The sequence below is a fragment of the Sphingomonas sediminicola genome (genome assembly GCF_014489515.1).
Lineage (GTDB): Bacteria > Pseudomonadota > Alphaproteobacteria > Sphingomonadales > Sphingomonadaceae > Sphingomicrobium > Sphingomicrobium sediminicola.
Genome location: NZ_CP060782.1, coordinates 1,295,425 through 1,406,004, shown reverse-complemented (window position 1 = coordinate 1,406,004; position 110,580 = coordinate 1,295,425). Strand labels below are relative to the sequence as shown.

The 110,580-nt window shown below is 62.8% G+C and carries 118 protein-coding genes, 2 tRNA genes, 1 other RNA gene and 18 pseudogenes (1 of these 139 only partly in view); 82 read left to right on the top strand and 57 right to left on the bottom strand.

Going from position 1 to position 110,580, the window contains the following annotated elements:
• Positions 1-117 precede the first annotated feature (117 nt).
• The 5 genes from H9L14_RS07565 to H9L14_RS07545 all read left to right on the top strand — a co-directional run bounded on the left by H9L14_RS07565 (position 118) and on the right by H9L14_RS07545 (position 4,494).
• Positions 118-771: a Tim44/TimA family putative adaptor protein gene (locus H9L14_RS07565; RefSeq protein WP_187707632.1), complete on the top strand. Its 654-nt coding sequence runs from the start codon at positions 118-120 to the stop codon at positions 769-771.
• A 244-nt stretch (positions 772-1,015) separates the two neighbouring features.
• Positions 1,016-1,975, top strand: coding sequence for a murein transglycosylase A (gene mltA / locus H9L14_RS07560; protein ID WP_246443979.1), 960 nt, complete (start codon positions 1,016-1,018; stop codon positions 1,973-1,975).
• An 83-nt stretch (positions 1,976-2,058) separates the two neighbouring features.
• Positions 2,059-2,466, top strand: coding sequence for a Smr/MutS family protein (locus H9L14_RS07555; protein WP_343070160.1), 408 nt, complete (start codon positions 2,059-2,061; stop codon positions 2,464-2,466).
• Between the two features lie 190 nt (positions 2,467-2,656).
• Positions 2,657-4,231, top strand: a complete 1,575-nt coding sequence (locus H9L14_RS07550) for a putative bifunctional diguanylate cyclase/phosphodiesterase (protein WP_246443976.1) — start codon at positions 2,657-2,659, stop codon at positions 4,229-4,231.
• Positions 4,232-4,251: 20 nt separating this feature from the next.
• On the top strand, positions 4,252-4,494 hold the full coding sequence (locus H9L14_RS07545; RefSeq protein WP_187707630.1) for a hypothetical protein: 243 nt from the start codon (positions 4,252-4,254) through the stop codon (positions 4,492-4,494).
• A gap of 7 nt (positions 4,495-4,501) precedes the next feature.
• On the opposite strand, the gene dapE is transcribed toward H9L14_RS07545, so the two are convergent.
• Positions 4,502-5,626, bottom strand: coding sequence for a succinyl-diaminopimelate desuccinylase (gene dapE, locus H9L14_RS07540; RefSeq protein WP_187707629.1), 1,125 nt, complete (start codon positions 5,624-5,626; stop codon positions 4,502-4,504).
• 27 nt (positions 5,627-5,653) lie between these two features.
• Here dapE and H9L14_RS07535 point away from each other — a divergent pair, with 27 nt between their 5' ends.
• Positions 5,654-6,100 (top strand): cupin domain-containing protein, encoded by a 447-nt coding sequence (locus H9L14_RS07535; protein ID WP_187707628.1) that lies wholly within the window; start codon positions 5,654-5,656, stop codon positions 6,098-6,100.
• On the opposite strand, the gene H9L14_RS07530 is transcribed toward H9L14_RS07535, so the two are convergent.
• The 6 genes and pseudogenes from H9L14_RS07530 to H9L14_RS07505 form a co-directional block, all read right to left on the bottom strand.
• The gene (locus tag H9L14_RS07530; protein WP_222949976.1) at positions 6,097-6,762 is read right to left on the bottom strand and encodes a glutathione S-transferase family protein; all 666 of its coding nucleotides are present in this window, start codon (positions 6,760-6,762) and stop codon (positions 6,097-6,099) included. The genes H9L14_RS07535 and H9L14_RS07530 overlap by 4 nt on opposite strands.
• A gap of 13 nt (positions 6,763-6,775) precedes the next feature.
• Positions 6,776-7,458 (bottom strand): annotated as a pseudogene (gene yihA, locus H9L14_RS07525) (ribosome biogenesis GTP-binding protein YihA/YsxC).
• Positions 7,418-9,340 (bottom strand): membrane protein insertase YidC, encoded by a 1,923-nt coding sequence (yidC, locus tag H9L14_RS07520; protein WP_187707627.1) that lies wholly within the window; start codon positions 9,338-9,340, stop codon positions 7,418-7,420. Before yidC ends, yihA begins: the two are co-directional and overlap by 41 nt.
• On the bottom strand, positions 9,337-9,657 hold the full coding sequence (rnpA, locus tag H9L14_RS07515; protein ID WP_246444573.1) for a ribonuclease P protein component: 321 nt from the start codon (positions 9,655-9,657) through the stop codon (positions 9,337-9,339). Before rnpA ends, yidC begins: the two co-directional genes overlap by 4 nt.
• Before the next feature lie 2 nt (positions 9,658-9,659).
• A complete protein-coding gene (gene rpmH / locus H9L14_RS07510) occupies positions 9,660-9,794 on the bottom strand; it encodes a 50S ribosomal protein L34 (RefSeq protein WP_037504084.1) in 135 nt (44 codons plus the stop codon).
• An 88-nt stretch (positions 9,795-9,882) separates the two neighbouring features.
• Positions 9,883-10,239, bottom strand: coding sequence for a hypothetical protein (locus H9L14_RS07505; protein ID WP_246443975.1), 357 nt, complete (start codon positions 10,237-10,239; stop codon positions 9,883-9,885).
• A 304-nt stretch (positions 10,240-10,543) separates the two neighbouring features.
• Here H9L14_RS07505 and H9L14_RS07500 point away from each other — a divergent pair, with 304 nt between their 5' ends.
• The 5 genes and pseudogenes from H9L14_RS07500 (at position 10,544) to H9L14_RS07480 (ending at position 13,154) form a co-directional block, all read left to right on the top strand.
• A complete protein-coding gene (locus H9L14_RS07500; protein WP_246443972.1) occupies positions 10,544-11,041 on the top strand; it encodes a DUF805 domain-containing protein in 498 nt (165 codons plus the stop codon).
• 181 nt (positions 11,042-11,222) lie between these two features.
• Positions 11,223-11,669: a DUF805 domain-containing protein gene (locus tag H9L14_RS07495; RefSeq protein WP_187707626.1), complete on the top strand. Its 447-nt coding sequence runs from the start codon at positions 11,223-11,225 to the stop codon at positions 11,667-11,669.
• A gap of 52 nt (positions 11,670-11,721) precedes the next feature.
• Positions 11,722-11,806: transfer RNA gene (locus H9L14_RS07490), tRNA-Leu, on the top strand.
• Between the two features lie 54 nt (positions 11,807-11,860).
• Positions 11,861-13,057 (top strand): annotated as a pseudogene (locus tag H9L14_RS17405) (AI-2E family transporter).
• 20 nt (positions 13,058-13,077) lie between these two features.
• Positions 13,078-13,154: transfer RNA gene (locus tag H9L14_RS07480), tRNA-Asp, on the top strand.
• 34 nt (positions 13,155-13,188) lie between these two features.
• Here the strand turns inward: H9L14_RS07480 and H9L14_RS07475 are convergent.
• The 4 genes from H9L14_RS07475 to H9L14_RS07460 form a co-directional block, all read right to left on the bottom strand.
• Entirely contained in the window at positions 13,189-14,280 is a 1,092-nt protein-coding gene (locus tag H9L14_RS07475; protein WP_246443969.1) for a cell wall hydrolase, read from the bottom strand.
• Between the two features lie 35 nt (positions 14,281-14,315).
• A complete protein-coding gene (locus tag H9L14_RS07470; RefSeq protein ID WP_187707625.1) occupies positions 14,316-14,543 on the bottom strand; it encodes a DUF2842 domain-containing protein in 228 nt (75 codons plus the stop codon).
• Positions 14,543-15,160: a 5-formyltetrahydrofolate cyclo-ligase gene (locus H9L14_RS07465; RefSeq protein ID WP_187707624.1), complete on the bottom strand. Its 618-nt coding sequence runs from the start codon at positions 15,158-15,160 to the stop codon at positions 14,543-14,545. Before H9L14_RS07465 ends, H9L14_RS07470 begins: the two co-directional genes overlap by 1 nt.
• 121 nt (positions 15,161-15,281) lie before the next feature.
• Positions 15,282-15,596, bottom strand: a complete 315-nt coding sequence (locus tag H9L14_RS07460; protein WP_187707623.1) for a cell division protein ZapA — start codon at positions 15,594-15,596, stop codon at positions 15,282-15,284.
• A gap of 316 nt (positions 15,597-15,912) precedes the next feature.
• Here H9L14_RS07460 and tkt point away from each other — a divergent pair, with 316 nt between their 5' ends.
• The 30 genes and pseudogenes from tkt (at position 15,913) to H9L14_RS07310 (ending at position 42,827) form a co-directional block, all read left to right on the top strand.
• On the top strand, positions 15,913-17,892 hold the full coding sequence (gene tkt / locus H9L14_RS07455) for a transketolase (RefSeq protein WP_187707622.1): 1,980 nt from the start codon (positions 15,913-15,915) through the stop codon (positions 17,890-17,892).
• Between the two features lie 16 nt (positions 17,893-17,908).
• Positions 17,909-18,914 (top strand): annotated as a pseudogene (gene gap, locus H9L14_RS07450) (type I glyceraldehyde-3-phosphate dehydrogenase).
• A gap of 1 nt (position 18,915) precedes the next feature.
• Entirely contained in the window at positions 18,916-19,359 is a 444-nt protein-coding gene (locus H9L14_RS16610; RefSeq protein WP_187707621.1) for an MOSC domain-containing protein, read from the top strand.
• Positions 19,356-20,555 (top strand): phosphoglycerate kinase, encoded by a 1,200-nt coding sequence (locus H9L14_RS07440; protein ID WP_187707620.1) that lies wholly within the window; start codon positions 19,356-19,358, stop codon positions 20,553-20,555. Before H9L14_RS16610 ends, H9L14_RS07440 begins: the two co-directional genes overlap by 4 nt.
• Positions 20,556-20,760: 205 nt before the next feature.
• Positions 20,761-20,934: pseudogene (locus H9L14_RS17400) on the top strand (putative 2OG-Fe(II) oxygenase); the annotation flags it as partial.
• Positions 20,901-21,170: a putative 2OG-Fe(II) oxygenase gene (locus H9L14_RS17395; protein ID WP_425506906.1), complete on the top strand. Its 270-nt coding sequence runs from the start codon at positions 20,901-20,903 to the stop codon at positions 21,168-21,170. The pseudogene H9L14_RS17400 and the gene H9L14_RS17395, both read left to right, overlap by 34 nt.
• Positions 21,171-21,192: 22 nt before the next feature.
• Positions 21,193-22,092: a fructose bisphosphate aldolase gene (locus H9L14_RS07425; RefSeq protein ID WP_187707617.1), complete on the top strand. Its 900-nt coding sequence runs from the start codon at positions 21,193-21,195 to the stop codon at positions 22,090-22,092.
• Positions 22,093-22,094: 2 nt separating this feature from the next.
• On the top strand, positions 22,095-22,769 hold the full coding sequence (gene thiE, locus H9L14_RS07420; RefSeq protein WP_343070156.1) for a thiamine phosphate synthase: 675 nt from the start codon (positions 22,095-22,097) through the stop codon (positions 22,767-22,769).
• A 162-nt stretch (positions 22,770-22,931) separates the two neighbouring features.
• Positions 22,932-23,861, top strand: a complete 930-nt coding sequence (locus tag H9L14_RS07415) for an outer membrane protein (RefSeq protein WP_187707616.1) — start codon at positions 22,932-22,934, stop codon at positions 23,859-23,861.
• Positions 23,862-24,051: 190 nt separating this feature from the next.
• Positions 24,052-25,119: a L,D-transpeptidase family protein gene (locus tag H9L14_RS07410; RefSeq protein WP_187707615.1), complete on the top strand. Its 1,068-nt coding sequence runs from the start codon at positions 24,052-24,054 to the stop codon at positions 25,117-25,119.
• 8 nt (positions 25,120-25,127) lie between these two features.
• The gene (locus H9L14_RS07405; RefSeq protein ID WP_425506875.1) at positions 25,128-25,694 is read left to right on the top strand and encodes a M23 family metallopeptidase; all 567 of its coding nucleotides are present in this window, start codon (positions 25,128-25,130) and stop codon (positions 25,692-25,694) included.
• A gap of 141 nt (positions 25,695-25,835) precedes the next feature.
• Complete coding sequence (gene efp, locus H9L14_RS07400) at positions 25,836-26,399, top strand: elongation factor P (RefSeq protein WP_187707614.1); 564 nt, start codon at positions 25,836-25,838, stop codon at positions 26,397-26,399.
• Between the two features lie 11 nt (positions 26,400-26,410).
• Complete coding sequence (locus H9L14_RS07395) at positions 26,411-27,223, top strand: inositol monophosphatase family protein (protein ID WP_187707613.1); 813 nt, start codon at positions 26,411-26,413, stop codon at positions 27,221-27,223.
• Between the two features lie 91 nt (positions 27,224-27,314).
• Positions 27,315-27,691 (top strand): annotated as a pseudogene (ndhC, locus tag H9L14_RS07390) (NADH-quinone oxidoreductase subunit A).
• Positions 27,692-27,714: 23 nt separating this feature from the next.
• Complete coding sequence (locus H9L14_RS07385; protein ID WP_246444557.1) at positions 27,715-28,263, top strand: NuoB/complex I 20 kDa subunit family protein; 549 nt, start codon at positions 27,715-27,717, stop codon at positions 28,261-28,263.
• Between the two features lie 37 nt (positions 28,264-28,300).
• Positions 28,301-29,113, top strand: a pseudogene (locus H9L14_RS07380) (NADH-quinone oxidoreductase subunit C); the annotation flags it as partial.
• Positions 29,114-29,144: 31 nt separating this feature from the next.
• The gene (locus tag H9L14_RS07375) at positions 29,145-30,374 is read left to right on the top strand and encodes an NADH-quinone oxidoreductase subunit D (protein WP_187709798.1); all 1,230 of its coding nucleotides are present in this window, start codon (positions 29,145-29,147) and stop codon (positions 30,372-30,374) included.
• Positions 30,374-31,068 (top strand): annotated as a pseudogene (locus tag H9L14_RS07370) (complex I 24 kDa subunit family protein). Before H9L14_RS07375 ends, H9L14_RS07370 begins: the two are co-directional and overlap by 1 nt.
• On the top strand, positions 31,065-31,220 hold the full coding sequence (locus H9L14_RS07365; RefSeq protein ID WP_187709797.1) for a hypothetical protein: 156 nt from the start codon (positions 31,065-31,067) through the stop codon (positions 31,218-31,220). Before H9L14_RS07370 ends, H9L14_RS07365 begins: the two are co-directional and overlap by 4 nt.
• Positions 31,213-32,523 carry an NADH-quinone oxidoreductase subunit NuoF gene (gene nuoF, locus H9L14_RS07360; protein WP_187709796.1) on the top strand — a complete coding sequence of 437 codons (1,311 nt, stop codon included), beginning with the start codon at positions 31,213-31,215 and terminating at the stop codon, positions 32,521-32,523. The genes H9L14_RS07365 and nuoF overlap by 8 nt, the downstream gene beginning before the upstream one ends.
• Positions 32,520-32,660, top strand: coding sequence for a hypothetical protein (locus tag H9L14_RS07355; RefSeq protein ID WP_187709795.1), 141 nt, complete (start codon positions 32,520-32,522; stop codon positions 32,658-32,660). The genes nuoF and H9L14_RS07355 overlap by 4 nt, the downstream gene beginning before the upstream one ends.
• Complete coding sequence (gene nuoG / locus H9L14_RS07350; protein ID WP_187709794.1) at positions 32,653-34,662, top strand: NADH-quinone oxidoreductase subunit NuoG; 2,010 nt, start codon at positions 32,653-32,655, stop codon at positions 34,660-34,662. Before H9L14_RS07355 ends, nuoG begins: the two co-directional genes overlap by 8 nt.
• On the top strand, positions 34,659-35,732 hold the full coding sequence (gene nuoH, locus H9L14_RS07345; protein WP_187709793.1) for an NADH-quinone oxidoreductase subunit NuoH: 1,074 nt from the start codon (positions 34,659-34,661) through the stop codon (positions 35,730-35,732). The genes nuoG and nuoH overlap by 4 nt, the downstream gene beginning before the upstream one ends.
• Positions 35,729-36,238 (top strand): NADH-quinone oxidoreductase subunit NuoI, encoded by a 510-nt coding sequence (nuoI, locus tag H9L14_RS07340; RefSeq protein WP_187709792.1) that lies wholly within the window; start codon positions 35,729-35,731, stop codon positions 36,236-36,238. The genes nuoH and nuoI overlap by 4 nt, the downstream gene beginning before the upstream one ends.
• Positions 36,235-36,843: an NADH-quinone oxidoreductase subunit J gene (locus H9L14_RS07335; RefSeq protein ID WP_187709791.1), complete on the top strand. Its 609-nt coding sequence runs from the start codon at positions 36,235-36,237 to the stop codon at positions 36,841-36,843. The genes nuoI and H9L14_RS07335 overlap by 4 nt, the downstream gene beginning before the upstream one ends.
• Positions 36,840-37,145 (top strand): NADH-quinone oxidoreductase subunit NuoK, encoded by a 306-nt coding sequence (nuoK, locus tag H9L14_RS07330; protein WP_187709790.1) that lies wholly within the window; start codon positions 36,840-36,842, stop codon positions 37,143-37,145. The genes H9L14_RS07335 and nuoK overlap by 4 nt, the downstream gene beginning before the upstream one ends.
• A complete protein-coding gene (nuoL, locus tag H9L14_RS07325; protein WP_187709789.1) occupies positions 37,145-39,181 on the top strand; it encodes an NADH-quinone oxidoreductase subunit L in 2,037 nt (678 codons plus the stop codon). The genes nuoK and nuoL overlap by 1 nt, the downstream gene beginning before the upstream one ends.
• Positions 39,178-40,710, top strand: a complete 1,533-nt coding sequence (locus H9L14_RS07320; RefSeq protein WP_187709788.1) for an NADH-quinone oxidoreductase subunit M — start codon at positions 39,178-39,180, stop codon at positions 40,708-40,710. The genes nuoL and H9L14_RS07320 overlap by 4 nt, the downstream gene beginning before the upstream one ends.
• Positions 40,710-42,144 (top strand): annotated as a pseudogene (nuoN, locus tag H9L14_RS07315) (NADH-quinone oxidoreductase subunit NuoN). Before H9L14_RS07320 ends, nuoN begins: the two are co-directional and overlap by 1 nt.
• The gene (locus tag H9L14_RS07310; RefSeq protein ID WP_343070252.1) at positions 42,141-42,827 is read left to right on the top strand and encodes a biotin--[acetyl-CoA-carboxylase] ligase; all 687 of its coding nucleotides are present in this window, start codon (positions 42,141-42,143) and stop codon (positions 42,825-42,827) included. Before nuoN ends, H9L14_RS07310 begins: the two are co-directional and overlap by 4 nt.
• Before the next feature lie 13 nt (positions 42,828-42,840).
• Here H9L14_RS07310 and H9L14_RS17390 read toward each other — a convergent pair whose 3' ends face one another.
• Positions 42,841-42,972, bottom strand: coding sequence for a hypothetical protein (locus tag H9L14_RS17390; RefSeq protein WP_425506905.1), 132 nt, complete (start codon positions 42,970-42,972; stop codon positions 42,841-42,843).
• A gap of 46 nt (positions 42,973-43,018) precedes the next feature.
• Positions 43,019-43,147, bottom strand: a pseudogene (locus H9L14_RS17385) (hypothetical protein); the annotation flags it as partial.
• 142 nt (positions 43,148-43,289) lie between these two features.
• Between H9L14_RS17385 and H9L14_RS07295 the strand changes: the two are divergent.
• Both H9L14_RS07295 and H9L14_RS07290 read left to right on the top strand, forming a co-directional pair.
• Positions 43,290-43,823 (top strand): CAP domain-containing protein, encoded by a 534-nt coding sequence (locus H9L14_RS07295; protein ID WP_187709787.1) that lies wholly within the window; start codon positions 43,290-43,292, stop codon positions 43,821-43,823.
• Positions 43,824-43,893: 70 nt separating this feature from the next.
• On the top strand, positions 43,894-44,850 hold the full coding sequence (locus H9L14_RS07290) for an NAD(P)H-dependent flavin oxidoreductase (RefSeq protein WP_222949973.1): 957 nt from the start codon (positions 43,894-43,896) through the stop codon (positions 44,848-44,850).
• Here the strand turns inward: H9L14_RS07290 and H9L14_RS07285 are convergent.
• From H9L14_RS07285 to H9L14_RS07270, 4 genes are all read right to left on the bottom strand, one after another.
• On the bottom strand, positions 44,843-45,274 hold the full coding sequence (locus tag H9L14_RS07285) for an acyl-CoA thioesterase (RefSeq protein ID WP_246444556.1): 432 nt from the start codon (positions 45,272-45,274) through the stop codon (positions 44,843-44,845). The two genes, H9L14_RS07290 and H9L14_RS07285, sit on opposite strands and share 8 nt — an antisense overlap.
• Positions 45,271-46,416, bottom strand: a complete 1,146-nt coding sequence (locus tag H9L14_RS07280; protein ID WP_187709785.1) for an iron-containing alcohol dehydrogenase — start codon at positions 46,414-46,416, stop codon at positions 45,271-45,273. Before H9L14_RS07280 ends, H9L14_RS07285 begins: the two co-directional genes overlap by 4 nt.
• Positions 46,417-46,437: 21 nt before the next feature.
• Entirely contained in the window at positions 46,438-46,947 is a 510-nt protein-coding gene (locus H9L14_RS07275) for a DUF1465 family protein (RefSeq protein WP_246444554.1), read from the bottom strand.
• Positions 46,948-47,019: 72 nt separating this feature from the next.
• Positions 47,020-47,214, bottom strand: a complete 195-nt coding sequence (locus tag H9L14_RS07270; RefSeq protein ID WP_222949954.1) for a YdcH family protein — start codon at positions 47,212-47,214, stop codon at positions 47,020-47,022.
• Between the two features lie 164 nt (positions 47,215-47,378).
• On the opposite strand from H9L14_RS07270, the gene H9L14_RS07265 reads away from it, so the two are divergent.
• Positions 47,379-47,540: a YdcH family protein gene (locus tag H9L14_RS07265; RefSeq protein ID WP_187709783.1), complete on the top strand. Its 162-nt coding sequence runs from the start codon at positions 47,379-47,381 to the stop codon at positions 47,538-47,540.
• 24 nt (positions 47,541-47,564) lie between these two features.
• Here the strand turns inward: H9L14_RS07265 and dksA are convergent, their stop codons facing one another.
• Positions 47,565-48,029, bottom strand: a complete 465-nt coding sequence (gene dksA, locus H9L14_RS07260) for an RNA polymerase-binding protein DksA (RefSeq protein ID WP_187709782.1) — start codon at positions 48,027-48,029, stop codon at positions 47,565-47,567.
• Positions 48,030-48,318: 289 nt separating this feature from the next.
• Here dksA and surE point away from each other — a divergent pair, with 289 nt between their 5' ends.
• Positions 48,319-49,095, top strand: coding sequence for a 5'/3'-nucleotidase SurE (gene surE / locus H9L14_RS07255; protein WP_187709781.1), 777 nt, complete (start codon positions 48,319-48,321; stop codon positions 49,093-49,095).
• On the opposite strand, the gene greB is transcribed toward surE, so the two are convergent.
• Positions 49,083-49,568, bottom strand: coding sequence for a transcription elongation factor GreB (gene greB, locus H9L14_RS07250; protein WP_187709780.1), 486 nt, complete (start codon positions 49,566-49,568; stop codon positions 49,083-49,085). The genes surE and greB overlap by 13 nt on opposite strands.
• Before the next feature lie 9 nt (positions 49,569-49,577).
• Positions 49,578-51,548: a lytic transglycosylase domain-containing protein gene (locus H9L14_RS07245; protein WP_187709779.1), complete on the bottom strand. Its 1,971-nt coding sequence runs from the start codon at positions 51,546-51,548 to the stop codon at positions 49,578-49,580.
• An 80-nt stretch (positions 51,549-51,628) separates the two neighbouring features.
• Here H9L14_RS07245 and dapA point away from each other — a divergent pair, with 80 nt between their 5' ends.
• From dapA to recA, 7 genes are all read left to right on the top strand, one after another.
• The gene (dapA, locus tag H9L14_RS07240) at positions 51,629-52,504 is read left to right on the top strand and encodes a 4-hydroxy-tetrahydrodipicolinate synthase (protein ID WP_187709778.1); all 876 of its coding nucleotides are present in this window, start codon (positions 51,629-51,631) and stop codon (positions 52,502-52,504) included.
• 12 nt (positions 52,505-52,516) lie between these two features.
• Positions 52,517-52,999 carry an SsrA-binding protein SmpB gene (gene smpB / locus H9L14_RS07235; RefSeq protein ID WP_187709777.1) on the top strand — a complete coding sequence of 161 codons (483 nt, stop codon included), beginning with the start codon at positions 52,517-52,519 and terminating at the stop codon, positions 52,997-52,999.
• Positions 52,992-53,576, top strand: coding sequence for a DUF2062 domain-containing protein (locus H9L14_RS07230; protein ID WP_246444552.1), 585 nt, complete (start codon positions 52,992-52,994; stop codon positions 53,574-53,576). The genes smpB and H9L14_RS07230 overlap by 8 nt, the downstream gene beginning before the upstream one ends.
• Positions 53,577-53,586: 10 nt before the next feature.
• Positions 53,587-55,653, top strand: coding sequence for a M13 family metallopeptidase (locus H9L14_RS07225; RefSeq protein WP_187709776.1), 2,067 nt, complete (start codon positions 53,587-53,589; stop codon positions 55,651-55,653).
• Positions 55,653-58,025 carry a response regulator gene (locus H9L14_RS07220; protein ID WP_187709775.1) on the top strand — a complete coding sequence of 791 codons (2,373 nt, stop codon included), beginning with the start codon at positions 55,653-55,655 and terminating at the stop codon, positions 58,023-58,025. The genes H9L14_RS07225 and H9L14_RS07220 overlap by 1 nt, the downstream gene beginning before the upstream one ends.
• A gap of 44 nt (positions 58,026-58,069) precedes the next feature.
• Positions 58,070-58,423, top strand: coding sequence for a response regulator (locus tag H9L14_RS07215; RefSeq protein ID WP_187709774.1), 354 nt, complete (start codon positions 58,070-58,072; stop codon positions 58,421-58,423).
• Positions 58,424-58,582: 159 nt separating this feature from the next.
• On the top strand, positions 58,583-59,665 hold the full coding sequence (recA, locus tag H9L14_RS07210) for a recombinase RecA (protein ID WP_187709773.1): 1,083 nt from the start codon (positions 58,583-58,585) through the stop codon (positions 59,663-59,665).
• A gap of 9 nt (positions 59,666-59,674) precedes the next feature.
• Here the strand turns inward: recA and H9L14_RS07205 are convergent, their stop codons facing one another.
• Positions 59,675-60,949 carry a multidrug effflux MFS transporter gene (locus H9L14_RS07205; RefSeq protein ID WP_281389444.1) on the bottom strand — a complete coding sequence of 425 codons (1,275 nt, stop codon included), beginning with the start codon at positions 60,947-60,949 and terminating at the stop codon, positions 59,675-59,677.
• A gap of 63 nt (positions 60,950-61,012) precedes the next feature.
• Here H9L14_RS07205 and H9L14_RS07200 point away from each other — a divergent pair, with 63 nt between their 5' ends.
• On the top strand, positions 61,013-62,272 hold the full coding sequence (locus tag H9L14_RS07200) for a M24 family metallopeptidase (RefSeq protein ID WP_187709771.1): 1,260 nt from the start codon (positions 61,013-61,015) through the stop codon (positions 62,270-62,272).
• A 4-nt stretch (positions 62,273-62,276) separates the two neighbouring features.
• On the opposite strand, the pseudogene H9L14_RS07195 reads toward H9L14_RS07200, so the two are convergent.
• Positions 62,277-63,592, bottom strand: a pseudogene (locus H9L14_RS07195) (dicarboxylate/amino acid:cation symporter).
• Positions 63,593-63,687: 95 nt separating this feature from the next.
• Here H9L14_RS07195 and H9L14_RS07190 point away from each other — a divergent pair.
• Genes H9L14_RS07190 through H9L14_RS07165 form a run of 6 tightly spaced genes read left to right on the top strand, consistent with a single transcriptional unit; the run spans position 63,688 to position 68,001 of the window.
• Complete coding sequence (locus H9L14_RS07190; protein WP_187709770.1) at positions 63,688-64,674, top strand: KpsF/GutQ family sugar-phosphate isomerase; 987 nt, start codon at positions 63,688-63,690, stop codon at positions 64,672-64,674.
• A complete protein-coding gene (locus H9L14_RS07185) occupies positions 64,671-65,468 on the top strand; it encodes a 3-deoxy-manno-octulosonate cytidylyltransferase (protein ID WP_187709769.1) in 798 nt (265 codons plus the stop codon). The genes H9L14_RS07190 and H9L14_RS07185 overlap by 4 nt, the downstream gene beginning before the upstream one ends.
• Positions 65,465-65,725 carry an HAD family hydrolase gene (locus H9L14_RS07180; RefSeq protein WP_187709768.1) on the top strand — a complete coding sequence of 87 codons (261 nt, stop codon included), beginning with the start codon at positions 65,465-65,467 and terminating at the stop codon, positions 65,723-65,725. The genes H9L14_RS07185 and H9L14_RS07180 overlap by 4 nt, the downstream gene beginning before the upstream one ends.
• Positions 65,713-66,267 carry an HAD hydrolase-like protein gene (locus tag H9L14_RS07175; protein ID WP_343070251.1) on the top strand — a complete coding sequence of 185 codons (555 nt, stop codon included), beginning with the start codon at positions 65,713-65,715 and terminating at the stop codon, positions 66,265-66,267. Before H9L14_RS07180 ends, H9L14_RS07175 begins: the two co-directional genes overlap by 13 nt.
• A 10-nt stretch (positions 66,268-66,277) precedes the next feature.
• Entirely contained in the window at positions 66,278-67,129 is an 852-nt protein-coding gene (gene kdsA / locus H9L14_RS07170) for a 3-deoxy-8-phosphooctulonate synthase (RefSeq protein WP_187709766.1), read from the top strand.
• Positions 67,126-68,001: a hypothetical protein gene (locus H9L14_RS07165; RefSeq protein ID WP_187709765.1), complete on the top strand. Its 876-nt coding sequence runs from the start codon at positions 67,126-67,128 to the stop codon at positions 67,999-68,001. The genes kdsA and H9L14_RS07165 overlap by 4 nt, the downstream gene beginning before the upstream one ends.
• Here H9L14_RS07165 and H9L14_RS07160 read toward each other — a convergent pair.
• From H9L14_RS07160 to H9L14_RS07115, 11 genes and pseudogenes are all read right to left on the bottom strand, one after another.
• Positions 67,981-68,973 carry an ELM1/GtrOC1 family putative glycosyltransferase gene (locus H9L14_RS07160; RefSeq protein WP_187709764.1) on the bottom strand — a complete coding sequence of 331 codons (993 nt, stop codon included), beginning with the start codon at positions 68,971-68,973 and terminating at the stop codon, positions 67,981-67,983. The two genes, H9L14_RS07165 and H9L14_RS07160, sit on opposite strands and share 21 nt — an antisense overlap.
• On the bottom strand, positions 68,973-69,959 hold the full coding sequence (locus tag H9L14_RS07155; RefSeq protein WP_187709763.1) for a lipopolysaccharide biosynthesis protein: 987 nt from the start codon (positions 69,957-69,959) through the stop codon (positions 68,973-68,975). The genes H9L14_RS07160 and H9L14_RS07155 overlap by 1 nt, the downstream gene beginning before the upstream one ends.
• Positions 69,956-70,276 carry a polysaccharide biosynthesis protein gene (locus tag H9L14_RS07150; protein ID WP_187709762.1) on the bottom strand — a complete coding sequence of 107 codons (321 nt, stop codon included), beginning with the start codon at positions 70,274-70,276 and terminating at the stop codon, positions 69,956-69,958. Before H9L14_RS07150 ends, H9L14_RS07155 begins: the two co-directional genes overlap by 4 nt.
• A gap of 54 nt (positions 70,277-70,330) precedes the next feature.
• On the bottom strand, positions 70,331-72,355 hold the full coding sequence (locus H9L14_RS07145; RefSeq protein WP_187709761.1) for an elongation factor G: 2,025 nt from the start codon (positions 72,353-72,355) through the stop codon (positions 70,331-70,333).
• A gap of 627 nt (positions 72,356-72,982) precedes the next feature.
• Positions 72,983-73,537 carry a vanadium-dependent haloperoxidase gene (locus tag H9L14_RS07140; RefSeq protein ID WP_222949953.1) on the bottom strand — a complete coding sequence of 185 codons (555 nt, stop codon included), beginning with the start codon at positions 73,535-73,537 and terminating at the stop codon, positions 72,983-72,985.
• Positions 73,538-73,746: 209 nt separating this feature from the next.
• Positions 73,747-74,334 (bottom strand): hypothetical protein, encoded by a 588-nt coding sequence (locus tag H9L14_RS07135; protein ID WP_187709759.1) that lies wholly within the window; start codon positions 74,332-74,334, stop codon positions 73,747-73,749.
• A 400-nt stretch (positions 74,335-74,734) separates the two neighbouring features.
• Positions 74,735-75,397 carry a hypothetical protein gene (locus tag H9L14_RS07130; RefSeq protein WP_187709758.1) on the bottom strand — a complete coding sequence of 221 codons (663 nt, stop codon included), beginning with the start codon at positions 75,395-75,397 and terminating at the stop codon, positions 74,735-74,737.
• Positions 75,398-75,403: 6 nt separating this feature from the next.
• Positions 75,404-76,306 carry an RNA polymerase sigma factor RpoH gene (gene rpoH, locus H9L14_RS07125; RefSeq protein ID WP_187709757.1) on the bottom strand — a complete coding sequence of 301 codons (903 nt, stop codon included), beginning with the start codon at positions 76,304-76,306 and terminating at the stop codon, positions 75,404-75,406.
• A gap of 57 nt (positions 76,307-76,363) precedes the next feature.
• Positions 76,364-77,299, bottom strand: coding sequence for an RluA family pseudouridine synthase (locus H9L14_RS07120; protein ID WP_187709897.1), 936 nt, complete (start codon positions 77,297-77,299; stop codon positions 76,364-76,366).
• Positions 77,300-77,360: 61 nt separating this feature from the next.
• A pseudogene (locus tag H9L14_RS17380) lies at positions 77,361-77,627 on the bottom strand (serine hydrolase); the annotation flags it as partial.
• A gap of 143 nt (positions 77,628-77,770) precedes the next feature.
• Positions 77,771-78,460, bottom strand: a pseudogene (locus H9L14_RS07115) (serine hydrolase domain-containing protein); the annotation flags it as partial.
• Between the two features lie 278 nt (positions 78,461-78,738).
• Between H9L14_RS07115 and H9L14_RS07110 the strand changes: the two are divergent.
• The 11 genes and pseudogenes from H9L14_RS07110 to H9L14_RS15730 all read left to right on the top strand — a co-directional run bounded on the left by H9L14_RS07110 (position 78,739) and on the right by H9L14_RS15730 (position 86,337).
• Positions 78,739-79,379 (top strand): annotated as a pseudogene (locus tag H9L14_RS07110) (histidine phosphotransferase family protein).
• Between the two features lie 73 nt (positions 79,380-79,452).
• A complete protein-coding gene (locus H9L14_RS16980) occupies positions 79,453-79,923 on the top strand; it encodes an Hpt domain-containing protein (protein WP_343070247.1) in 471 nt (156 codons plus the stop codon).
• Positions 79,851-81,785 carry a chemotaxis protein CheA gene (locus H9L14_RS07105; protein WP_343070246.1) on the top strand — a complete coding sequence of 645 codons (1,935 nt, stop codon included), beginning with the start codon at positions 79,851-79,853 and terminating at the stop codon, positions 81,783-81,785. Before H9L14_RS16980 ends, H9L14_RS07105 begins: the two co-directional genes overlap by 73 nt.
• Entirely contained in the window at positions 81,785-82,222 is a 438-nt protein-coding gene (locus tag H9L14_RS07100; RefSeq protein WP_187709756.1) for a chemotaxis protein CheW, read from the top strand. Before H9L14_RS07105 ends, H9L14_RS07100 begins: the two co-directional genes overlap by 1 nt.
• 63 nt (positions 82,223-82,285) lie before the next feature.
• Positions 82,286-82,651 carry a response regulator gene (locus tag H9L14_RS07095; protein WP_187709755.1) on the top strand — a complete coding sequence of 122 codons (366 nt, stop codon included), beginning with the start codon at positions 82,286-82,288 and terminating at the stop codon, positions 82,649-82,651.
• A gap of 85 nt (positions 82,652-82,736) precedes the next feature.
• Positions 82,737-83,774: a chemotaxis-specific protein-glutamate methyltransferase CheB gene (cheB, locus tag H9L14_RS07090; protein WP_187709754.1), complete on the top strand. Its 1,038-nt coding sequence runs from the start codon at positions 82,737-82,739 to the stop codon at positions 83,772-83,774.
• Positions 83,702-84,193, top strand: a pseudogene (locus H9L14_RS16975) (CheR family methyltransferase); the annotation flags it as partial. The gene cheB and the pseudogene H9L14_RS16975, both read left to right, overlap by 73 nt.
• Entirely contained in the window at positions 84,157-84,636 is a 480-nt protein-coding gene (locus H9L14_RS07085) for a CheR family methyltransferase (RefSeq protein ID WP_281389449.1), read from the top strand. The pseudogene H9L14_RS16975 and the gene H9L14_RS07085, both read left to right, overlap by 37 nt.
• 43 nt (positions 84,637-84,679) lie before the next feature.
• Positions 84,680-85,366 carry an N-acetylmuramoyl-L-alanine amidase gene (locus H9L14_RS07080; RefSeq protein WP_187709753.1) on the top strand — a complete coding sequence of 229 codons (687 nt, stop codon included), beginning with the start codon at positions 84,680-84,682 and terminating at the stop codon, positions 85,364-85,366.
• Between the two features lie 15 nt (positions 85,367-85,381).
• Positions 85,382-85,753: RNase P RNA component class A (gene rnpB, locus H9L14_RS07075), an RNA gene on the top strand.
• 290 nt (positions 85,754-86,043) lie between these two features.
• Entirely contained in the window at positions 86,044-86,337 is a 294-nt protein-coding gene (locus H9L14_RS15730; protein WP_246444546.1) for a J domain-containing protein, read from the top strand.
• Between the two features lie 85 nt (positions 86,338-86,422).
• Here the strand turns inward: H9L14_RS15730 and H9L14_RS15725 are convergent.
• The 10 genes and pseudogenes from H9L14_RS15725 to pspA all read right to left on the bottom strand — a co-directional run.
• Positions 86,423-86,653, bottom strand: a pseudogene (locus tag H9L14_RS15725) (PaaI family thioesterase); the annotation flags it as partial.
• 113 nt (positions 86,654-86,766) lie between these two features.
• Positions 86,767-87,174 (bottom strand): SufE family protein, encoded by a 408-nt coding sequence (locus tag H9L14_RS07060; protein WP_187709895.1) that lies wholly within the window; start codon positions 87,172-87,174, stop codon positions 86,767-86,769.
• 41 nt (positions 87,175-87,215) lie between these two features.
• Positions 87,216-87,458, bottom strand: a complete 243-nt coding sequence (locus H9L14_RS07055) for a hypothetical protein (RefSeq protein WP_187709752.1) — start codon at positions 87,456-87,458, stop codon at positions 87,216-87,218.
• Positions 87,455-87,739, bottom strand: a complete 285-nt coding sequence (locus H9L14_RS07050) for a hypothetical protein (protein WP_187709751.1) — start codon at positions 87,737-87,739, stop codon at positions 87,455-87,457. Before H9L14_RS07050 ends, H9L14_RS07055 begins: the two co-directional genes overlap by 4 nt.
• Positions 87,739-88,074 (bottom strand): hypothetical protein, encoded by a 336-nt coding sequence (locus H9L14_RS07045; protein ID WP_187709750.1) that lies wholly within the window; start codon positions 88,072-88,074, stop codon positions 87,739-87,741. Before H9L14_RS07045 ends, H9L14_RS07050 begins: the two co-directional genes overlap by 1 nt.
• A gap of 12 nt (positions 88,075-88,086) precedes the next feature.
• Complete coding sequence (locus H9L14_RS07040; RefSeq protein ID WP_187709749.1) at positions 88,087-88,347, bottom strand: hypothetical protein; 261 nt, start codon at positions 88,345-88,347, stop codon at positions 88,087-88,089.
• Positions 88,348-88,349: 2 nt separating this feature from the next.
• On the bottom strand, positions 88,350-88,604 hold the full coding sequence (locus H9L14_RS07035; RefSeq protein ID WP_187709748.1) for a hypothetical protein: 255 nt from the start codon (positions 88,602-88,604) through the stop codon (positions 88,350-88,352).
• 24 nt (positions 88,605-88,628) lie between these two features.
• Entirely contained in the window at positions 88,629-89,024 is a 396-nt protein-coding gene (pspC, locus tag H9L14_RS07030; protein ID WP_246444544.1) for an envelope stress response membrane protein PspC, read from the bottom strand.
• Complete coding sequence (gene pspB, locus H9L14_RS07025) at positions 89,021-89,329, bottom strand: envelope stress response membrane protein PspB (RefSeq protein ID WP_187709747.1); 309 nt, start codon at positions 89,327-89,329, stop codon at positions 89,021-89,023. The genes pspC and pspB overlap by 4 nt, the downstream gene beginning before the upstream one ends.
• Before the next feature lie 3 nt (positions 89,330-89,332).
• Positions 89,333-90,001, bottom strand: coding sequence for a phage shock protein PspA (gene pspA, locus H9L14_RS07020; RefSeq protein WP_187709746.1), 669 nt, complete (start codon positions 89,999-90,001; stop codon positions 89,333-89,335).
• 164 nt (positions 90,002-90,165) lie between these two features.
• Between pspA and pspF the strand changes: the two genes are divergently transcribed.
• The gene (gene pspF / locus H9L14_RS07015) at positions 90,166-91,209 is read left to right on the top strand and encodes a phage shock protein operon transcriptional activator (protein WP_187709745.1); all 1,044 of its coding nucleotides are present in this window, start codon (positions 90,166-90,168) and stop codon (positions 91,207-91,209) included.
• A gap of 78 nt (positions 91,210-91,287) precedes the next feature.
• Entirely contained in the window at positions 91,288-91,839 is a 552-nt protein-coding gene (locus H9L14_RS07010) for a tetratricopeptide repeat protein (protein ID WP_187709744.1), read from the top strand.
• 15 nt (positions 91,840-91,854) lie between these two features.
• On the opposite strand, the gene H9L14_RS07005 is transcribed toward H9L14_RS07010, so the two are convergent.
• The gene (locus tag H9L14_RS07005) at positions 91,855-92,433 is read right to left on the bottom strand and encodes a urate hydroxylase PuuD (protein WP_187709743.1); all 579 of its coding nucleotides are present in this window, start codon (positions 92,431-92,433) and stop codon (positions 91,855-91,857) included.
• 143 nt (positions 92,434-92,576) lie between these two features.
• On the opposite strand from H9L14_RS07005, the gene H9L14_RS07000 reads away from it, so the two are divergent.
• The 3 genes from H9L14_RS07000 to H9L14_RS15715 all read left to right on the top strand — a co-directional run bounded on the left by H9L14_RS07000 (position 92,577) and on the right by H9L14_RS15715 (position 94,872).
• On the top strand, positions 92,577-93,233 hold the full coding sequence (locus H9L14_RS07000; RefSeq protein ID WP_187709742.1) for a superoxide dismutase: 657 nt from the start codon (positions 92,577-92,579) through the stop codon (positions 93,231-93,233).
• A gap of 437 nt (positions 93,234-93,670) precedes the next feature.
• Positions 93,671-94,513: an FAD-binding oxidoreductase gene (locus H9L14_RS15720; protein ID WP_343070245.1), complete on the top strand. Its 843-nt coding sequence runs from the start codon at positions 93,671-93,673 to the stop codon at positions 94,511-94,513.
• The gene (locus tag H9L14_RS15715; RefSeq protein ID WP_246444540.1) at positions 94,489-94,872 is read left to right on the top strand and encodes a hypothetical protein; all 384 of its coding nucleotides are present in this window, start codon (positions 94,489-94,491) and stop codon (positions 94,870-94,872) included. Before H9L14_RS15720 ends, H9L14_RS15715 begins: the two co-directional genes overlap by 25 nt.
• Before the next feature lie 3 nt (positions 94,873-94,875).
• On the opposite strand, the gene H9L14_RS15710 is transcribed toward H9L14_RS15715, so the two are convergent.
• Genes H9L14_RS15710 through dapF form a run of 9 tightly spaced genes read right to left on the bottom strand, consistent with a single transcriptional unit; the run spans position 94,876 to position 101,610 of the window.
• The gene (locus H9L14_RS15710) at positions 94,876-95,322 is read right to left on the bottom strand and encodes a hypothetical protein (protein WP_246444539.1); all 447 of its coding nucleotides are present in this window, start codon (positions 95,320-95,322) and stop codon (positions 94,876-94,878) included.
• Positions 95,319-95,945, bottom strand: coding sequence for a hypothetical protein (locus H9L14_RS15705; RefSeq protein ID WP_246444537.1), 627 nt, complete (start codon positions 95,943-95,945; stop codon positions 95,319-95,321). The genes H9L14_RS15710 and H9L14_RS15705 overlap by 4 nt, the downstream gene beginning before the upstream one ends.
• Positions 95,942-96,373, bottom strand: a complete 432-nt coding sequence (locus H9L14_RS06985) for a hypothetical protein (RefSeq protein WP_187709741.1) — start codon at positions 96,371-96,373, stop codon at positions 95,942-95,944. Before H9L14_RS06985 ends, H9L14_RS15705 begins: the two co-directional genes overlap by 4 nt.
• Positions 96,374-96,413: 40 nt before the next feature.
• Positions 96,414-97,175 (bottom strand): ABC transporter permease, encoded by a 762-nt coding sequence (locus tag H9L14_RS06980; protein WP_187709740.1) that lies wholly within the window; start codon positions 97,173-97,175, stop codon positions 96,414-96,416.
• A complete protein-coding gene (locus tag H9L14_RS06975; protein WP_187709739.1) occupies positions 97,172-98,110 on the bottom strand; it encodes an ABC transporter ATP-binding protein in 939 nt (312 codons plus the stop codon). The genes H9L14_RS06980 and H9L14_RS06975 overlap by 4 nt, the downstream gene beginning before the upstream one ends.
• The gene (ispZ, locus tag H9L14_RS06970) at positions 98,107-98,721 is read right to left on the bottom strand and encodes a septation protein IspZ (protein ID WP_187709738.1); all 615 of its coding nucleotides are present in this window, start codon (positions 98,719-98,721) and stop codon (positions 98,107-98,109) included. The genes H9L14_RS06975 and ispZ overlap by 4 nt, the downstream gene beginning before the upstream one ends.
• Complete coding sequence (ftsY, locus tag H9L14_RS06965; protein WP_187709737.1) at positions 98,718-99,635, bottom strand: signal recognition particle-docking protein FtsY; 918 nt, start codon at positions 99,633-99,635, stop codon at positions 98,718-98,720. The genes ispZ and ftsY overlap by 4 nt, the downstream gene beginning before the upstream one ends.
• Positions 99,632-100,813 (bottom strand): tRNA (N(6)-L-threonylcarbamoyladenosine(37)-C(2))-methylthiotransferase MtaB, encoded by a 1,182-nt coding sequence (gene mtaB / locus H9L14_RS06960; protein ID WP_187709736.1) that lies wholly within the window; start codon positions 100,811-100,813, stop codon positions 99,632-99,634. The genes ftsY and mtaB overlap by 4 nt, the downstream gene beginning before the upstream one ends.
• Complete coding sequence (dapF, locus tag H9L14_RS06955; RefSeq protein WP_187709735.1) at positions 100,810-101,610, bottom strand: diaminopimelate epimerase; 801 nt, start codon at positions 101,608-101,610, stop codon at positions 100,810-100,812. Before dapF ends, mtaB begins: the two co-directional genes overlap by 4 nt.
• Before the next feature lie 61 nt (positions 101,611-101,671).
• Between dapF and H9L14_RS06950 the strand changes: the two genes are divergently transcribed.
• On the top strand, positions 101,672-102,295 hold the full coding sequence (locus H9L14_RS06950; RefSeq protein WP_187709734.1) for a hypothetical protein: 624 nt from the start codon (positions 101,672-101,674) through the stop codon (positions 102,293-102,295).
• Between the two features lie 186 nt (positions 102,296-102,481).
• Here H9L14_RS06950 and H9L14_RS06945 read toward each other — a convergent pair whose 3' ends face one another.
• On the bottom strand, positions 102,482-103,219 hold the full coding sequence (locus H9L14_RS06945; protein WP_187709733.1) for a tetratricopeptide repeat protein: 738 nt from the start codon (positions 103,217-103,219) through the stop codon (positions 102,482-102,484).
• A gap of 17 nt (positions 103,220-103,236) precedes the next feature.
• Positions 103,237-104,028 carry a winged helix-turn-helix domain-containing protein gene (locus H9L14_RS06940; protein WP_187709732.1) on the bottom strand — a complete coding sequence of 264 codons (792 nt, stop codon included), beginning with the start codon at positions 104,026-104,028 and terminating at the stop codon, positions 103,237-103,239.
• 226 nt (positions 104,029-104,254) lie between these two features.
• Between H9L14_RS06940 and H9L14_RS06935 the strand changes: the two genes are divergently transcribed.
• From H9L14_RS06935 to rimM, 4 genes and pseudogenes are all read left to right on the top strand, one after another.
• Positions 104,255-104,755, top strand: coding sequence for a cupin domain-containing protein (locus H9L14_RS06935; protein ID WP_187709731.1), 501 nt, complete (start codon positions 104,255-104,257; stop codon positions 104,753-104,755).
• A gap of 217 nt (positions 104,756-104,972) precedes the next feature.
• Positions 104,973-106,449: pseudogene (gene ffh / locus H9L14_RS06930) on the top strand (signal recognition particle protein).
• 27 nt (positions 106,450-106,476) lie between these two features.
• Positions 106,477-106,929: pseudogene (gene rpsP, locus H9L14_RS06925) on the top strand (30S ribosomal protein S16); the annotation flags it as partial.
• Positions 106,930-107,196: 267 nt separating this feature from the next.
• A complete protein-coding gene (gene rimM / locus H9L14_RS06920) occupies positions 107,197-107,682 on the top strand; it encodes a ribosome maturation factor RimM (RefSeq protein ID WP_187709730.1) in 486 nt (161 codons plus the stop codon).
• Here rimM and H9L14_RS06915 read toward each other — a convergent pair.
• Complete coding sequence (locus tag H9L14_RS06915) at positions 107,674-108,588, bottom strand: NAD(P)/FAD-dependent oxidoreductase (RefSeq protein ID WP_187709729.1); 915 nt, start codon at positions 108,586-108,588, stop codon at positions 107,674-107,676. The genes rimM and H9L14_RS06915 overlap by 9 nt on opposite strands.
• 49 nt (positions 108,589-108,637) lie before the next feature.
• On the opposite strand from H9L14_RS06915, the pseudogene trmD reads away from it, so the two are divergent.
• A pseudogene (gene trmD, locus H9L14_RS06910) lies at positions 108,638-109,373 on the top strand (tRNA (guanosine(37)-N1)-methyltransferase TrmD).
• Positions 109,370-109,771 carry a 50S ribosomal protein L19 gene (gene rplS / locus H9L14_RS06905; protein ID WP_187709728.1) on the top strand — a complete coding sequence of 134 codons (402 nt, stop codon included), beginning with the start codon at positions 109,370-109,372 and terminating at the stop codon, positions 109,769-109,771. Before trmD ends, rplS begins: the two are co-directional and overlap by 4 nt.
• A gap of 3 nt (positions 109,772-109,774) precedes the next feature.
• On the opposite strand, the gene H9L14_RS06900 is transcribed toward rplS, so the two are convergent.
• Positions 109,775-110,580, bottom strand: partial view of a DUF2189 domain-containing protein gene (locus tag H9L14_RS06900; protein WP_222949951.1) — the 3' portion only. Its footprint extends 10 nt past the window's final position; the window shows 806 of its 816 coding nt (coding positions 11-816); its start codon lies off the right edge, out of view; its stop codon occupies positions 109,775-109,777.

The window sequence follows — 110,580 nt, the reverse complement described above, 5'->3', positions numbered from 1 at the left end:
CCGACTAGCAGTCGCCCAACGGGCGCGCAATGGCGGCGGCATGGTGAAGTGGGCTTTGAATTGAAAGGTTTCGCGCACTATGTTTGCGGCGAAACTGGAAGGATCGGAATCTAAGCGTTGACTGTAATCGTCATCCTAGCATTGGTGGCATTGTTCATCGGCCTCAGGCTCTACAGCGTGCTCGGCGAGCGGACCGGACATGAGCAACAGCCGATCCTGAAGCCTGCGGACCCCGAAGCAGTCGTTGAGCCGCGAGTGAATCGGCCCTCGGTCGTCCAGCCGTCTGCGACCGACCCTGGCGATCTGGCATACCTGCCGACGGCCGGACCCGGAGTCCGCGCACTTCTTGCGACGGACCCCGCCTTCGACGTCGCGCGCTTCCTCGAAGGCGCCAAGTCGGCTTACCGAATGGTCCTCGAAGCCTATTGGAAGGGCGATGCGGCCGGTCTTCGTCCGTACGTCGACGACCATGTCTTCGAGACGTTCGACTCCGCGATAAAGCAGCGTGAGAAGGACGGTCTCATCCTCGACAACCGCCTGGTTCAGGTCGAGCAGGCGCTGATCACAGCTGCGTCCGGCGACAACGATCTTGCCGTCGTAACCGTCCGCTTCGAAGCCGATATTGCTGCAGTGACGCGCAACAAGGAAGGCGAAGTGGTTGCCGGCTCGATGAGCGACGCGGTACAGACCCGTGACCTCTGGACTTTCCGGCGTCAGATAAGTTCCCGCGACCCGAACTGGCTCTTGATCGAGACCGACGAGGAAGAGTGACGCGCTCCGCAAGAGCGCTAGCGCTCGCGACTTTCATCATTCTGTCCGCCTGCGCTACGCGTCCGATCGAGGCGCCGGCAACGACTCAGCCCCTGCGCTGGCCACAATTCCCGCGCCAGCGCCGGTCGTTCCGCCGCCTCCCGCGAATGCGATTGCCGCCGGCGTCACTCTCGCCGCAGCGCCCTCGTTCATCACGCAACTCGATGCGAGCCGGGCGCTCCAGGCATTCCGGACCAGTTGCCCGGTGCTCCTCAAGCGACAGGACCAGTCCGGACTGACCGGAGCCCAGGACTGGGCAGCGGTTTGCGCGGAAGCTGCGACCGTTGCGCCCGCCAACGCGGCGGCTTTCTTCCGTGACCGCTTCGACTGGGTCTCGGTCGGCCAGGGCAAGGCTTTTGCGACCGGTTACTACGAACCGGAAATTGCCGGATCACGCACTCCGCAACCCGGATACATTCCGATCTACAAAGTCCCTGCGGATTTGATCCGGTGCACGCGGGCAGATGGCCAGACTGGCCGGGGACGCATCGACGAAACCGGGACCTGCGCCCTCTACTACACCCGCGCGGAAATCGAGGACGGCATCCTTGCCGGGAAGGGGCTGGAGATCGCCTGGGCGGCAGACCCGGTCGACCTGTTCTTCCTCGAAATCCAGGGCTCGGGCCGCGTTCGCTTCCCGGATGGAAGCGTCATGCGGCTTGGCTATGCCGACCAGAACGGCCGCGAATATGTTGCGATAGGGCGCCTGCTTCGCGAGCGCGGAATCCTTCCTCCCGGCGGCGCCAGCATGCAGGCGATCAAGGATTGGATGCGGGCCAACCCCGATCAGGGCAAGGCGCTGATGCGGGAAAATCTGTCCTATATCTTCTTCCGTGAGCTGACGGGCCCGGGACCGCTCGGCGCTCTCAACGTGCCTGTCTCGCCTCGCGCGACGGTGGCAGCGGACCCGAAGTTCGTTCCGCTCGGCGCGCCGGTGTTCCTCGCGCTTGATCGGCCGGAGGCTTACGGCTTCTGGATTGCGCAGGACACGGGCGGCGCGATCAAGGGCGCGAACAGGTTCGACACGTTCTGGGGGCAGGGTCGAGGCGACGCAGGTTGCGGGCGGAATGTCCGCGAACGGCGTGGCGCTGATCCTGGTGCCGAAGGGCACCGCGAGTGTCGCGCGCGCTCAACCCTGAAGAATCCGAGCTCTGGGCTCGGGTAACCGCAACCATCCGTCCGCTATCGCGCGAGCCGCTCACGGACGGACCTATTCCAGTTGCCAAGGCCGAGGCTGCTCCGCCTCCTGTGGCGCCGCCGACGAAGCCGAAGGGCCCGGCCCCTCGCAGGGCAGCGGTTCCTCCTCCGCCGCCCAGGCCGGGCATAACGCTCGACGGCACCTGGGACCGGAAGTTGCGCTCCGGTTCGATCCAGCCTGACCGCATCATCGATCTCCACGGCCTGAATCTCGACGGTGCCTGGCGGGCGATCGACCTTGCGCTGGAACGTGCGGAAGTCGCGGGTGACAGGGTGCTTTTGTTAATAACCGGGCACCATCGGCCGGGCGAGCCACCGGTCCAGCGCGGCCGCATTCGCGCGGCGGTTCACGACTGGCTTGCGGTATCGCGGCACGCAGGTCGTATCGCTGCGGTTCGAGGCGCTCATCCGCGCCACGGCGGAGGGGGTAGCCTCTATATCGTGCTCCGGCGCCGGTAACGTCGTCTCTGCACGGATTGTTAACCCTGCCCGTTTAGGTCTGGCCAATCGGCAAGGTGCCGACGCTCGGGGCGCTACGCAATTCGATGAAAGCAGGCACTGCCCAGAAATTCAGCAACGCCCTGCTCTCGGGCGCGGCGGGGTCGCCTCGTTCGTCTTCTCGCTGTGCGCCTTCCTCTACATCACGAACTTGAACGATCAGATCATCGCATCGATCGTTGCCGGCGCCTTCTGCCTGCTCATCTGCTACATCGCCTCGGAACGGCCCAACAGCGAAAGCGCCCGCGCGTTGACCGCGCTCGGAGACAGGCTTCTCGCAGTTGAGGACGGCGACCTTGTCTCGCCGCCGCCCGCGATCGTTCGGCAGAACATGCCCAAACTTGCAGCGGCCGTGGACACATTGTTCGCGGAGGTTCGCGCATCGATCGAGAATGCGCAGGCGCTCGGCATGTACGACCCGGTTACGTCGCTGCCCAACCGCCTTCATTTCCGTTCCGAAGCCGACAAGCTTCTGGGCGGGGCTGCGGCGGGGAGCAGCTGCGCGATGCTTTTCGTCGACCTCGACCGCTTCAAGATGGTCAATGACAGCCTGGGCCACGCACGCGGCGACCAGCTGTTGATCATGGTGGCGAACAGGCTCCGGGTCGTAGTCACCGCGGAAGTCGCCGAAGGCCCCGGAAAGAGGCCGCTGCTCGCGCGCCTTGCCGGCGACGAATTCACGCTCTTCTTCCCGGAGATCACTTCGGTTAGCGACGTCGAGCGGGTTGCGCGACGGATCGCCCTCGCCATTTCCGAGCCGTTCGAGCTTTACGGACATAGCGTCGATATCGGCGCTTCCATCGGCGTGGCGATCAGTCCCGATCATGGCAGCAGCATAGAATCGCTGATGCGCGCGGCGGACATCGCGATGTATCGTGCAAAGGCGCTCGGGGGCGGGCAGCATTGCCTGTTCAACGACGAGCTCGCGGCGGACCATCAGCGCAAGATCGATATTGAGAAGGCGCTCACCGAAGCGGTCCAGCGGGGCGAGTTCGTGCTCGCCTACCAGCCACAGCTCAGTCTCGTCACCGGCGAGCTGGTCGGCACCGAGGCCCTGCTGCGCTGGAACCACCCGCGCGACGGTCTCTGCCTGCCCGGCAGCTTCATTCCGGTCGCCGAAAGCACCGGCCTGATTTCGGAAATCGGCGACTGGGTGATCGGCGAGATCTCGGCGACGCTCGGGAACTGGCACCGCGACGGCTTCGATCGGCGGGTTGCCTTCAATGTCAGCCCGCGGCAGCTCGACCGCGTCGATTTCTTCAGCCGGCTCCGCCATGCGCTTGCCGACAACGGCGTCCCGCTCTCGATGGTCGAACTCGAGTTCACCGAGACTGCGGCGATGAGGGCCAGCGAAGCCGTAGTCGTCGAAATCGCAGCGCTTCGTGCCGACGGAGTGCGAATCTCTATCGACGATTTCGGGACGGGCTATTCGAATCTATCGCGGCTGCGCACGCTTCCGCTCGACCGGGTGAAGCTCGATCCGTCGCTGATCGCGGATATCGAGCAGAGCGAGCGGGCCCGCGTCATCGTCCAGGCGGTGATCCAGCTGATCAAGGGCGTCGATTGTGAGATCGTCGCCGAGGCGGTCGAAACGTCGGCCCAGGCGGATATCCTCCGCGCGATGGGATGCCACACGATCCAGGGCTTCGTCTTCGCCGAGCCGATGTTTGAGGACGAGTACCTCGGCTGGACCCGCGACGCCGGTTCGTCCCGTATCGTCGCTTAGCTCCGGCTGCTTCAACCCGGATGATCGTCGATTCCAAGACCCGGTCGGCCGGACTTACATCCGACGGAAAGCCGTTTGATCTGGCATCCGTTCCGCACGACCCCCACCGGAAGTGGAATTCAGCGGTGAAAGCCCCGCTGCCCGAAATTTACGGCGCGCCATTTGCTTGGATTTACGGTCTCTACAGCGGTCATGGCCGGTTCTACCCGCCTTACGATCCCGTACTGGACGTCAATTGGGCCGAGCTTGCCCAAATTCTCTGAGGTCGTCCTAAGCGACAACCTTGCGCAAAATCCGCTCATAAATCCGTGAGAGGGCGTGGATGTCTTCCACGGCAGCGCTCTCGTCGAGCTTGTGCATGGTCGCGTTGGGAAGCCCGAAGTCGACGACCGGGCACAGCTCGATCAGGAAACGGCCGTCGGAAGTTCCACCGCTCGTGGAGAGTTCCGGGGCAATGCCCGTTTCTTCCTCGATAGCCGCGACGATCACGTCGTAGAGCGGGCCAGGCGGCGTCAGGAACGCTTCGCCGGAGATACGCGCACGCACCGTCGAGCCGGGGGCCTCGCGCTCGGCGATCTCCTCGACCATTCGAACAAGGTCAGCACCGTGCTGCAGATTGTTGAAGCGGATGTTGAGCTGAGCTGTCGCCGACGCGGGTATGACGTTGCTCGCCTGCGTCGGTGTCGTGACCGCCGTGAATTCGAGATTCGAGGGCGGGAAAGCTTCCGTCCCGTCGTCCAGGTGGACGGCGTTCAGTGCTGCCACGACCCTTGCCAGCTTCGGCACCGGATTGTCCGCGCGGTGCGGGTAGGCGACGTGTCCCTGCGTGCCCGGCACATCGATCCACATGTTTACCGAGCCGCGGCGGCCAATCTTCACCGTGTCGCCAAGACGATCGACCGACGTCGGCTCGCCGATGAGGATCATGTCCGGGCGGATCGACCGTTCCTTCAGCCAGTCGATGATCCTGGGCGTGCCGTAGGTCGCATATCCCTCCTCATCGCCGGTGATCAGGAAAGAAATCGTCCCCTTGCCTTGCTCGACACGCGAAACGGCGGCGACGAATGCGGCGATTGCACTTTTCATGTCTACCGCGCCGCGCCCTGTAAGAACGCCGTCCTCGATCAGCGTCTGGAACGGGTCGCTGCTCCAGCCGTCGCCTGGAGGGACAACATCGAGGTGACCTGCGAAGCCGAAGTGCGGACCTCCCTCGCCACGGATGGCAACCATATTCTCCGTCGGCCCGTCGGGCGGCTCGCCAAGCACGAAGCGATGGACGGTGAAACCGAGCGTCGTCAGCGCTGCATCGAGAACGTCGAAGACGTTTCCGTGGGCGGGAGTGACGCTCGGGCAGTTGATAAGGTCTCGCGCAAGGGCGATTGGGTCGGCGGACATTGCAGCGGCGTAGCAAAGGAAGAGGGCATGCCCAAGGTCGACCTTGAAAGCATCGAGCAGATCAACCGGACCGGCTATCCGCCGCCGCACAATGAGGCGGTGGCCGGGCGCTGGTATCGGCGATTGGCTCCTGCGACGGGCCTGACCGACTTCGGGGTAAGCCATGTCACGCTCAAGCCCGGGGCCTGGTCCAGCCAACGCCATTGGCACGATGGAGAGGACGAATTTGTCGTGATGCTGTCCGGGGAGGCGGTGCTGGTCGAGGACGAAGGCCGGACGCTTCTCCACGCGGGCGATCTCGCGGCCTGGCCCAAGGGGACCGGGAACGGCCATCACCTGATCAATGAAAGCGCCGAAGACTGCACCTTTCTTGCCTTCGGCGGAGGGACGAACACCGGCGGCGGTTATTCGGATATCGATCTGCGATTCACGCCCGAAGGCACTTACGTCCACAAGGACGGATCGCCTTATTAGGCGGGCTCGTGCTCGTAATGCTCGATGACCCAGGGCTCGTCCTGTGCCTTGTCGATCCACTCCCCGACATCGGGGTGTGACAGAACGGCCTTCATGTAGAGCTCGGCGAACGGTGGCATCGGCACCGAATAGGTGATGAAGCGCGTCACGACCGGCGCGTACATCATGTCAACCGCGCACCAGTTCCCGAACAGGAAGTCGCCGCCGCTGCCGCCGAACCGCGCCCGAGCCTGTGCCCAAAGCTGCAGGATCCGCTCGATCTCGTTGCGGACCTCTTCGGATATCGGTTTGAACGGGAAGGTCTTGCGGACATTCATCGGCAATTCGCGCCGGAGGTTGGCAAACCCGGAATGCATTTCCGCGGCCATGGAGCGCGCCATTCCACAGGCGGACTCGTCCTGCGGCCAATATTTGTCCTTGCCTACCCGGTCGGCGAGGAATTCGACGATGGCGAGACTGTCCCAGACGACGCAGGCGCCGTCCCACAGGATCGGCACCTTCCCGAGCGATGGCGCGAATTCGTCGCCCTCGCGCCGCTTTTCCCACTCTTCGTCGAACATCGGCACGACGAGCTCTTCGAACTCTTCGCCCGAGTGCTTCACCGCAAGCCAGCCTCGCATCGACCAGCTCGAATAGGCGCGGTTGCCGATGATGAGCTTGATCAAGTCGATCTCCCTACGACGTCGCAGCTTCGAGGATTGCTGCTCTCAACTCGGTAATGCCGGAGCCGGTTTCGCTCGACGTCGCGATCAGTTGCGGATGTGCGGCAGCATGCTTGGCCGACTCGGCCGTCGTTTGCTCCAGGACCACGGCGAGCTCGGTGGGCTTGATCTTGTCCGCTTTCGTAAGGACGAGCTGATAGTTCACTGCGGCGGAATCGAGCATATCCATGATCTCGAGGTCCACAGGCTTCAACCCGTGCCGGGAGTCGACGAGTACGAAGGCTCGGCGAAGGACGGCACGGCCACGCAGGAAATCATTCACCAGGAAACGCCAGCGCTTCACGAGGTCTTTGGGCGCCTCCGCAAAGCCATAACCGGGCATGTCGACTAGTCGGATTTGCGGCGGGCGGCCCACGTCAAAGAAGTTGAGCTCCTGAGTCCGGCCAGGCGTGTTGGATGTCCTCGCCAGTCCCTTGCGGTTGGTGAGCGCGTTGAGAAGCGAGCTCTTCCCGACGTTCGAACGGCCTGCAAAGGCGATCTCAGGGCACTCCGGGTCAGGCAGGAATTTCAGGGTCGGCGCCGACTTCAGGAAGTCGACAGGCCGGAGAACAGCTTGCGGGCCTGCTCGACAATATCTTCGTGTTCCTGCTCCACCTCAGGTCGTCGCCGGATGCGTGTCGGAGAAGTGCAGGCCATATTTCTTGTACAGCCACCACTGCTGCAGAATCGTCAGGACGTTACTGGTGACCCAGTAGAGCTGCAGACCGCTCGCAAATGGCGCCATCACGAACATCATGATCCACGGCATGATCGCGAAGATTTGCTGCTGCGTCGGGTCCATCGGGGCCGGATTCAGCTTGAACTGCAGCCACATCGTCACGCCAAGCAGGATCGGCAGGACGCCGATCGCAAGAAAGTGCGGAGGCGCGAAGTCCAGCAGGCCGAAAAGGTTGATCGGCGTCAGCGGGTCCGGCGCCGAAAGGTCCTTGATCCACAGAGCGAAAGGCTGGTGCCGCATTTCGACGGCGACCATCAGTACCTTATAGAGCGCGTAGAAGATCGGGATCTGGAGCACGATCGGCAGGCAGCCCGCGGCAGGATTGATCTTCTCCTGCTGGTATAGCTTCATCATCTCCTGCTGAAGCTTGGGCTTGTCGTCCTTGTAGCGCTCCTGAATCGCTTTCATTTTCGGCTGCAGCTTGCGCATCGCGGCCATCGACTGGAACTGCTTCTGGGCGATCGGGAACATGAGGCCGCGAACGATCAGCGTCAGACAGATGATCGCGACGCCGAAGTTGCCGATCTGGTGGAACAGCCAGTTCAGCAGGTCGAAGATCGGACGCATGAACCATTCAAACCAGCCCCAGTCGATCGACTTGGAAAGCTTGGTGATGCCCGCATTCTCGTAGCGGTCCAGTGCGGCCTTTTCCTTGGCTCCGGCGAAAACCGAAGTCGTGAAGCTGGTCGTCTGGCCCGGCGCGACGACGGATTGGGGCGCAACCGCGTCGGCCTGGTAGGAGCCTGATGCGGAGTAGCGGAAAGAATCCCGCGTCGTTCCCTGAGGGGCAAGGGCCGTTAGCCAATATTTGTCGGTGAAGCCGATCCAGCCCTTCGACGGGTCGTAATTCAGGCCGTTCGGGCCGGCCTCGCGCACTGTTTGCCACTTGGTTTCGTAATCGGCCTTGCCGTCGCGGACGCTCATGGGGCCGACGTGGACGGTGTAGCTCGAAATGTCGGCGGAACGGCCTGCACGGCTGGAATAGCTATACGGTTGGACAGCGACCGGCTGGGTCGATCCATTGGTGACGCGCTGCTCGACCGTAAAGAGGTAGAGATCGTCGACCGAAATGACGAGCTGATAGGTTTGGCCCGCTGGACTGGTCCAGCTGAGCGTCACCGGCTTGCCCGGCGTGAGGACTCGCGAACTGGCCGTCCAGACGGTGTTGCCGTTCGGCGCGTTCGGCCCATTCCAGCTGAAGCCGACAAAGGACGACGCCGCGGTTCCCTGCGGGTTGAGCAGTGCTACCGGAGAGGAGCTATTCTTGTAGGTGACGTGGTGCTTCAGCATCCACAGATCGTCGATCCGTGCGCCCTTGAGGTTGATCGAACCGCGAAGCGCCGGTGTTTCGATCAGCACTCGCGGCGTTTCGCGCAGGACCAGGTTGCGATCGCGCAGTTGAGATGGTGCGTTTGCCACCGGACCACTCTGCGGCTGGATCTGCGGTTCGATCTTACCCTTCTCGACCTTTGGCGGCGGGTTCTGCGGGATGAACCTGTTCGACAGGAAGCTCCAGCCGAGCAGGATAAGCGCGCTCAGCACGACCGCGAGGATCAGGTTCTTGTTGTCGTTCACTTGTGATCCTCGATCAGGGTACGGGGTCGGGGCCCTGGCCGCCCAGGGGTGACAGCGCATGATCCGCTTGAGAGCGAGCCATCCGCCGCGGGCAGCGCCATAGCGTTGAAGTGCAGTGATCGCATAGGCCGAACAGCTCGGCTGATAACGGCAGCTTGGCGGAAGCACTCGGGAGGGACCCTTCTGCCAGCCGCGCGCGATCAGGATGAGCAGCTTGGCGATCACGGGCGCATCTTTTTCAGCGCATTGGCCAGATCGGTCCGCAGAGCGTCGAACTCGCGTTCAATTCCGCCGGAGCGGCCGATCATCACATGGTCGGAGCCGCAATGTCCACCCGCCGGTATGATTTCGCGGGCGAGTTCACGGAAGCGGCGCTTCATGCGATTCCGCACGACGGAGCCGCCGACCTTCTTGCTGACGGTGAATCCGACGCGCTTGGAGGGATCGCCGTCCTTACGATCGCGGACGAGAAGGATAAAGCCAGGCGTCGCAGCGCGCCGACCGGCGTTCGCAGCGAGGAAGTCCGAGCGTTTCCGAAGGATGATTAGGCGCTGAGCTTCTTGCGGCCGCGCGCGCGGCGGGCGTTCAGCACCTTGCGACCGCCCACGGTTGCCATGCGCGACCGGAAGCCGTGCCGGCGCTTGCGGACGAGGTTGCTCGGCTGGAAGGTGCGCTTCATCGCTCATTCTCTCAAAATCTAAATGAAAAGGGCCGCCATTCCGGCAGCCGCTGTTGCAGCGGGCCGATAAGGGAGGGGCGGCTGGAAGTCAATTGGCTCTGCGCTCCGGACCCGCGATGGTTTCGCTTGGTGAGGTGGTGAGTGCCTCCGCCTCGCGCTCCTTCTGAAGCTTGCTGCGGCGCCGGGCGCTCCTTCGGCGAAGTGCCCAGTCGGCCCAGCTGCCCGCCTTCGGCTTGGACCGCTTGAACCGCACGTAGCGGCGTTTCGCCCACATGCTCGTCTTGAGCACCATCGCAAGGCCGATCGCAAAGACGAAGACACCGCCCGGTCCGGGAAGCGCTCCGACCGGAATGGCCGCGATCATGAACAGGATTCCGAGGACGAAGATCGTCCATTCGACTGCGGGCTGGTCGATAAACTTACGCCACTGTTCCCTGGTAATCATCGAACGGATGTGGGGCGAGGCGCCTGTCCTCGCAAGGACTTGCAGTGTGTGTCGCGCCATCGCGCTAGCAGCATCCCGCCGAGTTAGGGGTGTCTGCTTAGCCCATTGTGGCGGGGCCGAATGACCGCCACGGTCGCCACGGTTGCGTACCTCGGGCTCGAAGCCCGGCCCATCGAAGTCCAGGTCCAGCTTTCCGCTGGGTGCATTTGGCGGAGGCGCTCAGCTACCGGCGGCAGGCACCCCGGAATTAGTTGCGGTTGGGAAATGACGGGCTAGCATCTCGGTCTTCAACAGAGGGGAATACATGACTGAACTGACGCCGATCGATTGGGCGAAGCGCCCGTTGCAAATATATGCCGATTTCTCGGGCCGCGCGCCTCGGGCGGAATATTGGTGGTTCACGCTCGCTCTGGTCGTTGCCTACATCGTCATTTCCATCGTGGAGAACATCGTCGGCCTCGACCATACGGTCGGTCCGTACGGTTTCCTCAGCATTCTCCTGATGCTTGGAACACTTGTTCCGTCGATCGCTGTCGGCGTGCGGCGCCTGCACGACACCAACCGCAGCGGCTGGTGGTTGCTGATCGCGATCGTGCCCTACCTCATCTTCGCACTCGCGGCCGGCGCGGCGATTGCCTCGGGAAGCATGATGGCGCTCGCAGGCGCGACGATGCTGCTCGGCTTGCTGGCTCTCGTCGGTGGGATTGCGCTGCTGGTTTTCATGGTTCTTCCGGGAACCAAGGGCGAAAATAGCTACGGACCCGACCCGTACGCCGGTGGCACCGCAGCTGCGACCGTCTGAAGTTAGGAGGCGGGCCGCTGTTCGACGGCGGCCCGCCTCAACCTACGAGAAGGAAACGTGAATTTCTGGATTACCAAACCTTCGTAATTGATATTTAACAGCAATTCAGCGAAACTTTCGGAAGCGCGTGGGTAGCGGTGCTCAACCGTCTAGCGACCTGCCGCGTATCGAGGGGGTCACCATGAAGCTGTTCGAATGCGCGCTTTATACGCTGAAGAAATATGCTGATTTCTCCGGTCGGGCTTCGCGCGAGGAATTCTGGCTCTTCTTCGTTTTCGTGATCATTGCGAGTGCAGTTGCCAGCCTTGTCGGAACGCTCCTGGCCCTAGGGCCGCTGCTTGCGGGAGCGGTCGGCGTGTTGCTGCTGATTCCGCAGCTGGCCGTGGGTGTCAGGCGTCTCCACGACGTCAATAAGACGGGCCGCGAGCTGATCGTGCCCTGCGTGATGCTGCTCCTCGTGCCGGTGGCTTTCGCATTCCGGGGAGCGCTGCCGCAGATCGTCGCGCTCGGCTACCTTGGCATCACGGTGCTCGCGTTTGCCAATCTTCTTACGCTTTTCATGAAGAAGGGCTCGACGATTCCTAACCGCTACGGCGCGGCGCCGACAGCATTCTCATTTGCCGGCTGAACGCCGCGGTTGTCCTTCCGGCGGGCGCTCGCTAGCTAGAGCCCGCTACGGGGCCCCTGTGGCGGAATGGTAGACGCGCTCGACTCAAAATCGAGTTCCTAACCGGAGTGTCCGTTCGAGTCGGACCAGGGGCACCATGATTTCTTCGCAAGCCGCTGGCGGGTATGCGTTCGGGCGGATATCGTCATCTTATGGATGCTCGGACCAGAAAGAAGGCGCCGCCTCCGGTCGAAGTGCCGCACGCTTTTATTGAAAGCAGTACCAAGCGCGACCGACTGCTGGCTTCAATCGCCCTTATCGCGGGCTTGGGCATTCTGCTTGGGGTGCCGTTCGCGCTCAGGGCGGGAGCCGAGTTCTTCCTGCCGGTAACTGCCGCGCTGGTCGTCGCGATCACCCTCGTGCCGATGCTGGAGTGGCTGGAGCGTCGAGGGGTGCCCTCGCGTCTCGCTGCCGGGCTTTGCATCATCTTCTTTATTCTGCTGGCTGCTTTCGCACTCGGCTCGATTGTCCTTCCGGCGATCGATTGGGTTGCGCTGATTCCCGAGCGCATTCCGAAGGCGAAAGCAGCGCTCGGCCCGGTTCTCGACCTCTACAAGTCGTTCGACAAGTTCGTGGAGCGGATCTTCTCGCAAATCACGATCTCGCCTGAGCAGGGCCGGACAGTGCGGATCGAAACTCCAAACTCCCTTTCGGGCTGCTGGCTACGTCCGCGCCGCACCTCCTCATCCAGCTGTTCTTCTCGCTGCTGGTGATCTTCTTCTTCCTCGCCGGCTGGACGTCCATGCGCAAGCGCACGATCGTCAGCCGAGGCAGCTTCGAGGGGCGCTTACAACTGCTCGCGTGATCCAACAGGTCGTGGACGCAACGTCGATCTACATCGGCACCATCACGCTCATCAATGTCACGCTGGGGGCTCTCACTGCCCTCGTGCTGTGGCAGCTTGGAATGGATTCGCCGATCATGTGGGGCGGCATCGTCGCGGTGCTGAACTTCATTCCCTATCTGGGTCCGATCGGATCGGCGCTGCTGCTCTTCTTCGGCGGGCTGATGACCTTCCCGGATGTCTGGTCGGCCTTGCTTCCGCCCTCGTCTTTGTCGGGCTTCATCTGGTTGAAGCCAACCTGATTACGCCGATGATTGTCGGCAAGCGCCTGACGATCAGCCCGCTCGCGATCCTGGTCTCGCTGAGTTTCTGGTCATGGGTCTGGGGGACGACCGGAGCGCTTCTGGCCGTTCCGCTGTTGATCATCATGAAGACGATTTTCTCCGCGGCGGGTACCCCCGACATCGCCGGTTTCCTCTTCGAGCACGGCACGTTGACCCACGCCGGCGAGGAAGACGCGGAAAAAGACGCTGGCGATGTTGACACCCCGCGGGCTGCCACCTAGTTCGCCGCCACGCCAAAAACGCGGGTGTAGCTCAGTTGGTTAGAGCGCCGGCCTGTCACGCCGGAGGTCGCGGGTTCGAGCCCCGTCACTCGCGCCATTCCTGGAATTCGCAGTGGGCCTGGAAAGGCCGCTTATTCGGGTGAGCCACTCGCAGTGCCGGTGGCTGAAGGCGATTGCGTGGCCGCCTTGCCGAAAGGCTTTTCGTCAGCCGCAGCCATGCCGCCATTCAGAGACCAGCGGAGGTTATCCGACGCCTTCACCTGCTCGACATAGTCGGTGTGCTTTGCTTCGTCGGCCGCCTTGCGCGCCGTCATGTTGAAGCGAATCGCGACGCGCTTGTCACCACGCATTGAGGGAGCGAGCGCCTGGGCGCCAGGGATCTCAGCCACCGCTTCCGCGACCTCTGAGGACTGCCCTCGTGTCGCGATGTCGCGCTGTTCGGCGAGCAATGCCGCCGCACGCAGAGCGTCGACGTTCGCTTCACGGTGCGAATAGTCTTGCGAGAAAGCCGTCGAACGTCCCCAGTCGCCTGCCCAGCGATAGAAGATATGCGCGCCGATGACGGCATTCTTGGTGAGGGTCGACGCCCAATAGGGAACGACATAGTCGGCGTGATAGTGGGTCGCGTTCCCGACCGGCTTGTAGACGTAGCCGGCAAGCGCGGCTTCGGCGACCGACTTTGCGCGGCGCCAGGCGTCGAGAGCCGGACCGCGAGAGAGCGAACCGTCGCAGGTGAAGGTGAACTGGCAACCCGTCGCGCGCGTCGAGCCTTCGTAGACAACGCCGCAGACGCTTGCGGGGAAGGCGGGGTGGCGGACGCGGTTCAGAACGACCTGCGCGACTGCACGCTGTCCGTCTGTGCTTTCCTGGCCCGCTTCGTAATAGACGGCGCTGGTAAGGCATTCGAGTGCACGCGAGCGCGTCGCCGCATCGACCTTGCCAAGCGAAAAGGGCCTGGCAGCAGGGTTTGGACCCGTATCGAGTGCAATGCCCTGGTTGATCGCCAGTGCCTGGTCGACGGGAAGCTGACGAATGAGCATCGGCGGGGGCGCAGGTGGCGCTTCAGCAACCTTATTCGACCCAACGCCTGACAGACTCGGCGTCGAATCGGCCGATCCCGCGAGCGCCACAATTCCGGCGAGCGCAACGACTCCCGCCAGGAGTACTTCCTGCGGGCGCTCGCGCCAAAAACGGGCGGCGTTCAAGGCGATGGTCTGAGTCACGGGACGCGGTGATATAGTGAAATAATACGCTCGCTTCAATCGCGGACGTTAGGCCCTTGTCGCCAGTGTCCCGTTTGGGACCATCTCAGCAACGGTTTCAACGGCGCGATCCAAGCTATTCCTACAATTAGATAAAACAGAGCCTGAACGAGAACCGGCCATTGCCCGACCATCCTCGAGAAGCTCGCGACGATTACCGCCCAAAGCACGATCAGAAGCAGGATCGCCGCGATTCCGGCGCCACGTCTCCAACTCGGCTGCATCAGGAGAATTCCTCAACGCCGTCGGGGCTGGCGAAGCCGTGTAGCGGGATGTCCCACGGATCGGTTGGGATGATCGTATCCAGACGTTGCATCGACCAGCCCACACCGATCAGCTTGGCGCCGGTCTTCTTCAGGCGTCCAAGAGCGCGGTCGTAGTGACCCTTGCCCCGGCCGAGGCGCGTTCCCTTCGCATCAACGGCAATCAGCGGCACGAAAATGAGATCTGGCTCCACGACGGGTGCGCGACGCTTCGGTTGGAGGAACCCAAACGGACCTGGTTCCGCTGGATCGCCGGCAAGGAAGCGAAACGGCTTTGCTGGATCTGAGAAGGCGGGGAAGGCGACGATTCGGCCCACTGCTCGCGCTTCCTCCATCGCCAGCATCGGGCTGATTTCGCTGCCCATCGGGGCATAGCCGGCGACGACAGACGAATGCGCACAGAGTGAAGTCAGATGTTCCGCCAGCTTCCGCTCAAGAATGGCCTTGTGACCATCGTCCAAGGTGCTGGCGAACGCCTTCCGCGCGTCCAGCGCCGTGCGGCGCAGGGAATCCTTGGAAAGGTCAAAGGGAAGTGACGGGCCCACCATGGCCGTTTGCCGGAAATCCTCTGACGCCACAAACGTCAGGTGGGCGCCATATGCGTCGGACCAGGGTCCGGGCAGGGACAGCTCCCATTTGGATCGATAAGCCTCAGGGATATTCAAAGGCTCGTACCGGGCAGTACCCGTCAGAACCAATCTAGGCGGTGACGGCCTCCGCCTCAAGTGCCGCAGCGAGCGATTCGAGCCGATCGGCGATCTTCTCGGCCCGCTCGGCCAGAGCGGGATCGGGAAGAACTGGCACCGGAGTGCGTCCGTCGTCGACCAACTGATCGGCGAGCAGCAGCGAAGCGAACAACAACTGGCGGGCTTCGGAGAGAGTCCCAAGCCCGGATAACGCCTCCCGGCTCTTCGCATCGACCAGCGATGCAGCCTTGCGCAGAGAATCCTCTTCGCCGTCGCGGCAGGCGACCTTGTAAGCGCGCCCAGCAATGAAGACGTCGATCTCGGACATCAGGCGTTCTCCGCCGCTCGGATGAGCTGGTCGAGCTCGGCGACGGCTTCCCGAACACGGGCGCGAAGCTCGTCGTCGCGTCCCTCGAGCCGCTTCGGTTGCGAAATTGTGCGCTCGATGCGCAGGATAGCGCGCTCGGCTCTGTCCAGCGCGGAAGTCAGACGCCCTCATCCATATAATTTTAGCTAAGCACAAAGCGCGTTCCCGGCAAGACGCGAGTGCTTGCCGCGGGGCTCAAGGTTGACGGTTCACCGCTCACCCGCCAAGGGCCACCGCAATCCGGCCCGCCGAATCTCGCGTGCAGGCCGACCCGTAGATGGAGCGCGACTTGCAGCCGACTCAACGCCGACTTGCCAATGCCATTCGAGCCTTGGCGATGGATGCGGTCGAAGCTGCTAACAGCGGTCACCCAGGAATGCCGATGGGCATGGCCGATGCGGCGACCGCGCTCTTCACACGCCATCTGAAATTCGACCCCACCGATCCACATTGGCCGGACCGGGACCGCTTCATTTTGTCGGCCGGCCACGGATCGATGCTGATCTACGCTCTGCTCTATCTGACGGGCTACGCGCGGCCGACGATCGAGGACATCGAGCACTTTCGCCAGCTGCACAGCCCGACGGCCGGGCACCCGGAGAATTTCGAGCTCCCCGGCGTCGAGGTCACGACCGGTCCTCTGGGGCAAGGCGTCGCGATGGCCGTCGGCACCGCAATCGCCGAGCGCCACCTCAACGCGGTGTACGGCGACGACCTCGTCGATCACTGGACCTACGTGATCGCGGGCGACGGCTGCCTGATGGAAGGCATCAACCACGAGGCGGTGGGCCTTGCGGGTCACTTGAAGCTCGGGCGGCTGATCGTTCTTTGGGATGACAATGAAATTACCATCGACGGCTCGACCGATCTGTCGCGGAACGAGGACGTGGTTGCTCGCCATCAGGCCAGTGGCTGGCACACGACTGAGTGCGACGGTCTCGATGCCGACGACGTTTCGCGCGCCATTGAAGAGGCGAAAGCCGACCCGCGCCCGTCGCTGATCCGCTGCAAGACGATCATCGGCTACGGCGCTCCGCACAAGCAGGGCACGGCGGCGACGCACGGCTCGGCACTCGGCAAAGAGGAAGTCGCCGCAGCGCGCATCGAACTCGACTGGGACCTGCCTGCCTTCGAGATTCCCGAAGACGTGCTCAGCGCGTGGCGTGAGGCTGGAAGCAGAGGCGCATCGGCCCGCGCCGAATGGAGAAAGCGTCTCGACGCCAACAGTAACAAGGGCGAGTTCACCAGCCGGGTCGCCAACGAGGCCGACGACAGCTGGCTGAAGCCCTACGTCGATGGCCTGATTGCAAACCGGCCGACGGTTGCCACTCGCAAGGCTTCGGAAATGGCGCTCGAAGCGATCAATCCGGTGGTGCAGGCAACCATCGGCGGCTCAGCCGACCTCACTGGCTCCAACAACACGAAAACCAAGGCGCTTCAGCCGCTTACGGCTGACAACTACGGCGGCCGCTACATCTATTACGGCATCCGCGAGTTTGGCATGGCCGCGGCGATGAACGGCATGGCGCTGCACGGCGGCGTGATCCCGTACGGTGGCACGTTCCTCGTCTTCACCGACTATGCCCGACCGGCGATCCGCCTGTCGGCGCTGCAGCAGGCCAAGGTTATCTACGTGATGACCCACGATTCCATCGGCCTTGGCGAGGACGGTCCGACCCACCAGCCGGTTGAGCATCTGCAGAGCCTCCGAGCGATGCCGGGTCTCAATGTCTATCGCCCTGCAGACGCGGTCGAGACAGCCGAATGCTGGGCTTTGGCTCTGGCGAGCAAGGAGCCGAGCGTTCTCGCGCTGACCCGCCAGAACCTCCGCCCGGTCCGCACCGAAGCCGTCGACGGCAACCTTTGCGCTCGCGGCGCCTACCGCCTCAAGGCGGCTGGAAACGCCCGCAAGGTCATCATCATCGCCACCGGTTCGGAGGTCGAGATCGCTCTCGACGCCGCCGAACGCCTTGAAGGGCAGGGCATCGGCACCGATGTGGTCTCCATGCCGTCCACCGAGCTTTTCGACGAGCAGTCCGCCGATTATCGCGAAGACATCCTGCCAGACGTCAGCAATCGCGAGATCCTCCGGGTGTCGATCGAGGCCGGCACCACCTTCGGCTGGGAGCGCTACACCGGGCTCCACGGCCTTCGGATCGGCATCGACCGCTTCGGCGTCTCGGCTCCGGCCAAGGACGCATACGAATTCTTCGGGCTCACCCTGACGCAGTTGCCGAGCGCGTACTCGGCCACATGAAACAGAGAGGCATTCAATGACCAAAGTTGCAATCAACGGCTTCGGACGCATCGGCCGGCTGGTAGCGCGCGCGATCCTCGAGCGGCCCGATAGCGGCCTCGAGCTGGTCGCGATCAACGACCTCGCCGACGCGAAGGCCAATGCCTGGCTGTTCAAGCGCGATAGCGTGCACGGCGTCTTCCCAGGTGAAGTGACGACCGACGGCAATGACATCATCGTCAACGGCAAGCGCATCCACGTCACAGCGGAGCGCGACCCGGCTAATCTCCCGCATGCAGCCAACGGCGTCGACATCGCGCTGGAGTGCACGGGCTTCTTCACGGACCGTGCAGGCGGCGAGAAGCACCTCGCGGCAGGCGCCAAGCGCGTCCTCATCTCGGCCCAGCCAAGGGTGCCGACCTGACCGTCGTCTACGGCGTCAACGACGACAAGCTGACCGCCGAGCACAAGATCGTCTCAAACGCGTCCTGCACGACCAATTGCCTAGCGCCGGTCGCCAAGGTGCTGAACGACACGATCGGCATTGAGCGCGGCCTGATGACGACGATCCACGCCTACACCAACGACCAGAAGATCCTCGACCAGATCCACTCCGATCCCCGCCGCGCCCGTGCTGCGGCGATGTCGATCATCCCGACGACCACCGGCGCTGCCCGCGCGGTGGGCGAGGTGCTTCCGGAACTCAAGGGCAAACTCGACGGCTCCGCGGTCCGCGTGCCAGTTCCGAACGTAAGCCTCGTCGATCTGACCTTCACGCCGAAGCGCGACACGACGCTCGAAGAGGTCAACGGTGCGCTGAAGGCTGCGAGCGAAAGCGGCCGCCTCAAGGGCATCCTCGCCTACACCGACGAGCCCTTGGTTTCGATCGACCTCAACCATAATTCGGCGAGCTCGACCGTCGACAGCCTCGAAACGGCCGTGCTCGAAGGCAAGCTCGTCCGCGTCGTCAGTTGGTACGACAATGAATGGGCTTCTCGAACCGTATGGTCGACACCGCTGCAGCGATGGCCAAGCTCGGCTGAGATGGGCCAGATCGCCGGCATCGCACGCCATAGCGAGCGGCGAGGGCCGATCGAGCAGCTGACCAGCGTCCGGGTCAGCCCGGAGTTCGGCGTCGAAGGCGATCGCAACGGCGGAAAGCAGCGCCGGCAGGTGTCGCTGCTCGAAGCCGAGGATTGGGCTCAAGCGATGCGAGAGGTCGGCGGCAGTCTTCCGTGGTGGGAGCGGCGAGCAAATCTCCTTGTCGAAGGATTTGATCTGCCTCAGCGCGAGGGCGTTCGCCTGCGGATAGGCGATGACGTGGTTCTCGAGGTCAGAGTCGAGATTGATCCCTGCGACCGGATGGAGGAATTGCATCCGGGACTGAGACAGGCGCTTACCGTCGACTGGCGGGGCGGTGCCGGAGCCCAAGTGATAAGCGGCGGGACCGTATCCGTCGGCGACGAGATCAGGATCGAGGACGCGTGACTTTCAAGACTCTCGACGATCTGCCGGAGGATCTGAACGGCAAGCGGGTGCTCGTTCGCGTCGACCTCAACGTACCGATGCAGGATGGCTCGGTCAGTGACGACACGCGGCTTCGCGCCGCCGTTCCGACGATTGCAGAGCTTTCCGACCGCGGAGCGATCGTCCTGCTGCTTTCGCACTTTGGGCGGCCCAAGGGCCAAGTGCGGCCCGATATGTCGACGGCGCTTCTCGTGAAGCCGCTGGCTGCGCTGACAGGGCGGTCGGTCCGCTTCATTGAAGATTGCCAGGGTCCCGAGGCCGAGCGGGCGATCGGCACGATGCTGCCGGGTAACGTTGGCATCCTCGAGAACACGCGATTCCACACGGGCGAAGAGAAGAATGATTCCGAGTTGGCCAAGGCTATGGCGGCGCTCGGCGACTACTATGTCAACGACGCCTTCTCGGCGGCGCACCGCGCCCATGCCTCGACGGAAGGAATTGCGCATTTGCTCCCGAGCTTTGCCGGGCGGGCGATGGAGACCGAGCTCAAGGCTCTGGAGCGAGCGCTCGGCAATCCGGAGCGTCCTGTTGCGGCGGTTGTCGGCGGCGCGAAGGTTTCCACCAAGCTTGCCGTGCTCGGCCATCTAGTCGGGAAGGTCGATCACCTGATCATTGGCGGCGGAATGGCGAACACCTTCCTTGCCGCGCGCGGCGTCGACGTGGGCAAATCGCTTTGCGAGCACGAGCTGACTGGCGAGGCCAATTCGATCTTCGATCGCGCGGATGAGGCGGGATGCACGATCCACCTCCCCTACGACGTGGTCGTCGCAAAGGAGTTCGCGCCAAATCCGGCAAGCATGCGCACCGTGAACGTGCACGAGGTTCAGTCGGATGAGATGATCCTCGACGTTGGACCTGCCGCGATCGAAGCGCTGGCCGACGTGCTCAAAACCTGCCGCACGCTTGTCTGGAATGGGCCTCTCGGAGCTTTCGAGACGCCTCCCTTCGATGCTGCGACCGTTGCGCTTGCCAAGACTGCTGCGGCGCTGACAAAGGAGGGCAGCCTGGTTTCGGTCGCTGGCGGCGGAGATACGGTGGCGGCCCTAAATCACGCAGGCGTCGCACGTGACTTCACGTTCGTCTCGACTGCAGGCGGAGCATTCCTTGAGTGGATGGAAGGGCGTACTCTGCCGGGCGTTGCCGCGCTCGAGCAGTAGGCGGACCAATGACCGCTCGCGTCCTTCATTTCTTTCCTACGCCAGTCATCATTGATGAGTTGGAGGGCGCGGAAGACCTCAATCGCGAACTTGAGCCCGCGATAGTCGATCAGCGTCAAAGAGATTCTGGCCTAAAGCTCTCCAATCGGGCGGGTGGCAGTCCAAGCGGGATTTTCCGCAATGGGGAGGCGACGCCGGCAAGCGTATCATCGAGCATGCCGTCCGCCTTGCGACCGAAAATACCGGTCACGCTCCCAATCGTCCGCCACCCAACTGGTCAGTCGACGTCTGGGCGAACATCAATGAGAGCGGCGGCTTCAACATGCCGCATATCCACGGCGGTACATACTGGTCGGCGGTTTATTATGTCCGGGCAGGCGAGGGGAGGGCGGTCAGCTCGTGCTCCACGACCCGCGCATGCCCGCCCTGCGCATGCATGCCCCGGGCTTGCGCTTCAAGGACGCTGGACCGGACGTGCGGACCACGATCGAACCGAAGAGCGGCTTGATGGTTCTTTTCCCCGCATGGCTGTTGCACAGCGTCGAGCCGTGGCAAGGGGACGGTCACCGGATTTCCGTTGCAATGAACATTCGTGCGTCGATGGCGCGGCGCTAGCTGAAGGATAAGGACGACGATTATGCCGAACCAGGAAATGCTGACGAAGGTGAAGAGCGCGAACGGGTTCATCGCGGCGCTGGACCAGAGCGGCGGATCCACGCCGGGCGCGCTCAAGGGCTACGGCTACAAGGGCGACGAATGGTCGTCGGACGACGAAATGTACGACCTCGTCCACAAGATGCGCGTTCGGATCATCTCCTCGCCGGTGTTCAACGGTGACAAGGTTCTCGGCGCGATCCTGTTCGAGCGGACGATGGACGGTGATGCCAATGGCAAGCCGGTACCGGAATATCTGTGGAGCAAAGGCGTCGTCCCGTTCCTGAAGATCGACAAGGGCCTCGCCGACGAAGCCAACGGCGTGCAGCTGATGAAGCCAAATCCGGATCTCGGTTCCCTGTTGGAACACGCTGTCCGGAAGGGGATCTTCGGGACCAAGGAGCGCTCGGTCATTCATCTCGCCAATGCGGCGGGCATCGCCGACGTTGTGGCCCAGCAATTCGAAGTCGGTGCCCAAGTGTTGAGCCACGGGCTGGTCCCCATCATCGAGCCGGAAGTGAACATCAAGAGCGCGGAGCGCGCCGCGGCGGACGAGTTGTTGCGTGACGAAATTCTGCGCCACCTCGATCGCCTTCCTGAGGGCAGCGAAGTCATGTTGAAGCTGTCGATTCCAGCCAATCCCGGCACCTTCGATGCGCTGGTCAGACACCCGCGGGTCCTTCGCGTCGTGGCTCTTTCTGGCGGCTTCTCGCGCACCGACGCTTGCCGTGAGCTTGCAAAGAACCCCGGCATGATCGCCAGCTTCTCGCGCGCCTTGCTCGAAGATCTTCGACACGACACGAGCGAGGCCGATTTCGACCGCGATCTGGGTGAGGCGATCGACGAGATCTATGAGGCTTCGACCGAGAAGGTCGCCGCATAGCATTGGACGACGAGTTCGACCCGGCCGAGTTTCAACCGCCGAGGCGGACTGAACCTTGCCGTCTCTATCTCATCTCGCCGCAGAACGTTGGGGACGACTTTCCTGAACGACTGAAAGCGGTTGTTGCCGACGAAGTGGTCGCGGCGTTCCAGCTGCGCGTGAAAGATGTGCCCGAGCATCAGCTCGCGCGTCTCGCCGAGCCGCTTCAGCGCATCTGTTCCGATGCCGGGGCGGCGTTCATCGTCAACGACAGCGTGTCGCTGGCGAAGCGATTGGGCGCGGATGGCGTCCACCTCGGACAGCAGGATGGCGACGTCCGGGAGGCGAGGGCTATCCTTGGTCCTCAGGCGCAGATCGGCGTCACGTGTCACGATAGCCGTCACCTCGCGATGGACGCCGGCGAGGCCGGCGCCGACTATGTCGCGTTCGGCGCTTTCTATCCGACGATTACCAAGCCTTCGTCCTACCGGCCTGATCCCTCGATCCTGAGTTGGTGGTCGTCGATCTTCGAAATTCCTTGCGTCGCGATCGGCGGCATTACTCCGCAGAACGCCAAGGTCCTGGTGGATGCAGGGGCAGACTTCCTTGCCGTATGCCAGGCAATCTGGTCGGCTTCCGAACCTACGAAGGTGGTTTGCGAATTCAGTGACTTGCTGAAGATTCCCACGAAGAATTAGTTAGCTTGTCGCTTGTTGGAAATGGCTGCTTTTCGCCATTCTTGGCGAAAACTGTGGCGCAAATGCATCACTCCGAATCCTAATCAAGCCGGCCCGCCATTCTCACGAAACCTTCGCAGGCATGGCCAGTTGGGGCGCGACAAACAAGCAAGGGAAGACTCCATGTACAAATATCTCCTGGCCGCCGTCGCGGTTGCTGCGGTGGCGTCTCCAGCCGCCGCCCGCGATGGTTCCGGCTATGTCGGAGTCGAAGGCGGCATCATGTTCCCGAAGGATCAGGATGCCGATCTCTTCGTCGACTATACGACCACCCAGACGCCGGCGACGCCGGTCGTCGTCGGTCCCGCCGACACGACGTTCAGCAACACGTTCGGCATCGACTACAAGAAGGGCTACGACGTCGACGCCATCGCCGGCTACGACTTCGGAATGTTCCGGGTAGAAGGCGAACTTGGTTACAAGCGCGCCAAGCTCAACGACCTGGAAATCGACTCCACCGACCTCGCCGCGATCAATACGGCACTGAACCGTCCTGACCGCGACGTGGCTCCGGATCCGGTCGATCCGCTGCCGGCCTTGGTTGCTACCGACGTCGACCTTGGCGGTCACGTCAGCGTCCTATCGGGAATGATCAATGCGCTGCTGGACTTCGGCAACGAAGACGGCCTGTCCTTCTACGGCGGTGGTGGTTTCGGTCGTGCTCGCGTCAAGTCGCTCGGTCAGAGCGACAGCGCATGGGCATGGCAGGGCATTGCCGGTGTCCGTTACGCGCTCAGCCGCAACATCGATTTCGGCCTGAAGTATCGTTACTTCTCGACCGGCAAGCTCGACATGTCGGACGACACGGGCTTCGCTCTTTCGGGCAACCCGGAGACGGTTCTCCCCGTGGGCGCCACGGCTCCTGTGGTCGTGACGACGAACGCGACCGCGTTCACCAACTTCGAACAGAAGTTCCGTTCGCACAGTCTCATGGCCAGCCTGATCTTCAACTTCGGTGGTGCAGAAGCGGCTCCGCCGCCTCCGCCTCCGCCGCCCCGCCGCCTCCGGCTCCGCCGCCTCCGGCGACGCAGACCTGCCCGGACGGCACGGTGATCCTGGCGACCGAGGCCTGCCCGGCCCGCCGCCTCCGCCTCCGCCTCCGCCGCCGGCGCCAGAGCGCGGATAAGCGACTTCAAGTTGCGTGTGATCCCGGGCGAAGCGCGTGCTTCGCCCGGGATTTTCTTTGGGAAACTGTTCGGCGCTGCATCGTTCGTGATCGGACAGATTCGAATTGGAGAGTTGCGTGCGCCATCAACGCCTGTTCAGCACAGCGGCCGCCGTCGCGTTCATCGCCGGAGCCGCCATTGCCCAATCGACAACGGCCGGCAACGAGGCCGTCACAGTGGGACCCGCGGCCGGAACTCCGGGGTCAAAGGTCGATCAAGACCTCCTTCAGGCTCAGGTACTGCTGGACCAGGCCGGCTTCTCGCCCGGGCCCATCGACGGGCGCGCGGGTTCCTCTCAATCAAAAGCGATCCGGGGCTTCCAGCAGGCGAACGGTCTTACTGTCACAGGCAAGCTGGACGATCAGACCAGGCAGGCGCTCAATCCCGACAGCCGGCCCGCGACGCTCGAGGTGAAGCTGGCACCGGAGGACGTCGGTGGGCCGTTCACCTTTCCAATGCCGAAAAAGCCTGAAGACCAGGAGAAGCTCGACTTCCTCGGCTATCGGAACATGCTGGAGAAGCTTGCTGAGCGCTATCACACGACACCCGAGACGATCGTTGCGCTGAATGGGGCCGACAAGCGGATTGGCGTTGGGCAGACGCTAACACTCCCCAACGTGGCTCCGTCGTCGCGAGACTATTCGGGCGCGATCGACAAGCAGGAACCGTTGCTCGCCGCGCTGAACGTCGACGGCAACCAGCCCAAAGGCGATTATGTCGTCGTCGACAAGAGCGAGGGGACGCTCAAGGTCTATCAAGGCGATCTTCCGAAGGGATCGTCGAAGCCGTCGGGCAAGCTGGTCGCTCAATTTCCGGTCACGACCGGATCGGGTCACGATCCGTTGCCCTTGGGGAACTGGAAGGTGCCGACCTTCTCGTTCCTGCCGCCCTTCAACTATCAGCCGGACCTGTTCTGGGATGTCTCCGACGATAAGGCCGAACATAAGCTTCCGCCGGGTCCGAACGGCTTGGTCGGAGTCGCCTGGCTCGACCTCACGAAGGAGCATTACGGCATTCATGGGACACCCGAGCCGCAGTTGATAGGCAAGACTCAAAGCCATGGTTGCCTGCGCATGACGAACTGGGACGTGATGCGCCTCTCGAGAATGATGAAGCCGGGCTTCCAGGCCAAGTTCGTCGCATAGGAGGAACAATGGGGAAGGCGTTTACGGTTTCATCGACCGCCGTGGTCACCGCAACCCTGACCAGCGCCTTCTGGATATTCGCCTACAACACCGGCGCCTTGCCGACCGCCGCGGCTCGCAAGGTGCATGCCGCCGGAGATGTCGAAGTCATCGATCCGGCATCAGGCCCGCCAGTCGCCATTGCGGAAGGCGTTGAGGTCGGCCCCGCCGGTCTGGCGATCCCCGTGCAGGGGATCCAGGCAAAGCAGTTGACCGACACCTTCACCCAGGCCCGGGCAGGCGGTGCCAGGATTCATGATGCGATCGACATCATGGCTGCGGAGGGCACGCCGGTGCTCGCGGCGACCAACGGAACGGTGGAGAAGCTGTTCTTTTCGCCGGGTGGTGGTGGAATCACGGCTTACGTCCGGTCACCCGATCAGCATTGGACCTACTATTACGCGCACCTGCAGGGTTACGCGCCGGGCCTCACGGAAGGGCAGCAGGTGAAGCGGGGCAATTCATCGGCCGCGTTGGCCACACCGGCAACGCCAGCGCCGAAGGTCCGCACCTCCATTTCGCGATCAACCAGATGAAGCCCGGCGAGAAATGGTGGCAGGGCACGCCGATCAATCCCTACCCCCTTCTTGCCGGAAAAATGACCAGCGGCTAAGGCCGCCGCCAATCGCGGTTCAACCCGCGGCGGCTCTTTCATCAGTCTTAGCAGGTAGGCGATCATGAAGATCAGCGGCGTGGACATCCGTCCGGGCAACATCATCGAGTACGAAGGCGGCATCTGGCGCGCCGTGAAGATCCAGCACACGCAGCCCGGCAAGGGCGGCGCCTACATGCAGGTCGAGATGAAGAACCTCATCGACGGCCGCAAGACCAACGTCCGCTTCCGCTCCGCCGAGACCGTTGAGCGCGTCCGCCTCGACACCAAGGACTTCCAGTTCCTCTACCACGACGGCGACATGCTCGTGTTCATGGACAAGGAGAATTACGAGCAGGTCTCGCTCGCCGAGGACCTGATCGGCGATCCGGCGGCCTTCCTCCAGGACGGCATGGACGTGGTGATGGAGCTCTACAACGAGCGTCCAATCAGCGTTCAGCTTCCGGACCAGATCGAAGCGACGATCGTCGAGGCCGACGCGGTGGTGAAAGGGCAGACGGCCTCGTCCAGCTACAAGCCGGCAGTTCTCGACAATGGCGTCCGCGTGATGGTCCCCCCGCATATCGCGAGCGGAACCCGTATCGTCGTCGATACGTACAGCCGCGAATATGTTCGCCGTGCCGACTAAGTAGACGATCATTGGTATCCCATTCCGGCCTGATCACCGTCATGCAGCGAGCCGCTCACAAGGCGGCACCGCGCCTTCGGCGCGACTTCGGCGAGGTTGAGCAGCTCCAGGTCAGCCGAAAGGGGCCCGCCGATTTCGTTTCGATGGCCGACAAGCGCGCTGAGCAGACAATTGTCGAGGAGCTGCGTAATGCGCGACCCGACTGGGGGTTGCTCCTCGAGGAAGGCGGCGAGGTGGAGGGAAATCCTTCCAAGCCGCGCTGGATCGTTGATCCGCTCGATGGAACCACCAACTTCCTTCACGGCATCCCGCATTTCTCCATCTCGATTGCCGTTGAGGAGAAAAGACCCGACGGTCGTCCGGAGATTACGCACGGTCTGGTCTACCAGCCGCTTACGGACGAGGGTTTCTGGGCCGAAAAAGGCAGGGGAGCCTGGCTTCAGGATCGCCGTCTCCGCGCTTCGTCTCGCCGCGACCTGGCCGATTGCGTGGTTGGAACTGGCATTCCTCACTGTGGTCGAGGTGTCCCGGCTGAATGGTCGAAGATTTACGGCGCTGTCGCCCCGCACGTTTCGGGCGTCCGGCGGTTCGGTTCGGCCGCGCTCGACCTGGCCTGGGTCGCGGCGGGGCGGATGGACGGTTTCTGGGAAGACGATCTGGATCGGTGGGATACCGCCGCGGGTGTCCTGCTGGTCCGCGAGGCTGGCGGCTTCGTGAGCGATTATCGGGGCTCGGACCGCATCTTTGAACGTCGTGAATATATCGCCGCGTCCGGCGCCATCCACAGCCGCCTGCAGAAGCTGATTGCCGGTGCTTTGCGCTAGCAAAATTGGCCATTTTCGTGAGGGCGGGCGGGTTGCCCTCGCAACCTGCTGGCCTAAAGCCCCGCCAAGTTTTCGAACCCCGGAGATTTGCTTGTCCAGCGTAGCCGCCGGATATCTACCGATCCTGCTCTTCCTCGGCATCGCGCTCGCGCTGTCGAGCGCTTTCGTCGTGCTTCCGATGATCGTGTCGCGCTTGACCGGTGCCCACCGCCCGGATCCCGCGAAGCTGGCCGAATATGAGTGCGGCTTTCCGGCGTTCGAGGATGCCCGTGCCCAGTTCGACGTCCGCTTCTACCTCGTCGCGATCCTGTTCATCGTGTTCGACCTCGAAGCGGCCTTTCTCTTCCCTTGGGCGGTCAGCCTGGACTTCACCAGGCTGTCTGGCTGGATCGCTATGATGATCTTCCTCGCGGAGCTTGGCCTTGGCCTTGCCTATGCGTGGAAGAAGGGGCCCTCGAATGGGAGTGATGCTCGATCCCCGACACGATCGCATGCCGACCGAGGAGGAGCTTGCGCGTCTCGCGGGCCTCGTTCCCGGCGACATCGACCGCGCGAAGCTCGAAGAGTTGCGCCAGAGCCTGGACGAAAAAGGCTTCCTGGTCACCACGACCGAGGATTTGTTCACCTGGGCGCGCACCGGTTCACTGTGGTGGATGACCTTCGGCCTCGCCTGCTGCGCGGTCGAGATGATCCATGTGAACATGCCACGCTATGACCTTGAAAGGTTTGGCGTCGCTCCGCGCGCGAGCCCGCGCCAGTCGGACGTGATGATCGTTGCCGGGACGCTCTGCAACAAGATGGCTCCGGCGCTCCGGCGGGTTTACGACCAGATGTCGGAGCCGCGTTACGTGATTTCGATGGGCAGCTGCGCCAATGGCGGCGGCTATTACCACTACAGCTACTCGGTGGTTCGCGGCTGCGACCGCATCGTTCCGGTCGACATTTACGTTCCCGGCTGCCCGCCGACCGCGGAAGCTTTGCTCTACGGAATCCTCCAGCTCCAGCGGAAGATCCGCCGCGAGGGGACGATCGCACGCTGATGGCCGTCAAACTCGCACTGCACGTCCCCAAGACCGCATCGGACGAGGGGTCATCGACGCCGCCAAGAAGGCTCTCGGCGACAAGATTATCGACGTGAAGGATCATGTCGGCGAAATCACACTGACGGTTCGCCGCGACAGTGTCGTCGATGCGCTGCGCACTCTGCGCGACACGCCTGGTCTCGAATATCAGCAGCTAATGGAGATCGCCGGAGCCGACTATCCCGAGCGCCCCGAGCGCTTCGAGGTGAACTACCAGCTCCTGTCGCTGACAAAGAACCGCCGCCTTCGCGTGAAGGTGCTGACCGACGAAACTTCTCCGGTGCCGACTGCGACGGTTGTCTGGCCGGTCGCCAATTGGCTCGAACGCGAAGTGTTCGACATGTACGGCGTGCTCTTCGAGGGGCATCCCGACCTGCGACGGATCCTGACCGACTACGGGTTCGAGGGATACCCGAACCGCAAGGACTTCCCGCTGACCGGCCATGTCGAGCTTCGTTATTCCGAGGTCGAGAAGCGCGTCGTCTACGAACCTGTCCAGCTTCCACAGGATTTCCGAACGTTCGACTTCCTGATGCCGTGGGAAGGCCCGGAGTACAGGCTTCCAGGCGATGAAAAAGCGACCGCCGAGGCGGCCGGAGCGCCTTCACCCGCGCCCGCGCCGAACGCGCCGGCGGCCGTGAACCCGAAGACTCCTGTCGCAACGCCGAAGACGACCGAAAAGCCTGCCGACACGGGTGCCGGCGCTCCGGCGAATGCGGAGGCAAAGAAGCAGGCCCGTAAGCCGGCTACCGCAAAGGCGAAGTCGGAAGTGAGCAAGGCCAGCAAGACCGCCGCTCCGAAGCCGCAGAGCACCGGCCGCCGTAGGCCCGGGGTGCTGCATGACCGACACCCGTTCGCGCACGGTCGAGGTAAACGTCGGCGCCGGCACGGCTGGCGACGACACCGTCAGCAATTACACGATCAACTTCGGCCCGCAGCACCCTGCGGCGCACGGCGTCCTTCGAATGATCATGGAGCTCGACGGCGAGATCGTCGAGCGCGTCGATCCGCACATCGGCCTGCTCCACCGCGGGACCGAGAAGCTAATCGAGTACAAGACCTACCAGCAGGCGCTGCCCTACTTCGACCGGCTCGATTACTGCTCGCCGATGTGCATGGAGCACAGCTTCGTGCTGGCAATCGAGAAGTTGATGGGCCTCGAGGTGCCGCTCCGCGCCCAGTACATTCGCGTGCTGATGGCGGAGCTGACCCGCATCTCCAATCACATGCTGAACCTCGGCAGCCACATCATGGACGTCGGCGCGATGACTCCGAACCTGTGGCTGTTCGAGGTCCGCGAGGACACGCTCCAGTTCTACGAGCGGGCGTCCGGCGCGCGCATGCACGCCAATTACTTCCGCGCGGGCGGCGTTCGCTACGACTTGCCGGAGAAGATGCTCGTTGACCTTGGCGACTGGCTCGATAACCGGCTTCACCTGTTCGAGGACGCGATCAGCCTTGTCGCTGACAATCGAATCTTCAAGCAGCGCAATGTCGATATCGGCGTCGTCAGCAAGGAAGACGCGATCGCCTGGGGCTTCTCGGGCCCGATGATCCGCGCTGCCGGCATTCCGTGGGATATCCGCCGTTCGCAGCCTTACGAAGTCTACGACCGGATGGACTTCGACATTCCGGTCGGCACCAACAGCGACTGCTACGACCGCTTCATGGTCCGCGTGGAGGAAGTGCGGCAGTCGGCGAAGATCATGCGCCAGTGCCTCAAAGAGATGCCGAAGGGGCCAGTCGGATCGGAAGACCGGAAGGTGTTCCCGCCGAGCCGTTCCGAGATGAAGACTTCGATGGAGGCCCTCATCCACCACTTCAAGCTCTACACCGAGGGCTATCACGTGCCCGAGGGCGAAGTGTATGTCGCGACGGAGAGCCCGAAGGGCGAGTTCGGCGTCTACCTCGTCGCCGATGGGACGAACCGTCCGTACCGCTGCAAGATACGCCCAACGGCGTTCAGCCACCTCCAAGCCATGGACTTTATGATGAAGGGCCACATGCTGGCGGATGTGACGGCCGTGTTGTCCGCAATCGACGTGGTTTTTGGGGAGTGCGACCGCTGATGGCCGGCCAAGCTGGAATCATCGACGATCCGGAAGTCCGGGCGCGCTGGGGAGATTTCCAGTGGACGCCGGAGAATGCGCGCAAGGCGAAGGAGATCGTCGCGCGTTATCCGGAAGGGCGCCAGATGTCGGCGTCGATCCCGTTTCTCGACCTCGCCCAGCGGCAGGTCGGAGCGGAGACGAGCACGCAGGGGTGGCTGCCGCTGCCCGTCATGGAATTCGTCGCTCGCGAACTCGACATGGCGCCGATCCACGTCCTCGAGGTCGCGACCTTTTACACCATGTTCAACCTGCAGCCGGTTGGCCGCTTCCATGTGCAGGTTTGCGGGACGACGCCGTGCATGCTGCGCGGCTCGGACGACGTGCTGCGTGCCTGTGAGCTTCGCGGCATGCGCAAGGGCCATACGACGGAGGATGGGTTGTTCACGCTGACCGAGGTCGAATGCCTTGGCGCCTGCGCAAACGCGCCGATGGTCCAGATCAACGACGACAATTACGAAGACCTGACCGAGGAGAGCATGGGCGCGATCCTCGATGCGCTGGCTCGCGGCGAGACGCCGAAGCCCGGGCCGCAGGTCGACCGGCAAACGAGCTGCCCGAGGGAGGTCCGACCAGCCTCAAGAAAATGGCCGAGCGTAACTACGATTATCGCAGCCAGTGGAACGCCGGTTCGGCCGGGGAGGGCGCGCAATGAAAGGCGTCCTGAAGATCGTCCTTGCGATCATCATCATCGTCGTGGCGTGGAAGATCCTGAAGGGCCTGATCGGCCTCGCGATCGGCGTCGCGCTCGCGGGCCTCGTCGTCTACGGCGGAATGAAGCTGCTGGAGGGGCCGCGCAATGGGTAGCGTCACCCCGATCTCCGACAAGGACCGAATCTTCACCAACGTCTACGGCTTCCAGGAGCCGTGGCTGAAAGCGGCGCGTGCCCGGGGCGACTGGGACGGTACAGCCACACTGATGAAGCGCGGCCAGGACAGGATTATCGAGGAGATCAAGGACTCCGGGCTTCGTGGTCGCGGAGGCGCTGGCTTCCCGACCGGCATGAAGTGGAGCTTCATGCCCAAGGAGCCGAAGCCGGGTAAGCCGAACTTCCTGGTCATCAACGCCGACGAGTCCGAGCCCGGTTCGTGCAAGGACCGCGAGATCATCCGCCACGATCCGCACAAGCTGATCGAGGGTGCGCTGATCGCCGGCTTCGCGATGCGGGCGCGGGCAGGCTACATCTACATTCGTGGCGAATTCATTCGTGAAACTGAGGTTTTACGAAAAGCAGTTGCGGAAGCGTATGAAGCCGGGTTGCTGGGCAAGAATGCCGCCGGCTCAGGCTATGACTTCGACCTTTTCGTCCACCGCGGCGCGGGTGCCTACATCTGCGGCGAAGAGACGGCGATGCTCGAAAGCCTCGAGGGCAAGCAGGGCAAGCCGCGCTTGAAGCCGCCGTTCCCGGCAGGTGCGGGCCTCTACGGCTGCCCGACCACCGTCAACAATGTCGAGAGCATCGCGGTCGTCCCGACGATCCTGCGGCGCGGCGCTACCTGGTTCGCGGGCTTCGGCAATCCGAAGAACGAAGGCACCAAGCTGTTCCAGATCAGCGGCCACGTGAACAAGCCGTGCGTGGTCGAGGAGACCATGTCGATCTCGTTCCGTGAGCTGATCGACCTGCATGCAGGCGGAATTCGCGGTGGATGGGACAACCTGCTGGCGGTAATCCCCGGCGGCTCATCGGTTCCGCTGGTTCCGGCGGCTGAGATCATGGATGCGCCGATGGACTTCGACGGGCTGAAAGCGCTCGGTTCCGGCCTCGGCACCGCGGCGGTCATCGTCATGGACAAGTCGACCGACATCGTTCGCGCGATCAGCCGCATCTCCTATTTCTACAAGCACGAGAGCTGCGGCCAGTGCACACCATGCCGCGAAGGCACCGGCTGGATGTGGCGCATGATGGAGCGCCTCCGCGAAGGCGACGCTGACGTGGCGAGCATCGACAAGCTCTACGACGTCACCAAGCAGGTCGAGGGCCACACAATCTGCGCGCTCGGCGACGCCGCCGCCTGGCCGATCCAGGGGCTGATCCGCCATTTCCGCCCGGAACTGGAGCGCCGCATCGCCGAACACACCGGCCGTGGAATGCTGGAGGCAGCCGAATGAGCACGACGACGATCATCCTCATTGTCGCTGTGGTTGCAGTCATTGCGCTTCTCGTGGCGCGAGGCGGTGGACCGCGCATCACGACGATTGAACGGCGGCGCGAAACTGAAGACCGAAAGAACGGCGACGATGCCTAAAGTTACCGTCGACGGGGTTGAGATCGAGGTCCCGCAGGGCGCGACCGTCCTGCAGGCCTGTGAGCTCGCCGGCAAGGAGATCCCGCGCTTCTGCTATCACGAGCGGCTGTCGATCGCCGGCAACTGCCGCATGTGCCTGGTCGAAGTCGCGCCCGGACCGCCCAAGCCGCAGGCGAGCTGCGCGCTTCCGGCCGCCGATGGCCAGACGATCCGAACCGACACACCGATGGTGAAGAAGGCCCGCGAAGGGGTGATGGAGTTCCTGCTCATCAATCACCCACTCGACTGCCCGATCTGCGACCAGGGCGGCGAGTGCGACCTTCAGGACCAGGCGATGGCCTATGGCCGCCCGTTCTCGCGCTTCGACGAGAATAAGCGCGCCATTGACGACAAATACATGGGCCCGGTCATCAAGACCGCGATGACGCGCTGCATCCAGTGCACGCGGTGCATCCGCTTTTCGGAAGAAGTCGCGGGCGTTCCCGAACTCGGGATGCTTTATCGGGGCGAGGACAGCCAGATCACGTCCTACCTCGAGAAGGCCGTGACTACCGAAATGGCCGGCAACCTGGCCGATGTTTGCCCGGTTGGGGCGCTGCTTCAGAAGCCCCAGGCGTTCGAAAGCCGTCCGTGGGAGCTTCGCCGCGTTCCCGGCATCGACGTCATGGACGCGGTGGGATCCAACATCCGGTTCGATGTCCGCCAGCGGCAGGTCATGCGCATACTTCCGCGCGTCAATGACGACGTGAACGAGGAGTGGATCAGCGACAAGACGCGGCACCACGTCGATGCGCTGGTACGCAATCGCCTTGACCGTCCGTGGGTTCGTGAGAAGGGCAAGCTTCGCGAGGCAAGCTGGAGCGAGGCGCTCGACCTGTTCGCCAAGCGTCTGAAGAAGGCCGGTGCGAATGTCGCTGCCATTGCCGGCGACCTCCTTGACGCCGAGACAATGTACGCCGCGAAGAAGCTGCTGGAGGCGCAGGGCTCGTCGCTGCTCGAGGGCCGCCAGACCGGGCTGACCTACGACGTGTCGAGCCTTGCCGCGATCAACTTCAATTCGACCATCGCCGGCATCGAGGATGCGGACGTCGTCCTCCTCGTTGGATCGAACACGCGCTGGGAGGCTCCGCTGGTCAACACGCGGCTTCGCAAGGCTCAGCGCAAGGGAGCCAAGATCTTCGGTCTCGGACCTGAAGTCGACCTCGGCATGAAGGTCGCGTGGATCGGAAACGACCTGAAGCTGCTTGGGAAGCTTCCCAAGGAAGTAGCTGATGCGTTCGCCAAGGCCGAGCGTCCGGCCGTCATCGTCGGCGCGGGCGCTCTTGCAGCCAACGCGCTCGGCGCGGCGCTTGGCCTGGGGAAATCGCTCAAGCTCGTCCGCGACGGCTGGAACGGTTTCAACGTCCTTCACACAAGCGCATCGCGCATGGCCGGCCTGATCCTTGGCTACGCGCAGAAGGGCGGCATCGCCGATATCGATAAGGCGAAACCGGAAGTCGTGCTGCTCCTGGGCGCGGACGAAGTCGATCCGGCACGCTTCGCGGGAAGCTTCAAGGTGTACATCGGCCACCACGGCGACAATGGCGCCCGGCAGGCCGATCTGGTGCTCCCCGGCGCAGCTTATGCCGAGAAGCACGGCACCTACGTTAACACCGAGGGGCGGGTTCAGCGCAGCGAGCGCGCAACGTTTGCTCCGGGCGAGGCTCGCGAGGACTGGACGATTTTCCGCGCCGTGTCCGATCTGTTCGGCTCGCCCTTGCCGTTCGACCGTTTCGACCAGCTTCGCGCGAAGATGGTCGCGGAGTATCCGCAGCTCGGTCGCGACGGCCTGATCGCGTTCGATTGGTCGCCGCCGAAGCCCGACGCGAAGGCTGAGGGTGCGGTCGTCTATCCGATTCGCGACTTTTATCTGACCAACGCGATCACCCGCTCCAGCCCGACCATGCATGTCTGTTCGGAAGAACTCGTACAGGGCCGCCGCGTGCAGGAGGCTGCCGAGTGACGGCCTGGTTCCAATCCTGGGGCATGACCTACGAATGGTCGTGGTTCATCGCCACGATCATCGGCATCCTCGTCATCGCGCTTCCGCTGATGTTGGCGGTGGCGATGATCATCTATGCCGACCGCAAGATCTGGGCGGCGATTGCCCTTCGCCGTGGCCCGAACGTGGTTGGGCCGTGGGGCCTGCTGCAGAGCTTCGCTGACGGCCTCAAGGTCTTCCTCAAGGAAACGATCATTCCGTCGGGCGCCAATCGCGGCCTGTTCCTGATCGCGCCGATTATCACCTTCACGGTGGCGCTGATCGTCTGGGCGGTGATCCCGTTCGCTCCGGGCGTCGTCCTCGCGAATATCAACGTGGGGCTGCTCTACGTCCTCGCTGCAAGCTCGCTCGGCGTTTACGGCGTGATCGTCGCGGGTTGGGCTTCGAACTCCAAATATCCCTTCTTCTCGGCGCTCCGCGCGGCCGCGCAGATGGTGAGCTACGAGGTCTCGATCGGCTTCGTGCTGATCTGTGTCGTGCTCTATTCGAACACGTTCAACCTGAGCGGGATCGTGCTTGCCCAGCAGGGCCACAAGCTTTTCGGCCTGCTGAACGGCTACGGCTTCAACCCTCTGCTTTTCCCGATGGCGGTTGTGTTCCTGATCAGCTCGATGGCCGAGACCTTCCGCACGCCGTTCGACCTGGTCGAGGCGGAGAGCGAGCTGGTTGCCGGACACCAGACCGAATATAGCTCGATGGCCTTCGCGCTCTTTTGGCTTGGCGAGTACGGCAACGTCATCCTGATGTGCGCACTCAACGCCATCCTGTTCTGGGGTGGCTGGCTGCCGCCGGTGAACTGGAAACCGCTCTACGGCTTCTTCTTCACGCCGGAGCTGACCGGTCTGTTCTGGTTGTTCCTGAAGATGAGCTTCTTCTTCTTCGTCTTCAGCTGGGTGAAGGCGACGGTGCCGAGGTACCGTTACGACCAGCTCATGCGGCTCGGGTGGAAGATATTCCTGCCGCTCAGCATCCTTTTCGTCGTCATCATCTCTGGATGGCTCATGTTCTCCCGCTACGGAGGCGCGGCATGATTTCGCGCACCATCAAGGCATTCACCCTCTGGGAGTTCGTGAAAGCGCACTGGCTGACCTTGAAGTACTTCTTCAAGCCCAAGGCGACCATCAACTACCCCTACGAGAAGGCGCCGCAGTCTCCACGTTTCCGCGGCGAACATGCTCTGCGCCGCTACCCGAACGGGGAAGAGCGATGCATCGCCTGCAAGCTGTGCGAAGCGGTGTGCCCGGCACTAGCGATCACCATCGAGGCAGAACCGCGCGAGGACGGCAGCCGCCGGACCACACGTTACGACATCGACATGGTGAAGTGCATCTATTGCGGGCTGTGCGCGGAGGCTTGCCCGGTGGATGCGATCGTCGAGGGACCGAACCTCGAATTCGCGACCGAGACGCGCGAGGAATTGCTTTACGACAAGGCGAAACTGCTCGCCAATGGCGACCGGTGGGAGAGGGCGATTGCTGCCAATCTTGCCGCCGATGCCCCTACCGATAAGCGCGCCGCAACAGGGTCCAAGACTTGATCGCACTCCTTGCCTTTTACCTCTTCGCGACGGTCATGATCGCCTCGGCGGTCTGCGTGATCTTCGCGCGCAATCCGGTGCACAGCGTGCTCTGGCTGATCCTCGCGTTCTTCAACGCGGCGGGGCTGATGCTGCTCGTCGGCGCCGAGTTCATCGCGATGCTTCTGGTCATCGTCTACGTTGGCGCGGTCGCGGTGCTGTTCCTGTTCGTCGTCATGATGCTGGACATCGACTTCGCGGAGCTACGGTCCGGCTTCACAAGGAATCTGCCGTTCGGGATTATCCTCGCCATCGTCCTGCTCGCCGAGATGGTGCTTGCGATCAGCGCGTGGAAGGCCGGCCCGGTGCTCAGCGGCGCGGTGCCACGTGACACTGCTGTCGAACCCAACATCGTGGCCCTCGGCCAGGTACTCTACAGCCGCTTCCTCTACCCATTCGAAATTGCCGGTTTGATCCTGCTCGTCGCGATGATCGGCGCGATTGTCCTGACGCACCGCAGCCGTGGCGACGTTCGCGGCCAGAAGGTCTCGAAGCAGGTTGATCGCCGCCCGGACGAGGCCATCAAGCTTGAAAATCCAACCGTGGGCGAGGGCATGAAGCTGTGATTACACTTGCTCATTTCCTCACCGTTGCCGCGATCCTGTTCGTGCTAGGCGTGCTTGGCATCTTCCTCAATCGCCGCAACGTCATCCTCATCCTGATGGCGATCGAGCTCATCCTGCTCGCCGTGAACATCAACCTGGTCGCGTTCAGCGCCTTCCTTGGCGATCTCGTCGGGCAGGTGATGGCGATGTTCGTCCTGACCGTCGCCGCCGCCGAAGCCGCCATCGGCCTCGCCATCCTCGTCATTTTCTTCCGTCGCCGCGGCTCGATCGCGGTCGACGACGTCAACCGGATGCACGGCTGATGCACCCTGTAATCTTCATCGTCTTCCTGCCGTTGTTGGCCGCAATCATTGCGGGCCTTGGCGGTCGCTGGATCGGTCAGACGCCGTCTAAGGTGGTCACGACCGGTTCGCTGTTCATCGGCGCGGCGCTCAGTTGGCCGATCTTCATCGGCTATTTGACCGGCGGATCGCAGGAGCAGGTCGTCCAGGTCCTGTCTTGGATCAACTCCGGCAATCTGCAGGTCGCGTGGGAGCTTCGCGTCGATGCGCTGACGGCGGTCATGCTGGTCGTTGTCACGACCGTCTCGTCGCTCGTTCACCTCTACAGCTGGGGCTACATGGCCGAGGATCCGAGCCAGCCTCGCTTCTTCGCATACCTGTCGCTGTTCAGCTTCGCGATGCTCATGCTGGTGACGGCCAACAACCTCGTCCAGATGTTCTTCGGCTGGGAAGGGGTCGGTCTCGCGTCCTACCTGCTGATCGGCTTCTGGTACCATAAACCATCCGCCAATGCGGCGGCGCTCAAGGCGTTCGTCGTCAATCGCGTCGGCGATTTCGGCTTCTCGCTCGGCATCTTCGGTACCTTCTGGGTATTCGGAACGCTTTCGATCCCGGCGATCCTTGCTGCAGCGCCCTCGATGGCCGGTTCGACGGTCGGCTTCGCGGGCATGCACGTCGACACGATGACTTTGCTCTGCCTGCTTCTGTTCGTCGGAGCGATGGGCAAGTCGGCGCAGCTCGGCCTTCACACCTGGCTTCCGGACGCGATGGAGGGCCCGACACCGGTCAGCGCCCTGATCCACGCGGCCACGATGGTGACCGCCGGCGTGTTCATGGTCTGCCGCCTGTCCCCGATGTTCGAGCAGAGCGCGACGGCAACGATGGTCGTGACCTTCGTCGGCGCGGCTACTGCTTTCTTTGCGGCGACGGTTGGCACAGCCCAGAACGACATCAAGCGCGTGATCGCTTATTCAACCTGCTCGCAGCTCGGCTACATGTTCTTCGCGGCAGGCGTCGGCGCATACGGCGCGGCGATGTTCCATTTGTTCACGCACGCCTTCTTCAAGGCTCTGCTGTTCCTCGGCGCTGGCTCGGTCATCCACGCGATGCACCACGAGCAGGACATGCGCTTCTACGGCGGCCTTCGTAAGGAAATCCCGTTCACCTTCTGGGTGATGTTGATCGGCACGCTCGCGATCACCGGCGTCGGAATCCTCGGCGTCGGGTTCGCTGGCTATCACTCGAAGGACGCGATCTTGGAGAGCGCTTATGCGAGCGGCTCCGTCCACGGAACGATCGCCTTCTGGGCAGGCGCGATCGCGGCCTTGCTCACCAGCTTCTATTCCTGGCGCCTGATGTTCCTGACCTTCTGGGGCAAGCCGCGCTGGGGAGCCTCGGAGCACATCCGGCACGCCGTCCATGGCGATCACGATCATCCGGACGCGGAGCATGGCGACAGCTCGCATGATGACGACATGCCGCCGGCAGGCACGGGAGGATACCATCCGCACGAAAGCCCGCTGACAATGTTGGTTCCGATCGGTCTGCTGGCTGTCGGCGCAATCGCGGCCGGCTTCACGTTCAGCCACTACTTCCTGGAATCAGCCGAATTCTGGAACGGCAGCGTCGCGTTCAACGAGCACCTCGCTCACGCGATGCACGGCGTTCCGACCTGGGTGAAGTACACTGCGACGGTCGTGATGCTGATTGGCCTCGCGATTGCCTACAACAATTACATACGAAACCCGCAGGATGCGGCCGGCTTCGTCAAGCAGTTCGGCGGAATCTACCGCTTCGTGAAGAACAAATGGTACTTCGACGAGCTGTACGACCGCCTCTTCATTCGGCCTTCGCTTTGGTTCGGCCGACTGTTCTGGATGCGCGGTGACGAGGGCACGATCGACCGCTTTGGCCCGCATGGCGCGGCCTATGCGGTGGGCGTCGGCAACAAGATCACAGCCCGCCTCCAGTCGGGGTACCTCTATTCTTATGCACTCGTGATGCTTCTCGGCCTGATCGGCGCGGCAAGCTGGGCGATCTGGTGGGCGAGCAAGTGACGAATCTTCCCTTGTTAACCCTGCTCGTCGCCATTCCGCTCGTCGCCGGCGGACTGTGCCTGTTCGTCAACGCGAGCGCGGCGCGCTGGATCGCGCTGATCGCCACCCTGATCGACTTGGCTCTCGGCTCCTACCTCTGGGCTGCGTTCGACCCGAACGGAGCACAGTGGCAGTTCGTCGAGCATCTGCCGCTCGCCGCCGGCATCAACTGGGACCTCGGTATCGACGGCATCGCCTTGGTGCTGATCATGCTGTCAGTGTTCCTGATGCCGATCTGTATCGGGGCCAGCTGGCGCTCAATCGACAAGCGCGTGCCTGAATACATGGCGGCTTTCCTGCTGATGGAAGCATTGATGCTCGGCGTGTTCGCCGCGCAGGACCTGTTCCTCTTCTATGTCTTCTTCGAGGGCGGCCTCATTCCGATGTACCTGATTATCGGCATTTGGGGCGGCGCCGAGCGCATCAAGGCGAGCTACAAGTTCTTCCTCTACACCCTGTTCGGCTCGGTCCTGATGCTGATCGCCATGATCTACATGGTGCTCCAGGCGAAGACGACCTCGATCCCGGTGCTGATGGCACACGACTTCCCGGTCGACGCGCAGAAATGGCTCTGGCTAGCCTTCTTCGCGAGCTTCGCGGTGAAGATGCCGATGTGGCCGGTCCATACCTGGTTGCCCGACGCGCACGTTCAGGCGCCGACGGCGGGCTCGGTCATCCTGGCGGGCGTGCTGCTGAAGATGGGTGGCTACGGTTTCATCCGCTTCTCGCTACCGATGTTCCCCGAGGGCTCGGCGATGTTCGTGCCGTTCGTCTTCGTCCTGAGCGGGATTGCGGTCGTCTACACTAGCCTTGTCGCTTTGGTTCAGACCGACATGAAGAAGCTGATCGCTTATTCGTCGGTCGCGCACATGGCATTCGTGACGTTCGGCCTGTTCGCTTTCAACCGGCAGGGCATCGAAGGCGCGATGATGGTCATGCTTGGCCACGGTCTCGTGTCGGGTGCGCTCTTCCTTTGCGTCGGCGTGGTCTACGACCGGCTGCATACCCGCGAGATCGCCAAGTATGGCGGTCTGTCAAACAACATGCCGGGCTATGCTTTACTGTTCATGGTGTTCACCATGGCGAGTGTGGGACTTCCGGGCACGAGCAACTTCGTCGGTGAATTCCTGAGCCTGGTCGGAACGTACAAGGTTTCAAGCTGGGCAGCGGTCGTGGCGACGACGGGGATCATTCTCGGCGCGGCATACATGCTCCTGCTCTACTGGCGGATCGCCTTCGGTGAGGCGCGGACGAAGGAAGCCGCACTGATGACCGACCTGTCGGCTCGCGAATGGTGGCTGCTGGCACCGATCGCAGCAGGCGTCTTCTGGATGGGCATTTATCCTGAAAGCTTCATCCGCCCGTTCCGCAACGACGTCGGCCGGATCCTGGAGCGCGTCGAGCGCGCAACGCCGGCCGGCGACATGAACCTTACTCCGGGCAAGCCGCAGCCGCAGGCTGAACAGCACGCAGCCGAGGCAGCACACTAATGAACCAGTTCGCACCCATCCTCCCTGAGCTGATCCTCACGGTCAGCGGCATCGTCCTGATGATGGTCGCTGCCTGGGGGGGCGTCGCAGCGGCGGATTCACGAGTTGGGCGTCGGTCGCGGTCCTCGTCGCAGCAACTTTCGCTTTGATCGGCGCTCCGTCCCACGCAGGCGGCGTGTTCGGCGGCCTGATCACGGCCGACCTATTCGGGTCGTTCGGCAAGGCGATTATCTTCATCGCGTCTGCCGTCGCGATCATCGCCGCCTATGGCTGGTTCGAGCGGGATACCGAGCATAGCGCCGAATATTCGGTCCTGATCCTGTTCAGCGCGCTTGGTGGCGCAGTGATGGTCTCGGCGACGAGCCTTGTCACACTCTACGTCGGCCTCGAGCTTCAGAGCCTCGCTTCCTACGTGCTGGCGTCCTACCGCCGGACCGACGAGCGTTCGGCTGAGGCAGGCCTCAAGTACTTTGTGTTGGGGCACTCGCGAGCGGTATCCTGCTTTACGGAATCTCGCTGCTTTACGGCTTCACCGGCACGATGAACTTCAACGGCATCGCCGCAGCCTTCGCTCGCGATGGGACAAGCTCGCTTGGCCTGCTCTTCGGCCTCGTATTCGTCCTCGCCGGCGTGGCCTTCAAGGTCTCGGCCGTGCCGTTCCACATGTGGACGCCCGACGTTTACGAAGGCGCGCCAACGCCAGTGACCGCCTTCTTCGCGTCTGCTCCTAAGGTCGCCGCCGTCTTGCTGGGAACGCGCGTCTGCCTTGATGCGCTCGCTCCGGCGACCGATGCATGGCGGCAGATTGTGATCTTCGCTGCGCTTGCGTCCATCTTCCTCGGCGCGGTCGCCGCGTTCGGGCAGACGAACATCAAGCGACTGCTGGCCTATTCGTCGATTAACAACGTCGGCTTCGCGCTGGTCGGACTTGCCGCGGGCACTCCGCAGGGCGCTTCGTCGGTGTTGTTCTACATGGCGGTCTACGTCGTGATGACCCTCGGAGCGTTCCTTTGCGTCCTCTGGATGCGCGACGAGAATGGCGATCCGATCGAGGACATCGCCTCACTCTCAGGCCTTTCCCAGACGCGTCCGGCTTTCGCGGCCGCATTCGCGATCTTCATGTTCAGCCTGGCTGGAATTCCGCCCTTGTTCGGCTTCTGGCCGAAGCTGCTCGTTTTCCAGGCAGCAGTGAGCTCGGGATTGGTCGCTTTGGCGGTCGCAGCGATCGTCGGCACGGTTGTGGGTGCCTATTACTACCTACGGATCATCAAGGTCATGTACATGGATGAGGCGGGCAAGCCGTTCTCGCGCGTGACCCAGCCGATCCAGGGCGCGCTGATCTTCCTGGCAGCCATCGCAGTGTCGCCGCTCGGGTATCTTCTGATCGGTCCCCTCGGTGCCATCACCGATCGCGCTGCAGGGTCGATCTTCTGACCCGGATACGGATTGTAGAGCGAACCGGCTCGACCAATGCCGATCTCCTGAATGACGGCAACGCGATCGAGGGCGACTGGCTCGTCGCCATGACACAAGACGCAGGCCGCGGCCGCCAACGCCGCGAATGGGTCAGCGAAGCCGGCAATTTCTTCGGCAGTACCTTGGTCGTGCTGGGCGCGGCCGATCCGGCTCCGCAGTCGCTCTCACTTGCCGCGGGACTGGCGCTGATTGAAGCTGTCGCCGTCGCGGTGCCGAGCCAGCCTCTTATGCTGAAGTGGCCGAATGACCTGATGCTCGGCCACTCGAAGCTTGCGGGAATCCTGCTTGAACGGAACGGTGACCGGGTCGTCGTCGGCTTCGGTGTGAATCTTTCATCTGCTCCCAAGCTGGAGGGCCGGGACGCAGCAGCCCTGAACGGCGCGCTCCTGCCTCAAGCCTTTGCGCCTCTGCTCGCGGGAAGCTTCGCGCGAATGCTCTCGCTTTGGCGCAGCTCGACGCCCGAAGCGTTCGCCCAGGCATGGCTCGTTCGCGCCCATCCGGTCGGGACCCATCTCACGGTCCATTCGAGCGCAGATGAGAAGGTCACCGGCACTTTTGACGGCATCGATCCCGACGGAGCGCTTCGTCTGCGCCGTGACGGTGAAGTCGACGTGATCCGAGCCGGAGACGTCGAACTCTAGAGGCCGCTAGCATCTACAAACGGGGGGCCGGGCAGCCAGCCACGACGCTTCCGTCCGGAATTTCTGCAACGACGGTGCTTCCGGCTCCGACAACGACATCTGATCCGATGGTGACCCCTGGCCGAAAGGCGGAGCCGACTCCGATCAGGCTGCGAGGTGCCGACCCTCACGTTTCCGCAGAGCCGTACGCCTGGCCCGATGTGGACGCCGTCGCCGATGACGCAATCGTGGTCGATCGAGCAGGCCGTGTTGAGGATGACCCCGCGCCCGATCGTTGCGTCCGCGATCGCGGGTGGAGCCTGCGGCAAGGAAAGCTCCACCGCCAAACTATCGCAACACTGACCTTAATCGGTCCGTCGAGCCAAAATTATCGCCAGAGCGAGTCCAACGGGCGACAAGCCGTGTCCAAGGGTGCGGACATTCGCCAAGTTCGCCGTAGATTTGAGGCTTGGGCGGGGTGCAATGATGCGCAAAGTTCTGATGGCTTGCGGAGCGCTGCTTTTGTGCGGGCTGGCCCCGGTTCCAGCGCAATCGGCGAACTTTTCTTACGGTTCAGGAGTGACCGCGGCGAAGCTGCTGGCCGCGCATAATCGTGAGCGCGCTCGCCTGGGTATTCCGCCACTCCGTTGGGACCCGGCATTGGCGGCCGCCGCGGCGTCGTACGGGCCGACCCTTGCTCGGCTCGGCGGTCTTCGGCATTCGGCGCGCGCAGACCGGCTCGGCCAACGCGAAAACCTCTGGATGGGAACCCGCGGCGCCTATTCTCCAGAGCAGATGGTCGGAAACTGGATTGCGGAGAAAGCCTATTACCGTTCGGGCATGCCATTTCCTGATGTCAGCAGGACGGGGAATTGGGCGGACGTCGCCCATTACACCCAGGTCGTCTGGAGCGGCACGACTCATGTCGGGTGCGCAATCTATCCGAGTGACAACTGGGACTATCTGATCTGCCGTTACTCGCCGCCGGGAAATATCGACGGCCGGCGGGCGGCCTGACCTCAGACAATTAGCAGTGGCGCAATCGTTACGGCTGCGGCTAAGCCGTGACGATGATGGTGCGACCGGCCTGATGCTTCCGCCGATTCTTCAACGCCTTCGGTTGCCGGTGATTGGCGCGCCGCTTTTCATCGTCTCCAATCCGAAGCTGGTCATTGCCCAGTGCAAGGCTGGGGTTGTCGGCAGCTTCCCGTCGCTGAATGCGCGCCCGGCGTCTCAGCTCGACGAGTGGTTGCACGAAATCACAGAAGCGCTTGCGGAGCATGACCGCGATAATCCAGACGCGCCCTCGGCGCCCTTTGCGGTCAACCAGATCGTTCACCGGTCGAATGACCGCTTCGAGCACGACATGCAGGTCTGTGCGGAGTGGAAGGTGCCGATCGTCATAACCTCCTTGGGAGCGCGGGAAGAATTGAACCACGCCGTCCACGGATGGGGCGGCATCACCCTTCACGACATCATCGACGACCGTTTCGCGCGGAAGGCGATCGAAAAGGGCGCCGATGGCCTGATCGCGGTAGCGGCTGGTGCCGGCGGGCATGCCGGCCGCTGGTCTCCGTTTGCGCTCGTCCACGAAATCCGCCGCTGGTTCGACGGACCGCTAGCTCTGTCAGGGGCGATAGCATCCGGCGAGGCTGTGCTCGCGGCCCAGGCGATGGGCGCCGATCTCGCGTACGTCGGTTCCGCCTTCATTGCGACGCCGGAGGCGCGAGCCAGCGACGAGTACAAGCAGGCGATCGTCAAAAGCGGCGCGGCCGATATCGTCTATTCGAACCTCTTCACCGGTATCCATGGCAACTACCTGCGCTCGTCGATCGTCGCGGCGGGGCTGGACCCCGACAACCTGCCGGCTCCGGGCGCCGACGCAATGAACTTCCAGTCGGCCACCGGCGCCAAGGCCTGGCGCGACATCTGGGGCTCCGGGCAAGGGGTAGGGGCGGTCAACGCTGTTCTTCCCGCAGGCGAGCTGGTCGCGCGAATGTCCGCGGAATATCAGGCGGCGAAAGCCAGACTCTGCGCTAGCTGATCGCCTCGAGCTTCGGACGCCAGTGGGAAGGTATTTCGACCGGGCGACGCGAGGCACGGTCCACCACCACATGGACGAATTCACCCTCCGCAGCAGCGCCGTCGCTGCCTTCAGCAAAGATGCCGATTCGATAGCGGATACTGGATCGGCCGAGTTCGGCGACCGCCAGGCCGATTTCAACCGTCTGCGGAAATTCTAGCGGCGCCGCGTAGGTACAGCGGGTCTCGACGACCAGGGCGATGGGATCTCCCTTGGCGATGTCGAGCAGGCCCTGCTCGACCATCCAGGCATTCACAGCGCTGTCGAACCACTCATAATAGACGGTGTTGTTGACGTGGCCGTACGCATCATTGTCCGCCCAGCGGGTCGTCATCTTGCGCCACGCTTTGAAGTCGGCCCTTCCGGCCGGCGGCTTTCGGCTCACCAGGCTGCCTCATAGAGCCGTTGCGCATCCGCTTCAGTGATCTTGCAGGGATTGTTCACCAGCAAGCGCGTCTGCTTCATCGCCTCGCGGGCAAGCGTCGGAGCTTCGGCAATGTCGATGCCGTAGTCGCGCAGTCGCGTCGCAATCCCGCTTTCGCTCACGAGCTGGTCGAGCCGATCGATCAGCATTGCGGTGCGCGCCTGGCTTCCTTCGCGTTCGCATTCTGGAACGACGATGAGCGCCAGCTCCGCATAATGCTCGCGCGCGGCCTCGGCATTGTGCTGGAGCACGTGTCGCAGCATCAGCGCGTTTGTCACGCCGTGGGGCAAGTGATGAAGGCCGCCTAGCGGGTAGGCGAGGGCATGCACTCCGGCGACCGGAGCGTTCGAGAAGGCGAGCCCCGCGAGATGGGCGCCGAGCAGCATGGCTTCTCGCGCTTCGAGATCCTGCGGGTTCGTGCAGGCCGTCAGCAGATTGCTCGAAAGCAGGCGCAGCGCCTCTCGCGCCAGCGCGTCGGAAACCGGGTTCTTGAAACGCGCTGAAGTGTATGCCTCCACAGCGTGCACAATGGCGTCGATACCCGTTGCCGCCGTCACGCTGCGCGGCAGGCCGATCGTGAGGATCGGATCGAGGACCGCCCAGTCAGCCGTCAAGGGTCGAGCATTGACCGCCAGCTTCACCCCGCCTTTGCAAGTGATGACCGAGATAGGCGTCGCTTCGGATCCGGTGCCCGCTGTTGTCGGGACAAGGACGAGCGGAAGCCGCTGCCCTTTGGCGACGTCGACTCCCCAGATTGCGTCGAGATCGTCGCCCGAACCAAGCAGGTAGGCGGCGAGCTTGGCCACATCCATGGGGCTTCCACCACCGAAGCCGACAACCGACTTCACGCCAGCCGAACGTCCGGCCTTGACGGCCGCTTCGAGAGTGGTTCGCGACGGGTCGGCTTCAACCGCATCGAACACAATGGACGGACGTCCTGAGGCGTCGAGCGCTTCCAGGCACGAGTCGGTCAGGCCAAGACCGACGAGCTGTTCGTCCGTGACGAACAAGACCGGCCCCTCGGGCAGTAAATCGGCGATGCTGTCCGACTTGCCTTCGCCTGCGATCAGGCGGGGTCCGGGATGGAAAGTGAAGCTGCGCATTCCGGCGCAGACTAGCGTTGCTTAGGCGAGATTCCCACCGAGGCCGCGTTCGAGCCTGCCCATCAGTGCGCGGGCAGGGCTGGCAGCCGGCTCCTCGGCCACGACGCCCTCGTCGATGCGCTGGATGCGCGCGTACAGTTCGCTGCTCGCCTCGATCAGGCGCTGCGCGGACGCTGGAAGCTTCGCCACGAGCTCCGGGTCGCTGTCGGCGGCATGGCCAAGGCGGCGTTCGGGCCGCCGGCCTTCCTTGCCGGGAAGCTCTCCGGTCTCGATCGCGCGCTGCGTCAGGAGCCAAGCGACGATGTGCATGATCCGGGTCGTGACCTTCAGCGACTCGCAGGCAAAGCCAACGCGAATGAAGGGCTCGAGCGTGTTGCGGTCGTCGCGTCCGGCATCGTCGAAGTAAGACCGCGCCTCATCGGCTAGCAGCATCGCCTCGGTGTAGAGGCTGTCGATCAGCCGCGATGTGATCCGCGCTTCAGACTGCGCAATGCTCGAATCGTCCATCTCGCAATCAGTGCCATTCTTCATGGCTGCTGAAAACGCCCGAAAAGAGGTGCCGGATGCGATGACGGCCTGAAAAATCCCGTAACGGGACAAGTCTCAGGCGATAATGTCAGGCGTATTTCGATCGAAAATCAGCTGGATCTGGTCCTTCAGCATCAGCTTCCGGCGCTTCAGGCGGGCTATTTCCAGCTGGTCGGACAATGGGTTCGCGGAAAGGGCGCTGATCTGCTCATCCAGCCGCCGATGCTCTGCCTTCATGGCATCGAGCTGCTCCCGGATTGCGTCGTCCATTCGCTTCGTGTCTTCCGCGTAGCACCTTCGCATCGTTGCTCTTAGGCCGCGATGAGCCGCGACTCCAGTCGGGCGGACGGACCTTTTGGGTACGAGACAAACCGTCAGAAAAGTGTTTTACTCTCGACGCTATTCAGACGCATTGAAGGAAAGGAATGGCACCGATGGACAAGGCCCATGTCGAGGAGCTCACATCTCAGCACGCTTCCCTCGCCGCGCAAATCGATGAGGAAGAGCACCGCCCGCTCCCCGACATGATCAAGCTTCATGAGCTCAAGAAAGAAAAGCTCAGGCTAAAGGACGAACTCGCCGGTCACTTCCACTAGGACCGGCCATCCGCGGGACGGCAATCAGTCGTCCCGCGACACTTTCTCGATTCGCTCGTGGCGCTCCTGCGCCTCCAGGGTCATTGTTGCGATCGGCCTGGCTTCCAAGCGAGCCAGCGAAATCGGATCGCCAGTCACTTCGCAATAGCCATATTCGCCTTCGTAAAGGCGGCGGATCGCGCAATCGATCTTGGCGATCAGCTTGCGCTGACGGTCGCGGGTGCGGAGCTCGATGCCCCAATCGGTTTCACTCGAAGCGCGATCGGCAATGTCGGGTTCGCGGAGCGAGTCGACCTGAAGCTGGGCCATGGTCTGGCGCGCTTCCTCGAGGATGTCTTCCTTCCAGCCCTTGAGCTTCCGGAGGAAGTAGGCCCGATGCAGATCGGACATGAATTCTTCGTCTTCCGAAGGACGATATCCTTCGGCCAGGACGATGCGATCGAACGGTATAGGTTGCCCACCGTAAAGGTCGACGAGTGCAGTAGCCATTGAACCCCTCCCAGCTCGGACCAGCGAGATCCCCCGACCTCGTGGCACCCCCGTACGCGCCGCCACTGGCTGCGGCCGAACATCCGGAGCAGCCGGAAGCGGATTAGGTCGACTTTCCCGGGACTTAGCTACCCGGACTCAGTCGGTTAACCCCCAACGGGGCTATAGATAAGCGCCTGCGCCTTAACAAGAACTGTCAAACGGACAGTGAATAAATGGCAATTCTGTTGCCGATTTAGCGCATTAGGCGCCATTGCGGGCTCCTGAACTGTCCCGCATAGGCACGGCCATGCGGATCCTCCTTACAAATGATGATGGCATCAATGCCCGGGGACTCGACCTCCTCGAAACGATTGCCCAGCGATTCTCGGACGACATCTGGGTCGTGGCCCCGACCGAGGAGCAATCCGGCGCGGGTCATTCCCTAACGCTCACGCAGCCGGTCAGGGTGCGGCGCCACGACAATCGCCGTTTTTCGGTGACGGGAACGCCCACGGACGCCGTGATGATGGCGCTTGCCCACATCATGAAGGACTCGCCGCCGGACCTCATCCTCTCGGGGATCAACCGCGGCGCAAACCTCGCTGAAGATGTGACCTACTCAGGAACCGTTTCGGCGGCGATGGAAGGAGCGCTTGCGGGCGTCCGCTCGATCGCGCTCAGCCAAAGCTATTCGCGCGAGGGCATGGGCGACACGGTTCCGTTCGCGGCCGCCGAAGCCTGGGCGGAGCGGGCACTGGAGCCGCTGATTGGATTGAAGATGGCGCCGGGCAGTCTCATCAACGTCAATTTCCCTGCACTTCCGCCCGAGCAGGTGAAGGGCGTGCGAGTCTGCAGGCAGGGGATTCGAGATTACGGTCGGTTGAGGCTCATCGAGCGTCAGGACCCGCGCGGCTACACCTATTTCTGGTTCGGTCTTGGGCCTGTGGTCGAAACGCCAGGTCACTCCACGGACCTGGAGGTCATCGCGGACGGGTATGTCTCGGTGACGCCGCTCCATCTTGATCTGACCCACGACGCTTCGCTGGCGCAGCTCCGTGATCGCTTTGTCGATCAGGTCGGGTAGCGGATACCGATTACTTCGTAGCTTTTCTCGCCGGCGGGCAACCCGACGATCCGTTCGTCGCCCACCCGCGCGCCGACGAGCGCCCGGGCAATGGGCGCGCTCCAGCCTATTCGTCCAACTGACGCGTCCGCCTCGTCGTCGCCAACGATGGTCAGGGTGCGACGGGCATCGTCTTCGTCCGCGAGTTCCACGGTTGCCCCAAAGCGGATTTGGTCGCGCGACTCCTGCGCAGCGGGGTCTACGACTTTCGCGGCCTTCATGACCTTGGCGAGATAACCGAGCCGCCGGTCGATCTCGCGAAGCTTCTTCCGGCCGTAGATATAATCGCCGTTCTCCGACCGGTCGCCATTGGCGGCGGCCCAGGCGATGGTCTCGACGATCTTCGGCCGCTCGGTGCCGAATAGCTCCTCATATTCGGATCGGAGCTTCGCGAAGCCGGCGGCGGTGATGAACCGCGGTTGTCCCTGACTCATTCGGAGACCTTAGCCCGGACGGCTCTTTCCCAGATAGTTGGAAACGTGGATGGTGCCGGCCGTGCTGCCGGGGTTCATGCGATCGTAGACGACGCTGTTTTCGATGACCCGCTGCACGTACGCCTTGGTCTCGCTGAACGGGATCTGCTCGATCCAATGTAGAACGTCCTTCTGGCCGCGGGGATCTCCGTAGCGGTTGACCCATTTTCCGACGTTGCCCGAGCCGGCGTTGTAGCTGGCGACCGCCAAAGGAACGTTTCCGTCCCAGATATTGAGCATGCGCTGGAAGTAGGCAGTGCCAAGCATGACGTTGTATGAGGGATCGGTCGTCAGCCGGTAACCATCATAGCCAATGCCCATCTTGCCAGCCTGCTCCCGAGCAGTCCCGGGCATCAGCTGCATCATCCCCCGTGCGCCGGCATGGCTGACGGCGGCGCGATCGAACGAGCTCTCCTGTCGGGTGATGCCATGCGCGAGCGACCACATGCGTGCGCCGCTAACCGATGCCTGCAGACGCGGGTAGGCGGACTCGACGTAGAACGCGTTGCCCTTGATGCGGGCCATTCGAGCGACCCAAACTCCCAAATCCTCGCGACCGATTTGCTGGCCAAGCTGGGTCGCAAGGACGCGCTCGGCATCATTGTTGAGCGATTCGGCAAGGGCTCGAACGAACAGGGTCTGTTCTTCCCGCTGACCCTGCTGACCAAGGATTTGCACAGCCTGCACAAGGCGTCTCGTTCCAAACTCGGCCCGCTGCTGAGGGTTGACCGCGAACGTCGGAAGCGGCCCAGGAGCCGGAACCGAACGCCCCAGCTGTTCGAGCGCGAGCTGGCCGTAGAAGAGTTCAGGATAGGCAGCGGCTCGCTGGAAGTAAGCGGTTCCCTCGGTCGCGCGACGCGCGGACATGGCGGCCTTGCCGGCCCAGTAGAGGCCCTTCGAAAGCACCTGCAGCGACCTGCCGCCGCGCGAGTAGCGGTCGAACATGATCATCGCGTCGTTCGGGCGGTTGAGCCCGCTCCACGCTGCGGTCCCGCCAAGCCACATAAGCGACGTATATTTGTCTCGAATTCCAAGATCCTGGTCGCTGACATTGACGCCAGGGGTCAGGACGTCGTCGGTTTGGCGCGCGATATTGTAGGCGATACTCCAGTAGCCGTTCTGGGCAGCGCTGTCGGCCAGCAGGATCTGCATGTCCATGAAGCGGTCCGGGTCGGCGGGCCGGTAGGTGAAATTGTGGTCGCGGGCGAAAAGCTGACGAGCGGAATGCTCCCAGTTGGCGTCGCGCAGGTAGCGCGCGCGGTCCATCATCAGGCCTGCATCCGTGACCACCTGCCCCATGACTGCCTGATAGCGGGTCTCTGCATCCGGCCATCTCTTCTGCATCGCGACGCGGGCGGTGAATGCGCCGCGGCGCGCAGCGGAGGTCAGCGGGAGGAAGCGCTCGGCATCAGTCGCGTCCTTCGCGAACAGGAGTGAATCCGTCCGCCGATCATGATCCTGCCATGTCAGGCTTTGGCCATAGCGGGCGAAAATGCTCTGTTCGTCGGTCGTGCTGAGATCGGAAGAAGCCCAGGCCGCCCGGACGGCGGCGAGGGCCTCGGCATTCCGTCCTGTCGCGCTCAGTGCGTCGGCAAGGCGGGCGTAGCCGTTGCCGGTCTTGGGCTGCTCATTCGAGAAGAAGGCCAGGACCACACCGGCATTTTCGCCCGGGCGCATTGCCGCTTCGGCCCAGCGGCGGAGCTTGGATTCCTCGGGCCAGCCGGGATTGGCATTCAGAAAACGGGCATAATCCCCGAAGGTGAATCCGCTGTTCTGTCGCAGGCGACGCCAGTCGTTCAGTGCGTAACCGACACTGTAGCCCGCGGTTGGAGACGCATAGGCCGGCCTCGGCGCTGAATAGGCTGGGTACGTCGTCTGCGTGGACGCAGCCGTCGACGTGACGAGCAAGAGTATTAGAGCGACACCTCTCATGCTGGACATTATCCGACTGCCCTCCTTATCAGTCGCTGAACGCGGCTGAGTATCCACCTCGGCGAACATGTCGTGAAGGCGAAAAGTTCATGTTTTACGGGTCGATACCTGCACTGGTGACACCTTTTTCCGGCAAGTGTGTCGATGAAGACTCACTTCGAGAGTTCGTTGATTGGCAGATTACGGAAGGGTCGAACGCGCTGGTTCCGTGCGGGACGACGGGCGAAAGCGCGACCCTCAGCCATGAGGAGCATCGCGAGGTCATCGCGACGACCGTGCGGGTCTCGAACGGCCGGGTGCCAGTCATCGCCGGATGCGGAAGCTACTCGACGCAGGCCGCGATCGACATGGTCCGCGCGGCGGCGGACGTGGGCGCCGACGCCGCGCTCGTTGTCGTTCCTTATTACAATAAGCCGAGCCAGGCCGGCCTCGTGGCCCATTTCACGGCAGTTGCCGAGGCTTCGCCGCTGCCGATCGTGGTCTACAATGTGCCGTCCCGCACGGTTGCCGACATTTCAGTCGAAGCCTTGGCTGAAGCCGCGAAGCATCCGCGCATCGTTGCCATCAAGGATGCGACTGGCAATCTCGCCCGCGTGACCGCCCAACGGCTCGCATGCGGCGAGGATTTCATTCAGCTTTCCGGCAACGACGACATGGCATTGGGCTTCAATGCCATGGGTGGAGTCGGCTGCATTTCCGTGACCGCGAACGTCGCACCCAAGCTGTGTTCGGATTTCCAGGCCGCGACGCGCGAGGGCCGCTGGGACGATGCGCTGGAGCTACAGGACCGACTCTATCCGCTTCATGCCGCTTTGTTTTCCGATGCGTCGCCCGGGCCGACCAAATATGCATTGACCCGCGTGCGGCCCGGTTATCCGGCCGACCTGCGCTTGCCCTTGACCGAGCCGTCGGATGCGTCGAAGCGCGCGGTCGACAAGGCGTTGGAGCACGCCGGCCTGCTTTAAATCGGAATTTTCGTGTCCAAGCCTCTGCCATCCCCGTTCGACAAGACGAAGGTCGTCGCCGAGAATCGCCGCGCGCGCTTCGACTATTTCGTCGACGACCGGTTCGAGGCTGGTATCGCCCTCACCGGGACTGAAGTGAAGGCACTTCGCCAGGGCGAAGGGTCGATTGCGGAGAGTTACGCCACGGTCGATGGCGACGAGATCTGGCTGATCAACAGCCATATTCCCGAATACAGCCACGGAAACCGCCTCAACCACGAGCCTCGGCGAAAGAGGAAGCTGTTGCTTAAAGGGCGCGAGATCGCGAAATTGCACGGCGCGGTCACTCGCCAAGGGTTAACCCTTGTGCCGCTATCCATATATTTCAATTCGAAAGGCAGGGCGAAAGTCGAGTTGGCCCTCGCCCGGGGTAAGAAGGTGCACGACAAGCGCGACACTGTGAAGGAGCGCGACTGGAAGCGCGAGCAGGCGCGGCTAATGAGGTCGCGTGGCTGATTTTGCGAGCGCCATCCGCGGCTTCATGGCGAAGCACGCGCCTTCCCGCGAGGAAGTCCAGAACAGTCGCTGGCTGAAGCCGTTCGGTCACCGCATCCGGGGATCGGACCTGTGGCGCTTCACTCGCCGGTCGGTGCCACGCGGAGTGGCAATCGGCCTGTTCGTTGGCATCTTCCTGATGGTGCCGGGTCTCCAGATCGTCGGCGCTGCGCTGGTTTGTATGGCGCTAAGGGGTAATGTCGCGATCGCCGCGGCGATGACATTCCTCTCCAACCCGGCGACGACCCCGTTTTTCCTGATTGCTGCGGTGGACGTCGGCAACCGCATGGGGTTCCACGCGGACCTTACGACGCTGCAGGTGCTTTCCAACACCCATGCGAGCGTATGGCGGTGGCTTGCCTGGCTGCTGTCCGATGCCGCTCCGGCGATGGTGACCGGCCTTGCCGTGATAGCCGCGATTTTCGCGTTCGCAGGATATTGGATGTCGCTCGTCGGATGGCGATGGTGGATCGGGCGCAAATGGATACAGCGCCGCTATGCCGACCGGGAGGGTGTGTCGGCTTCGGAGATCTCCTGAAGGAAGTTAAATGTATCGTCTGATTGTTGTTCTCGCCGCGAGCACGGCGCTCGCTGGCTGCGTAACCCGTCCCGCCGATGTCCCACCGCCCCCAGTTGAAGAGCCCGGTCCGCCGGCAGCCGAAGCGCCTGCGGTGCCGAAGCCTGAGTATGGAAGCTACGGTTTCGATGCCGCGGGCATGAACACGAGCGTCAAGGCTGGTGACGACTTCTTCGGCTACGCGAGCGGAACCTGGGATCAGACGACGCAAATCCCGTCCGATAAGGCTCGCTACGGCATGTTCAACGTGCTCGATGATCTTTCGAAGACGCGAACTCGCGGGATCATCGAAGAACAGGCGAAGGACCCGAACAGCAAGATCGGTGCGGCCTACAACAGCTTCATGAACGAAGGGGCTATCGAGGCGAAAGGCCTTGCTCCCCTGGAGCCATGGCTGAACGAGATCCGCGCGATCAAGGGCAAGAGCAGCCTCAGTGGGCTTTATGCCAAGGCCGACCAGATCGGCATTTCAGGCCCCTTCCGGATGTTCGTCGGGCAGGATGACAAGGCGCCGGAAAATTACATTCTGAACCTCCTTCAGGGCGGCCTCGGTATGCCCGATCGGGATTATTACCTGTCGACCGATCCCAAGCTCGTCGACACGCGCGCCAAGTATCTGACGCACCTCACCAATGTGCTGACCCTAGCGGGTGAGGCCAATGCGGCGGCTCGTGCCAAGGCGATCCTCGACCTTGAGACGAAGATCGCGAAAGCGCACTGGACGCGCGCCGACAGCCGCGACGCGGACAAGACGTACAACAAGTTCACGATCGCGCAGCTCAAGAGGCGGGCTCCCGGTTTCGACTTCTCCGGATTCTTCGGCGCGATTTCGCCGAAGATCGCGGAAGTGCTCGTGGCTCAGCCGAGCGCCTTTACCGGCGAAGCCGCGGCGATCGCCAAGGCGCCGCTTTCGGTCCTCAAGGACCAGCTCCTGGTCCGCTCGATCGACAGCTACGCACCGTACCTGCCGAAGAAGTTCGATGACGAGCGCTTCAGCTTTGCCGGTACCGCCTTGTCGGGCATTCCGGAGCAGGAGCCGCGGTGGAAGCGCGCCGTGAACTTCACGACCGCAGCGCTCGGCGACGATGTCAGCCAGCTCTACGTCGCGAAATACTTCCCGCCCGAGACAAAGGCTGCAGCCGACAAGATGGTGAAGAACATCATCTCGGCGATGGGCCGGCGCATAGACGCGCTCGAGTGGATGAGCCCCGAAACGAAGGCGAAGGCTCATCAAAAGCTCGCCGCGTTCACCCCGAAGATCGGCTACGCGAGCCAGTGGCGCGACATGGGTGGCCTCTCAATCGACGCCAACGATCTGCTCGGAAACGCAATGCGCTCGAAGCAGTTCGAGAATGCCTACGAGATCGGCAAGCTCGGCGGCCCCATCCGGCGCTGGGAGTGGGGCATGACGCCGATGACGATCAACGCCTACGCCAATTCCGGGCTGGTCGAGATCGTGTTCCCCGCAGCCATCCTGCAGCCGCCGTTCTTCGACCCGAACGCCGATCCGGCGGTCAACTACGGCGGTATCGGCGCAGTGATCGGGCACGAGCTCAGCCACCATTTCGACGATCAGGGTGCGAAGTATGACAGCACCGGAAAGCTGATCGACTGGTGGACCCCCAGCGACAGCAAGGCCTTCAAGTCGCGCCTCGACAAGTACGAACAGCAGGTCAACGCCTACGAGCCGCTGCCCGGACTGCACGTCAACGGCAAGCTGACCATGGGCGAAAACGTCGCGGACCTGGCCGGCCTGACTGTCGCTCACGACGCTTACCTTGCTTCGCTTGGCGGAAAGGAGCCGCCGGTCATCGACGGCACCACCGGCGATCAACGCTTCTACCTCGGCTGGGCGCAGGTGTGGCGGTGCAAGCAACGCGAGCCGGCGCTCCGCCAGCAGCTGCTGACCGATCCGCACTCGCCTTGTCCGGTTCGCACGAACGTCGTCCGGAACCTCGACCCCTGGTACCCGGCGTTCAACGTCCAGCAGGGACAGAAGCTTTACCTCGCACCGGCTGACCGCGTACGTATCTGGTAATGCTGCACCAGGAGCTTCCGCCGATTGCTTCCCGTCCACTGGACGGCGGCAGTCGGTGGCTGCTCCCGGGTATCGTCGGAGCCGCAGCGCTCAGCCTTGCGGCTCTGTGGTTTCTAGTCGGTCCCGTTCCAGCGCTAGTTCTCGCGGGTCTCGCCGCAGCAGGCGCGATTGCCGGCGCTCTCGCGCTGCGTCGGCCGGCCAAGGTCGAAACTTCAGAAACTTTGGCTCAAGGCCCGGATTACAGCCTCGTTGGAGCCGCTCTCGCGCTTTGCGATGAGCCCGCCGCGATCACGTCGCAAGACGGCGCCTTGCTGGCAGCGAACGAAGCCTATCGGATGCGCTTCGAGGCCGTTCCTCCGCTGAAATTGCCAGCTGATGAGGAGTCGACTCAGTCAATCATTGCCGCGGTGTCGATGGCGTGGCGCGATGGTGCTGGCTGCGCTGCGGGTGTGGCCACGCTGGCCGGGACGGCCGCCGTGGAGGTGCAGCGCGCCGGACTTCGCAATGACATGCTCCTTTGGCGCTATCCAAATCCACCCTCTGCGGATCCCATGGCACTTGCCATTCAGGGAATTTCGGGAGTCACCGGCGAGCGCCTGACGAGGGCAGGAGTCCTTGCGGCTCTCGTCGACGGAGAAGGGCGAGTCCTCGCCGCGAACAAGCTGTTTGCAGACCGGGCAATACCTGCCGGGCACGCCGACGAATGTCCTCGCTTTTCGGAGCTCGTACATGTCGCCGAGGATGGGATGTTCCACCTGTCGGCCGAGGGCGAGGCCGGTAGCGAGCTGCGCGCGGTACATGTGCCCGTGAATCCGGCAAACCCGACCGGGACGGGGACCTTCCTGCTGTTCGATGGATCGGAAACCTCGAGCAGCTCATCGAATCTTCAGGCCCTGCTCGACATGATGCCGATCGGGCTCGCTCTGGTCGATCGTGACGGCCGCTTCCTCACAATGAACCAGGCCTTCCGGACCGCGGCTGGCATGAAGGGCAAGGCAGTCTATCCCGGCGACCTTGTCGCGAAGGAGGACAAGGCTGCGGTCGCGGACGCGGTTCGCCGCAACGCGCGAGGCCCGGCAATGTCCGGCGACATCGCCGTCCGCCTTACCCGTGATCCGAAGGAACCGGTCGCGCTGACAATTGCAGGATTGCGCGGGCTGGGCGATGCAGCGGTCTTGCTCCTGCTCAAGGACAATAGCGAGGAAGCGAAGCTCAAGCGACAGATCGCCCAGGCGACCAAGATGCAGGCAGTCGGTCAGCTCGCGGGCGGCGTGGCGCACGACTTCAACAACATCCTGACTGCCATCATCGGCCATTGCGACCTGATGCTGATGCGGCACACGCCGGGTGACAGCGACTACGACGACATCCAGCAGATCAAGTCGAACTCGAACCGCGCCGCCGGCCTGACCCGCCAGCTGCTTGCCTTCTCTCGCCAGCAGACCCTCCGTCCGCAGGTGTTGCAGCTTCCGGACGTTGTCTCCGAGGTTTCGCACCTTCTGAAGCGCCTTCTCGGCGAGACAGTCGTCCTGGTCGTGAAACACGGCCGCAATCTCGGCTCGATCCGCGCCGATCCGGGCCAGCTCGAGCAGGTCATCATCAATCTTGCGGTGAACGCGCGTGACGCCATGGCGTCAAAGGGGGGCGGGACCGTAACCATCCAGACTTATGCGGTGCGCGCCGACCAGGTCGCCGAGCTCGGATCGGAGATCCTTCCGATCGCCGATTATACGGCGCTGTCGGTGAGCGACACTGGCTGTGGGATTCCGGCGAACGTCCTCGGTAAGGTGTTCGAGCCGTTCTTTACGACCAAGGAGGTCGGAAAGGGGACCGGCCTCGGCTTGTCTACCGTGTACGGTATCGTGAAGCAGTCAGGCGGCTTCATTTTCGCGGACTCGAAAGTGGACGAGGGAACGCGCTTCATCATCTATCTCCCGGTCCATCAGGCGGAGGAGCCGGCGAAGGCGCGACGCGAGACCAAGGGCGGCGACAACGAGCTTTGGGGCACGGGCACGGTCCTGCTGGTCGAGGACGAGCCGATGGTCCGGACGGTCGCCGAGAGGGCGCTCACCCGGCACGGCTATTCGGTCGTCACCGCCAACAATGGCCAGGAAGCTCTCGAGATTCTCGATCGCGGCGATGAGTTCGCGCTGCTGATCAGCGACGTGGTCATGCCGGAAATGGACGGGCCGACGATGGTGCGCGAAGCGCGGAAATCCCGCCCCGACCTACCGGTGCTGTTCATGTCCGGCTACGCCGAGGAACAGCTTCGCAAATCGATCGATATCGACAAGGTCGCCTTCTTGCCCAAACCCTTCTCAGTCCAGGAACTGGCCGAGGCGGCCCGAAAGGCCCTTACGCCTGTTCAATGAATTAGGGCTATGCTGAAGCGAAGGCCCACAGTATCCGAGGCAATATGGGGCAGCGTAGTATCCTGGTTGTTGAGGACGAGCCGCTAATTGCGATGATGCTCGAGGATTTCCTTGAGTCGCTCGGCCATTCCGTCACCGCGACATGCGAATCCGTGCAGGACGCAATGGCAGAAGCCGACAAGGGCGGTTTCGACATCGCCATTCTCGATGTCAATCTGAAGGGTGAGAGCGTCTGGCCAGTCGCCCAACGGCTTCGTGACATGCAAATCCCGTTTGTGCTTGCGACTGGTGGCCACGTGGATCCGCCGCCGGCCCAGTTCGCCAACGTGCCCGTGATTGAGAAGCCTTACACCGTGGATCGCGTAACGCCCGCCCTGGATGCTGCGTTCGCGCTTTGAAGTTGCGAGCCACGGCGGCTTGCTCTTCCCGATTTCAATGCCCTGATCATCCTTTGACTTTCCGGTCACCCGTTCCCCTCTTGTTCTCATAGAACAAAGCATGTACGAAAAGATTATGGCGGTGGGGCTCGGCCGCCCGTTGACGAGAGGATGAATAGCATGGCAGCGCAGCTCAAGGTCATCGGAAGCGGATTGGAAGTACCCGGAATGGATAGGCAAAAGGCTCTTGAGGCGGCGCTCGCGCAGATCGATCGCGCCTTCGGCAAGGGCTCGGCGATGAAGCTCGGCAGCCGCGAGAAGATCGAGATCGACACGATCTCGACCGGCAGCCTTGGTCTCGACATCGCGCTTGGCGTTGGCGGTCTTCCGCGCGGACGCGTTGTGGAAATCTATGGCCCGGAAAGCTCGGGCAAGACGACGCTCGCTTTGCATGCGATTGCCGAAGCACAGCGCACCGGCGGAACTGCAGCCTTTGTGGACGCCGAGCATGCGCTCGATCCGGCTTACGCGAAGAAACTCGGTGTCGACATCGACGAGTTGATCGTCTCGCAGCCCGATACGGGCGAGCAGGCGCTCGAGATTGTCGACACTTTGGTCCGTTCGAACGCGATCGACGTGCTGGTCGTGGACTCGGTTGCTGCGCTCGTCCCGAGGGCGGAAATCGAGGGCGAGATGGGCGACAGTCACGTCGGCCTGCAGGCTCGCCTGATGAGCCAGGCGCTGCGCAAGCTGACTGGCTCGATCAGCCGCTCGCGTTGCCTGGTGATCTTCATCAACCAGGTCCGCATGAAGATCGGCGTCATGTACGGCAATCCGGAGACGACAACCGGCGGCAACGCGTTGAAGTTCTACGCTTCGGTCCGCCTCGACATTCGTCGCACCGGACAGATCAAGGATCGCGACGACATCGTCGGCAACACGACCCGCGTGAAAGTGGTGAAGAACAAGGTCGCTCCACCGTTCAAGCAGGTCGAGTTCGACATCATGTACGGTGAGGGCGTGTCAAAGGTGGGCGAGATCCTCGATCTCGGCGTCAAGGCCGGCCTGATCGAGAAGTCGGGTGCCTGGTTCAGCTACGACTCGATTCGCATCGGGCAAGGCCGGGAGAACGCCAAGGTCTATCTCAAGGAAAACCCGGAGATCGCCGACCGCATCGATCGTGCAATTCGCGGAAAGACCGATGAAGTCGGCGAAGCGTTGATGGTGGGTCCGTCGGCTGACGACGACATCGCCGCCGAGTAATTCAACTGATTAGGCTTCCGCGGCGGCGTGCGGTTCAATCTGCTCGCCGACCGCGGACGGTCCCGCAAAGAGCCGTTTCGGCTCTGTCAGCACAATGATGATCAAGGCAGTGATTGCGCAGGCCGTCATGCCCCAGAGGAACGGACGGACTGTGCCGTCGAACGCCTGTCCGATTGCATAGCCGATGATCGCGGCACCGACCGTACCGACGACTCCCTGAACCGACGAAGCCGTTCCTGCGATTTCAGCCATCCGGTCCATCGCCAGCGTGCTGAGATTGGACGATGCAAACGAAAAGCAGACCATCGTCAGACCCTGCAGGATGATGAAGACCAGCAGGCTCTCCAGCCCGGCACTGACCGCCACAGCATGAGTGATCGCGACGACGGCGAACGCCACCGTCGCGCAATGGCCGACCCGCCTCAATCCAAAGCGCCCAACTACGCGCGCGTTCGTCCAAGAGGCGAGGGCCATCGGCGCAGCGATCGCACCGAAGGCCAGCCCAAGGATTTCGGGCCTTCCGAAGGCGTCGGCGATAATCTGTTGAATGGAGCTGATGTAGGCGACCAGGGCTCCGAAAGTGGCGGTCAGCGCCAGCGTGTATCCGCGCGACAACGGCTCCTTGACGCTCGCGACGACCGCGCTGGCAATTTCGGAAGGAGCGAGATTACGGCGATATTCGGGATGCAGGGTCTCCGGAAGCCGAAGCCAGGACCAGGTAAGCATGACGAGGCCGTAGCAGGAGAGCACGAGGAAGATGGCTCGCCACGGCGCGACAAGCAGGATCAATTGCCCGATGCTGGGCGCGAGCACCGGGACGACCATGAAGACCATGAACACGAGGCTCATGATCCGCGCCATGGCTTCGCCTTCGAACAGGTCTCTAACCATTGCGACGACCAGCACCCGGGTAACCGCAGCTGACGCGCCCATCGCCACCCGCCCGGCGATGAGGAGAGGGAAACTTCCCGCAATGGCGCAGAGGCCGGCGAAGAGAATGTAAAGCGATACGCCGGCGGCCAGGATCGGCTTTCGTCCGTACCGGTCGGCGAGAGGGCCCCACAGAAGCTGTGTCGATGCGAAGCCCAGGAAGTAGGCCACGACCACCAGCTGCTGGTCGTTCTCGCGAGCGATGTTCAACGATTTGCCGATCTCCGGGAGCGCCGGAATCATTGCGTCGATGGCAAAGGCATTCAGAGCCATCAACCCTGCGAGGAGCGCAATCGTCTCGCGCGGTCCAGGCCGTGGCCCGGAACCGGGCAAATGTCGCAAGTCTATCGGCATCTTCGCCTGCTGGCCTAAGCATGAAGCGCGTGCAACAGTCGTTGCAGCGAAAAGGGGCGAGAAATGCTTGAAACGACCTTGAGCCGTCGTGGATTGATGATGAGCGCGGGCGCGATTGTGGCGTCCGCCGCAATTCCACCGAGGATCGCAGCTGCCGCCCAGGACGAGCTCGGTCCGGTCAAATTGCCGCCGCCGATTTCAAACGAGGAACGGCTGGCGCGCTTGGCCAGGGCTCGCGACCTCATGCAGCGCAACGGCATTGGCGCAGTGCTCGTCGAGTCCGGACCGAGCCTCGATTATTACACGGGCATCCAGTGGTGGCGGAGCGAACGCCTGACGGGCGCAGTCATCCCGGCCCAGGGCGATCCGATAATCGTCACGCCCTTCTTCGAGGGGCCGACGATCAGGGAAATGCTCGTCGTTCCCGCCGAGGTCCGGACATGGCAGGAAGATGAGGAACCGCTCAAGTTCGTCGCCGATTTCCTCAAGGAGCGGGGCGTCGCAGGCGAAACGATCGGGTTCGAGGAGACCAATCGCTTCTGGATCCTGGATCGCCTGAGGGAACAGCTGCCCTCTGCAAAGATCGTCAGCGCCAATCCGGTCGTTCGAGCACAGCGGATGATCAAGTCGAGCGCGGAGCTTGCGCTGATGCAGTCGGCCGCGGACATCACCATCGCAGCATTCCGCCACATCCATCCCAGGATCCGCGAGGGCATGACGCCCACGCAGATCAACGAAATGTATGTCGCGGCGGTACAGGCCCAGGGCGCCAGCACTGACGGCGGGTTGATCCTGCTCGGCGAAGCGGCGGCCTATCCGCACGGATCGGGCAGGCCGCAGCATGTGCGCAAGGGCGAGGTCGTCCTGCTCGACTGCGGTTGCGAGGTCCACGGCTACCAATCCGACATCTCGCGGACTTTTGTCTTTGGAGGCTCGCCTTCGGCCGATCAGCGCAAGGTGTGGGAACAGATGCGGCGCGGGCAGGATATCGCAATGGCCGCGGCGAAGGTCGGAGCGCCCGCCGGGAGCGTCGATGATGCCGTTCGGAGCGCTTACGAAAGCTGGGGCTATGGACCGGGGTACAAGCTCCCTGGGACGTCACACCGCACAGGGCACGGCATCGGCATGGAGGGTCACGAGCCCGTCAATCTCGTCCACGGCGAGAAGACGGCGCTCGCGCCCGGCATGTGCTTCTCGAACGAACCGGGCATCTACCTGCCCGGCAGGTTCGGTATCCGGCTGGAGGACTGTTTCCACATGACGGAGGCAGGCCCGAAGTGGTTCACCGTCCCGCCATCGAGCATCGACCAGCCGTTCGCGTGACAATCTAGAAGTGGTCGTCGATCGGCTTCGTCCGGGCGACGTGTGAGGGCGCATGCGGCGGCTCGATGTCCGCCGGCTCTTCCGGATCGAGTTCGCCCTCCCACTTGGCGACAACTGCAGAGGCGACCGCGTTGCCCACGACGTTCGTGGCTGACCGGCCCATGTCGAGGAAGTGGTCGACCGCGAGGATAAGCAACAGCCCGGCCTCGGGGATGCTGAACATTGCCATGGTGGCCGCGATCACGACAAGGCTCGCTCGCGGAACACCGGCCATCCCTTGGACGTGATCATCAGGACCAGGAGCATGGTGACTTCCTGCCCGAGGCTGAGATCGATTCCATATGCCTGAGCGATGAAGATCGTCGCGAAGGTCATGTACATCATCGACCCGTCGAGATTGAACGAATAGCCGAGCGGCAGGACGAAGCTGGCGATGCGCGGGGGGACGCCGAAGCGGTCGAGCGCTTCCAGGGTCCGTGGATAGGCGGCCTCGCTCGACGCCGTCGAGAAAGCGAGCACGATCGGATCACGGATGTATCGGACGAGGTGGCGCGTGCGCGGCCCGACGATCACGAATGCAGCCGCGACCAGCAGCATCCAGAGAACGAAGAGACCAAGGTAGAAGCTGCCGACGAACTTGCCGAACGTGAAGAGGATCTCCGGTCCCTGTTCGGCAATGGAGCTGGTCACCGCGGTGAAGACCGCGAAGGGCGCGAACCGCATCACGTAATCGGTGACCTGGAGCATCACCTTCACCAGGGATTCGACGCCGCGAACGATCGGTCGTCCCGCATCACCGATCGCTGTCAGGGCGACGCCGAAGAAGATCGAGAAGATGACGATCGGCAGGATTTCGTTCGTGCTCATCGCATCAAAGATCGACGCGGGGACGAGGTGGGTGATGAAGTCCTTCAGGTTGAATGCAGCGGTTTCGATACCGCTCGCCGCTGTTGTCGGCGGCAACGGCAGGTTCAGTCCGACGCCAGGCTGGAGGAGGTTGACGAGAACGAGTCCAAGCGTGAGCGAAACCAGGCTCGCGAGGATGAACCAGGTGATCGAGCGCAGGCCGACACGTCCGAGCGCGGCAATATCGCCCATGTGTGCAATGCCGGCGACCAGCGTCGAGAAGACCAGCGGCGCGATGATCATCTTGATCAGCCGCAGGAAGAGGGCGGTGACGATGCTGAGATATTCGGCGATTTGCTTCAGCCGCTCCGCGCTCTCGGGGGAGCCGTCGTCGATCGCGGCATTGATCGCCCAACCGGCGATGACGCCGAGCACCAGTGCGATCAGGATGAACCTGGTCAGTTGCTTTGCCACATTGTCTCCCTTGAATGGTCACGACACAAGCGGGTGCCCGCGGTTCGTCAAGCGGTCGACTTCACAGGTGGCCGCGCTCTGGCTAGGTGCGGCGAATGGCTGGAACGTCTGCGTCAAACCCTTCGGCTGTCGATCTGCTGAGCTTCGGCCGCGATGTGCTCCACGACGAGGCTCGGGCGCTGGATGCGCTTGCCGACAGTCTCGGCGAGAGCTTTGAGCGGGCGGTCGGGCTGATTGTCGAGTGCAAAGGCAAACTAATTGTCAGCGGCCTTGGCAAATCCGGGCATGTGGGCCGCAAGATCGCCGCCACTTTTGCTTCGACCGGGACGACGGCCACCTTCCTGCACCTTGCAGAGGCCATTCACGGCGACCTCGGCATGGCGGCCGGCGGCGACATCGCGATTCTCATCTCCCAAAGCGGTGAGACGGCCGAGCTAGAGCCGGTGATCGACCATTTCTCTGCAGTCGGAATTCCTGTGATCGCGATCACCGGCAACCCGCAATCCATGCTCGCAAGCTCGGCGGAGGCCGCTCTCGTTCTTCCGCATTGGCAGGAAGTAGGTCCGGAGTCGGTCGCCCCGACGACATCGACGACCATGACTTTGGCGCTGGGCGATGCGCTCGCGATGACGGTCATGCACCTGAAGGGCTTCACGCGCACCGATTTCGGGCGCTTGCACCCAGGCGGATCGCTCGGCGCTCGTTTGAAGCCGGTGAAACGGCTGATGCACTCCGGCAATCAGCTGCCGCTCACATCGGGCGACAGCAGGATGCGCGAGACGATCGTGCAGATGAGCGAGAAGCGTCTTGGCGTCGTCGGCGTTGTCGACGGCGAAGGCTACCTGATCGGCGTGATTACGGACGGCGATCTTCGTCGGCACATGGAAGAGGGCCTCGACCATGTGGCGAGCGACTTCATGACGAAGGACCCGAAGACGATTGGGCCGGACGCGCTCGTCGATGAAGCCCTGACCTTGTTCGACGAATATCGGATCACGACTCTTTTCGTCGTGGACGAGGACAATGGCCGGAAGAGACCACTCGGCGTCCTCCACATTCACGACTGTCCGTCCGCGCGATGAACGTGGTCATCCTGATCCCGGCGCGCTTCGCGTCCTCGCGCTACCCGGGCAAGCCGTTGGTCCCGCTGAAAGGGTCGAGCGGAACGGCAAAGCCCCTGATCCTTCGGACGGTAGAAGCGGCCCGTCGGGTCCGCGAAGCGTCCGGCGTGTTCGTCACGACCGACGATGAGCGGATCGTCGAGGAATGCACGCGCTACGGCGTCGGAGTCATCATGACTTCGCCGGAGTGCCGCAACGGTACAGAGCGCTGCGCAGAGGCGCTTGGCCAACTTCACGATCCGGACCTGGTCATCAATTTCCAGGGCGACGCGCTGCTCACGCCGCCCGGGTTCGTCGAAGCTCTGATCGATCGTATGCGAGACGACCAGGACGCCTTGGTAGCGACCCCGGCCATGCGACTTCGGAGCAGCGAAGTGCGGGCGCTCCAGGCGGAGGAAGCCGCGGGCCGCGTCGGCGGAACCTCGGCGGTTATCAATGACCAGGGGCACGCGCTCTATTTCTCCAAGCGCCTCATCCCGCATTTGCCCGCCGGTACCCTCGACGGCGAAATGTCGCCCGTGCGGCTTCATGTCGGGGTCTACGCCTATCGCCCAGAAGCGCTGGAGCGCTACGTGACGACCCCGGTGAGCGAGCTTGAGACGCTCGAAGGGCTGGAGCAGCTACGGTTCCTCGTTGCCGGCCTTCCGGTAGCCGTCGTGGACGTGCAGCCACCGCCCTACGCGCTTCGAGAACTGAACAATCCAGAGGATGTGGAGCCGATCGAGCAGGCGCTCATCGACGCCGGGCTGGAATGAGCTACCTCGACGCGCTTCCAGAGCGCTACCGGGTCATACTCTGCGATATCTGGGGCGTGGTTCATGACGGCGTGAACCTTTATCCCGGAGCCGCCGAACGACTCCTCCAATGGCGGAGCGAAGGCCGCACCGTAATCCTGATCACGAATGCGCCGCGAACCGCCGAAGCGGTCGAAAGCCAGCTCGCGCGCATTGGCCTGCCCGCGACGCATGGGATGCCCTATCCACAAGCGGCGAGGCAGGAATTGCTGCCCTGACGTCGATCGGCCGCCCGGTCGGGTTCATCGGCACACACGCGGATCGCGTCATCCTCGAAGGCAGGGACGTTCAATTCGCTGACGACGGCGAGTTCGACCAGCTGGCGTGTACCGGTCTCGACGACGATCGTAGGGAGGTGGGCGACTATAAGTCTACGCTTGAGGATCTCAGCCGCCGCGACGTTCTCATGCATTGTCTGAACCCCGACCGGGTGGTCGTCCGGGGCGGCGTCCCGGAGCCATGTGCCGGAGCGCTCGCGGACGTGTTCCTGAGTCTAGGCGGGCGCGTCGAGTGGTACGGGAAGCCGTTTCCCTCGATCTACAGGCATGCTCTTGGGCTAGCGGGCGATCCACCTCCCGACACGGTCCTCGCCATAGGTGACGCGCTTCAGACGGACGTGCTTGGCGCAGCGAAGATGGGCTTTGAGGTGGTGTTCGTGGCCGGTGGAATTCACGCCGGCGAACCTTTCCCGCACGATTTCGGACCGCAAAACGGCCTCGGCGACTGGCAACCGGTGGCGGTTGTCGACGGCCTGCACTAGATAGGCCGCCATGCAATTGTTCGGACGAGACATCGGGCTGAATCGGCCCTTCTTCCTGATAGCGGGCCCGTGCGTGATCGAGAGCGAGGAACTGCAGCTTCGCACTGCGGAGAAGCTCAAGGCGATCACCGACAAGCTCGGCATCCTGTTCATCTTCAAGTCCAGCTTCGATAAGGCGAACCGATCGTCCGACAAGAGTTTCCGCGGCCCAGGGATGGACGAGGGTCTCCGGATCCTGAGCAAGGTTCGTGAGGCGCTGGACGTGCCGATCCTGACGGACGTTCACGACATTCCGCAGATCGAGCCTGTCGCGCAGGCCGTGGACGTGCTCCAGACGCCTGCGTTCCTGGCCAGGCAGACCGACTTCATTCACGCCGTCGCTGCCTCGGGCAAGCCGGTGAACATCAAGAAGGCGCAGTTCATGGCGCCGCACGACATGGTCAACGTCGTCGACAAGGCCCGGAACGCCGCCCAGGCGGCCGGCGTCAACGAGGAGACGATCATGGTCTGTGAGCGGGGCGCGTCGTTCGGCTATAACAACCTCGTGTCCGACATGCGCAGTCTCGCGATCATGCGGGAGACCAACTGCCCGGTCGTGTTTGACGCGACACATTCGGTGCAGCTTCCTGGTGGGCAGGGGACAAGCTCCGGCGGCCAGCGCGAATTCGTGCCGGTGCTTGCGCGTGCAGCCGTGGCGACCGGCGTTTCGGGCCTTTTCATGGAGACCCATCCCGACCCGTCGAATGCCAAGTCCGACGGACCCAATGCATGGCCGCTCGACCGGATGGAAAGCCTGCTGACCACTCTGGTGGAGCTCGATCGAACGGTGAAAGAGCGAGGCTTCGAAGAGGCAAGCCTGTGAAACCAACGGTCTTCATTCAGGCCAACGACCGGCAGCTGCTCGGCGCGAAGATTTCGGCCCACAGCTACAAGCGCGCAAGTGCCAGGCCGGACAGTTTCGATGTGAAGATCATGCGGGTGCAGGACTTTCCGCGCATCATGCAGCAGGGCCAGTCGATCCTTCGTGCCGGCACCGTGCGCCCCTGGGAGCCGGACGACCTGCAGAGCTTCACGCCGCTGCGTTTCGCACCGCCAAGCCTGATGAACTTCGAAGGAAGGGCAGTCGTCACCGATCCGGACTGCTTCGGCGTAGGAGACGTCGCGGACCTGCTGGAGCAGGATATGGAGGGCAAGGCCATCATGGCGGTGGCCCGTCCCGGCCATAACAATCAGCCCGACTATATCGCCACATCGGTCATGCTGCTCGACACCTCGAAGCTGAAGCACTGGCAGTTCGAGAGGGATCTCGACGACCTGTTCAATCACCGGTTCGATTATGTCGACTGGATCGAGCTGAAGCGCGAAGACCGTTCGACCATTGGGTTTCTCGACCCGCACTGGAACGATTTCGATCGCCTTTCGCCGGAGACTGGGATTCTCCATACGACCAAGCGCCGGACGCAGCCCTGGAAAACCGGCCTTCCGGTCGATTACACGCTCCGCGAGCGCGGGCCGTTCGATTTTCTCCGGCGCTGGACCAACCGGCACTATCAGGAGCACCCGGACCCGAAGCAGGAGGCCCTGGTCTATTCGCTACTCGCCGATCTCGTGGATACGGGGGAGGTCACACGCGAGGAATTGAAGGCGGAAATGGCGGCGAATCATGTCCGGCATGACTCGCTTCGGCTGGTCGACCGCTATCGCGGGTGGCAGCTACTCGACGCGGTCGCCTAGCAAGCGTTTCACCGCCGCGACGGCGGTTTCAACAGGGTCTTCGACGGCTCCGGCGTTTGGCTCATCGATTGTGCCCACGAGCCCTTTCGATTGCAGCTCGGTCCAGAAACGGCGGACGTCGCGTTTCGAGCCGGAAAGGCCGTTCGTGCCGAGCTCTCGCTGTCCCTCTTCGTCGAGATCAACCGGAATGAGGCCAACCGGCTTACCCGTCAGCACCGCCTCGGAGATCATCGAAACGCTCTCGGCCGTGACATAATGCTGGTCAGCATCGGCGAGCAGTACGGGGTAGCGAATTCTGCCGTCGGCGACGATCTCGCATTCGGCGCCTGAGCGAGCGATTGCTTCAATTGCGGAAGGTGGCGTTCGTGGGCTTGTTGCGACGATCAGCGATCCGCCAGCTGATCGTGCCTTGTCTGCGAGCCGTTTCACTGCATTCGCGAGCACTTCATCTTGCAGCGCCCAGTACCGTGTCTTTCCGCCGACAGACACGAGAAAGTGAGGTCGTGGCAGCTCGCCGAGCCAATTCTCTTCTTCGTTCGTCGGTTTCGGAGCCTTGCGATAACGTGCCATCGAGACGGGCAAGGTCAATACATTGCCTTGGTCCCTCACAGGATACTGGGGCGTAGTGATCACGAGATCGAACAGTTTCGCCTCGGCCCTCGGATTGCCGAGACGGACGATCTTCGTCCGGCCGCCGCTGGCACCTCTGATCCAACGAGCGGCTGCGACGCTGCGCCGGCCGATCCCGATGACCAGATCTGGCCAGGGCGGCTGCAGATTTCGCCTGGCGTCGCTGGTAAGCAAATGCGGACGTGCCGGAAACAACTTTAGGAAGATCGGCCAGAACTTCCGATAGGTCGGCGTCCGGGTCTCGAACGGGAGCCGAAGTCCCTCCGCGAGTGCAAGCAGTTGGTTGTTGTCGCCGCGCCTATGTCCCAGCAGGACCCAGATTCTCGGACGCCGCGCGCTCATCAAGCCTTCGATCGGACGCGCCGATATTCAGCCCTGACCTGCAGCGCGAGGACAATCCCCATCGACGCATAGGCGAGGACGAAAGCGACGGCTGCGCCCATTATTCCGAAGTTCCAGCAGAGCGGCGCGATCAGGCCGAAATAGACGATCGTTCCGATTAGCCGCGCCTTCAGCGGCGCGTCGGGCCGATCGAGCGCATAAAGCATCGAGGGCAGCGGGAAGCTGAAGATGCCGATGACCGGCGCGATGATAAGCACCATGAGGACCGGGTAGGCTCCCAGGAACTCGTCGCCGAAAATGAGGCTAACCAACGACTTGCCGCCAACTAGCAGCAGCAGAACTGCGGCCGATGCGACCATTCCAGAAAAGGCCGCGCTTCGTAGCATGAGCTTCCAGGGATGCTTGGTGGAAAGGTCCATCCGGACGACTTCCGGATAGAAGGCCTTCGAAAGGAAGTCGGCGGGTTTCTGCGCGCTGTCGGCGAGGCTGGACGCGACGCGGAACAGTGCGGCCGCGCTCGGCCCCAGCAAGCCGCCGACGACGAGCCGGGCGATGGGCCCCCAGGCCGTAATCAGGCTCGACGTCAGGTTCACATGGATCGCGAAGCGCCATGCGCCAGGCAGGGTCGTCGGCCGAAGCGTCGGGCGAATGCCTTTCAGCAGCCCGCGCCTGCGAAGCTCACGCCACGCCAGGAACCAGAAGTAGATGTCGCCGCCAAGGTCTGTGATGAACCAGATCCCGACATAGATTTCGAACGGCGCTCCGGCCGCGAAGGCGATGCCGGCGAGGACTGCCCGGGCGATCGGATAGGTCGTTCCTTGCCAGCTGATGAGGTCGAAGCGGTCCAGGGCGCGGAGAACTCCCACCGGCGTTGCCGCTCCCATGGTCGGAAGCAGCGTGCAGTAGAGCATTGCCAGCCAGAGATATTTGTCGGGAATTCCGAACCAGCCGCCGAGGAATGGGAGCACCATGACCGCAACGATCATGCCCCGATGCCGCTGACCACGTCCAGAGCGAAGGCAAAGCCGGTCGACGACTTGAAATCCTCGTGCTCGCCAAGGGCCAGCGCCTGTCCGCCGTAGCGGACGATCAGCTGCCACGACTGGAACTTGCTGAGCCCGCTAGCGGCCTTTGCGTAGCTGGTGATGAGGACCAGCATTCCGAACAGCATCACGCCGAGCCCGCGGCCCGCGAAAGCGAGCGTCGCGATCCCGGCGATTGCGGCCACGACTTTCGAGACGGCCAGGTAGCTGCTGTTCTTGAGCAGCGACCTGAAATGCGCGTCCTTGAACCAGTGCTTCATTCGCCGGCTCGCCTAGACGAGCCGGCTGGCTATGTCGCGCGGCAATTTAGGCTGTCAGGCGGGTTCGGGAACGCGCTGCTGGATGACCTTGTCTGCCAAGGGGCCGTTGAGTTCCGCCAGATGGTCGAACTGCGCCTCGTAGGTTGCAAGGCCCTGGCTCTGCGAGCGCAGTTCCGCCTCCAGGCCGCCAAGCTCCGCTTCCGGCAGAAGGGCCTCGACGCGATCCCAGCCGGTCCAACCATCGCGTGGCGCCATTCCAAGCATCTGCCCGCGCCGACCTGCCACAGCCGATGTGATGCGGCTCGTCGCGCTCGACGGACAAACGACCGTGACTCGATGCATGGGCTCCAGAAGGTGGGGTTGAGCCGCAGTAAGCGCTTCCTGCATGGCCAGACGGCCGGCCAACCGGAACGCAAGCTCGGAGCTGTCGACGCTGTGATAGCTTCCGTCGACGAGGGTCACGGCAACGTCGACGACCTGGAAGCCGAGCGGTCCTTTTGCCATTGCTTCGCGGACGCCTTCCTCGACGGCTGGAATCCACTGCTTCGGCACCGAGCCGCCGTGGATCTTCTCTTCGAACTGGAAGCCGTCGCCGCGGCCTACGGGACGGATTTCGATGATCACGTCGCCGAACTGGCCGTGGCCGCCGGATTGCTTCTTGTGGCGTCCATGCTGGCGAACCGGCTTCCGGACAGATTCGCGATATCCGATTGCCGGAGCATGGCTCTTCACTTCCACGCCGTAGCGGCGCTTGAGCCGAGAGATGACGGTGTTGAGATGCTCGTCGTTGATCCCGCGAAGTCGGATCTCATGATTTGCATCGTCATGCTCGACGATGAGGCCGGCATCCTCCTCGGTGAGCCGCTGCAAGGCTCCGGACAGCTTCACGTCGTCCTTGCGGTCGGCGGGCTCGATCGCGAGCGCGCAATTGCGTGCCGGGAACTCGATCTCGACTGGCGGCGGCAACTTGCCGGTTCCCAGCCACTGTCCTCCCTTGACGGAGTCGACCTTGGCCACGGCAACGACGTCGCCGGCGCGGGCCTCGCCGATCTTCTGGGTCTTCTCGCCCTGAACCTTGAACAGCGATCCGGCGCGGGCGTGATCGCCGTCCTGGGTCTTGAGGTCCGAGCCTTCCGAAATCTTTCCGCCCAGCACACGGGCAAGGGCGAGGCGGCCGATCGATCCGTGCAGGATCTTGAACGCGTACATTGACGGATCGGAAACCGAGAGGCGTGCCGCCGCGACTTGCGGGCCTGGAGCTTCATGCCGGAGTGCTTTCAGCAGGCGGCGAACGCCCCATGAGCCTGTCGCGGACCCAAACAGGACCGAGACGCCGATATTATCTCCGGTCTCGCGGGCGAGGTCCTGAAGGACTTTCTCGCGGGTCGGGGTCTCGTCCATCAGCAGTTGCTCGAGAAGTTCGTCGTCATGGTCCGCGAGCTGTTCGAGCATATGGGTCCGCGCTTCGATCTCACGGTCCTGGAGATCGGATGGAATCTCGATCCGCTCGGACTCCTGGCCTGCGCGATATTTGAACGCATATTCCAGCGCGAGGTCGACGAAGCCACTGACCTTCTCGCCGTCCCAGATCGGAATCTGGCGGGCGAGCAGCGGGGACACGCTCATCGGCTGCAGTGCGGTCAGCAAGTCGCGGATCCGGCCGTGCGCCTGGTCGATCCGGTTGACGTAAATCAGGTGGGGAATGCCGAGCTCGTCGAGCATCCGCAGGGCAGGGGCTGCCAGCGGCGCGCGCGAGGGGTCCGGGTCGACCACGACAATCGCCAAATCGGCGGCCGCAACCGCGCGGGCGCCATCCGCCGAAAAGCCGATCGAGCCAGGGACATCGATCAGTGCGAATTCGTCGTCGAGATATTTGAAATTGTAGAGATTGAGCTCCGTGGAGCCGCCGCGTTGCCGCGATTCAGGACTGTTGTCGCCGATGCTGCTGCCATTTGCCGTCGAACCCAGCCGATCCGTTGCTCCGGCCGCGAACAACATGGCTTCGGCAAGGCTGGTCTTTCCCGCGCCGGCCGGTCCGACCAGCGCGATTGCTCGAGTGCCGTTGGCAATACCAGGCATGCGACTCTCCCTTCGTCCGTTTGGCGGGCGTGCGAGTCGCTAGAAGGCGCTCACGCGCTCTTCGAAACGATTAGCGTCGGACTCTTTGCTGCCGTTGGCAAGAGCGTGCGACGATTCGCTTCCGCAACGATGCGACGGGCTGACGTTTTTCCAAGAGCGGCGAAGAAGAGGCAGTCGGCCTACACCAGGCGTTTGACACGGACGCTGCGGTTACCTTCGAAATGCTACCAACCCGCCGGCTGATCCGGTCTAACGATCAATTGGACTCCCGGAGGTCCTCCGTTGGAGGCCAAAACAGGCATGAAGGGCGTTGTAGAAGCTTCCACGATTGTCATGCCCTCCCTGACAGTTGAACGGCGTACATAAACGGGCTCGCCGCCCGGGGAACCATGATCAACCGAGATCTTGCCGATCGGCACTACGAGAGAAATGCCCTTACTGCTGTCGAGCCCTTGATGCGTCTGCCGGGTTTTTGCCGACCCCGCGGATTTGCCCTGATCCGCAGCTCGCGAATCCTGGGCAAAGGTCGCGGGGGCATCACCAACCACGATCGCGATTCCAATCGCCATGCACAGAGCGGTTCGCATTACGCTGACACCTCCCACAGGCCGGGCTTCACCGCCGGCGTTACTCGCGTCCTTCCTGCTTGCACTGGCCGGCGTTGCGGCAGTTGAAGAAGTTCGCATCCACATAGCCCGCTACCGATTGCCCGAGCAGGGCGCCATGTACGTCGGCCGTGCGGAAGTGAAGCCCGCCGAAGACTCGCGCATCGATGATGTCGGGGATGACATCGGTGAAGCGGCTGTAATGCCGCGTCGATCCCGTCCCCGGTCCGACGCCCGGGCTCACGAGATCGAACTCCGCTGCGTCGCTGCCGAAGAACGCCTTGGCGCTGTTCAGGAACCCGCTGAAGACGCAGTTGGCGCCCGATGGCTCGTCTGCGTATGGCGGCAACGGCAGGAGCGAGGTCCAGCCGGTATCGGGCTCGGTCGCATCGTTGCCGTCGGTGTCGGCGAGCTGGATCGCGCTCGTCGGCCGCCAGAAGCCCCAGCGACCCTTTTCTGCAAAGCAATTGATCAGGCTGTCCGCCGCTGTCATGGCGGTCATGGCGTGGAATCGCGCTTGTTGAGTGATTGTCAGTCCCTTATCGGCCGCCACCTGGCGCATGGCTGTGTACAACATGGGAACCGGGTGACCGCCCGTAAATTGCGCCAGCGATGTCTCAGCCGCCGTCCGCGTAGATCCGGTGGCCCGGCCTTTCGCCTTCACCTCATTGAACTCGGCCGTGTACTGGGCGCTTGTCAGAGGGAGCGGCGGCCCTGACGTTTGGAAGTAATCCGAGCTCGGCAGGGTGAACGGTCGCACGTTGCGTACCCATGCGTTCGGGTCGTTTACCGGGTTCGGGCGCCATTGCCCGGGACCCGGCGAGGCGGGAAGGGAAAGCCGGGCGCGCCGAAGCGGCCGTCACCGGCCCGGTTGGCCAACATCGCCGCGGCAGCCGCGGCTCCGACTTTGATCCCGTTGGCCTTGGCGTCGCCTGCGGGGATCTCGGCCAGCGAGCTGGCGTATTCTGCATCGAGACGGGCTTTGATTGCCGTCTTGACCGCGGCGGTCAGCGTTGCCGTCAACGGCGCCTGATTGACGAGGCCGATCAGGACATCATGCGCTGCTGTCGAAGCTGCTGCGCCCTTGGATGCGCTGGTAGGTGCCTTCAGTCCGTCCAGGTAGGGGTCGTGGCCGCCCTTGATGGCGTTGACGGCGTCGTAGACGGCGCCCTGGACCATCGCGATATGAATGAACGCGACCGGAGGCGTAAACTGGACGCCTGGCGTGGCGGCAGCTGGGCCGTTGACGAGAGTGATTGCGGCTCTTTCATTCCATACGCGCACCGCATCGTTCTCAGAAGCGTAAGCGGGGCCGGGATCCAGGGTGACGGAAGCGAGCAGGGCGATGGCGAAGAGCCCCGCCCCCCGCTTCACACGCGCTCTTCGCAGACGAGAGTCCGATTTGTTCGCCGTTTTCGGAGAGCTGAAGGAGTTAAGTGCGCTATCGAATTTCGAGATCATCATGAGACGTCCTCCTCGACACCCGCTTTGCTGCTCTGCCGCTCGTCATCATCGTGGTCGCGGCCGGTTTGTAACTGGCCGTCGGAGCGCGCGGCCGGAATAATCTTGCCGGGCGCTTCGCCGAGGGCTGTCTAGATACGCCTGTTAGTTCCTGCGCGAACCTTATCAAAAGTTAGAAATCTTCATTCCCTCACTGGATTAGGCACTGCTGAGAGCTAGCCTCGTCTTGACCACGAAAGCGGAATGAAAAGGCTCTGAAGTACACGTCTAGGGGTGCAGACAGTCGAGTGCGCCCCTCGGGCGACGAACGAGTTCAGCCGTCCAGCATATGGTCGGCAAGGCTGTAGGAGTGGCTCGCCTGATATGCGTTACGCCCGCGGTTCATGTGGGTAAGGTTGAAATTCCGGATCCCGCGCAACGCTCGATCATCGGTGAGAAATGCGCGGATTGAGGTAGAGCTCCGCACCTTGATCACGAATAGATCGACCGCGCTCGGGAAAGTGCAGGCGATGTCGTTTGGCTCGACGACGGATCGTTCCAGAAGCCCTTCGTCCAGATCGTCCGCCGTGGCGGTTCGGTCCGTTGTGAAATCCGAAAGATGGACGATGAATCGCGCCCGGACGTCCTCGCCATCTGCGTAGAGCGTGAACAACTCCATCCAGCTCGCATTTATGCGAACGAGTGGTTTGTCGGACGTCGATGGAAGGCAGGAGACGGACCAGTAGAAGCGTTCGGTCGTGCGCGGGATGGGTATGCAGCGTTCGGCATAGAGCCGGAGTAGGCCGAGAACATCCTCCGCCTGCGGGCGACGGAGAAACTTCTCGAACCGGGCAACATATTTGAAACGCTGCTCTAGCGACTCCGCGCGCTCGTCCGCATCGGACAACTCGGCATTGCCTTCCAGCCAGGCACGCTGCTGCTCCGCGTCCAGAAACTGACGCAGGCCCTTGCCGCCAGATCGGCGGGCTGTTGTCACCGCGGCTTAGGCGGCCGGAAGCAGCCGTTTTTCACCCGCCAGCCGGATCAGCGCCGACTGCAGTTTCTCGAACGCTCGGACTTCGATCTGCCGGATACGCTCGCGACTGACGTTGTAGACCTGGCTGAGCTCCTCGAGCGTCTTCGGCTCGTCGGTCAGGCGCCGTTCGGTGAGGATATGCTTCTCACGATCGTTCAGCGTCTCGAGCGCATCCATGAGCAGGTCATGGCGGACGCGGCTTTCCTCGTCCTCCGCGATCAGTTCGTCCTGGAGCGGGCCGGTGTCGACAAGGAAGTCCTGCCACTGGCCTTCGCCCTCGGTGTCGCGCAGCGGGGCATTGAGGCTGGTGTCGCCACCCATTCCCATGCGGCGGTTCATCGAGATCACTTCGTCCTCGGTGACGCCGAGGTCCTTGGCGATCTTGGCGACGTCGGCAGGTTTGAGGTCGCCCTCCTCGAACGCCTCGATCTGGTTCTTCATCCGGCGAAGGTTGAAGAAGAGCTTCTTTTGCGCCGCGGTGGTGCCCATCTTCACGAGGCTCCACGAGCGCAGGATGAATTCCTGGATCGACGCGCGGATCCACCACATCGCGTAGGTGGCGAGGCGGAAGCCCCGATCGGGCTCGAACTTCTTCACGCCTTGCATCAGGCCGATATTGCCTTCGGAGATCAGCTCGCTGACCGGCAGGCCGTAGCCCCGGTAACCCATGGCGATCTTCGCCACGAGGCGGAGGTGCGAATTGACGAGCTTCGCGGCCGCGTCCGTATCCCCATGCTCACGCCAGCGCTTGGCGAGCATATACTCTTCCTCTGGAGCGAGGATCGGGAATTTCTTGATCTCGGACAGATAGCGATTGAGCCCTGCCTCCCCGCCACTGGCGGGGATCGAGACGACATTTCTTTGTGCCATGCGCTTATTACGTCTCCCTGGGCCGGACGCTTATTACTCGTCCTAGCTCGTTAGAACCTATACCAAAAGGGCGGTGAACAGTTCCTGCATGTCCGCTGGCATGCCACTGGCGAACGACAGGCGGTGCTTGGTGACCGGATGCGTGAAGCCAAGCTCCGCTGCGTGCAACGCCTGGCGATGAAAGTTCAATCTTTTCAACAGCTCGCGGCTGCTCTTTCCAGAATGGCCGTAAACCGGATCGCCCAGCAATGGATGGCCGAGCGACGCCATGTGGACTCGAACCTGATGCGTTCGGCCCGTCTCGAGCCTGCATTCGACAAGAGCCGCGTCCTGCAGGATTTGCAAGCGACGCCAGTGGGTTACGGCGCGTTTCCCGCGACTTCCTTCGACTATCGAAATCTTCTTGCGGTTGGTCGAAGAACGGGCGAGCGGAGCGTCCACAATTCCCTCTGCCGTCTTCGGAAGCCCCGCGACGATCGCGAGATAGCGCCGATCGATACTGTGAGCAGCGAACTGCTTGGCGAGACCTTCGTGCGCTACGTCCGTCTTGGCGACCACCAACAGGCCTGACGTATCCTTGTCGATGCGGTGGACGATGCCGGGTCGGGCAACTCCTCCGATACCGGACAGGGTTCCACCGCAATGGTGAAGCAGCGCATTGACCAGCGTCCCATCGGGATTGCCGGCAGCAGGGTGGACGACGAGGCCAGCCGGCTTGTCGACGACCAGTAGATGTTCGTCCTCGAAGACCAACCTCAGCGGAATGTCCTGCGGCTCGTTATGAGCCGGTCGGGCTTCGGGAACAGTCAGTGTGAACGCTTCGATTCCACGGACCTTGAGAGCCGGGTCGCGAACAGCGGCCGAAGCCTCCGACTGCAATGCACCGCTGCGGATCAGCGCTTTCAGCCTTTCGCGCGATAGGGTTGGAACGGCATCGGCCAGCGCGCGGTCCAGCCGCCATCCTGCATGGCTCGACTTTAGCTCGACGCTGATGACCTGGTGGCCCCCACGTGTTGGATATGGGAATCTGGCGAAGGTCTTTCAATGATTGGCGCTAGTCGCCCTTTGGCCCGAGGTAATTGTCGCCATAGACCGCCCGCCGGATGTCGTGGTGGAGCGTCCCGTCGAACGGCTCCGACTGGACGAAATAGACGACCGTTAGCTTGTTCGCCGGATCGACCCAGAAGAGCGTCGACCAGGCGCCGTCCCAGAAGAATTCTCCGACGGCGCCGCGGTTTTCCTTCTTGCTCTTCGGCTGTCCCGTTCGAACTGCGAAATCCAGCCCGAAACCCCATTGAGCTTGTCCGGAAGCCAAGAGCGCTCCACGATCCGCGGGTCGAGTTGGTCGGTGGACATCAACTTGGCGGTCGCGGGCTTGAGGATTCTCACGCCATCAAGCGCGCCTCCGTTCAGCAGCATTCGGGCGAACCGCATGTAATCGTCGAGCGACGACACCAGCCCGGCACCGCCACGAGTGAGCTTCCTGTTGGAGAAATTCCATAGGCGTATGTCGGCTTCGTTCTTGCGCTGAAGCTTTCCGTCAGAGCCTCTGGCGTAGGGTATGGCCAGGCGCGAATAGCGCTCCTGCGGCTGCGTCCATGCGGTGTCTCTCATTCGCAGCGGCACGAAGATGTGCTGCCGGACGTAATCCTCGAACTTCTGGCCGGACAGCTTCTCGACGAGCGTGGCCTGGACATCGACGGCGAGGCTGTATCGCCATTGGGTGCCGGGTTCGTACGCCAAAGGCACCGTGGCCATGCGCCGGCTGAATTCGGGCAGATCGTTGCCGGGATTGAGCGGGTCCGCGGCGGCGAGCGCCTTCTGCGGATAGGAATCTCCCGGACCATCCCCCAGTCCTGCCGTGTGACGGAAGATATCGCGGACCAGGATTGGGCGGTGGGGCGGGCGCAGGACCGGGTTCCCGGCGCTGTCCGCACCTTCGTAAACCTTCGTCTGCGCGAATTCGGGCAAATAATCGGAGAGCGGGTCGTCCAGCCGGAATTTTCCCTGCTCCCACAGCTGCATCAGCGCGACGCCGGTGACCGGCTTGGTCATCGACCAGATCTGTGCGAGCGTGTCGCGGCGCATTGGCCGCTTCGCCTCGCGGTCGGCATAGCCGGCGGTACCGAAATAGATTTCCTTGCCGTCCGCCAAACGAGGGCAGAGGCACCGGCGGCGCGGCCGCCTGTCACCATCTCCGCGAGTGCTCGGTCGATGCGCGCCTTGTCGATATTCATCGTCGCGGACGCGGTCCGCGTGGCCGGAGCGGCTGTCGCCATTGTGGGCGAGAGCGCTGCAGCAAGCACAGCAAGCAAAATGGTCTTCAGCTGTCCCTCCAACTCCGAACGCAGAAAGTCCGCGTAAAGGGCTTAGGCCGCGGGTGAAAGTGGAAGAACTTGCGCGATGTTAAACCTTGGCTCATTCACGCGGCCATGAACGCCGTTGATCTCGCAAGCCTGCTCTGCTCCAGGCTCTGTCACGACCTGATGTCTCCGGTTGGAGCGCTCAACAACGGCATCGAGTTGATGGCCGACGAGCAGGACCCGGAGATGCGCGACCGTTGTGTCGAATTGCTGGCCGACAGTGCGAAGGCGACTGCAAATAAGCTCAAGTTCTTCCGGCTGGCCTTTGGGGCGGGTGGCGGCTTCGCGGACGCGATCGACGCCAATGAGGCGAAGGTCGCGCTGCAAGGCATCTTCGGGCGGAGCGCAGGATCGAGTTTGGCTGGATGGTCACGCCGGAGAAGCTGTCGAAAGGCGCGATGAAGTTGCTACTTAACCTGGCTTTGATCGCAGGAGATGCGCTCGTCCGTGGCGGCCGCCTCGACGTTGGCGCGGAAACGACTCAAGAAGGACTGGAAATCGCGATCCGGGGTGAGGGGCCGCGCGTCATGCTCGATGCCGGGCTTCGCGAGATGCTGACGAAGGGCGTACCTGCCGAAGGTCAAATCGAGCCGCGCGCTGCAGGGGCATGGCTGGCCCAGGCTCTCGCCAAGGAAGCTGGCGGTGCGATCCGTCTTTCGGAGCCTTCGCCCGAAGTCCTGATCATCGGAGCGATCGTTCCCCGGAACTGAACGTCCATCAGGGATAACGGCGCATTAACAACTGCGCGCCATAAGCGGCCCGAGAGGGCGGGACCGCGTACCGATGGACGATCTGATTTCCGAATTCATTGCCGAATGCCGCGAGATGCTCGAGGCGCTGGGCGGAGAGATCGTCGCCTGGGAGGCATCGCCGGACGACCGCGCACGTCTCGATTCCATCTTCCGTTTCGTCCACACCGTCAAAGGCAATTGCGGCTTCTTCGACTTCCCGCGGCTTGAGGCGCTCAGCCACGCTGCAGAGGATGCGCTTGCAGAAGTGCGCGCAGGCCGCCGTCAGCCGGACGGGCCACTGGTGAGCGCCGTTCTCGCCGTCATCGACCGCATCGCCGAGATGGTAGCGGCGCTGGACGCTGGCGAGGATATTTCGACTGGTGACGACAGCATCCTGATTCAGGCGCTTGAACAGGGGCCGAGACACCTCTCGCACCCGTTGCTGCCACCGTGGCGGAAGCGCAGAGCAAGGCCGTCGCCCCGCGCACGATCCGGCTCTCCGTCGAACTGCTCGACCGCCTGATGAGCGGCGTTTCGGACATGGTGCTGGCCCGTAACGAGCTTGCGCGCCGTTTGCGTGAGGCTCCGGGCGACGTCGCCGTCGACGGCGCGTTCGAGCGTCTTTCCTCGATCATCGCAGACATGCGGGATGCAATCACCCGGACTCGGATGCAGCGGATCGAGAACCTGTTCGTCGCCCTTCCACGGATGGTCCGTGACCTGTCGGCCGAACTAGGCAAGCAGGTGCTAGTCGACATCGAAGGCGGAGACGTCGAACTCGATCGCGAAATGATCGAAATGATCCGCGATCCCCTGACCCACATCATCCGCAACGCAGTCGACCACGGGATCGAGCTTCCTGCCGAGCGTCTCAAGGCCGGCAAGCGCGAGATTGGCATCCTGTCCGTCTCAGCGCGTCAATCGGGCAACCAGATCCTGATCGACATCCAGGACGATGGACGAGGCATCAACGGCAAGAAGCTCGTCGAGAAGGCGATTGCAGCCGGTGTGATCGAGAAGTCGGAGGCGTCCGATCTCGAACCGCGCGAGCAGCTTGCACTCATCTTCGAAGCTGGCCTGTCGACCGCCAAGGAAGTGACGGCAATTTCCGGGCGCGGCGTCGGCATGGACGTCGTCCGGTCTAACATCGAGCGCATCGGCGGAATCGTTGAGGTCGACAGCACATTTGGTGCCGGAACGCGAATGACCCTGCGTGTCCCGCTCACCTTGACCATCATTCCGGCGCTTACCGTTTCCGTCGCCGGACAAAGCTTCGCGATCCCACGTTCGGCGATCGACGAGATCGTGCGCGCAAATGGGGAATCCGTCACGCTCGAAAAACTCGGCGGGGCAGGGGTTGCAACCATCCGCGGTCGTCGGGTTCCCGAAATCGCACTGTCTGACGTTCTTGGACTGAAAAGCGACATTCCGGAGCATGAACGCAGCCTTGTCGTCCTCCGTCCGGCAGGTACCGATGTCTACGCCCTCGCGGTCGACCGAATCCATGATCACGAGGAGCTCGTCGTGAAGCCGGCCGCGCCGGCGGTCATGGCGACCGGTCTTTATGCGGGAACGACGCTCGCCGACGACGGCAGCCCGATCCTGCTCTTCGATCCGGCCGGAATTGCACAGGTTGGCGGGGTGAAGCTCGAATCACACGACCGCGCCGCCCGCATCGTAGACGCTCCGATAGCGGCCGTCGAAGTCGATACACCTGTTCTGCTATTCCACGGACTGGACGGCGGCCGGCGCGCCATGCGCCTGGCGATCGTCGACCGCATCGAGGAGGTCCCGGCCACGGCAATCCGGCCGGGCGCCGGGCAGCTTCGTGTGCAACTCGGCGAAGCCATCCTTCCGCTTGCGGGCGTCAATGGAGAATTGCCGTCCGAAAAGGTCAGGCTGTTCCGTCTCAATGATGGCACTTGCGAGATTGGCTATGCCTTCCGGGAGGTCATCGATCTCTCCGCCATTGCACACGACATCATTCCGGCCGAGCATCCGGGCGAAGTCTCCGCGGTGACCCTGGTTGCCGGCGAACCGGCTGAGCTGGTCGATCCGCACTGGCTGTTCTCCACCTTCCTGACTGCGGCCGAGCGCCTGTCTGAGCAACCTGTCTGCAGGCTTCCGGCTGATGACCCATGGATGCAGAACATGCTACGTCCGATCGTCGAGGCCGCCGGTTACCGCGTCGTGTCCGAAGCCGACGAGTATGAAGTCGATCTCGCCATCCTGTCGGAAGCTTCGAGCGGCGATCTCACGGCGGCGCGCATCATCCGTCTCCGCTCGGAGCCTGATCCGACCTCAGCAAAGGACGAAACCATCTATCGCTATGACCGGGCCGCTCTGCTGACGGCGCTCAAGTCCGCAGGCGCAGGGAGGCGCTGATGGCCGAGCTTCTTCTGATCGTCACCATCGGCGGCGAGCGTGTGGCGCTTCCCGCTGCAGCCGTCGAGTCCGTTGTCGAGCTGGACACCTTGATTCCGGTTCCGCGTGCCGCGCCTCATGTCGCGGGCCTTTCGGCTTTGCGCAGCCGCGTGCTTACCGTCATCGACTGCATGCGCTCGCTCGAGCTTGGCGCGACCGATTGCTCAGACGGAATCCGCGAAGCAGCAGTCGTCGAACTGGACGGTCACCATTACGCATTGATCGTCGACCTGGTCGAAGACGTCGTCGAGGTTCTGTCGGAGCCTGTAATCGTGCGAGCGGCCATGGGCGAGGGCTGGGAGCGCGTATCCAAAGGCATGGTCGAGACCGAGCAGGGACCGATCCTGCTGATCGATATTGCCGCTCTCGTTAGCGGCGTCGAAGTCAAGGCCGCTTAAGCTCTTCGTTACCCTTAGCGTTTAAGTGCCTAATCGAAACCGGGAGTGGGAAGCGTTCCAGTTATGAAGACCTGTCTGATCGTCGACGACTCCAAGGTCATCCGAAAGGTCGCTCGGCACATCCTCGAGACGCTCGAGTTCGAAGTCGACGAGGCCGGTGACGGGCGTGAGGCCCTGTCGCGCTGCGAAGCAAAGATGCCGGACGTCGTCCTGCTAGACTGGAATATGCCGGTCATGAGCGGAATGGAGTTCCTCCGCATGCTCAGGCAGCGGGGCCATAGCGACCAGCCCAAGGTCGTCTTCTGCACCACCGAGAACGACATGGCGCATATCCGCGCCGCGCTGGAAGCAGGTGCCGACGAATATGTGATGAAGCCGTTCGACCGAGAAACGCTGCACATCAAGCTTCAGCTCGTCGGCGTAGCTTAAGGTTCGGGCCGTGGAGCGGGCGCTCGCCAGTTCGCGGGATCGCCAGTCGGTCCCGCCAGTAAAACATCGCCGCCGCATCCGACTGATGATCGTGGATGACAGCGCCGTCGCGCGCTCCGTCCTGTCGCGGATGATCGAAAGCGACAGTTCCTTCGAAATCGCGGCGGTTGCCGGAACGGCCGAGGACGCGATTGACGCGCTTCAGGCGGTTCGGGTCGACACGATCCTTCTCGATCTCGAAATGCCGGGCGCGGGCGGGCTGCGGTCCATTCCGCGTATCCTCGACAACGCCTGCGGCGCGCACGTGATGATCGTGTCATCGGTGGCCGAGGAAGGCGCCGAGGAGACGGTCGCAGCGCTTGCCCTCGGTGCGGCGGATGCCTTGCCGAAGCCGGGCACGGGTCGCTTCAACGGCCGCTTCTCCGAGGTGCTGATCTCGCGCCTCAAAGCGCTTGGATATGCCGAGGATCAACGGCCGGCGGCAGTCGCTCCGGTAAGCGCCGTCGTCAACGCACCCCTCCGCGCCATGTCGGCCGAGCGAGTCGAGCTGCTCGCGGTCGGCGCGTCTACGGGCGGAATTCACGCGCTCAACAGCTTCTTCGAGACTCTGCCGAGGCGCATCGGGATCCCGATCCTCGTCACCCAACATTTGCCAGTCCCTTTCATGCCGGTCTTCGCTCGCCAGCTCGGCATTGCCGCCAAGCGCGAGACGCTGGTTGCGGAAGAGGGCATGGCGCTGCTTCCTGACCGCGTGATCATCGCCCCGGGCGATGCGCACTTGATGGTCGTCGATGGGCCCGATGGCCCTGTCGTGCATCTCGACCGCAGCGCGTCCTATTCAGGCTGCATGCCGTCCGTCGATCCGATGTTCCAGTCGGTCAGTGCTCTCTATGGCGCTTCGGCTGCAGGCGTGGTCCTGACCGGCATGGGCCGCGATGGTGTCCAGGGCGCGGCGCGAATGGTCGCGGCAGGCGGCTCCGTCCTTGCGCAGGACGAAGCGAGCTGCGCCGTCTGGGGCATGCCGCGCTCCATTCTGGAGGCTGGCCTCGCATGCGCGATTATGCCTCCCGACAAACTTGCAAGGCGTATCGCGTCGCGGGTGGGAGGCGGCGCTTGCAGATAAGCGATAGTTCCAGCCGAATCCTCGCCGGATTGCTCGAGGCGCGTACCGGCCAGCAACTGACGATGAGCCGGCGCTGGCGGATAGAGACCGCGCTTTCGGCATTGCTCCGCGAGCGCGGAATCGCGACGCTGGACGAGCTCATCACAATCCTTGTCATGAACAAGGAGCCGGGACTGTCGAACCAGGTGGTCGAGGCTCTGCTCAACAACGAGACCTACTTCTTTCGCGACCGGACACCGTTCGACACGATCTCGAAATATGCGCTGCCGGCGCTGGCCGTGAAGCGTGCCTCGAAGAAGAGGCTCCGCATCTGGTCGGCCGGCTGCTCGACGGGACAGGAAGTCTACTCTCTGGCGATGCTGTTCGCCGACGATGCGGAGAAGTGGAAAGGCTGGACTATCGACATCCTTGGCACCGACGTGTCGAGCTGCGTGATCGACCGGGCGAAGAGCGGCGTCTACTCGCAGTTCGAAGTCCAGCGGGGCTGGCAATCACGCAGACCATCCGCTGGTTCGAGGAATGCGGAGACGGCTGGCGGATTGCGGAGCCGCTTCGCAAGCAGGTCCGGTTCCAGGTCCACAACCTGCTTGAGCAACCGCCGCAGCCGGGTGGCTTCGATATCGTGCTCTGCCGGAACGTCCTGCTCTATCTCTGCTCGGAGAAGAAGGCGCTGGCGTTCGACCGGCTGTCATCGGCGATGGCGGACGACGGTTGGTTGATGCTTGGCGCGGGCGAAACAGTCATCGGTCAGACGAAGAAGCTGTCTGCGGATCCGAAGGCTCGCGGTCTCTATCGGCTGGAAAATCGCGATAAATCGGATCGCAGGACTATCCAGGAGCGTCGGGCCGCCGCGCGAGCTTGAGCTTGGGGTTGACCGAATCTGCGGCTGATGCGCCATTGGGCGCATGGATCTGGACGTGATCGAAAGGCCGTCGCCGAATTTCGACGAGCGGACGATGCCAGTTTCCATGATCGTCCTGCACTATACGGGCATGCCCGACGCGGAAGGCGCACTGAACCGGCTGACCTCGCCGGACGCGAAGGTCTCCTGCCATTACCTGGTCGATGAGGACGGCACGATCTATCGGCTGGTCGATGAGGAGATGCGCGCCTGGCACGCCGGAAAGTCGCGCTGGCGGGGCATTTCGGACGTGAACTCGGCCAGCGTTGGAATCGAGCTGGTCAATCCGGGGCACGAGTTTGGCTACCGCAATTTTCCTGACGAGCAGCTGGCATCGCTCATCCCGCTCGTCGCTGACATCAAGGGGCGCCACGGCATCGGCCGCGGCAATGTCGTCGGCCATTCCGATGTCGCGCCCGCGCGCAAGGAAGATCCGGGCGAGCTGTTCCCATGGGAGGCGTTGGCTCGCTACCGCCTGGCACTTCCAAGCCCGATCCGCGACCTGATCGATCCCTTCTGGACGGACGCGGCCTTCCTGCTCGCGCTCGAACGTTTCGGCTACGATGTAACGGACGAACAGAAGGCTGTGATTGCCTTTCAACGTCGTTTCCGGCCGGACCTGATCGACGGCATAATCGACGGTGAATGCAGGGCCAAGTTGCTGGCCCTGTTGCTGCCAAGGCCGCAATAACCCATATGCAGACTGCCAGAGGGCCAGGCGGCCGCGGTTTCGCAAGAGACACGAGGAAAGTCCGGGCTCCACGGAACAACGGTGCCGGGTAACGCCCGGCGGGTCATGCTTCGGCAGGGCTCAGGGAAAGTGCCACAGAAAGCATACCGCTCGTCCTTGGGCGGGTAAGGTCGAAAGGGTGCGGCAAGAGCGCACCGCGGGGCGGCAACGTCACCGGCACGGAAAACCCCACCGGGTGCAAGACCGAATAGGGCGGCATATGAGCTTGTTCCGGCTCGTCGCCCGGGTTGGTTGCTTGAGGGACGGAGTAATCCGTCTCCTAGAGGAATGGCCGCACAGGCGCAGCAATGCGCTGGACAGAACCCGGCTTACAGGCCCTCTGGCGATATCTGACTGACTGGCGAACGTCTCCGCTCGCCATTAGGTGGAGTGGAGATGGTAGGCACGAAGAGATCGAACGACTGGGCTTCCCGCGGTGGCGCGCCTATGGTGCGGCGGGGCGCGGTGCATCCAAGGTTCGCCTTTGCGATCGCGAGGGCTGCAACGAAGTCGGCGATCGGCCCGCGCCCAAGGCGCCGCATAGCAAGGACCGCTGGTACTTCTGCGAGGCGCACGCCGCCGAATATAACAAGAACTGGAATTACTTTGCCGGGCTTAGCCCGAGGAAGCTGCGCGCCGTGCCGCCGAAGAAGAATCGGGCGCTTCAGCCTTCCGCACATCTGCTCAATGGCAATGGCTGGTCCGGCGATGGCAGCCGCAGCCGAGACGAGATGCGCGCGCTGGAAGTGCTGGAGCTCGATCCGGACGTCGAATTCAAGGATGTGAAGGTGGCGTATCGCCGCCTCGCCAAGGAGCATCATCCCGACACGAACGCCGGCAATAGGAAAGCTGCCGACAAGTTTCAGAAGGTCCAGGCGGCCTATGAAGTCCTTCGCAAGGCAGAAGAACGCAAGAACGGAAAAGTCGCCTAGCTGCTGAGCATGAAGGTCGCCGCGCTATGCGCGATGGGCCGTTCCGGATCTCCCCGTGGGCAACGCCGCGAATGAAGGCGATCTGACGCGTCAGCTTCACGCATTCGCAGCGCGCGATGACGGTTTCACCCTTCAAGGCTGGGCGCATGTAGTCGAGCCTGAGATCCAGCGTGACGATCGGGACGAAGTGGCCGAGGGTCATCCAGACCGAGCCGCCGCTGGCCGTATCGATGAGGCTGACGATGGCGCCTGACGCGAGCACCCCTGTCTCGGGCACTCCCACCAGCTCTTCGCGCCATGGGAGGCAAAGCTCCATCCAGTTGTCGCCGGAGGCGCGATACTCGAGCCCCAGGGCCATGCCGTGCCCGACCCGGCGAGCCAGTTCGAAAAAGCGCTCGGGATCGAAGCTCGCGGTCTTCGCAGTATCGCTCATGCGGCGAGCCGCTGGGCGGTTTCCCGGATCAGCGCGATCATGTTTGGGACGCCCTGAGTGCGGTTCGCGCTCAGATGCTTGCGAAGCTCGAACGGCGCCAGGGCTTCGGTGACATCCATCGCAGCCACTTCCTCGGCTGGCTTGTCCTGCACAGCCGAGAGAATCAGCGCGACAATGCCCTTGGTGATCGCGGCATTGCTGTCCGCAAGGAAATGCAACCGCCCGTTTTCCGTGGTCGTCGGGTAGACCCAGACCGAAGCAGAGCATCCGCGGACCTTGGTCGCGTCGGTCTTCAACGCCTCAGGCATCGGGTCAAGCTCGCGCCCGAGATCGATGAGCAACCGGTAACGATCCTCGCCTTCGAGCAGTTCATACTCGTCAAGGATGTCTTGGAGTGAGGGCAGGCCGGTCACCACGCCCGCCTAGCAGCCGGTCGACCCGCCTTCTAGCGGTCGCGAAGCTCTTCGATCTGCTTCGAGAGGGTGTTTTCCTTCTCGATCGTGATCCGCTCGAGCACCTGGATGCGCTCCTTTAGGTCCTTCACCTCGTCGCGCAGCCGCAAATTCTCGGCGTGCTCGCGTGGATCGATTTGCGCCTCGCCACGTTGCGCATGACCGTATTTCGCTCTCAGAACCGAGGCGATCATCACTGCAACCACGATGACCGCGACCATTTCGAAGGGGTTCATTGAGCCTTGTCTCCATGTTCCAGCCGAGGCTTCTCGCGAAGAGCTTCGATCTGCGCGGCCGTTTGCAGGCCGCCATCCGTGACTATCTGCTCCAGCACGCGGAGTCGCGCCTCCAGCTCGGCGTTGTTCGCGGCATATTGGGCCGCCTTCTCGGCTGCAAGGCTGGTTTGGGCATCGAGCTGCTTCTCACGGAACGTGAAGAAGCGCCGTGCCATGTAAGACAGGAAAATCGTCGGAATGAGGACGACGATCAGAAGGCTTATGACTTCTCCCGGTCCCATCAGGCGTTACCCCCCTTGTCGATCGCCAGCGCGTCGATTTCGCGGGCGAGGCGATGCGGCTGGTCGGTCACGATCCGCTCGACCGTCTCCAGCCGATCCTTGATGGACCCGAGCTCGGCCCGAAGCTGGGCGTTTTCACTCGTGAGCAACTTGATGCGCTCAGCATGCTCGCGGCTGTTCGAGGGATGCAGCGGCGTTCCCCAGGACGTTTCCAGCGGATAGCCGTTCTTGATTCTCAGCCAGGTGGTGAACACCCAGCCTCCGACGCTGACTGCCACGATCACCGCGATCATCGGGAACAGGTTTGCAAGAAGGCTCAGAACTTCGGAATCCATGGCTCAATATCCTCAGCGTAGTTCTTCGATCTCACGGGAGACGCGTTCGGCCGGATCTGTCGCGATCCGCTCGAGGACGGTCAGGCGCTCGGTCAGTTCGGCAATGCGATGTTTCAGCTCAACGTTTTCTGCCCGGATCGCATCCATCTCTCGTTCGGACAGTCGCTCGGCCTGGTCCGGTGCCGTGAAGCCGGCCTGTACCTTCAGCAGGTTCAGGACCACGCCGGCAACGATGAAGGCCAACGCGAGCGAGAAGATGAGCATCCAGAACATGGTCAGGATTCGATGCGGGTCGGTTGTCGCTCAAGAAGCGCGTCGATCTGCTCGGCTGTCTGGATTCCGCGATCGGTGACGATCCGTTCGAGCACCGCAAGCCTCGCTTCGAGCTTCTTCTTCTCTGCGGATTCTCGAGCGGCCTCTTCCAGAGCTTTCCGCCCGATCACACGAAGCTCCATGACCTTATAGCAGATCCACATGATGGCGACGCCGGCCGTTATGCCGGCAATCGGGATCAGGGGCGCAAAGTTCATGGACTCACCCTCCGCTTGGAATTGTTATCGAAGCTGCTCGATCTCGCGGGCGAGGGAGCGGTTCTCGGTCGTCACATAGCTCTCGACATCACCGAGCCGGCGATCGATGTCTTTCAGCCGCAACCGAATGTCCCGAGCGGTTCGGGTTGGGGACCGGCGAACCGACTGCCAGAACTCGCGCGTCTCCGTGTCCGTCCCCTCAAGCTCGCGCGGCCTGTCGGGCGCGACCCATCCGGCGATGAAATAGACCGGGAGGATGGAGCCGCTGCTCAGGAACACTGCCGCGATCATCGTGATCCGGACGAGGGTCACGTCGAAACCAGTGTAGTCCGCGAGTCCGGCGCAGATCCCCATGATCTTGCCGTTGCGCTTGTCCCGGTAGAAGCGGGTGCGGCTGGGTGGCTGATAGGCCATGGTCATTCTCCGGTCCGGACGCGCGAGCGGCCGCGGCTGCGAACTTCGCTCAGCTCTTCGGCGATGCGGTCCGTGGCGTCGGGCAGGCACTGCTGCCTCCAGTTCGGATTTTCGGCGGTCATGATGCGCTCGATCGAGCAGAGGCGATCGTCGAGCCTGCGGGCGAGATCATACAACTCGTCAAGCAATTTTTCGTCGGCGCCGGTGATGGTCGCCGTCTGCTTCCACTTCGTGACGTAGTGAAACACCAGCCACGGCAGTCCCAGGAAAAGGATTCCGACGACCAGTACAGGAATAAGCACGTCCTCCATATTCTAATCCCCTTTGCGCTTCAGCGCGGCCTTCATGGCTTCCAGTTCGGCGTCGACCTTTTCGGACGCCTGCAGCTCTGCAATCTCTTCTTCGAGGCTCTTCGGCCCGGTCATTCCGAGCGCGTCCGCACGCCCTTCGGCAAAGTCGGCGCGGCGCTCCAGAACATCGAACTTGGAGAAGGCGTCTTCGGTACGCCCTCCGTGAAGGATCTCGCGAGCCTTCGCGCGAGTGACCGCGCTTTCCAGCCGCGCCGCAATAGCATTCTGGCGGGCGCGAGCCTCGCGCAGCTTGCCCTGCAGTTTGGAGATATCGGCTTCGTAGGTCTTCAGCGTCTCGTCGATCTGGTCGATCTCGGCGCGAAGGCCCTCGGCCATGTCGGTGGCCTTTTGGCGCTCTATTAGCGCCGCCTTGGCCAGGTCCTCTCGGTCCTTGCTCAGCGCGAGCTCGGCCTTCTCGGTCCAGCTCGATTGAAGATCTTCGAGGCGCTTGAGCGCCCGGCGCATTTCCTTCCCGTCGGCAATCGAGCGCGCGGCGCTAGCCCGCACTTCCACCAACGTCTCTTCCATCTCGAGAATGATCATGCGGATCATCTTCGCCGGGTCTTCTGACCGGTCGAGGAGCTCCGTCATGTTCGCCGCGAAGATGTCCCTCGTTCGAGAGAAGATACCCATTTCGTACTCCGCAATCGTAATCAGGCCTGTATGCCTAAATTCTATACAAGGTTCGTGCCACTTTAACGGAATTCTCAAAAGTCCGCCAAAACAACCGAAATCCGCCAAAAATTCTGTCGAAATATCTTGCCAACAGATGGGGTCTGACACCAACTGTCAGTGCAATGGAGCGGACAAATCAATTCGTCGGGCAAAGCCTCGCCTTTCTCGACGCGGTCGAGCGCGCGAGCCGCGCGGCGCCGCTCAATCGCCCTGTCCTTGTGATCGGCGAACGCGGCACCGGCAAGGAATTGATCGCAGAACGTCTGCACCATTTGTCCGGCCGCTGGGCCGCGCCTCTGATCGTGATGAACTGCGCCGCGCTTCCCGAAACCCTGATCGAGGCGGAGTTGTTCGGACACGAAGCCGGAAGCTTCACCGGTGCGTCGAAGACCCGGCACGGCCGCTTTGAGGAAGCGGATGGCGGGACCTTGTTCCTCGATGAGCTTGGTACGCTTTCGATGCCGGCGCAGGATCGTCTCCTCCGCGCGGTGGAATATGGCGAAATCACCCGGATTGGCGCGTCCAAGCCGATCGACGTAGACGTCCGCATCGTCGCGGCGACCAATGCTAGTCTTCCAGCCGAGGTCGAGAAGGGCAGGTTCCGCGCCGACCTGCTCGACCGGCTGTCCTTTGAGGTCGTAACCTTGCCCCCGCTTCGTGCGCGGACCGGCGACATTCCATTGCTGGCCGATCATTTCGGTCGCCGCATGGCCGTCGAGCTGGACTGGCCGAACTGGCCCGGTTTCTCCACGACCGCGGTTGGAGAGCTCGAGGGCTATTCCTGGCCCGGAAATATTCGCGAACTCAAGAACGTAGTGGAACGTGCTGTCTACCGATGGGAGGATCCGGAACGGCCGGTCGAGGCCATCCAGTTCGACCCGTTCCATTCGCCCTGGGCGCCGCAGGCAACGACTTCGCAGCCTCGCGCGCAGGTCGAGCCGGAGTCCGAGATCGAAGCATCGGAGGCCGCGTCCCCGGTCGCTCCTCCGACATCGACCAGCGACTTCCGTGCGGCGGTTTCAGACTATGAGCGAGCGCTTCTCCAGAACGCGCTCGCGGCGAACCGATTCAACCAGCGCGCAACCGCGACCGCGCTCAATCTCAGCTACGACCAGCTTCGCCACGCTCTGAAGCGCCACAAGCTGCTGGAAACCGACACCGCCTGACGTTCGTCCGTTCGTCGATTCAGCGCTGAAAACCGCCGCAGATTGGCGTATCCTGCAAGAGCAAGTGAGGAGGCTTTTATGAAAGCACTGGTCCTTGCTGTCAGCACCGCGGCTCTGACCGCGGCACTCCCAGCATATGCAGGCGTAATGGTCATCGGAGGCAGCTACGCTCAGGGCTGCTTCAAGGCTGCCGAGCAGCACAATACGACTCTGGAGTCGCTCAACACATGCGACAGCGCATTCTCGGAAGAAGCGCTTTCGCCTCAGGATGAGCTGGCGACCCATGTGAACCGCGGCATCCTGCTGATGCTGCGCGACGATTATAGTCGCGCCTATTCCGACTTCAGCACGGCAATGGCGATGGATCCGAACCGGTCGGAGCCATATCTGAACATGGCGATCCTGCAGCTTCGGAACGAAAAGAGCGCGGAAGCGGTGCCGCTGTTCTCCAAAGCCATCGAGCTCCGTACGGAACTGCCGGAAGTGGCCTATTACGGCCGAGCTCTTGCCAATGAGGACGTCGGCAACTTGAAGGCCGCCTACACGGACCTCCAGCAGGCGACTTCGCTCAAGCCGAAGTGGGATGCCCCGCGGCGTGACCTGGCACGGTACAAGGTGAGCCGCCGCTAAGCGGCTCGCCCATTCCTAGTGCTGGTTGGTCATCGCCAGCAGCATCGGGATCGACAGCAATGTGTTGATCCTGGAGAAGATCATCGCCGTGCGCGCTGACTTGGCCTTGCTTGCATCGTCAGCTTCCACGATTCCCAGCGCGCGCTTCTGGTTCGGCCAGATCACGAACCAGACGTTGAAGGCCATGATCAGCGCGAGCCACATGCCGATGCCGATCAGCCGGTTGGACGGATCGTTGAGCAGAAGCGCTTTCTCCTCGCCGTACAGGTAGGCGACGATTAGTCCTGTCAGGACGGTGAAGGCGGCGCCCCAGCGGAAGTAGAACAGAGCCTTCGGCGCGATGTATTTCGACACGCCTGGCTTCAGCTCGGCCGGGACCGACGGCATGGTCGGGATCTGCACGAAGTTGAAGTAGTAGAGCAGGCCGATCCAGGTGATGCCGAAGAATACGTGCAGCCACTGGAACAAGCCCAGCCAGAGATTGCCTGCACCGACCGAGTTTCCGTAACCGCTGTCCGGGAACACCGCGATCAGGATCGCCAGCACGAGTCCCGCGATCAGGACGCCATTCAGGTTTTCAAAAAACTTTCCCATGTCTCTCCCCCAGTCCACCGCTTGAGCGGCGCTGGGGAACTACTTACGGCCCGAAACATCAAATCGCAACATCTGCGATGAACAGCGGAGCGACTGGGCTCGCTCAACGTTGTTCGGGCAACACCCGAAGGAGAATGACCGCCATGGCTTTTCAGCTTCCCGATCTGCCCTTTTCGAAGGACGCGCTTGCGCCGCACATGTCGGCCGAGACACTCGAGTTCCACCACGGCAAGCACCACGCGACCTACGTCAAGAAGACCAACGAGATGATCGAGGGGAAAGGCGACCTCTCCGGCGCCTCGCTGGTCGACGTGGTGCGCAAGGCGGGCACCAGCGGCGACAAGAAGCTCTTCAACAACAGCGCCCAGCTCTGGAACCATAGCTTCTTCTGGCAATGCCTTAGCCCCGACAAGCAGCAGCCGAGCGGCAAGCTCGCGCAGCTGATCAACGACGGGTTCGGCGGCATCGAACCCATGCTCCAGAAGCTCGGCGACGAGGCCGTGAATCACTTCTCGAACGGCTGGGCGTGGCTCCTGCTCGACCGCGATCAACTCAAGATCACGTCGCTGCACGATGCGGACACTCCATTGGTGCACGACGGAATGGTGCCGCTCTTCACGCTCGATGTGTGGGAACACGCCTATTACATCGACTATCGCAATGAGCGGCCGAAGTTCGTGACCTCGGTCCTTTCGAACATCGTGAACTGGGATTTCGTTGCCCAGAACCTCGATGGGAAGGGCGCCGACCGTGCCAACCAGGAAGCGTCAACCTCGAAGCAGCCTGAACTGACGACCTAACCGCCACGCTTCTTGCGGAGCCCTTTACGCCCCTCCATACCTGTGCCGGTATGGGGGGATACGAGGCATGAGGCGACGTACGCTGGTAATAGGCGCGTCTGTCGCCGCCGTAACCGCAGCCGGCGCTGCGGCTGCCTTACAGCCGCTAGCCGCAGAGCCTGAAGGCGAAAAGGATTGCGGGAGCATCCTTCCGCCGGTGCAGGCGTCACACGCCGTTTCTGCCGATCAGCAGGTTCAGGAGCCTCGCTGGGAGCAGAAGGGCGGAACCGTCAACGACGCCAGCTGCCTCAGCAGGACGGCGGTCGCCGGGATCGTCGCTCCTCGGAGCGAGAAGGAGGTTCAGCAGGCGCTGGCCTACGCGAAGGCCACAGGCCTCTCGATTTCACCAGCGGGCGTCCGGCACAGCATGGGGGGCACGCCTTCCGCCGGGCGGCGTGATGCTCGACATGCGGCACATGAACAGCATCCGGCTCGACCCGGAAAAATTGACAGTCGTCGTCGGTGCGGGTGCGACCTGGCATGACATTCAGAACGCCATCCATCCGCGGTTCGCGGTCAAGGCGATGCAATCCACGGACATCTTCACGGTTGGCGGTTCAATCTCGGTCAATGCCCATGGAATGGATCATCAGGCCGGCGCGGTCCGGAATTCCATCCGATCGTTGAGGGTATTGCTGGCCGACGACCGGATTGAAACTGTCTCGCGCGAACAGAATCCGGCACTCTTCGACCTTATCGTCGGCGGATATGGCCTGTTCGGGATCATCCTTTCAGCCGAGCTGGAGGTCGTTCCGAACTCCATCTACTGGTCTGAGCGCGAGCTCATCGCCACGAGGGATCTGCCGGCAAAGCTGGCGAAGATCATCGCTGATCCGTCAATTGGCCTGATGTACACGCATATCTCGACGGCGCCCGGGTCACTCCTCGATGAGGCGCTGATCTACACCTATCGCAAGACCGACGAGGGGGGTGCCGAGCGGGCGCCGCTGAAGGACGTCGGCTCAGTGAAAATGCGCCGTCTGACGGTCAATCTTGCGAAGCGCTCGACGGCGTTTCGAAGCTTCAAATGGTGGGCGGAGAAGAATCTCGAACACCGGTTCGAGGCCTGCACCGTCACCCGCGCTCAGGCGATGAAAGACGGCGAGGCCTGCCTCGTATCCCGCAACGACCCGATGCACGACAGCGTCCCGTACCTCCGCAACGCGATGAAGAATGACACCGACATCCTTCAGGAATATTTCGTCCCCGCGAGCAATTGCTGCCATTCGTCGTCGGCCTGAGGAACATCGTCCGAACGCATGACGCGAACCTGCTCAACGTTTCGGTCAGGGTCGTCGGAAAGGAAGCGAACAGGCTCAGCTACGCGCCGGAGCCCGCCTACTCGGTTGTGCTCTATTTCAACCAGCGAACCGACGCGGACGGCAACGCGAAGATGGCCAGACTGACGAGCGACCTGATCGACCTGGCCCACGCCAAGGGCGGGCGCTTCTTCCTGCCCTACCAGCTTCACTACGGTCCACAGCAGCTTGTCGATTCCTATCCGGAAATCCGCGAGTTCTTCGCCGCCAAGCGGAAGTGGGACCCGGAAAATCGCTTTAGCAACACCTGGTACGAACGCTACGCGCCGGCCTTTAGCTGACGCTCAATAGTCGTAGACGTGCTCGATCTCGCCGCCCGACGAACGGATGGAGCGAAAGAGCGGAAGCAGGGCAGGAACCTTGGTCGATAGGCCGATGCGCTGCCAACCGGGCCGGTCGGGTAAGGGCATTGCCATCAATTTGGTCGCACCGGTCACGGGATTGGCTTTGATCGGAACGAGCGCGGTGACGAAGATGTCGTCGTTTCCGCTGATCTCAACCAGCTGAACGGGGCTTTGCGACAGCTTTGTCAGCAAGTCGCTGAACTGAGCGTAGCGGGGTGCTTCAACCAAAGCATCGCCGGCGCCGACCTTGCCAACGGGCTTAAGTCGCCCGTCCACGCGCTCAATCTGCTCCGGATTTCCCTTGGCAACGAAGCGGAGCGTCCGCTCGTCAGGGCCCAGGCTGGCGCCGGACGCCCATCCGATCAGCGACGCATATCCGGCCTTCACGCCATATTCGCCGCTGAGCGCGAGACGCCGTTCCCAGTGACGGACCTTGTGCTTCGGTTCGGTGGTGCTCCACAGTCCCGAGAGGGCGCGCCCGAACGGAAATTCATACCAGGGCGTTTCGTGCATGAATGCGCCGTACCGCCGCTGTATTTTGGTCGCGTAGCGATCGTCGGCGCTGTCCCAGCCCCGATCCATTCGGAAACCCGCCCGACCGTGTTCTCGTAGAAGCCTTTGACCAGAAGCTCGGCCGAGAAGCTGAGACCGATCGTGTAGAGCATGACCCGCGTGCCGCCGTCTGCTCCTCCGCTTGCTGCTGAAGCGCGATTGACCGCGCAATAGCTCGACCAGAAGCCGCGGATGTCACGCAGGTAGGAATAGCCGCTGGGCGGATTGCGCTCGAGGAAGCGGGCGAAGCTCTCCGCCGAATAGACGATGTGCCATTCGGGATAGGTCAGCCAGGTTCGCGCTTCCTCGCGTTGCCATGCCTTGTCCCTTACGAGCGGTTTGTAACCGTCGGCTTTGGCCTCGCCTGAGCAGCCGATTTCTATGTAGAGAATCGGAATCGCCGCGAGCGCTGCCAACCCGCCGGCAATGCCCAGCAGGACTTTCCAGCGGCGCTTCACGCGGTCGCGGGCTCACCGGCGCTGCGGCGACGCGCGATGAGGTAGCCGACGATGATCGCGAAGCCGCCGATTGCGATATGCGGCAAGTTGGCCGCGATGCGGGTCTCCAGCGGGATGTTTGCAGGCCCGTGAAGGATGATGCCGAGGTCGAGATAGCCCATGCCAGTCAGCAGTCCGCAGACCCCGTCAAGGAAATAGAGTGGGCCGAAGATGCGGAAATAGGTGCGGGTCGCGCCGTAGGATTTCCAGGCTGCGATCGCTGCCCAAATACCTGAGCCGAGGTGGAGCGCATCGTCCCACCACTGGAGCTTGAACAGTCCGAAAAGATAGCCGTTCATGTCCATCAGTGGCGGCATGTAGCCCAGGGCGGTGACGCCCACGAACAGCAGGGCGTATGCCCAGCCGATAAGCCTCACAAATTGCTGCATGATTACCCCCGGTAGTGCCCGGAAGGCAGTGTGCCTTCGCCTATTGCTTAAGTCGATAGCCGGTTCGGAATATCCACCAGATCACGCTCGCGCAGACGAGGAAGAACGCAAACGTAGCTGTCAGTGCCGCTTCGAACGACACGTCAGCAGTTCCGAAGAAGGTCCACCTGAAACCGTTGATTAGATAAACGACCGGATTGAACAGGGTGATGCTCCGCCATGGCTGGCCCAGCATGTCGATCGAATAAAAAGCACCTCCGAGGAAGGTGAGGGGCGTAACCACCAGCAAGGGGATGATCTGGAGCTGCTCGAAGCCCTTGGCCCAGACGCCGACGATGAAGCCGAACAGGCAAAAGGTCCCCGCCACCAGCAGAAGGTAGAGAAGCATCAGGATGGGGTGTTTGACCTGCACGTCGACGAACAGATGGGCGGTCACGAAGATCACCAAAGCGACGATAATCGCCTTGCTCGCGGCCGCACCGACATAGCCCAGTACTGTCTCTAGAGCGCTCAGCGGCGCCGAAAGGATCTCGTAGATGGTACCGGTGAAGCGCGGCATGTGGATGCCGAAGCTCGAATTGAATATGCTTTCATTGAACAACGACAGCATCATCAATCCCGGGACGATGAAGCTGCCGTAGTCGATTCCATTGATCTCGCGCATCCGGGAACCGATCGCCGACCCGAACACGACGAAATAGAGCGAAGTCGTAATGACCGGCACCGCCAGCCCGGTCCACAGCGTCCGGCGGAAACGGTGCATCTCGAACTTGTAGATGGCCCAGATGCCATGGAGATTCATGCCGCGGCCCTCTTGTGGTTGATCAGGCCCACGAAAATGTCTTCCAGGCTGGACTGGTGCGTATCAAGGTCCTTGAAGCCGATGCCGGCGTCTCGCATCGCGGTCAAAAGCGAGGGAATGCCGGTTCGCTCAGCCTTGGCGTCGAATTCGTATGTCAACATCCCGCCGTCGGCGCTCAGCTTCAGGTTCCACTCGCCAAGTGCAGGCGGCACCGCGTCCAGTCGCTCGGTAAGTTGCAGGTGCAGCACCTTGCGGCCGAGCTTCTTCATCAGCTCGTTCTTCTCTTCGACAAGGATGAGCTCGCCCTTGTTGATGACGCCCACCCGGTCGGCCATTTCCTCTGCTTCCTCGATGTAGTGCGTCGTCAGGATGATTGTCGTGCCGTCCTCCCGAAGGCGGCGGACCATGTTCCACATGTCGCGGCGAAGCTCGACGTCCACACCGGCGGTGGGCTCGTCGAGGAACAGGATGTCCGGATCGTGGGCGAGGGCCTTGGCGATCATGACGCGGCGCTTCATCCCGCCCGACAATTCCTTTAGGATCGTCTTCCTCTTGTCCCACAACGACAGCTCGCGGAGAATCTCTTCGATCCGCTTCGGGTCGGGACGGCGGCCGAACAGCTCGCGGCTGAAGCTGACGGTGCTTATCAGCGGCTCGAATACGTCCATCGTGAGTTCCTGGGGGACGAGACCGATCCGCTTGCGCGCTTCGCGATAGTTGCGCTGCCAGTCCTTGCCGTCGATCAGCACTTCGCCCGCGGTCGGTTTCACGATACCGCAGATGATGCTGATCATCGTCGTCTTGCCGGCGCCGTTCGGCCCCAGAAGAGCGAATATCTCGCCGCGCCTGATATCGAGATTGATCGGCTTCAGCGCCTCGGTACCGCTGCCGTAGACTTTTGTCAGGCCGCGAATGGATAGGATTGGATCGGTCATTCTACCGGCGTGTCCGTGATCACTTCGCCCTTGCTCTCAGGATCCAGCCCGTGCCGAAGAAGCATTGGCATATTGGCGATAGCGAAGACCAGCGAGACGATCGTGACGCCCCAGACCTTGACTGTCAGCCAGGTGTCGAAGTCAAGGGTCGCGCGCATGATCTCGTTCGCGATGGCCAGAGCCACGAAGAAGAGAGCCCAGTTGCGGCTGAGCTTCATCCAGCCCTCCTGGGTGAGGCCCGGAAAGACGGGGCCGAACAGCCATTTGAGAAGGGGCTTCCCGCGAAGAAGACCGCCACCGAGCAACACCGCGAAACCGATGTAGATAACGGTCGGCTTCATCTGGATGAACTTCGGATCGCGCAAGTAGAGCGTGATCGCTCCAAATCCCAGGATCAGGATGGTTGAGATCCAGACCATCGGCGACACGCGCTTCACCACCGCGAGCCCGATGGCGATCGAGATGATCACGGCGACCATGAAGGCGAGGGTCGCGACCAGCGACCCCTGCAAACCGGACCCAGCCACCTTGTAGGCGATGAAGAAGACGAGGAGCGGCCCGTAATCGAGCAGCATCGTCCATGACGATCCCTTGCGTGCAGGTTCGCTCATTCGGGTGGCAGTCCTGCAATGGCCCGCGCAACCGCCCGCGGATCGAACGGGCGCAGGTCGTCGGCCGTCTCGCCGACGCCAATCGCATGGATCGGAAGCCCGAACTTCTCGGCAGCGGCTACCAGCACGCCGCCGCGCGCGGTGCCGTCCAGCTTGGTCATGATGAGCCCGGTCACCCCGGCGCTCTCGCGGAACACCTCCACCTGCGCAAGCGCGTTCTGACCGGTCGTCGCGTCCAGCACGAGCAAGATGTCATGGGGCGCTTCGGGATTGAGGCGACCGAGCACGCGGCGGATCTTGGACAGTTCCTCCATCAGGTGCGATTTGTTCTGGAGGCGGCCAGCGGTGTCGACGACCAGCACGTCGATCCCCGTTGCAGTTGCCTGCTTCACGCCATCGAACACGATGCCCGCCGCGTCGCCGCCTTCCTTACCCGTAATGACGGGTGCGCCGATGCGGTCGCCCCAGATCTTGAGCTGTTCGATGGCAGCGGCGCGGAAAGTGTCACCAGCAGCGAGCAGGACGCCGTAATCCTGCTCCTTCAGCCAATGTGCCAGCTTGCCGATCGTCGTCGTCTTGCCGGAGCCATTGACCCCGATCACCAGAATGACATGCGGCCGCGGAAAGCCCCACACCTGTAGAGGCTTGGCCACGGGAGTGAGGATCTTCTCGATCTCATCGGCGAGGATCGATCGAAGACCCCGTTCGTCGAGGCGCTCGAACTTCTGGCGGGCGATGGCTTCGCGGATGCGATGGGATGCTTCCGGACCCAGGTCCGAAGCGATCAGCGCTTCTTCGATGTCGTCGAGAGTCGCCGTATCCAGTGCCGCACGGCTGGTCAGGCCGGTCAGGTTTTCCGCGACACGATCCGCTGTCTTTGCAAACCCGCCACGCAAGCGGTCGAGCCAACTCATGCCCACACCGCCGTCAGGTGATCGCCGTCGCTGCGGACAATGCGCGCGGTGCCGGTGTCGCCGCGCGAGGTGCCTTCAATGCGGACCGGGGCAAAGCCGTCGCTATGGCCCTTGCTGTTGTTCTCGATGAGCACTTGCTGGTTGGAGCCAACGAGGCCGCCGAGCCAGCGAGTCCTCCGTTGAGCGGCAGCCTGTCGCAGCCGGGCAGCACGGGCCTTTACGAGTTCCCGCGAAAGCTGGGGCATGCGGTCGGCCGGAGTTTCGGGCCTTGGCGAGAAGGGAAAGATGTGGGCGGCAACGACGTCGCAATCCTCAAGTAATTTCAGACTGTTCAGGGCCATTTCCTCGGTTTCGGTTGGGAAGCCGGCGATCAAATCGGCTCCTATGGTAGCGTCCGGCCGGACATCCTTGATGCGCTCGACCGTCCGGACCGCCTCGGCGCGGCTGTGGCGCCGCTTCATCCGCTTCAGGATCATGTCGTCGCCGGCCTGCAGCGAGAGATGGAAGTGCGGCATCAAGCGTGGCTCGCCCCCGACCAGCTCGAACAAAGCGTCGTCTATCTCGATACTGTCGAGCGATGAGAGCCGCAGGCGGGCGAGGGCAGGGATCGACTTCAGGAGTTGCTGGCACAACTTCCCTAGGTTCATCCCGCCGTGGTCGTAGCTGGTGATATCGACGCCCGTGAGGGCAATTTCCTTCGCCCCGCGATCGAGTTCTCGTTCAATCGCCTCGCGGATTGCTGCGAAGGGAAGGGACCTGCTCGGACCACGCGCCTGCCAGATCGAGCAGAAGGTGCAGCGGTGATCGCAGCCATTTTGCACGGCGACGAAGCTACGGACATGGCCCAGGAATCCGGCCGGAACGATTTGCGACGCCCTGCTGGCATCGAGCTGTAAGCTACCGATCTTATTGTCGTTTCCGACGACACGGTCGACTTCCGGCATATCCGCAAACGTCGCCGGATCGAGCTCTGCCGCGCACCCCGTTACGAGAATACGGGTATCCGGTCGCTGGCGGCGTGTGTGCCGGATCGCCTGCCGGGTTTGCCGCACCGCCTCATTCGTGACGGCGCAGCTGTTTACAACGATCCAATCCTCATTGGTCGTTGCCAACCGGCGGATGGTTTCGCTTTCAGCAAAGTTCAGCCGGCACCCGAGCGTAATCGTCTCGACGCTCACGCAAGCGCCTCCAGCTCGATTTCGCCCTTGAAGACGTAGGTTGCACTGCCACGCATGCGGATCGGCTCGCCCGGCGCCCAGGCAATCGTCAGGGATCCGCCTCGCATGGTGACTTTCACCGGCGACTGAACGCGCTTTGTCAGGATTGCAGCGACCGCCGTTGCGCTGGCGCCGGTGCCACAGGCTCGGGTAATGCCGGCGCCGCGCTCCCAGGTCCGAAGGCGGATGCCGTCGGGATGGACCTCGGCGACGTTCACGTTGATCCGGTCGGGGAACACCGGGTCGTGTTCGATCCGCGGGCCGAGCTCGTCGAGGTCGATGCTGTCGGCATTGTCGACGAAGAAGACGACGTGCGGGTTGCCGACGCTGAGCGCCACCGGATTGTGAAGCTCACCCCACGCCATCGGCATCGGGTTGGTCGGTATGGCGTAGGTGACCGGTACTTGGTCCCATTCGAAATGAGGTTCGCCCAGCGATACCTCGATATCGCTGCCGTCTTCCTCACCCCTGACGAGGCCGCCGCCAGTCTCAATCGTCTTGGCGTGAGTTAGCGCGACTACGCAGCGCGAGGCGTTGCCGCAGCTCTCGACCTCGATCCCGTCATGGTTCCAGATCCGCATTCGCAAATCGGCGACAGTCGACTTCTCAAGGACGACCAATTGGTCGCAGCCGATACCCGTCTTGCGATCCGAGACTGCGCGGGCAAGCGGCTCGTCCATCGCGAGTGGCTCTTCGCGCGCGTCGAAGATTACGAAGTCGTTTCCGAGCCCGTGCATCTTGTGAAAGGTGCGTGTCATGACTTGCAGCGGCAATTAGGGACGGGCAGAGGGCAAGTCCACCAGCCGCGAGTAGAGACAAATGCAAAGAGCCGCCAACGATGTGATGCAGTCGATCGTCTTTTCGGCCGTGCTCGATGCTGTCGCCGCGCTGAAATCGGCCTCCGGCGGCCTTCCCAACCAGCTATTGCGCGACGTCCAGGCGATTCATCCGAACGTGACATTCGCCGACCTGCCGAAGGCGCTTCAGGACGCCATCGTGAACAGCACGCGCTCTGCGTTCACGCAGCTCCTGAAAGAAGGCTATGCGGTCGGACCGCGCCAGCAGATGCAGGCGCAGCGACCGATGGATCGCGTTCCGGAGCGGGATCGCAGGGTGCCCAATGATCGTCGCACGGTCCGCCATGGCCAGGGAGGCGCGGTCCGCCACGACCGGAGGGGGATGGGCCGAGCAAGGGCCCGCGCGGTCCCGGTGGGCCGGGTGGCGGTCCATCGCGTCCACGCAAGCCGCCGAAAGGGAAACCGCGGCTGTCTTAAGACCGCCGACCGAACTTTATCAGTGTGCTGCAGATCGGCTCGGGGCGCTTTCTGCAGAAATCGGGAAGCCGATCGGCTCGCCAATAGCGGATTGCTCCAGTCCTCTCTGCGAAAACCAGGAACTTGGGGTCTAATCTTAGCCATGCGGCCGTCGGAGCGGAAAGCATAGGCTCTAGGCCTCCCGAAGGATCGTCGAGCCAAATTGCTTCGTCTTCTTTTGGCGTGGCTCCGACGACGCGCGGGAAGAGATGGTCAGCCACCTGAAGCGCGCTGTCGTGATCATTGAGACGATGCAGGGCTGTCAGGCAGTAGTTCCTAGCGAGGAAGTCGGCCTTGGGGTCCAGGCAGACTGCTCTCAGGCGGACCAGATCACGCGCGTTGAACGCGGACAACATAGCCGCAATCTGGGATCGCGCCCGGTCCAATACGCCCGACGGCAATTGCCCAATCGCTTTCGCCGCGCCGTCGAAATCGCCGGTGAGTGCGTAAGCAAAGAGACGATCCCAGTGGAGACCCGGATGCTTGGGCCACCACCGAACTGCCTGCGCGAACAGTTGCTCCGCTTCTTCCTTTTCCCCGAGCAGGATCGAAGTGCGTATGACCCGCCGTAGCTTGTGGGGATGGAAGGGATCCCGGCCAGTCCGGTCCGAGCGAACTGGGACGATTCCTCGAACCTTCCGACTTTGTACAAGAGTGAGCTCAGGAAGACCGGCGTGAATGGCGCATCCGGATCGGCCTCCATGCCCGCGCGAAGGCGATCCTCGCACTCGCGGGAATAGGTCGACGGGTGGAGGAGGCACCACGGTGCGTAGGTGTCGCCGAAATCGGGCGCCATCCGAAGCGCCTTATCGGCGGCAACTCGGGCCTTCTGGACGGCTTCTTGTCGCTCCGCCTTTGGCAGAGAACTGAGGGCGAAGGCCGTGTCGTATGCGACGCCGAGCTGGGCCAGCAACCAGTCCGGATGGCTGGCGCCGATCCGGTTGGAAATCTTATAGCTGATCAGGGGATCGTCATCGGTCACCGTCACGGCAATGGTCTTCAGCTTCTCGGCGGCGAGCTCGGGAGATCTGGAGTGGCTCCTGTCGAGGACCATCAATGCGAGAACGCCCGTCAGATTGCTGGTGATCTGGGCCCCGATCTGTTCCGGCAGGGGTCCGGCGTCTGCGACAGGGCCTCATAAAGCTGTGAAAACAGCAACGTGCCGGTTCGTCGGTCCCGGAGCTGCATCAGGGCAGAATACGTATTTCCGTTGCGTCTTACGTCTCCGGACAGGACGAGGTCGGCCTTTGCTTCATCCTTTGAGGTAGCCGGCCATGCGAGTTTGCCGTGAAAGCTAGCCGCGACCATCATGTGCGAGAGGGCGTCGCCGGTCGCTGCTGCAAGTTCGCGAGTGCCGGGGTCTCCGCTGGAGGTCAGAGGCTTCAGAGCCACCAGGGGCGGCCTTGAATCTGGGCCGCCCAGCAATCGAGGAGCAAGCCAGAACCCGACCGCGATGGCGATCAGCAAAGCGGCGAAGAGCGTCCAACGCAGTGGGTGCCTTGCCGACGAGCCTTTCGCTCCTTCCTCGAGCAAGCGATAACCGGCCTTTGGCACCGTCTCGATCGAAAAGCCGCCAACTCGTTCTGCGAAATCGCGCAAGATGGAGATCGAGCGGTTGATGACGTCCTCGCCGACGATCCGCCCTCCCCAGCAGGAATCGATCAAAGTCGAGCGGGTCACGACATCACCGGTCTGACGGACGAGCGCTATCAGGACCTTCAGGTGTTGGGGCTGGATCCGCTCACGCCCGCCGGGAAATTCTGCCTCGCGGGAGAGGGGGTCGACGGTCGCGTTGCCGACGCGGAAAGGGCGTTCGGCCTCAAGGTCTACAGCAATGGTTCGCCAGGCGGCCGGACGATCCATGAAACGCCCCCTCTAGCCGCAGATTAGCAAAAATCAGGAATAAATCAGCTTTCCTCCATCGTCTGTCCCGGTCCGGCGCAGCAAGACTGCAAGGTCTGGCGTCGTCTAGGCGCCTCAAACCGGAGGGATCGCTTTGCCCCGTGAAGGCCGGGTGCTGGGGAGTTCAGCAGCATCCTTGATCACCAAATCCGATTGAAATCGGCCACATCAAGTATGGAGAAAGCAAATGAACCGCATCCTTCGTTTCATACCGGTTTCCGCGATGCTGATTGCATCCTCGATCGTCTCCGCACCGGCATCGGCGACGCCGGGATCGGGCTTCGCGCCTTCTCCCATCGTCAATGGGACTTTCGGCACGCTCACCGTCAACACTTCGAATGACAAGACCGACAAATGGGGGATGATCCTCAAGACGCTATCCAGCACCGACATCGGTGCGGATCGCTTGACCGTCCAGTCCGGAGGCTACAGCGGCTGGCATGCCCATCCGGCTCCTGTCTTCGTTACCGTCACGCAGGGGAGCATCATCTGGTACAACGGATCCGATCCGCTCTGCACGGGTACTCCGCACAGCGCAGGTGATTCCTTCATCGAAGACGCTTACGTCACTCACAACATCACAAGCGCAAGCGGCGCGGAGTTCGTAGCGGTCGTCATCAAGCCGTCGGGATTCCCGGGCCCGGCATTCCGGTTGAATCGGGACAAGCCCAATAACTGTAACTTTTAAGGTCCCGCCGCAGGGGCGGCCGGCGGCGGAGGCCTTGGGGGCTTCTGCCGCTGGCGATTTCTTGACCGGGTGAGCGCTTTCGACTAACTGCCCCCGGTCTTTTAGACACAACATCGATGATCGCGCCCGAGGGTGCACGCCGGCCAACGAGGTTTCGTTCGCCGGCGCATTTTCGTTTTGCGTCCCTACTGGGGCAGACATCGATTGGGAGACGTGAATGTTCGATAGTCTGAGCGATCGGCTCGGCAGCGTTTTTGACAGGCTTCGTGGACGCGGTGCGCTCACGGAGGCCGACGTGCGCGCAGCAATGCGCGAGGTTCGCGTTGCGCTGCTTGAGGCGGACGTCGCGCTGCCGGTAGCCCGCGACTTTGTAGACAAGGTCACCGAGCGCGCGGTCGGACAGGAAGTCATCCGCTCGGTCACGCCGGGCCAGATGGTCGTCAAGATCGTGAACGATGCGCTGATCGAAACGCTTGGTTCCGAGACTGCCGAACTGAACCTCGACGTGAACCCGCCGGCGATCATCATGATGGTCGGCCTCCAGGGCTCCGGTAAGACAACCACGACCGCCAAGCTCGCCAAGCGCCTGTCGGAGCGTGATCGCAAGCGCGTTCTGATGGCGTCGCTCGACGTCGCCCGCCCGGCCGCGCAGGAGCAGCTTGCGGTGCTGGGACGCCAGACCAACGTCGACACGCTTCCGATCGTCGTCGGCCAGCAGCCGGTCGATATTGCCAAGCGCGCGATCCAGGCCGCCAAGCTGCAGGCCTATGACGTGGTCCTGCTCGACACTGCGGGCCGTCTCCACGTCGATGACGCGCTGATGGGCGAGATGAAAGCCGTCGCGCAGGCATCGAGTCCGACCGAGACACTTCTCGTCGTCGACAGCCTGACCGGCCAGGACGCCGTCAACGTTGCCAAGGGCTTCGCAGGCGAAGTCGACCTCACCGGCGTGATCCTGACCCGATTGGACGGCGATGCACGTGGCGGCGCCGCGCTGTCGATGCGTGCAGTCACGGGCAAGCCGATCAAGTTCGCCGGTGTCGGCGAAGCGCTTGATAAGCTCGAGGCCTTTCACCCGGACCGCGTTGCCGGCCGGATCCTCGGTATGGGCGACGTTGTCAGCCTGGTTGAGCGAGCAGCTGAAACCATCGAGATGGAGGATGCGGAAAAGCTCGCGGCCAAGATGGCGAAGGGCAAGTTCGATCTCGACGATCTCTGGTCCCAGCTCAAGCAGATGCAGCGCATGGGCGGCCTAGGCGCGCTCGCGGGCATGATGCCCGGCCTCAAGGGCATGAAGGGCGCGATGGACAAGGCGCAGGATTCGAAGGCGCTGGTCCACATGGAGGCGATGCTGTCCTCGATGACCGCAAAGGAGCGGGCGAAGCCGGAAGTCGTGAACGCCAAGCGCAAGATCCGCATCGCCAAGGGCAGCGGAACGACCGTTCAGGATGTGAACAAGCTGCTGAAAATGCACCAGGAAATGTCCACGGTGATGAAGCGGCTGAAGAAGATGGGCGGGCTGGGCAAGCTTGCGGCGATGTTCGGCGGCGGCGGGGCCTTGGTGGTCTCGGCGGCGCGGGCGGTGCCGGTGGATTGCCCGGATTAGGCGGAGGCGGAAGCCCGGCTTTGCCAGGTCTCGGCGGCGGTCAGCCGTTCAACCTGCCCCAGGTTTCGACAAGTTTAGCAAGAAATAATAGAGACTTAGAAGAAGGATCGAAGAAATGGCAGTAGCAATTCGTCTAGCCCGCGGTGGGTCCAAGAAGCGCCCCTATTATCGGATCGTCGTTGCCGACAGTCGCAATGCCCGCGATGGCCGCTTCATCGAGAAGGTCGGCACCTACAACCCGCTGCTGGCGAAGGATTCGCCGGAGCGCGTGAAGCTCGACGGCGAGCGTATCACGCACTGGCTGTCGGTTGGCGCCAAGCCGTCGGACCGCGTCCTGCGTTTCCTCGATGCCGCCGGCATCAAGGAGCGTCCTGCCCGCAACAACCCGAAGAAGGCCGAGCCGGGCGAGAAGGCCAAGGAGCGCGTCGAAGAGCGTGCGAAGCGCGCTGCGGACGCTGAAGCCGCTGCTGCCGAGGCCGCTGCTGCTCCGGCGGAAGAGGCTGTGACCGAGGAAACTCCGGTTGAAGCGCCTGCTGAGGAAGTTGTGGCTGAAGAGGCAGCCGCCGAAGCTCCGGTCGCTGAAGAAGCCGAAGCACCGGCGGAGGAAGTTCCGGCGGAAGCCGAAGCCGCCGCTGAAGAAGCTCCGGTTGCTGAAGAAGCTGCTGCTGAGCCGGCCGAAGGCGCTGCCGAAGACGCTCCAGCTGAGGGCGCCGAGACTTCGGAACAGCCGACTGCCGAGGCAGAAGGCGTTTCGGCTGAGGAGCCGGCCGAGGGTTCGACCGAGGATGCTCCTGCCGAGGGCGCCGAGAAGGCCGAGCAGGCCTAGCCCGATCCAATGACCGACAAGCGCGTCGCACTCGCCGCTGTGGCCGGCGCGCATGGCGTGAAGGGCGAGGTTCGGCTGAAGCTGTTTTCGGATAGCGCAGCCAGCCTCGCCCGGCATGAAGAGGTCTACGTGGGCGGTGCCATGCGCCGCCTTCTTTTTGCCCGCGATGGTGGCAAGACCGCGATCGCGCGCTTTGAGGGCATTGGCGATCGGTCGTCAGCCGAAGCCCTTCGCGGGTCTCTCGTCGAGGTCGATCGCTCGGCACTCCCACCGCTCGAAGAGGGCGAGTACTACCATTCGGACCTGGTCGGGCTCGCTTGCGTCGACCGCGAGGGTCAATCAGTTGGCACCGTCGTTGCGGTTGAGAACTTCGGCGCGGGTGACCTGCTCGAAGTCGAGCTGCCCGATGGAAAGCGCTCATTGATCCCGTTCCGCGACGGCATTGCGGATCTCGATGAAGGCCGCGTCGTCCTCGATCCCCAGTTCCTAGCGTAGGATTGGTCGGTCTTTCGCCAGGTCGTTGCGGATTGTTGTCGCTGCGACGCCGCCTTCACCCATCGCATGGCTGATCTGGTCCAGGCCGATTACCACGTCTCCCGCGGCGTAAAGACCTGGAACGCTGGTTCGTTGGCGGGTATCGACGCCAATGCATCCCTGTTCGTTGAGACGCGCTCCGACCTGTTCGGCAAGCTGGTTATGCGTGTCGCTCCCAAGGGCCGGATAAACACTGTCGAACGTGAAATGCCCTTCGGCCGTATCTACGACGATGCACTTGTCCGAAATGGCAACGGCCTGTGCGGGCCCGTCGATGCAGTGGATCCCGGCCGCTTTCAACTTCTCCTGGTCTTCCGGCGTCAGGCTGAGCGCCTTGTCTGGAGCGATCAGGGTTACAGCCGGCGTGAAGCTCCGGAGGAAGACCGCCTCCGCGACGCCACGGCTATCGCTTCCAATCACGCCGACATTTTTATCGGTTACCTCATAGCCATCGCAGATAGGGCAATAGCGAATCAGGCCTTTGGCAAGCGCTTCATCATGCAGTTCCTCGTCCATTGGCGGACGACGGTTCTTGACCCCTGTGGCCAGCAGCACGGTCTTCGTTTTCACCGAGCCTGAGCCCCAGGTCGCGCAAAAGCCTTCGTTGGTCTTGTCGAGACGGGTCACATAGTCCCGTTCGATCCGGGCGCCGTAGCGATGCGCTTGCTCTCGCATCAGCCGCACGAGCTCCTTGCCGCTGATCCCGTCCGGATAGCCGGCATGATTGTGCGTGCAGGGAATGCTCTCCGCGCGGCCCTTGCCATCGTCCACCACGAGGATGTCGAGATGGAAGCGCGCGAGATAGATCGCGGCGGTCAGCCCGGCGGGTCCTCCGCCGATGATCAGGCAGTCGAGTTGTTCGGCCATTCCCGCCCAATGGATTGCCGCAACAGCGGTTCCCGACTAGCCCGCCTGCATGGCCTTCACCGCGTCCGTTCTGACCCTCTATCCGGAGATGTTTCCGGGTCCGCTGGGCGTCAGCCTCGCAGGCAGGGCGCTGGGCGAGAGCACCTGGTCGCTCGAGACTGTTCAAATCCGTGACTTCGCCTCCGACAAGCACCGGAGTGTTGACGATACGCCAGCAGGGGCGGGGCGGGGATGGTTCTCAAGCCGGATGTGCTGGCCGCAGCGGTGGACAGCGTGGCCGACGGCCGCCCGATCCTCGCGCTTACGCCTCGCGGGAAGCCGCTGAGCCAGGAGCGCGTTCGCGAATTGGCGTCAGGCGAGGGCGTCATTCTCCTCTGCGGCCGTTTCGAGGGATTCGATGAGCGAATCTTCGAAGCCCGCGACATCGAAGCGGTCTCGATCGGCGATTACGTCCTCTCCGGCGGAGAGCTTGGGGCGATGGTGATCCTCGATGCTTGCGTGAGACTGCTTCCCGGGTAATGGGCGCGGCCTCCAGCGGTGAGGAGGAGAGCTTCGAAGCGGGGCTACTCGAATATCCGCACTATACCCGACCAGTAACATGGGAAGGACGCACGATCCCCGAAGTGCTGCGGTCGGGGGATCATGCGAAGATCGCCGCGTGGAGACACGCAAAAGCGGTCGAAGATACACGGCTAAGGCGGCCGGACCTGATCGAGCGCCACGGGGGCGCATCGCAGGCACCGCCCTCTGGCGCGCAGCGTGAAGATAGAGCGAGTAAGAAATGAACCTGATCGAGACTCTTGAACGTGAAGCCATTGAAGCGCTGACCGCCGACAAGAAGGTCCCCGAATTCCGCCCTGGTGATACCCTCCGCGTTGGCGTGAAGGTCATCGAAGGTGACCGCAGCCGCGTCCAGGCGTTCGAAGGCGTTTGCATCGCCCGCTCGAATAAGGGCGTCGGTTCCAGCTTCACCGTCCGGAAGATCAGCTTCGGCGAAGGCGTCGAGCGCGTTTTCCCACTCTACTCGCCGGCCATCGATTCGATCGAGGTTGTTCGTCGCGGCGCAGTCCGTCGGGCGAAGCTTTACTATCTCCGTGGCCGTCGTGGTAAGTCGGCTCGTATCGCCGAGCGCCGCGACCCTCGCCGCGAAGAGGCGAAGCAGGCCGAAAAGACCGACGCTTAAGGTTCAGTCGCGGCGCGACTTGATCGCGCTGCGATCCACCAGCTTCGTGTACAAATGCCACGTGGCGTAGCCCAGCCACGGGAGCACAGCCGCGAGTCCCACGAACAGTGGGATCGAGCCGATCACGAGCAGCGCGGCAACGGTCACGCCCCATCGGAACATCACGCCCGGGTTCGCCCGGGCGGCGCGCCATGACGTGGAAACGGCCTCGGCTGCGCTGATGTCGCAATCCACGAGCATCGGCATGGACACCACGCTGAGTCCCAGCACCAGCGCTGCGAAGCCAAGCCCGATTGCGTTTCCGATCAGGATCAGCGCCCATCCCTCGGGGGTGGTGAACACTCGCGAGAGGAATGCTCCGATCGACGGCGGCTCCCACCATCCAAAGAGGGCGACGTAGAGCCCGCTGGCGACGAAAACCCAGGCTACGAAGATCCCGAGCAGCAGAGCTCCGACGATCGCGATCTCGTCAGCTCCCGGCCGCTTCCGAACGTCGAGGAAGTGCTGCCAGTTCGAATGGAGGCCACTCTCCCTCCGGCGCGCCATTTCGTAGAAGCCGAGAGCGGCGACTGGTCCCATCAGTCCGACCCCGGCGATGATCGGGAATAGCAGCGGCAGCAGGGCGCCACCCATGACCGCTGTCGCAGCCACGACTCCGACCAGGACATAGATCAGACCGACGAAGATCAGGTCCCCTCGCATGTCCATGAAATCCGCCCAGCCTTCGCTAAGAGCGGCATCGGCGTCGGCGCTGGTGATGCGGCGGACCGGAGTCGCAGATTTGGATTTGGGCGATGCGGAAACGGTTG

Excerpts from the sequence above, each read along its gene's own strand:
- H9L14_RS07545 (WP_187707630.1), top strand. The coding sequence starts at position 4,252 with ATGATCGTCGATTCCAAGACCCGGTCGGCCGGACTTACATCCGACGGA.
- dapE (WP_187707629.1), bottom strand. The coding sequence starts at position 5,626 with ATGTCCGCCGACCCAATCGCCCTTGCGCGAGACCTTATCAACTGCCCG.
- H9L14_RS07535 (WP_187707628.1), top strand. The coding sequence starts at position 5,654 with ATGCCCAAGGTCGACCTTGAAAGCATCGAGCAGATCAACCGGACCGGC.
- rpmH (WP_037504084.1), bottom strand. The coding sequence starts at position 9,794 with ATGAAGCGCACCTTCCAGCCGAGCAACCTCGTCCGCAAGCGCCGGCAC.
- H9L14_RS07505 (WP_246443975.1), bottom strand. The coding sequence starts at position 10,239 with ATGATTACCAGGGAACAGTGGCGTAAGTTTATCGACCAGCCCGCAGTC.
- H9L14_RS07500 (WP_246443972.1), top strand. The coding sequence starts at position 10,544 with ATGACTGAACTGACGCCGATCGATTGGGCGAAGCGCCCGTTGCAAATA.
- H9L14_RS07495 (WP_187707626.1), top strand. The coding sequence starts at position 11,223 with ATGAAGCTGTTCGAATGCGCGCTTTATACGCTGAAGAAATATGCTGAT.
- H9L14_RS07470 (WP_187707625.1), bottom strand. The coding sequence starts at position 14,543 with ATGCAGCCGAGTTGGAGACGTGGCGCCGGAATCGCGGCGATCCTGCTT.
- H9L14_RS07460 (WP_187707623.1), bottom strand. The coding sequence starts at position 15,596 with ATGTCCGAGATCGACGTCTTCATTGCTGGGCGCGCTTACAAGGTCGCC.
- tkt (WP_187707622.1), top strand. The coding sequence starts at position 15,913 with ATGGAGCGCGACTTGCAGCCGACTCAACGCCGACTTGCCAATGCCATT.
- H9L14_RS16610 (WP_187707621.1), top strand. The coding sequence starts at position 18,916 with ATGGGCCAGATCGCCGGCATCGCACGCCATAGCGAGCGGCGAGGGCCG.
- H9L14_RS07425 (WP_187707617.1), top strand. The coding sequence starts at position 21,193 with ATGCCGAACCAGGAAATGCTGACGAAGGTGAAGAGCGCGAACGGGTTC.
- H9L14_RS07415 (WP_187707616.1), top strand. The coding sequence starts at position 22,932 with ATGTACAAATATCTCCTGGCCGCCGTCGCGGTTGCTGCGGTGGCGTCT.
- H9L14_RS07405 (WP_425506875.1), top strand. The coding sequence starts at position 25,128 with ATGGGGAAGGCGTTTACGGTTTCATCGACCGCCGTGGTCACCGCAACC.
- efp (WP_187707614.1), top strand. The coding sequence starts at position 25,836 with ATGAAGATCAGCGGCGTGGACATCCGTCCGGGCAACATCATCGAGTAC.
- H9L14_RS07385 (WP_246444557.1), top strand. The coding sequence starts at position 27,715 with ATGCCGACCGAGGAGGAGCTTGCGCGTCTCGCGGGCCTCGTTCCCGGC.
- H9L14_RS07375 (WP_187709798.1), top strand. The coding sequence starts at position 29,145 with ATGACCGACACCCGTTCGCGCACGGTCGAGGTAAACGTCGGCGCCGGC.
- H9L14_RS07365 (WP_187709797.1), top strand. The coding sequence starts at position 31,065 with ATGAAAGGCGTCCTGAAGATCGTCCTTGCGATCATCATCATCGTCGTG.
- nuoF (WP_187709796.1), top strand. The coding sequence starts at position 31,213 with ATGGGTAGCGTCACCCCGATCTCCGACAAGGACCGAATCTTCACCAAC.
- H9L14_RS07355 (WP_187709795.1), top strand. The coding sequence starts at position 32,520 with ATGAGCACGACGACGATCATCCTCATTGTCGCTGTGGTTGCAGTCATT.
- nuoG (WP_187709794.1), top strand. The coding sequence starts at position 32,653 with ATGCCTAAAGTTACCGTCGACGGGGTTGAGATCGAGGTCCCGCAGGGC.
- nuoI (WP_187709792.1), top strand. The coding sequence starts at position 35,729 with ATGATTTCGCGCACCATCAAGGCATTCACCCTCTGGGAGTTCGTGAAA.
- nuoL (WP_187709789.1), top strand. The coding sequence starts at position 37,145 with ATGCACCCTGTAATCTTCATCGTCTTCCTGCCGTTGTTGGCCGCAATC.
- H9L14_RS07295 (WP_187709787.1), top strand. The coding sequence starts at position 43,290 with ATGATGCGCAAAGTTCTGATGGCTTGCGGAGCGCTGCTTTTGTGCGGG.
- H9L14_RS07280 (WP_187709785.1), bottom strand. The coding sequence starts at position 46,416 with ATGCGCAGCTTCACTTTCCATCCCGGACCCCGCCTGATCGCAGGCGAA.
- H9L14_RS07275 (WP_246444554.1), bottom strand. The coding sequence starts at position 46,947 with ATGAAGAATGGCACTGATTGCGAGATGGACGATTCGAGCATTGCGCAG.
- H9L14_RS07270 (WP_222949954.1), bottom strand. The coding sequence starts at position 47,214 with ATGGACGACGCAATCCGGGAGCAGCTCGATGCCATGAAGGCAGAGCAT.
- H9L14_RS07265 (WP_187709783.1), top strand. The coding sequence starts at position 47,379 with ATGGACAAGGCCCATGTCGAGGAGCTCACATCTCAGCACGCTTCCCTC.
- dksA (WP_187709782.1), bottom strand. The coding sequence starts at position 48,029 with ATGGCTACTGCACTCGTCGACCTTTACGGTGGGCAACCTATACCGTTC.
- surE (WP_187709781.1), top strand. The coding sequence starts at position 48,319 with ATGCGGATCCTCCTTACAAATGATGATGGCATCAATGCCCGGGGACTC.
- greB (WP_187709780.1), bottom strand. The coding sequence starts at position 49,568 with ATGAGTCAGGGACAACCGCGGTTCATCACCGCCGCCGGCTTCGCGAAG.
- H9L14_RS07245 (WP_187709779.1), bottom strand. The coding sequence starts at position 51,548 with ATGTCCAGCATGAGAGGTGTCGCTCTAATACTCTTGCTCGTCACGTCG.
- dapA (WP_187709778.1), top strand. The coding sequence starts at position 51,629 with ATGTTTTACGGGTCGATACCTGCACTGGTGACACCTTTTTCCGGCAAG.
- H9L14_RS07225 (WP_187709776.1), top strand. The coding sequence starts at position 53,587 with ATGTATCGTCTGATTGTTGTTCTCGCCGCGAGCACGGCGCTCGCTGGC.
- H9L14_RS07220 (WP_187709775.1), top strand. The coding sequence starts at position 55,653 with ATGCTGCACCAGGAGCTTCCGCCGATTGCTTCCCGTCCACTGGACGGC.
- H9L14_RS07215 (WP_187709774.1), top strand. The coding sequence starts at position 58,070 with ATGGGGCAGCGTAGTATCCTGGTTGTTGAGGACGAGCCGCTAATTGCG.
- recA (WP_187709773.1), top strand. The coding sequence starts at position 58,583 with ATGGCAGCGCAGCTCAAGGTCATCGGAAGCGGATTGGAAGTACCCGGA.
- H9L14_RS07205 (WP_281389444.1), bottom strand. The coding sequence starts at position 60,949 with ATGCCGATAGACTTGCGACATTTGCCCGGTTCCGGGCCACGGCCTGGA.
- H9L14_RS07200 (WP_187709771.1), top strand. The coding sequence starts at position 61,013 with ATGCTTGAAACGACCTTGAGCCGTCGTGGATTGATGATGAGCGCGGGC.
- H9L14_RS07190 (WP_187709770.1), top strand. The coding sequence starts at position 63,688 with ATGGCTGGAACGTCTGCGTCAAACCCTTCGGCTGTCGATCTGCTGAGC.
- H9L14_RS07185 (WP_187709769.1), top strand. The coding sequence starts at position 64,671 with ATGAACGTGGTCATCCTGATCCCGGCGCGCTTCGCGTCCTCGCGCTAC.
- H9L14_RS07180 (WP_187709768.1), top strand. The coding sequence starts at position 65,465 with ATGAGCTACCTCGACGCGCTTCCAGAGCGCTACCGGGTCATACTCTGC.
- kdsA (WP_187709766.1), top strand. The coding sequence starts at position 66,278 with ATGCAATTGTTCGGACGAGACATCGGGCTGAATCGGCCCTTCTTCCTG.
- H9L14_RS07160 (WP_187709764.1), bottom strand. The coding sequence starts at position 68,973 with ATGAGCGCGCGGCGTCCGAGAATCTGGGTCCTGCTGGGACATAGGCGC.
- H9L14_RS07155 (WP_187709763.1), bottom strand. The coding sequence starts at position 69,959 with ATGATCGTTGCGGTCATGGTGCTCCCATTCCTCGGCGGCTGGTTCGGA.
- H9L14_RS07150 (WP_187709762.1), bottom strand. The coding sequence starts at position 70,276 with ATGAAGCACTGGTTCAAGGACGCGCATTTCAGGTCGCTGCTCAAGAAC.
- H9L14_RS07145 (WP_187709761.1), bottom strand. The coding sequence starts at position 72,355 with ATGCCTGGTATTGCCAACGGCACTCGAGCAATCGCGCTGGTCGGACCG.
- H9L14_RS07140 (WP_222949953.1), bottom strand. The coding sequence starts at position 73,537 with ATGTTGTACACAGCCATGCGCCAGGTGGCGGCCGATAAGGGACTGACA.
- rpoH (WP_187709757.1), bottom strand. The coding sequence starts at position 76,306 with ATGGCACAAAGAAATGTCGTCTCGATCCCCGCCAGTGGCGGGGAGGCA.
- H9L14_RS16980 (WP_343070247.1), top strand. The coding sequence starts at position 79,453 with ATGGACGATCTGATTTCCGAATTCATTGCCGAATGCCGCGAGATGCTC.
- H9L14_RS07100 (WP_187709756.1), top strand. The coding sequence starts at position 81,785 with ATGGCCGAGCTTCTTCTGATCGTCACCATCGGCGGCGAGCGTGTGGCG.
- H9L14_RS07095 (WP_187709755.1), top strand. The coding sequence starts at position 82,286 with ATGAAGACCTGTCTGATCGTCGACGACTCCAAGGTCATCCGAAAGGTC.
- cheB (WP_187709754.1), top strand. The coding sequence starts at position 82,737 with ATGATCGTGGATGACAGCGCCGTCGCGCGCTCCGTCCTGTCGCGGATG.
- H9L14_RS07080 (WP_187709753.1), top strand. The coding sequence starts at position 84,680 with ATGGATCTGGACGTGATCGAAAGGCCGTCGCCGAATTTCGACGAGCGG.
- H9L14_RS07055 (WP_187709752.1), bottom strand. The coding sequence starts at position 87,458 with ATGAACCCCTTCGAAATGGTCGCGGTCATCGTGGTTGCAGTGATGATC.
- H9L14_RS07050 (WP_187709751.1), bottom strand. The coding sequence starts at position 87,739 with ATGGGACCGGGAGAAGTCATAAGCCTTCTGATCGTCGTCCTCATTCCG.
- H9L14_RS07045 (WP_187709750.1), bottom strand. The coding sequence starts at position 88,074 with ATGGATTCCGAAGTTCTGAGCCTTCTTGCAAACCTGTTCCCGATGATC.
- H9L14_RS07040 (WP_187709749.1), bottom strand. The coding sequence starts at position 88,347 with ATGTTCTGGATGCTCATCTTCTCGCTCGCGTTGGCCTTCATCGTTGCC.
- H9L14_RS07035 (WP_187709748.1), bottom strand. The coding sequence starts at position 88,604 with ATGAACTTTGCGCCCCTGATCCCGATTGCCGGCATAACGGCCGGCGTC.
- pspC (WP_246444544.1), bottom strand. The coding sequence starts at position 89,024 with ATGACCATGGCCTATCAGCCACCCAGCCGCACCCGCTTCTACCGGGAC.
- pspB (WP_187709747.1), bottom strand. The coding sequence starts at position 89,329 with ATGGAGGACGTGCTTATTCCTGTACTGGTCGTCGGAATCCTTTTCCTG.
- pspA (WP_187709746.1), bottom strand. The coding sequence starts at position 90,001 with ATGGGTATCTTCTCTCGAACGAGGGACATCTTCGCGGCGAACATGACG.
- pspF (WP_187709745.1), top strand. The coding sequence starts at position 90,166 with ATGGAGCGGACAAATCAATTCGTCGGGCAAAGCCTCGCCTTTCTCGAC.
- H9L14_RS07010 (WP_187709744.1), top strand. The coding sequence starts at position 91,288 with ATGAAAGCACTGGTCCTTGCTGTCAGCACCGCGGCTCTGACCGCGGCA.
- H9L14_RS07005 (WP_187709743.1), bottom strand. The coding sequence starts at position 92,433 with ATGGGAAAGTTTTTTGAAAACCTGAATGGCGTCCTGATCGCGGGACTC.
- H9L14_RS07000 (WP_187709742.1), top strand. The coding sequence starts at position 92,577 with ATGGCTTTTCAGCTTCCCGATCTGCCCTTTTCGAAGGACGCGCTTGCG.
- H9L14_RS15720 (WP_343070245.1), top strand. The coding sequence starts at position 93,671 with ATGCTCGACATGCGGCACATGAACAGCATCCGGCTCGACCCGGAAAAA.
- H9L14_RS06985 (WP_187709741.1), bottom strand. The coding sequence starts at position 96,373 with ATGCAGCAATTTGTGAGGCTTATCGGCTGGGCATACGCCCTGCTGTTC.
- H9L14_RS06980 (WP_187709740.1), bottom strand. The coding sequence starts at position 97,175 with ATGAATCTCCATGGCATCTGGGCCATCTACAAGTTCGAGATGCACCGT.
- H9L14_RS06975 (WP_187709739.1), bottom strand. The coding sequence starts at position 98,110 with ATGACCGATCCAATCCTATCCATTCGCGGCCTGACAAAAGTCTACGGC.
- ispZ (WP_187709738.1), bottom strand. The coding sequence starts at position 98,721 with ATGAGCGAACCTGCACGCAAGGGATCGTCATGGACGATGCTGCTCGAT.
- ftsY (WP_187709737.1), bottom strand. The coding sequence starts at position 99,635 with ATGAGTTGGCTCGACCGCTTGCGTGGCGGGTTTGCAAAGACAGCGGAT.
- dapF (WP_187709735.1), bottom strand. The coding sequence starts at position 101,610 with ATGACACGCACCTTTCACAAGATGCACGGGCTCGGAAACGACTTCGTA.
- H9L14_RS06950 (WP_187709734.1), top strand. The coding sequence starts at position 101,672 with ATGCAAAGAGCCGCCAACGATGTGATGCAGTCGATCGTCTTTTCGGCC.
- H9L14_RS06945 (WP_187709733.1), bottom strand. The coding sequence starts at position 103,219 with ATGGTCCTCGACAGGAGCCACTCCAGATCTCCCGAGCTCGCCGCCGAG.
- H9L14_RS06940 (WP_187709732.1), bottom strand. The coding sequence starts at position 104,028 with ATGGATCGTCCGGCCGCCTGGCGAACCATTGCTGTAGACCTTGAGGCC.
- H9L14_RS06935 (WP_187709731.1), top strand. The coding sequence starts at position 104,255 with ATGAACCGCATCCTTCGTTTCATACCGGTTTCCGCGATGCTGATTGCA.
- rimM (WP_187709730.1), top strand. The coding sequence starts at position 107,197 with ATGACCGACAAGCGCGTCGCACTCGCCGCTGTGGCCGGCGCGCATGGC.
- H9L14_RS06915 (WP_187709729.1), bottom strand. The coding sequence starts at position 108,588 with ATGGCCGAACAACTCGACTGCCTGATCATCGGCGGAGGACCCGCCGGG.
- rplS (WP_187709728.1), top strand. The coding sequence starts at position 109,370 with ATGAACCTGATCGAGACTCTTGAACGTGAAGCCATTGAAGCGCTGACC.